The organism is Yoonia maritima (assembly GCF_043641945.1).
In the GTDB taxonomy this organism is placed as follows: domain Bacteria; phylum Pseudomonadota; class Alphaproteobacteria; order Rhodobacterales; family Rhodobacteraceae; genus Yoonia; species Yoonia maritima_B.
Genome location: NZ_JBHZRX010000010.1, coordinates 1 through 96,095 on the forward strand (window position 1 = coordinate 1; position 96,095 = coordinate 96,095).

General features: G+C 53.4%; 92 protein-coding genes and 1 tRNA gene. 58 read left to right on the plus strand and 35 right to left on the minus strand.

From position 1 onward, the window contains the following. Positions 1-2,247: Ig-like domain-containing protein (locus ACHUEV_RS16985; RefSeq protein WP_394181994.1), on the plus strand; the 2,247-nt coding region annotated here is incomplete at its 5' end. A gap of 250 nt (positions 2,248-2,497) precedes the next feature. On the opposite strand, the gene ACHUEV_RS16990 is transcribed toward ACHUEV_RS16985, so the two are convergent. Then, positions 2,498-3,817, minus strand: a complete 1,320-nt coding sequence (locus ACHUEV_RS16990; RefSeq protein ID WP_394181996.1) for an ATP-binding protein — start codon at positions 3,815-3,817, stop codon at positions 2,498-2,500. Positions 3,818-3,864: 47 nt separating this feature from the next. On the opposite strand from ACHUEV_RS16990, the gene ACHUEV_RS16995 reads away from it, so the two are divergent. Together ACHUEV_RS16995 and ACHUEV_RS17000 are read left to right on the plus strand one after the other, a co-directional pair. After that, the gene (locus ACHUEV_RS16995) at positions 3,865-4,785 is read left to right on the plus strand and encodes an MBL fold metallo-hydrolase (protein ID WP_394181998.1); all 921 of its coding nucleotides are present in this window, start codon (positions 3,865-3,867) and stop codon (positions 4,783-4,785) included. A 75-nt stretch (positions 4,786-4,860) separates the two neighbouring features. Further along, a tRNA-Asn gene (locus tag ACHUEV_RS17000) sits at positions 4,861-4,935 on the plus strand. 342 nt (positions 4,936-5,277) lie between these two features. On the opposite strand, the gene ACHUEV_RS17005 is transcribed toward ACHUEV_RS17000, so the two are convergent. Continuing rightward, the gene (locus tag ACHUEV_RS17005) at positions 5,278-5,964 is read right to left on the minus strand and encodes a GntR family transcriptional regulator (protein WP_394182000.1); all 687 of its coding nucleotides are present in this window, start codon (positions 5,962-5,964) and stop codon (positions 5,278-5,280) included. Positions 5,965-6,201: 237 nt separating this feature from the next. Between ACHUEV_RS17005 and ACHUEV_RS17010 the strand changes: the two genes are divergently transcribed. The 6 genes from ACHUEV_RS17010 (at position 6,202) to ACHUEV_RS17035 (ending at position 11,631) form a co-directional block, all read left to right on the plus strand. Further along, a complete protein-coding gene (locus ACHUEV_RS17010) occupies positions 6,202-7,176 on the plus strand; it encodes an ABC transporter ATP-binding protein (protein WP_394182002.1) in 975 nt (324 codons plus the stop codon). A 24-nt stretch (positions 7,177-7,200) separates the two neighbouring features. Continuing rightward, complete coding sequence (locus ACHUEV_RS17015; RefSeq protein ID WP_394182004.1) at positions 7,201-8,466, plus strand: ABC transporter substrate-binding protein; 1,266 nt, start codon at positions 7,201-7,203, stop codon at positions 8,464-8,466. A 62-nt stretch (positions 8,467-8,528) separates the two neighbouring features. Continuing rightward, a complete protein-coding gene (locus ACHUEV_RS17020) occupies positions 8,529-9,377 on the plus strand; it encodes an ABC transporter permease (protein WP_394182006.1) in 849 nt (282 codons plus the stop codon). 1 nt (position 9,378) lies between these two features. Continuing rightward, positions 9,379-10,215 (plus strand): ABC transporter permease, encoded by an 837-nt coding sequence (locus ACHUEV_RS17025; RefSeq protein WP_394182008.1) that lies wholly within the window; start codon positions 9,379-9,381, stop codon positions 10,213-10,215. Then, positions 10,215-10,874, plus strand: a complete 660-nt coding sequence (locus ACHUEV_RS17030; protein ID WP_394182010.1) for an aspartate/glutamate racemase family protein — start codon at positions 10,215-10,217, stop codon at positions 10,872-10,874. Before ACHUEV_RS17025 ends, ACHUEV_RS17030 begins: the two co-directional genes overlap by 1 nt. 190 nt (positions 10,875-11,064) lie before the next feature. After that, positions 11,065-11,631: a YdeI/OmpD-associated family protein gene (locus tag ACHUEV_RS17035; RefSeq protein WP_394182012.1), complete on the plus strand. Its 567-nt coding sequence runs from the start codon at positions 11,065-11,067 to the stop codon at positions 11,629-11,631. A gap of 445 nt (positions 11,632-12,076) precedes the next feature. On the opposite strand, the gene ACHUEV_RS17040 is transcribed toward ACHUEV_RS17035, so the two are convergent. Both ACHUEV_RS17040 and ACHUEV_RS17045 read right to left on the minus strand, forming a co-directional pair. Further along, the gene (locus ACHUEV_RS17040) at positions 12,077-13,819 is read right to left on the minus strand and encodes a vanadium-dependent haloperoxidase (RefSeq protein ID WP_394182013.1); all 1,743 of its coding nucleotides are present in this window, start codon (positions 13,817-13,819) and stop codon (positions 12,077-12,079) included. 388 nt (positions 13,820-14,207) lie between these two features. Beyond that, positions 14,208-14,777, minus strand: coding sequence for a YcbK family protein (locus tag ACHUEV_RS17045; protein WP_394182015.1), 570 nt, complete (start codon positions 14,775-14,777; stop codon positions 14,208-14,210). 342 nt (positions 14,778-15,119) lie between these two features. On the opposite strand from ACHUEV_RS17045, the gene ACHUEV_RS17050 reads away from it, so the two are divergent. The 4 genes from ACHUEV_RS17050 (at position 15,120) to ACHUEV_RS17065 (ending at position 19,358) form a co-directional block, all read left to right on the plus strand. Next, on the plus strand, positions 15,120-16,733 hold the full coding sequence (locus tag ACHUEV_RS17050; protein ID WP_394182017.1) for a L,D-transpeptidase family protein: 1,614 nt from the start codon (positions 15,120-15,122) through the stop codon (positions 16,731-16,733). 31 nt (positions 16,734-16,764) lie between these two features. Beyond that, on the plus strand, positions 16,765-17,826 hold the full coding sequence (gene lpxD / locus ACHUEV_RS17055) for a UDP-3-O-(3-hydroxymyristoyl)glucosamine N-acyltransferase (RefSeq protein WP_394182019.1): 1,062 nt from the start codon (positions 16,765-16,767) through the stop codon (positions 17,824-17,826). A gap of 63 nt (positions 17,827-17,889) precedes the next feature. Next, positions 17,890-18,150, plus strand: coding sequence for an acyl carrier protein (locus tag ACHUEV_RS17060; RefSeq protein WP_394182021.1), 261 nt, complete (start codon positions 17,890-17,892; stop codon positions 18,148-18,150). Continuing rightward, complete coding sequence (locus tag ACHUEV_RS17065; protein WP_394182023.1) at positions 18,150-19,358, plus strand: beta-ketoacyl-[acyl-carrier-protein] synthase family protein; 1,209 nt, start codon at positions 18,150-18,152, stop codon at positions 19,356-19,358. Before ACHUEV_RS17060 ends, ACHUEV_RS17065 begins: the two co-directional genes overlap by 1 nt. A gap of 41 nt (positions 19,359-19,399) precedes the next feature. Here the strand turns inward: ACHUEV_RS17065 and ACHUEV_RS17070 are convergent, their stop codons facing one another. Further along, the gene (locus ACHUEV_RS17070) at positions 19,400-20,023 is read right to left on the minus strand and encodes an invasion associated locus B family protein (RefSeq protein ID WP_394182024.1); all 624 of its coding nucleotides are present in this window, start codon (positions 20,021-20,023) and stop codon (positions 19,400-19,402) included. Positions 20,024-20,401: 378 nt separating this feature from the next. Here ACHUEV_RS17070 and ACHUEV_RS17075 point away from each other — a divergent pair, with 378 nt between their 5' ends. Further along, complete coding sequence (locus ACHUEV_RS17075; protein ID WP_394182026.1) at positions 20,402-21,943, plus strand: helicase HerA-like domain-containing protein; 1,542 nt, start codon at positions 20,402-20,404, stop codon at positions 21,941-21,943. A 33-nt stretch (positions 21,944-21,976) separates the two neighbouring features. Here ACHUEV_RS17075 and ACHUEV_RS17080 read toward each other — a convergent pair whose 3' ends face one another. Genes ACHUEV_RS17080 through ACHUEV_RS17090 form a run of 3 tightly spaced genes read right to left on the minus strand, consistent with a single transcriptional unit; the run spans position 21,977 to position 25,586 of the window. Next, a complete protein-coding gene (locus ACHUEV_RS17080) occupies positions 21,977-23,272 on the minus strand; it encodes an HlyC/CorC family transporter (protein WP_394182028.1) in 1,296 nt (431 codons plus the stop codon). Then, positions 23,272-24,201: a site-specific tyrosine recombinase XerD gene (locus ACHUEV_RS17085; protein WP_394182154.1), complete on the minus strand. Its 930-nt coding sequence runs from the start codon at positions 24,199-24,201 to the stop codon at positions 23,272-23,274. The genes ACHUEV_RS17080 and ACHUEV_RS17085 overlap by 1 nt, the downstream gene beginning before the upstream one ends. 17 nt (positions 24,202-24,218) lie before the next feature. After that, a complete protein-coding gene (locus ACHUEV_RS17090; RefSeq protein ID WP_394182030.1) occupies positions 24,219-25,586 on the minus strand; it encodes a hypothetical protein in 1,368 nt (455 codons plus the stop codon). A 441-nt stretch (positions 25,587-26,027) separates the two neighbouring features. On the opposite strand from ACHUEV_RS17090, the gene ACHUEV_RS17095 reads away from it, so the two are divergent. The 6 genes from ACHUEV_RS17095 (at position 26,028) to queF (ending at position 30,064) form a co-directional block, all read left to right on the plus strand. Continuing rightward, positions 26,028-26,585 (plus strand): shikimate kinase, encoded by a 558-nt coding sequence (locus tag ACHUEV_RS17095; RefSeq protein WP_394182032.1) that lies wholly within the window; start codon positions 26,028-26,030, stop codon positions 26,583-26,585. Position 26,586: 1 nt separating this feature from the next. Beyond that, entirely contained in the window at positions 26,587-27,711 is a 1,125-nt protein-coding gene (aroB, locus tag ACHUEV_RS17100; protein WP_394182034.1) for a 3-dehydroquinate synthase, read from the plus strand. Between the two features lie 107 nt (positions 27,712-27,818). Next, complete coding sequence (gene queC / locus ACHUEV_RS17105; protein ID WP_394182036.1) at positions 27,819-28,520, plus strand: 7-cyano-7-deazaguanine synthase QueC; 702 nt, start codon at positions 27,819-27,821, stop codon at positions 28,518-28,520. Continuing rightward, on the plus strand, positions 28,520-28,873 hold the full coding sequence (gene queD, locus ACHUEV_RS17110; protein WP_394182038.1) for a 6-carboxytetrahydropterin synthase QueD: 354 nt from the start codon (positions 28,520-28,522) through the stop codon (positions 28,871-28,873). The genes queC and queD overlap by 1 nt, the downstream gene beginning before the upstream one ends. Next, entirely contained in the window at positions 28,870-29,577 is a 708-nt protein-coding gene (queE, locus tag ACHUEV_RS17115; RefSeq protein WP_394182040.1) for a 7-carboxy-7-deazaguanine synthase QueE, read from the plus strand. The genes queD and queE overlap by 4 nt, the downstream gene beginning before the upstream one ends. A gap of 22 nt (positions 29,578-29,599) precedes the next feature. Further along, positions 29,600-30,064, plus strand: a complete 465-nt coding sequence (gene queF / locus ACHUEV_RS17120) for a preQ(1) synthase (RefSeq protein WP_394182042.1) — start codon at positions 29,600-29,602, stop codon at positions 30,062-30,064. Between the two features lie 85 nt (positions 30,065-30,149). Here the strand turns inward: queF and ssb are convergent, their stop codons facing one another. Beyond that, positions 30,150-30,686 (minus strand): single-stranded DNA-binding protein, encoded by a 537-nt coding sequence (ssb, locus tag ACHUEV_RS17125; protein ID WP_394182044.1) that lies wholly within the window; start codon positions 30,684-30,686, stop codon positions 30,150-30,152. A gap of 154 nt (positions 30,687-30,840) precedes the next feature. Here ssb and ACHUEV_RS17130 point away from each other — a divergent pair, with 154 nt between their 5' ends. Next, positions 30,841-31,416, plus strand: coding sequence for a lytic transglycosylase domain-containing protein (locus tag ACHUEV_RS17130; RefSeq protein ID WP_394182156.1), 576 nt, complete (start codon positions 30,841-30,843; stop codon positions 31,414-31,416). Between the two features lie 9 nt (positions 31,417-31,425). Here the strand turns inward: ACHUEV_RS17130 and ACHUEV_RS17135 are convergent, their stop codons facing one another. Both ACHUEV_RS17135 and miaA read right to left on the minus strand, forming a co-directional pair. Next, positions 31,426-32,223 (minus strand): helix-turn-helix domain-containing protein, encoded by a 798-nt coding sequence (locus tag ACHUEV_RS17135; protein WP_394182046.1) that lies wholly within the window; start codon positions 32,221-32,223, stop codon positions 31,426-31,428. A 67-nt stretch (positions 32,224-32,290) separates the two neighbouring features. Beyond that, the gene (miaA, locus tag ACHUEV_RS17140; protein WP_394182048.1) at positions 32,291-33,181 is read right to left on the minus strand and encodes a tRNA (adenosine(37)-N6)-dimethylallyltransferase MiaA; all 891 of its coding nucleotides are present in this window, start codon (positions 33,179-33,181) and stop codon (positions 32,291-32,293) included. Positions 33,182-33,285: 104 nt separating this feature from the next. On the opposite strand from miaA, the gene pyrH reads away from it, so the two are divergent. From pyrH to lpxB, 12 genes are all read left to right on the plus strand, one after another. Next, a complete protein-coding gene (gene pyrH, locus ACHUEV_RS17145) occupies positions 33,286-34,011 on the plus strand; it encodes a UMP kinase (RefSeq protein ID WP_394182050.1) in 726 nt (241 codons plus the stop codon). 140 nt (positions 34,012-34,151) lie between these two features. Further along, positions 34,152-34,715, plus strand: coding sequence for a ribosome recycling factor (gene frr / locus ACHUEV_RS17150; protein ID WP_394182052.1), 564 nt, complete (start codon positions 34,152-34,154; stop codon positions 34,713-34,715). Between the two features lie 42 nt (positions 34,716-34,757). Then, positions 34,758-35,486, plus strand: coding sequence for an isoprenyl transferase (locus ACHUEV_RS17155; protein ID WP_394182054.1), 729 nt, complete (start codon positions 34,758-34,760; stop codon positions 35,484-35,486). A 1-nt stretch (position 35,487) separates the two neighbouring features. After that, on the plus strand, positions 35,488-36,285 hold the full coding sequence (locus tag ACHUEV_RS17160) for a phosphatidate cytidylyltransferase (protein WP_394182056.1): 798 nt from the start codon (positions 35,488-35,490) through the stop codon (positions 36,283-36,285). Next, positions 36,282-37,451 carry a 1-deoxy-D-xylulose-5-phosphate reductoisomerase gene (dxr, locus tag ACHUEV_RS17165; RefSeq protein ID WP_394182058.1) on the plus strand — a complete coding sequence of 390 codons (1,170 nt, stop codon included), beginning with the start codon at positions 36,282-36,284 and terminating at the stop codon, positions 37,449-37,451. The genes ACHUEV_RS17160 and dxr overlap by 4 nt, the downstream gene beginning before the upstream one ends. A 4-nt stretch (positions 37,452-37,455) precedes the next feature. Continuing rightward, positions 37,456-38,793, plus strand: a complete 1,338-nt coding sequence (rseP, locus tag ACHUEV_RS17170) for an RIP metalloprotease RseP (RefSeq protein ID WP_394182060.1) — start codon at positions 37,456-37,458, stop codon at positions 38,791-38,793. Between the two features lie 88 nt (positions 38,794-38,881). Continuing rightward, positions 38,882-41,188: an outer membrane protein assembly factor BamA gene (bamA, locus tag ACHUEV_RS17175; protein ID WP_394182062.1), complete on the plus strand. Its 2,307-nt coding sequence runs from the start codon at positions 38,882-38,884 to the stop codon at positions 41,186-41,188. Further along, positions 41,188-41,709 carry an OmpH/Skp family outer membrane protein gene (locus tag ACHUEV_RS17180; protein ID WP_394182064.1) on the plus strand — a complete coding sequence of 174 codons (522 nt, stop codon included), beginning with the start codon at positions 41,188-41,190 and terminating at the stop codon, positions 41,707-41,709. The genes bamA and ACHUEV_RS17180 overlap by 1 nt, the downstream gene beginning before the upstream one ends. 67 nt (positions 41,710-41,776) lie before the next feature. Then, positions 41,777-42,241 (plus strand): 3-hydroxyacyl-ACP dehydratase FabZ, encoded by a 465-nt coding sequence (fabZ, locus tag ACHUEV_RS17185; RefSeq protein WP_394182066.1) that lies wholly within the window; start codon positions 41,777-41,779, stop codon positions 42,239-42,241. Beyond that, entirely contained in the window at positions 42,238-43,020 is a 783-nt protein-coding gene (gene lpxA / locus ACHUEV_RS17190; protein WP_394182068.1) for an acyl-ACP--UDP-N-acetylglucosamine O-acyltransferase, read from the plus strand. Before fabZ ends, lpxA begins: the two co-directional genes overlap by 4 nt. Then, positions 43,020-43,922, plus strand: coding sequence for an LpxI family protein (locus ACHUEV_RS17195; protein ID WP_394182070.1), 903 nt, complete (start codon positions 43,020-43,022; stop codon positions 43,920-43,922). Before lpxA ends, ACHUEV_RS17195 begins: the two co-directional genes overlap by 1 nt. Next, entirely contained in the window at positions 43,919-45,034 is a 1,116-nt protein-coding gene (gene lpxB / locus ACHUEV_RS17200; RefSeq protein ID WP_394182072.1) for a lipid-A-disaccharide synthase, read from the plus strand. Before ACHUEV_RS17195 ends, lpxB begins: the two co-directional genes overlap by 4 nt. Here lpxB and ACHUEV_RS17205 read toward each other — a convergent pair. The 5 genes from ACHUEV_RS17205 to guaA form a co-directional block, all read right to left on the minus strand. Continuing rightward, positions 45,031-45,927 (minus strand): DMT family transporter, encoded by an 897-nt coding sequence (locus ACHUEV_RS17205; RefSeq protein WP_394182074.1) that lies wholly within the window; start codon positions 45,925-45,927, stop codon positions 45,031-45,033. The two genes, lpxB and ACHUEV_RS17205, sit on opposite strands and share 4 nt — an antisense overlap. A gap of 99 nt (positions 45,928-46,026) precedes the next feature. After that, complete coding sequence (locus ACHUEV_RS17210; protein WP_394182076.1) at positions 46,027-47,073, minus strand: outer membrane protein transport protein; 1,047 nt, start codon at positions 47,071-47,073, stop codon at positions 46,027-46,029. A 144-nt stretch (positions 47,074-47,217) separates the two neighbouring features. Beyond that, entirely contained in the window at positions 47,218-48,093 is an 876-nt protein-coding gene (locus ACHUEV_RS17215; protein WP_394182078.1) for a DMT family transporter, read from the minus strand. A 39-nt stretch (positions 48,094-48,132) separates the two neighbouring features. Continuing rightward, on the minus strand, positions 48,133-48,429 hold the full coding sequence (locus ACHUEV_RS17220; RefSeq protein ID WP_394182080.1) for a putative quinol monooxygenase: 297 nt from the start codon (positions 48,427-48,429) through the stop codon (positions 48,133-48,135). Continuing rightward, entirely contained in the window at positions 48,420-49,979 is a 1,560-nt protein-coding gene (gene guaA, locus ACHUEV_RS17225) for a glutamine-hydrolyzing GMP synthase (RefSeq protein WP_394182082.1), read from the minus strand. Before guaA ends, ACHUEV_RS17220 begins: the two co-directional genes overlap by 10 nt. A gap of 195 nt (positions 49,980-50,174) precedes the next feature. Here guaA and ACHUEV_RS17230 point away from each other — a divergent pair, with 195 nt between their 5' ends. Further along, positions 50,175-51,725, plus strand: a complete 1,551-nt coding sequence (locus ACHUEV_RS17230; protein WP_394182084.1) for a trimethylamine methyltransferase family protein — start codon at positions 50,175-50,177, stop codon at positions 51,723-51,725. Here the strand turns inward: ACHUEV_RS17230 and ACHUEV_RS17235 are convergent. Further along, on the minus strand, positions 51,722-52,030 hold the full coding sequence (locus tag ACHUEV_RS17235; protein WP_394182086.1) for a DUF6477 family protein: 309 nt from the start codon (positions 52,028-52,030) through the stop codon (positions 51,722-51,724). The genes ACHUEV_RS17230 and ACHUEV_RS17235 overlap by 4 nt on opposite strands. Before the next feature lie 247 nt (positions 52,031-52,277). Here ACHUEV_RS17235 and ACHUEV_RS17240 point away from each other — a divergent pair, with 247 nt between their 5' ends. After that, positions 52,278-53,372 (plus strand): DUF6456 domain-containing protein, encoded by a 1,095-nt coding sequence (locus ACHUEV_RS17240; RefSeq protein ID WP_394182088.1) that lies wholly within the window; start codon positions 52,278-52,280, stop codon positions 53,370-53,372. Between the two features lie 108 nt (positions 53,373-53,480). Further along, positions 53,481-54,440: a lipoyl synthase gene (gene lipA / locus ACHUEV_RS17245; protein WP_394182090.1), complete on the plus strand. Its 960-nt coding sequence runs from the start codon at positions 53,481-53,483 to the stop codon at positions 54,438-54,440. A gap of 181 nt (positions 54,441-54,621) precedes the next feature. Here lipA and hpt read toward each other — a convergent pair whose 3' ends face one another. After that, a complete protein-coding gene (gene hpt, locus ACHUEV_RS17250) occupies positions 54,622-55,167 on the minus strand; it encodes a hypoxanthine phosphoribosyltransferase (protein WP_394182092.1) in 546 nt (181 codons plus the stop codon). An 84-nt stretch (positions 55,168-55,251) separates the two neighbouring features. Between hpt and ACHUEV_RS17255 the strand changes: the two genes are divergently transcribed. Next, positions 55,252-55,695, plus strand: a complete 444-nt coding sequence (locus tag ACHUEV_RS17255; protein ID WP_394182094.1) for a type II toxin-antitoxin system RatA family toxin — start codon at positions 55,252-55,254, stop codon at positions 55,693-55,695. Between the two features lie 78 nt (positions 55,696-55,773). Then, positions 55,774-56,607, plus strand: coding sequence for a CE1 family esterase (locus tag ACHUEV_RS17260; protein WP_394182096.1), 834 nt, complete (start codon positions 55,774-55,776; stop codon positions 56,605-56,607). 4 nt (positions 56,608-56,611) lie between these two features. On the opposite strand, the gene ACHUEV_RS17265 is transcribed toward ACHUEV_RS17260, so the two are convergent. From ACHUEV_RS17265 to ACHUEV_RS17280, 4 genes are all read right to left on the minus strand, one after another. Then, the gene (locus ACHUEV_RS17265; protein ID WP_394182098.1) at positions 56,612-57,793 is read right to left on the minus strand and encodes an ammonium transporter; all 1,182 of its coding nucleotides are present in this window, start codon (positions 57,791-57,793) and stop codon (positions 56,612-56,614) included. Positions 57,794-57,941: 148 nt separating this feature from the next. Then, entirely contained in the window at positions 57,942-58,418 is a 477-nt protein-coding gene (locus tag ACHUEV_RS17270) for a CinA family protein (protein WP_394182100.1), read from the minus strand. After that, positions 58,415-58,903 carry a phosphatidylglycerophosphatase A family protein gene (locus ACHUEV_RS17275; protein WP_394182102.1) on the minus strand — a complete coding sequence of 163 codons (489 nt, stop codon included), beginning with the start codon at positions 58,901-58,903 and terminating at the stop codon, positions 58,415-58,417. The genes ACHUEV_RS17270 and ACHUEV_RS17275 overlap by 4 nt, the downstream gene beginning before the upstream one ends. Further along, entirely contained in the window at positions 58,900-60,030 is a 1,131-nt protein-coding gene (locus ACHUEV_RS17280; protein ID WP_394182104.1) for a bifunctional 2-C-methyl-D-erythritol 4-phosphate cytidylyltransferase/2-C-methyl-D-erythritol 2,4-cyclodiphosphate synthase, read from the minus strand. The genes ACHUEV_RS17275 and ACHUEV_RS17280 overlap by 4 nt, the downstream gene beginning before the upstream one ends. 185 nt (positions 60,031-60,215) lie before the next feature. Between ACHUEV_RS17280 and dusB the strand changes: the two genes are divergently transcribed. From dusB to hflX, 9 genes are all read left to right on the plus strand, one after another. After that, a complete protein-coding gene (gene dusB / locus ACHUEV_RS17285; protein WP_394182106.1) occupies positions 60,216-61,217 on the plus strand; it encodes a tRNA dihydrouridine synthase DusB in 1,002 nt (333 codons plus the stop codon). After that, positions 61,214-62,290 (plus strand): two-component system sensor histidine kinase NtrB, encoded by a 1,077-nt coding sequence (locus ACHUEV_RS17290; RefSeq protein ID WP_394182108.1) that lies wholly within the window; start codon positions 61,214-61,216, stop codon positions 62,288-62,290. The genes dusB and ACHUEV_RS17290 overlap by 4 nt, the downstream gene beginning before the upstream one ends. Further along, positions 62,290-63,663 carry a response regulator gene (locus tag ACHUEV_RS17295; protein WP_394182110.1) on the plus strand — a complete coding sequence of 458 codons (1,374 nt, stop codon included), beginning with the start codon at positions 62,290-62,292 and terminating at the stop codon, positions 63,661-63,663. Before ACHUEV_RS17290 ends, ACHUEV_RS17295 begins: the two co-directional genes overlap by 1 nt. Positions 63,664-63,794: 131 nt before the next feature. Beyond that, positions 63,795-66,014 (plus strand): sensor histidine kinase NtrY-like, encoded by a 2,220-nt coding sequence (locus tag ACHUEV_RS17300; protein WP_394182158.1) that lies wholly within the window; start codon positions 63,795-63,797, stop codon positions 66,012-66,014. An 8-nt stretch (positions 66,015-66,022) separates the two neighbouring features. Then, on the plus strand, positions 66,023-67,426 hold the full coding sequence (gene ntrX, locus ACHUEV_RS17305) for a nitrogen assimilation response regulator NtrX (RefSeq protein ID WP_394182160.1): 1,404 nt from the start codon (positions 66,023-66,025) through the stop codon (positions 67,424-67,426). Further along, positions 67,426-68,802, plus strand: coding sequence for a Trk system potassium transporter TrkA (trkA, locus tag ACHUEV_RS17310; RefSeq protein ID WP_394182112.1), 1,377 nt, complete (start codon positions 67,426-67,428; stop codon positions 68,800-68,802). The genes ntrX and trkA overlap by 1 nt, the downstream gene beginning before the upstream one ends. After that, positions 68,802-70,322 (plus strand): TrkH family potassium uptake protein, encoded by a 1,521-nt coding sequence (locus ACHUEV_RS17315; RefSeq protein ID WP_394182113.1) that lies wholly within the window; start codon positions 68,802-68,804, stop codon positions 70,320-70,322. Before trkA ends, ACHUEV_RS17315 begins: the two co-directional genes overlap by 1 nt. 114 nt (positions 70,323-70,436) lie before the next feature. Further along, positions 70,437-70,670, plus strand: coding sequence for an RNA chaperone Hfq (hfq, locus tag ACHUEV_RS17320; RefSeq protein WP_045996137.1), 234 nt, complete (start codon positions 70,437-70,439; stop codon positions 70,668-70,670). A gap of 2 nt (positions 70,671-70,672) precedes the next feature. Further along, positions 70,673-71,947: a GTPase HflX gene (hflX, locus tag ACHUEV_RS17325; protein ID WP_394182116.1), complete on the plus strand. Its 1,275-nt coding sequence runs from the start codon at positions 70,673-70,675 to the stop codon at positions 71,945-71,947. On the opposite strand, the gene ACHUEV_RS17330 is transcribed toward hflX, so the two are convergent. From ACHUEV_RS17330 to ACHUEV_RS17370, 9 genes are all read right to left on the minus strand, one after another. Next, the gene (locus ACHUEV_RS17330) at positions 71,944-74,406 is read right to left on the minus strand and encodes a penicillin acylase family protein (protein WP_394182118.1); all 2,463 of its coding nucleotides are present in this window, start codon (positions 74,404-74,406) and stop codon (positions 71,944-71,946) included. The genes hflX and ACHUEV_RS17330 overlap by 4 nt on opposite strands. A 57-nt stretch (positions 74,407-74,463) precedes the next feature. Further along, complete coding sequence (locus tag ACHUEV_RS17335) at positions 74,464-75,810, minus strand: branched-chain amino acid ABC transporter permease (RefSeq protein WP_394182120.1); 1,347 nt, start codon at positions 75,808-75,810, stop codon at positions 74,464-74,466. Then, positions 75,807-76,817: a branched-chain amino acid ABC transporter permease gene (locus ACHUEV_RS17340; protein WP_106354302.1), complete on the minus strand. Its 1,011-nt coding sequence runs from the start codon at positions 76,815-76,817 to the stop codon at positions 75,807-75,809. Before ACHUEV_RS17340 ends, ACHUEV_RS17335 begins: the two co-directional genes overlap by 4 nt. Beyond that, positions 76,817-77,272 carry a hypothetical protein gene (locus tag ACHUEV_RS17345; RefSeq protein ID WP_394182122.1) on the minus strand — a complete coding sequence of 152 codons (456 nt, stop codon included), beginning with the start codon at positions 77,270-77,272 and terminating at the stop codon, positions 76,817-76,819. Before ACHUEV_RS17345 ends, ACHUEV_RS17340 begins: the two co-directional genes overlap by 1 nt. Then, a complete protein-coding gene (locus tag ACHUEV_RS17350; protein ID WP_106744273.1) occupies positions 77,269-77,982 on the minus strand; it encodes an ABC transporter ATP-binding protein in 714 nt (237 codons plus the stop codon). The genes ACHUEV_RS17345 and ACHUEV_RS17350 overlap by 4 nt, the downstream gene beginning before the upstream one ends. Continuing rightward, positions 77,979-78,137: a hypothetical protein gene (locus ACHUEV_RS17355; RefSeq protein WP_394182124.1), complete on the minus strand. Its 159-nt coding sequence runs from the start codon at positions 78,135-78,137 to the stop codon at positions 77,979-77,981. The genes ACHUEV_RS17350 and ACHUEV_RS17355 overlap by 4 nt, the downstream gene beginning before the upstream one ends. Beyond that, positions 78,134-78,916 carry an ABC transporter ATP-binding protein gene (locus tag ACHUEV_RS17360; protein WP_106354309.1) on the minus strand — a complete coding sequence of 261 codons (783 nt, stop codon included), beginning with the start codon at positions 78,914-78,916 and terminating at the stop codon, positions 78,134-78,136. The genes ACHUEV_RS17355 and ACHUEV_RS17360 overlap by 4 nt, the downstream gene beginning before the upstream one ends. An 84-nt stretch (positions 78,917-79,000) precedes the next feature. Next, positions 79,001-80,188, minus strand: a complete 1,188-nt coding sequence (locus tag ACHUEV_RS17365; protein WP_106354311.1) for an ABC transporter substrate-binding protein — start codon at positions 80,186-80,188, stop codon at positions 79,001-79,003. A gap of 167 nt (positions 80,189-80,355) precedes the next feature. Further along, positions 80,356-81,357, minus strand: a complete 1,002-nt coding sequence (locus ACHUEV_RS17370; protein ID WP_394182127.1) for a GlxA family transcriptional regulator — start codon at positions 81,355-81,357, stop codon at positions 80,356-80,358. A 181-nt stretch (positions 81,358-81,538) separates the two neighbouring features. Between ACHUEV_RS17370 and ACHUEV_RS17375 the strand changes: the two genes are divergently transcribed. Further along, positions 81,539-82,909 (plus strand): class II 3-deoxy-7-phosphoheptulonate synthase, encoded by a 1,371-nt coding sequence (locus ACHUEV_RS17375; protein WP_394182128.1) that lies wholly within the window; start codon positions 81,539-81,541, stop codon positions 82,907-82,909. Here the strand turns inward: ACHUEV_RS17375 and ACHUEV_RS17380 are convergent, their stop codons facing one another. After that, complete coding sequence (locus tag ACHUEV_RS17380) at positions 82,910-83,551, minus strand: PAS domain-containing protein (protein WP_394182130.1); 642 nt, start codon at positions 83,549-83,551, stop codon at positions 82,910-82,912. Between the two features lie 183 nt (positions 83,552-83,734). On the opposite strand from ACHUEV_RS17380, the gene ACHUEV_RS17385 reads away from it, so the two are divergent. Genes ACHUEV_RS17385 through ACHUEV_RS17395 form a run of 3 tightly spaced genes read left to right on the plus strand, consistent with a single transcriptional unit; the run spans position 83,735 to position 85,785 of the window. Further along, complete coding sequence (locus tag ACHUEV_RS17385; RefSeq protein WP_394182132.1) at positions 83,735-84,625, plus strand: YicC/YloC family endoribonuclease; 891 nt, start codon at positions 83,735-83,737, stop codon at positions 84,623-84,625. A 3-nt stretch (positions 84,626-84,628) separates the two neighbouring features. Further along, positions 84,629-85,267 (plus strand): guanylate kinase, encoded by a 639-nt coding sequence (gmk, locus tag ACHUEV_RS17390; RefSeq protein WP_394182134.1) that lies wholly within the window; start codon positions 84,629-84,631, stop codon positions 85,265-85,267. Beyond that, complete coding sequence (locus tag ACHUEV_RS17395) at positions 85,264-85,785, plus strand: gamma carbonic anhydrase family protein (protein WP_394182136.1); 522 nt, start codon at positions 85,264-85,266, stop codon at positions 85,783-85,785. Before gmk ends, ACHUEV_RS17395 begins: the two co-directional genes overlap by 4 nt. Here the strand turns inward: ACHUEV_RS17395 and ACHUEV_RS17400 are convergent. Continuing rightward, positions 85,782-86,111, minus strand: a complete 330-nt coding sequence (locus tag ACHUEV_RS17400; protein ID WP_394182138.1) for a hypothetical protein — start codon at positions 86,109-86,111, stop codon at positions 85,782-85,784. The two genes, ACHUEV_RS17395 and ACHUEV_RS17400, sit on opposite strands and share 4 nt — an antisense overlap. A 229-nt stretch (positions 86,112-86,340) precedes the next feature. Here ACHUEV_RS17400 and ACHUEV_RS17405 point away from each other — a divergent pair, with 229 nt between their 5' ends. From ACHUEV_RS17405 to phoB, 7 genes are all read left to right on the plus strand, one after another. Continuing rightward, positions 86,341-87,324, plus strand: coding sequence for a sensor histidine kinase (locus tag ACHUEV_RS17405; protein WP_394182162.1), 984 nt, complete (start codon positions 86,341-86,343; stop codon positions 87,322-87,324). Positions 87,325-87,441: 117 nt separating this feature from the next. Further along, positions 87,442-88,482 carry a substrate-binding domain-containing protein gene (locus ACHUEV_RS17410; protein WP_394182140.1) on the plus strand — a complete coding sequence of 347 codons (1,041 nt, stop codon included), beginning with the start codon at positions 87,442-87,444 and terminating at the stop codon, positions 88,480-88,482. Between the two features lie 66 nt (positions 88,483-88,548). After that, positions 88,549-89,751, plus strand: coding sequence for a phosphate ABC transporter permease subunit PstC (gene pstC / locus ACHUEV_RS17415; protein ID WP_394182142.1), 1,203 nt, complete (start codon positions 88,549-88,551; stop codon positions 89,749-89,751). Beyond that, positions 89,748-91,067, plus strand: a complete 1,320-nt coding sequence (pstA, locus tag ACHUEV_RS17420) for a phosphate ABC transporter permease PstA (RefSeq protein WP_394182144.1) — start codon at positions 89,748-89,750, stop codon at positions 91,065-91,067. The genes pstC and pstA overlap by 4 nt, the downstream gene beginning before the upstream one ends. A gap of 12 nt (positions 91,068-91,079) precedes the next feature. Next, positions 91,080-91,880: a phosphate ABC transporter ATP-binding protein PstB gene (gene pstB / locus ACHUEV_RS17425; RefSeq protein WP_106354334.1), complete on the plus strand. Its 801-nt coding sequence runs from the start codon at positions 91,080-91,082 to the stop codon at positions 91,878-91,880. Between the two features lie 12 nt (positions 91,881-91,892). Then, positions 91,893-92,600 carry a phosphate signaling complex protein PhoU gene (phoU, locus tag ACHUEV_RS17430; RefSeq protein WP_394182146.1) on the plus strand — a complete coding sequence of 236 codons (708 nt, stop codon included), beginning with the start codon at positions 91,893-91,895 and terminating at the stop codon, positions 92,598-92,600. A 5-nt stretch (positions 92,601-92,605) separates the two neighbouring features. After that, entirely contained in the window at positions 92,606-93,292 is a 687-nt protein-coding gene (gene phoB, locus ACHUEV_RS17435; protein WP_394182148.1) for a phosphate regulon transcriptional regulator PhoB, read from the plus strand. A 44-nt stretch (positions 93,293-93,336) separates the two neighbouring features. Here phoB and gndA read toward each other — a convergent pair whose 3' ends face one another. Both gndA and ACHUEV_RS17445 read right to left on the minus strand, forming a co-directional pair. Then, complete coding sequence (gene gndA, locus ACHUEV_RS17440) at positions 93,337-94,746, minus strand: NADP-dependent phosphogluconate dehydrogenase (RefSeq protein WP_394182150.1); 1,410 nt, start codon at positions 94,744-94,746, stop codon at positions 93,337-93,339. A 112-nt stretch (positions 94,747-94,858) separates the two neighbouring features. Then, complete coding sequence (locus tag ACHUEV_RS17445) at positions 94,859-95,881, minus strand: calcium/sodium antiporter (protein ID WP_394182152.1); 1,023 nt, start codon at positions 95,879-95,881, stop codon at positions 94,859-94,861. Between the last annotated feature and the right edge of the window lie 214 nt (positions 95,882-96,095).

The window sequence follows — 96,095 nt, forward strand, 5'->3', positions numbered from 1 at the left end:
GCGCCGACCGGGATTGATCTGACGGATGCGACGAACACCGGCGCGACGGATGATACGTTAACCAGCAATGCGACCCCAACCATCGCGGGTGTGGGCGAACCCGGTGCTGTGATCGAGGTCTTTGTCGGCGGTGTTTCCGTTGGCACAGTGACCGCTGATCCAAGCACAGGTGCGTGGGAATTCCCCTTCGCGGCAGGCAATCTGGCCGCGGGCGACAACGCAATCACCACAACCGCAACCGATGCGGCGGGCAATACATCGGCCCCATCAGCTGCTTCTATCCTGACACTGGACGATGCAGCGCCAGATAGTGCGCCAATGGTTGACGTTGCCACCGCAAGTGACAGTGGCACGGGCGAAGACAACATCACAAATGTCCCAACACCAGAAATCGGCGGCGCGGTTGAGCCCAGCTCCGTGGTTGAGATCTTTGTTGCTGATGTCTCGGTCGGAACCACGACAGCCGATGAAGACGGCAACTGGTCGTTTGTCTTTGCGGCTGGAGATCTTGTTGAGGGTGACAACGTCGTCACAGCAACGGTTACAGATACTGCAGGCAACACTTCTGCACCATCTGAGCCGCAAACGATCACAGTCGACACCATTGCACCAACTGCTGTGTTTGACATGCCGGCAGGTGCGCAATCTGGTCCGTTCCAGGCGACACTCGCGTTTAGCGAGCCGATCGATGCGCTTAGCCTTGCGGAATTGGTCGTTGAGAACGGTGCCGTTTCAAATCTGTCGACGACTGATAATGTGACCTTCACGTTCACGGTTGAGCCGACTGAAGATGGCGTTGTGAATGTATCTGTGCCAACAAGCGTCGCATCCGACGTAGCAGGGAACCGAAACAGCGCGGCTTCTAGCTTGCTTGTTCCCTACGATTCAACTGCGCCGACGGTTGCGATTACTGGGCCGAGCGACAATGTGACAGAAACATTCACGCTGACGTTCGACTTCTCAGAAGACGTGACGGGCTTTACCATTGACGACATCTTGGTGACTGGCGGAACTGTCTCAAACTTCCAAGGCTCGGGTACGAGCTATACCGTAGATATCACGCCAAACCTTGGCGAAGTCGTGATGGTCGATATTGCGGGTAACGCTGCTCAGGATATCGCGGGCAATGGCAACGTTGCTGCGGCAACATTCACGGTGCAGTCCGGGTCCCCAGCGGTCGAATTTGCAGAATCCGAAGATGAAATCCGGGACATCGTCGTAGACGTAGCAACACGTGATCTACAAAACCGACTGGCTGCTAATCGTCAGATGGTAGACGACGCACGTACGCGGTTCATCGCCAATAATCGTCGCGAAAAGCAGTGTTTTACTGACGAAACTGGCTATATTCAGTGTCCTGATGGTGTCGGACGGCGCGACGTGCCGCTCGATATCACAGGTGATCTGAAATTCCAGAACGGTTCACTCGCAACGCGTGGATCATTCTTTGGTCAGCGGGGCAACGATAACGGTGATGTTTGGCGCGTCATCTCGGGCAATTTCAACATCGTCAGAGACGACGACGGTTCGACCTCAGCGCTCATCTCTGGCCGTGTCGCTTGGGAGCACGAAACGTCAGACAATACCATGCTTGCCTATTATGTTGCTGGTGATGTTTCACGCTCGGAAATCGCCGGACAATTTAATGGCACTGCTGAAGGTTACGCACTGACATTGGGTAGCTATTTCGTAAGCGCGCTTAGCGAGAATGCCTTTGCAGATGGCTACGCGTCAGTGGGCTACGGCATTAACAACCTCGCACTTTCGAATGATACGCTGGGTCTTGAAGGCGAATACAGTGGACTGTCATTCCAAACAGGTTTGAGCCTGACTGGCGTCTACGGTGACGGCAACATCGAGTTCTGGCCGCATCTTTCACTTGACTATGGCTATTCTGAAATTGGCACCGTCGATTTCGATGCGCGCGCTTATGGTTTGTTTGATGAAGTGTCTCTCGAAGGCGGGGAAGTGTCGATCTTTAAGCTGAGCTTTGAGCCAGAGATCAAAATCGCCGTCACTGGTGAGGTCGAAGGCCAAGGATCGACAACCCTGACGCTAACACCGCGTCTTGTATGTCAAAGCCTAAGTGGAACTACGACGACACAAGAATGTGGAGGCGGCGCAGGCATATCACTATCCTCGCGTTCCGCAGATAACCTTGGACACTTCAACGCAGGCCTCGCCGTTGATCGGGTCGGTGAGACCGTGCAGTCAAACCTACACCTAAAATTTGAGCGGAGGTTCTAGTTAGAACTCACAATGCACCGGGTAGGTTTATGATCTTTCCCGGTGCTCTGTTATTCAGCTGTGCAGGATGCGTGATAACGAGTTTTAACGAGATTCATCTAGGACAATACTAAAAGATACGCTCTTTTCCTATTCGAGTCAGCGCGAAGATTATGTAGGTAAAAGGATACCAACTCAGGACAGATTTTTTGTTTCAGTGCACGTTTACTACGCTGCAGCTTTTAATGGATCTCGAAATCTTTGCTCGCGGCTAACGTGCAATAACAAGTTCGGCCTTAAGTCCGCCCAAGCGTTCACTTTTTCCCAGCCGTAATATGCCGCCGTGGGTGCGGGCGATGTCGGTTACGATGGAAAGGCCAAGTCCTACTCCACTGCCTTTGTCCTGATTGCGGGCTGGATCAAGACGGACAAATGGACTCATGGCGTCGTCATGCTGGTCCGGAGGTATGCCCGGACCATCGTCTTCGACCCAAAATCGGACGGCGCGGTCTGTTACGCTGACGCCGATTTCGGCCCGATTGCCGTAGCGTAGGGCGTTTCCAACAAGGTTATCTAGCGCGCGCCTGATCGCTGTCGGGCGAAGGGCGATGGGTGTATTTGGTCCTTCGATTTCAGCAAGGGTCAGCGCATGTCCCATACGTTTGTTGTCGGAAAGCACTGCTTTCACCAATTCACCTGGCGCAATCGTTTTAATCTCATCGCCGGCGTCACTGCGCGCGAAATCTAAGAATGCATCGAGAAGATTTTGCATCTCGTCGACATCCTTGATCAAAGGCGCAGCATCTTCTTCGTCTAAGAAAGATAGTCCGAGGCGCAGACGGGTGAGTGGGGTGCGTAGATCGTGGCTGACCCCAGACAACATTAGGGTTCGGCTTTGAATTTGCCGTTCCAAGCGGTTGCGCATGTCAAGAAAGGCCATGCCTGCGGCCCGTACCTCAATTGCTCCTGTCGGCGTAAAAGGTGTGATGCGGCCACGCCCATAATCTGTTGCTGCCACGGCCATTCTTTTGATTGGGCGAAGTTGGTTGCGCAAAAAGATAAATGCGACGGCCGTCATCAAGGCACCCATTACGACCATGATTACCAGCAACTGGTGTGGGTTTGAGGCAGAAACCCGGCGGCGGCTGAATTCCATTCGCAATGGGCCATGCGCGGTCTCGACCCAGACGACAATGACCCGGCGATTGGCAAGCGATATTGCATGGACATTGGGAATACTTGAACGGACCGTCGAAATAACGGTGTTTCCGGTCAGATCCTGAAGTGGCTTCGTGTCAGAGTCCGGAACATCAAGCGCAGGTAGTTCGGTTGCAATTTGTAGCGGCTCGCCAATGTCCGACAGCATAGTGCGTGCCGCCGAGATATCTGGCGCCTGATTGGTGGTATCAATGAGATACCGCAGATCAATGGCTTCGGCACTTGTCATCAACCGTGTCACACCGTCAAAGTGGCGTTGAATGAAGACGACCGAGATCAACAATTGCAACAGTAAGACTGGCAATATCAAGATGAGCGCGGCGCGCGCATAAATGCCGCGCGGCATGTAATTTTTGAGCCAACGAAAGAACATAGGCGCAGGCTATCGTCGGCGCGCCGAAACGGAAAGCGAAGAAAACAATGATGGCGGAAGAAAAGATGCCGGTCGCGGGACAAGCAGAAACCATAATGCCGAGTTTGCAAAGGGTGCTTGCACCAAATCCTTCACCAATGACGTATTGGGGGACCAATACCTATATTCTTGGCGATCATGATGTTGTTGTGATTGATCCCGGACCTAATGATGAATCACATCTTGTAGCGTTAGTGCGAATTTTGGCAGGACGGCGTGTGGATAGGATTTTGGTGACACACAGTCATCTCGACCACTCTGGTTTGGCGGGAGCGCTGAGTACAAAGACCAATGCTCCAGTCATAGCTTTTGGTGATAGCGGGGCAGGGCGAAGCACTATCATGACCGATCTAATAGCTGGTGGGTTAACAACGGGCGGCGAGGGCGTAGATCACGGTTTTCAGCCTGATAAGTATCTCGGCGATGGCGCAATGATCAGTGGCAGCTGGGGGAAGATTGAGGCGATACATACCCCCGGGCACATGGCCAATCACCTTTGTTTTCGATGGGGAGATGTGGTCTTCACGGGAGACCACGTTATGGGCTGGGCGAGTTCTCTGATATCGCCACCCGATGGCGACTTGACCGAATTTATGAAATCTTGTCATCGGCTTACTGAGATTTCTGCTAAGTTGTTCTTACCCGGCCATGGGGGCACCGTTGATGATCCGACTGATCGGTTACGCTGGTTGATAGAACATAGATACGCGCGTGAAGCGCAAATTCTATCCGTGCTGTCCAGGTCCACGCTGACCATTTCTGAAATTACAGATTCGCTTTATCGTGACTTGGCACCCGGATTGCGGCGAGTCGCGCAAAGAAATATCTTTGCACACCTCATTGACCTAGTCCAACGCCAGAAAATCGCGGCTGACCCCGGGATAAATTTTGATGCAAAATACTATATTATTGGGACTTCGGATGGTTGACCAAAAGGAATGCAAAAAACTATTCAAAAGCCTCTAGACGCCACTGAATCACGTTGCTATACGGCCCTCAGTTGTTCCGACGTAGCTCAGCGGTAGAGCAGTTGACTGTTAATCAATTGGTCGTAGGTTCGATCCCTACCGTCGGAGCCAAATCAACCTTTAAGGTGTTGGCTGGAAACAAAAAAAGGCGCTCCTTCGCGGGGGCTTTTCGCGTTCCGGGCACATTCTCTGACCCATCCGATGATACAAACTGCAGGCGGGAGTCGGAGCGATGAGACGAACAGCCAGCCATCTCCACTTGGGGCGCTGCACTTCGGCATTCTATTGGCGAAGGCGCATCCCAAAACTTTTTCAAGAAACGTCTCAAACTCGTTTTTTGTTTTCTGCTTGCAGACACAAGCGGTTCGTGAGGCCGAAGTGTCAGCAGGGTGAATGATCACGCAATCGAGAATGTTCGAAAGGATCACAACGTTTGCGTTAAAAAGACAGGGCTCATTGTTTCAGCGCCTCGCGCAGTGACGCGGGTGCGGATTTTCTCGACCTCAGATCAAGCGAGGTTAGGAGGTCAATAAGGTGGCTTTTCATCAATTCTTCGGCCAATTCTCCATCGTGGGTTCGGAAAGCCTCAATCAGGGCGTGATGGGCGTGGCTTTCGCATAGGGCGGTTCGACGTTCCCAGTAAAGCGCGATGATGAGAGAAGAGCGCGAAATTAGCTGCGTGATAAATGCTGCAATCGTAGCTTGGTCAGCGATGCGTGCAATTTCTATGTGGAATAGCCCGGATAAATAGATGGCACGACCTGTATCTCCATTGGCGATTGCAGCGTGTTCGGCATCGATATGGGCTTGAAGGGCTGTAATATCCGCATCTTTCATGCGCTCTGCGGCAGAATGCGCTGTGCGAGGTTCCAAAAGTGCGCGCGCTTCAAAGACCTCATGTGCTTCGGTAACTGAGGGTTGCGCAACAAAGGCACCACGGTTGCGCTTTAGTTCGATGAGGCGGTTGTGCGAAAGGCTTTGGAGCGCTGTGCGGATGATGGTTCGGCTCACACCATAAACGTCGCTCAATTCGTCCTCGCCGAGTTTCATTCCTGGAATAAGGCGGTGTTCATGGATGGCCAGTTCGATCGCGTCAGCGACAGCGGTAGCAGACCCAGATTTTACCAAAGTGTTTGTCATTGTTGCCCTACTCCTTTGATTGATTCTGGTCTGGTCTCAGCGAAAGGCCAAGGCATGAATGTGCATATTAGCCACGAATACAAATTGTATACAATATTGTGATTAAAGATGCGCACATGATGGCTTCGGTTGAGGAAAAATTAAGCATTCCGTTGATGTAAAGGGTTCTTGCGCGAAATTCGCTGCACAGTTTCCGATGTTTCGCTGAACCTGAGGGGGCAAACATTTGGAGTGGCAATGCGCACAGGATATGATCTCGAACTTGTCCATCTGAGCAAACGCTATGGGGATACCGTGGCGGTGCGGGACTTGAACCACATTTTTAATGCGGGAAGTTACGTGTGCCTGTTGGGGCCCTCAGGGTGTGGGAAATCATCGACGCTACGGATGATCGCGGGCCACGAAAGCGTATCGGATGGCTCTATCGTTCTCGATGGCCTGGATGTGTCGCATTTGGCCCCAGCTAAGCGGGGAACAGCGATGATGTTCCAAAATTACGCGCTGTTTCCGCATTTGTCTGTACGTGACAACGTCGCGTTTTCCTTGCGGATGAAGGGTGTTGATAAACCCACGCGTTATGGTCAAGCGAACGAGTTGCTCGAACTTGTTGACATGAATGACTACGCGGATCGTCTGCCAGATCAGCTTTCAGGTGGGCAACAGCAGCGGGTGGCGCTGGCGCGTGCGCTGATCACTAAGCCGAAGGTCTTGTTGCTGGACGAGCCGCTATCTGCGCTTGACCCGTTTTTGCGGGTGCGCATGCGTGCAGAGCTGAAACGGATACAGCGCGAGCTTGGGATTACGTTTATTCACGTCACGCATGGACAGGACGAAGCGCTCGCATTGGCAGATGTCATGGTCGTTATGAATAACGCAGTCATCGAGCAAGCCGGGTCTGCACGTGATGTTTTCAATGCGCCACGTACCGAATTTGTCGCCCGTTTTATGGGCGGGCACAATGTTATCTCATTGGATGGCAGCAAAGTTGCGTTGCGTGCTGACGCGGTTGCTTTGGCTGATCAGGGATTGTCAGCCACCGTTACTGGGGTGGAGTTCCAAGGCGCCCATGTTGCCATGACTGCCACCACAGAAGGCGGTGACGAGATCCTCGCACTGCTGCCTGAAGAGACTTTTTATCACTCACCAAAAAATCCAGGCGACGTGGTTTCGCTCGCTTGGGACGAGGGGCGGCTACACCGCCTCCAAGCATAAATCTAACAACAAGGGACAATAGATATGTCTAAAATGCGTTATAGCCGCCGTGCGGTTTTGAAGAACGGGGCTGCGGCCGTCGCTGCGTCGACCTTGCCGGCCCCAATGGTTTGGGCCCAAGAAATCAAAGACATAACACTTCGCCAATTTGGCACCGGTGTGTCGAACCTGAATGACGTTGCCAATAAGGTAAAAGAAGATCTTGGTTTCACGCTCGCGATGACCGCGCTGGATAGTGATAGCGTGACCCAGCGCGCCGCGACCCAGCCTGACAGCTTTGATATCGCCGATATCGAATATTGGATTTGCAAAAAGGTCTGGCCGACAGGCAATCTGCAAGCGATGGATACGTCGAAGATCGCAAATTACGACAAGATTGTTGGCATCTTTAAGTCTGGGAAACTGACACCTGAAAGCGTAATCGCGCAGGGTACCGCTCCGCATAGTGTTGGCTTTGTCGATGGTCCCGATGGCAACTCATTTGCCGACGAGGAAACTGGTTGGATGACGCTTATCCCGACGATCTATAACGCAGATACGCTGGGTATTCGCCCAGATTTGATCAACCGTCCGATCAACAACTGGTCTGAACTTTTGAACCCTGAATTCAAAGGAAAAGCTTCGATCCTTGATATTTCTTCAATCGGGATCATGGATATGGCCATGGTTTGTGAATCCATGGGCGAAATCCAATACGCGGACAAAGGAAATATGACCCGTGAAGAGATCGACAAAACTTTTGCGATCTTCACGGAGGCCAAACAAAACGGCCAATTCCGCGCGTTCTGGAAATCATTCGACGAAAGCGTAAACCTGATGGCTGCAGGAGAGGTCGTGATCCAGTCGATGTGGTCACCAGCAATCACGGCGGTCAAATCGCGCGGCATTCCATGCGTCTACCAGCCGCTTGAAGAAGGTTACCGCAGCTGGGGTGGTGGCATCGGTCTTTCAAAGTCCCTGTCCGGCATGGAGCTGGACGCGGCCTATGAATACATCAACTGGTACCTTGATGGCTGGGTCGGTGGTTACCTGATGCGTCAGGGCTACTATTCTGCCGTGCCTGAGACATCGAAGAACTACATGTCTGAAAACGAGTGGGGCTATTGGTTCGAGGGCAAGCAAGCCACCGGCGATATTACGTCTCCGACAGGGGATGTGTTGGCTAAGGCTGGTGAGACCCGCGATGGCGGGTCGTTCTATGACCGTATGGGATCAGTCGCTTGTTGGAACGCCGTGATGGACGAAAACCAATACATGGTCCGCAAATGGAATGAATTCATCGCATCGTGATGAAATCGCTGCGAAGGGTGTTCACCATCCTTCGCGGCAGCCGTCCTTGATTGAGAGAAGCCATGCATCGAACACTTATAACCTGGCTTCAGGCCGCGCCGCTTGCTGTAATCCTGTTAGGGTTTCTTGTGGCGCCGATCATTATGATCGTCATCGTTAGCTTTTGGGGGGCGACAGAGTTCTCAATTTATCCTGATTTTCAACTTGATAACTACAAGTTTTTGTTATCTTCTCCAGTTACTTACAAGGTGTTCTTCGCAACCTTTAAATACGCGTTCATCACTTGGGCCCTTACCCTAACAATTGGCTTCACCGTCGCATATTTTCTGGCTTTCCATGTTCGAAGCCAAACCACACAAATTGCGCTGTTTTTACTATGCACCATTCCATTTTGGACATCGAACATCATTCGCATGATTTCATGGATTCCGTTTTTAGGTCGTAATGGGATCGCTAACCAAACACTGATGTCCTGGGGCGTGATCGATGCGCCGCTTGATTGGCTGTTGTACTCGGATTTCTCGGTGATCCTTGCGTTCGTACATCTTTACACGCTGTTCATGGTTGTCCCGATATTCAACACTATGATGCGGATCGACAAATCATTGTTAGAGGCAGCACGCGACGCAGGTGCCAGTGGGTTTCAAACGCTGTGTCATCTGATCATTCCACTGACAAAGCCGGGCATTATGATTGGAAGCATCTTTGTCGTAACACTGGTGATGGGTGATTTTATCACTGTGCGTTTCATGTCCGGATCGCAAAAGGCCAATGTCGGGCGGCTTATTTCGAATGACATTGCGCTTCTGCAGTATCCTTCCGCCGCTGCGACAGCCGTTGTTTTATTGTGCACTGTGCTCATCATGATCGCGATCATGTTGCAGTTCGTGAATATTCGAAAGGAATTGTAAGATGGAAAAACGACCACGGTCCTTTTACGTCCTTGCCAGCTTCTTTGGGTTGTTCATTTTGTTCCTTTACGGGCCAACACTGACAATCGCCATTCTATCGTTCCAAGGACCAAAAGGTGGCCTAACATTCCCAATGAATGGTGTGTCATTGCATTGGTTCCGCGATCTTTTTGAGCAGCAAGCCGTCGGTGATATTTGGGGGGCATTCCGAAGGTCGTTGCTCCTTGGGTTTATGGTCTTGATCACAACCGTCGTCGGGTCTGTCATGGCCGGCCTTGCATTCCGCAAAAGGTTTACCGGGTCATCGACGCTATTCTATCTGGCAATCACGTCGCTTGTGATCCCGTCGATCTTGATATCCTTGGGGGTTGGTCTGATCTTTAACCAACTGGGATTTCGCGTGCACTGGGCCACGTCTGGTTTCGGCAGTCAGCTGACGTGGACGTTACCCTTTGGCTTGTTGATCATGTTCGCGGTATTTAACCGTTTCGACAAAAGCTATGAAGAAGCCGCGCGCGATCAGGGCGCGTCGTCATGGCAAACCATCCGATTTGTCATCATACCGATCATTGCGCCGTCGTTGATTGGGGTAGCGCTGTTTGGGTTTACACTTTCATATGATGAATTCGCACGTACGCTGCTAACAGCCGGGTCATACAACACTTTGCCACTTGAGATATTTGGCATGACGACCAACGTCACCACACCGGTCATTTACGCGCTTGGCACGCTTACAACGCTATTCTCACTCGGCGTCATTGGATTCTTTCTTCTGGCATTCTGGCTCATGGGCAAACATCGTGCGCGATTTAGTTCGGAGGCAGGGAAGGGGCATTGATGAAAATCGTATTTATGAACCCGAATTCCTCTGAAGCGATGACACAAAGCATCCTTTCTGTTGCGCACGCTGCTGCTGCTCCAGGTGTTCAGGTCGTTGGCTGGACCAACAAAAACGGACCTCCATCAATTCAGGGGATTGAGGATGGACAGGCTGCCATCACCGGGCTTCTTGCAGGGCTGCAATCGGACGAAGTCGCTAATGCAGATGCAATTGTGATCGCTTGCTTTGATGATGTCGGATTATCCGAAATGCAACGTGCCGCGCCATGTCCTGTCATCGGCATAGGGCAAGCATCCTATGTGATGGCCGATTTGCTTGGGCAACCGTTCTCGGTCGTGACTTCTGTGGCAGCTTCCGTTCCCGTCATTGAAGGCAATATAGCTTGCAGAGGCACTGGTTTGAATTGCGTTTCAGTACGTGCGAGCGGATTGCCGGTTTTGACGATCGAAGAGGGCTCCGAGCAAACGCGCCAGCACTTGGCCAAGGAAATTCTGAAAGCGAACGAACGCGATGGGGCAAGAACCATAGTTTTGGGTTGTGCGGGGATGGCAACAATGCACAAAGACCTAAAAGCGCGCACCGGAATGGTTTTGATTGAAGGGGTCAGCGCCGCAGTTGCGCTGTGCACGTCAGTTGAAGGCCTCAGGCTCTTTTGAACGAAGCATCCAATAGAGCAGGTCAATTATGTTTGTTGTTGCGGTCCTCAAAAAATTTTAGGCTTCCTAAAATGCTGATGCGGCCAGACGATATGAGAACCCTAAAATGCAGTTCCCAGACACAAGTAGGCCTATATCATGCCATGGCGCTACTGCGTCAATAAAGGCGAGGCCAATTGGAGTTTCAGGTATGGCCGAGGTGATTTTCTTTTCAAAGAAAGAAGAATTTGCAGGCTGGATTGAGGCCAATTCCGATGCCAGTGAACTTTGGGTTGGGTATTATAAGAAAAGTGCCGAACAAACGGGGCTGTCATGGTCCGAAACCGTGGATGTGGCTCTTTGCTACGGCTGGATTGACGGCATTCGCAAAACCATTGACGAACACCACTATAAGATCAGGTTTACGCCGCGCAAATCTGCGAGTGTTTGGAGCGCGGTCAACGTCAAAAAGGTTAAGGCACTGATCAAGCAAGGGCAGATGAAGCCAGCGGGTCTTGAGCACTTTCAGAATAGGACAGATACCAAGGGTTATTCTGCAGATGACAAAAATGTCCCTCTTTCTCAAGAGTATGAGGACCTGATCAGAGCCAACCCGCGCGCATGGACGTTCTTTTCAAATCTCGCTCCCTCGTACAAACGGGACTCGATTTGGTGGGTCATGAGTGCCAAGCGGGAAGAAACCCGCGCAAGACGGTTGGGCGTGCTGATTGCATCAGCAGAGGAGGGGCAGAGAATACCTATGCTACAAAAGAAATAGGCAATCCATCAGCGTTCAGAGAGCTTGTATTGCTCCAGCCCATGGCAGCACCATGATCAGTAATCCCAGAGGGCAAATGGCGTTGCGCATTTCTTATTGCTGAAGTGCGCAATCGTGGGCACGTTAAACTACACGTCGCGGATTCTTTGCGTGATCGGACGAGAATCGGGATAATTTATTCTGTTAAATCATAATGTTATGCGCGTGAGGCCGGCCCCTACCGTTGGAGCCAATTACCTTTTAAGGTATTGGCCAGAAATGAAAAAAGCGCCTCTAATTGGGGCGCTTTTTTCGTTTTGGGTGTTCGTACCAAGGTGAGAAATCTGCACAAAAGGGGCTTGTGAGAACCGTCTGTAGCAACCGAAAAAGCCGCGAATGGCCTGCGCAGTGCATGTGATGCATCTCACGGTCCTGCGCTGACCTAGCTCACCGTTGGTTTTGCGTCCTAGCGTGCCCCGATCCGTAGTGTGTCGCCGTCGAACGTCTTTAGCGACATCACAAAGGGATCGGTTGGGTAGCAAAGTGCTTGTTCTTCTAACATGCCAATTGCGATTTCTTCGCCCATCCGCAGACTATCATAATAGTCCGAGAAGTAGTGCACACCCGCCATATTCCGACCGATAGAGATGTTAGCCGCCAGCTTGTTTAGCTCGCCCTCCAACGTCAGGGCTTTTGTTGGGCCGGTGTCTGTTAACGTTGTCCCATCCACACGAGACTCGTAAGCAACTGCGACGTCATCAGGGCCGGGGTGGCGGAACGAAGGGATGCCGTTTTGGCCCGTTTTGACAAAGGATGACCCGGTATCAAAAAATGCCTTAAGCACCGTGACACAAGCGCCCGCAACAGTCGCATGTCCTGCGGCATAGGATGGGTGCATTGGTGATCCTTCCTTAAAGGCCATGGGCAGTAGCGCGTTACCGCTTTGGGTGATCACCTCTTGGACGGTTGCGTCAATCTGACTGGCAAGAGCCTGACATTTTCCGCCTAGATCGGGAAAGATTGCGGCAATGTCGTCGGCTTTTTCAATTCGCGCAGCCAAGACTTCTGGTCGGCAGCGGATATGGGTGTTGAACTTTTGGAACCGCGCCGCTTTCAATGCTCGGGTCGCGACCTCGGTGACCATCGTCAGGATGTGGGGGCCGCCGTATAGGGCAAAGCCGCCAACGTTTGATGCGCGTCCTGCCATTTCAGCGCCAGATGGATAGCTGTCGCGGCCACCCGACAGGCTGTCAAATCCGGGATCAAGTGGTGCGTTCATTCCCAAAAGGATCAGACAGGCGTTAAGGTAGGCCTCGTATAGCGCATCGAAATGGACATAGGTGGCCAAGTCGCGTGGCGTGTAGATGAACCTTTTCGTTCCGGTAAATTCCTGTCCGGGGTCCCCGGGACCACGCACGTCAAAACCTTGCTGCACATTGTGCCAATCTTCCCATGTTGTCATGAAATCTGTCGCGGCGGCCTCGGGCACGCGTTGGTCGACCGTCAGTGCACCATAGGCGATCATGCCATCCTTGGGTTCAGCAATGCCGGGTATTTCGTTCCCAATCAGCATGAATTGGGACAGATAGGGGCCTTCGTCCACGCCCGGAGAAGATCCGCGAAATACTTCCTGGCGCGAGATTAGCCCGTTTTCTGCCGTCTTGCGCGGCCGGTTTGGAAAGTGGCTGGTCGCATAGGGAAGATCATTGAGCCGCCCGACCGCAGCTGTCAAATCCGCATTTCCACCAGCCGCATCAAAGTTTGCGAATGGCACGTCACGCAGAAGTGCAAGTTCATAAACCTCGGCCATCTCAAAGGCTAATTCGTCAGATCCAAGTGCCGGAGCAGGGGCCATGGTGATGGCTTGGCAGTCTGGGCCTTGCAGATCGTAGCAAAGCCCGGCAGTCGGTGCTTCCCATTTGCGACGGCTATCAAAGGGTGCTTCGGGTTCGGGTACGGGAACGCGATTGTTAAACGCATCGATATAACCGTCATCAATTGCTTGTCGAAATGCCGCGAAATGTTTCGGGTCGCTGATCAGGCCGATGTCGTCGTGATCAAGACCCTTAGTAAAGCTTAGTGCGAACCTAGCACATGAATAGGCTTGTTCGTCACCGTTGGCTTTGTGTTGTAGAATAGGGCGGTCGCGGGCCATTTCGGCGGCAGACACGCGGGCGTTAAATGCGCTTTTATTACGATAAATAGACATAAGTCTCTCCAATAAAAAAAATGTTTAGTTGGATAGTAAGTCTTACTTGGCAGGCCATAAAACTTGGCCGCTCGCCCAGTTAAATGTCGGGCTGTCGCCCTAATACTTGGGCTGAGGTAAGAGTAAGGTTTGCGCAAGGTTGCGTAAAGTAGCGCATTCCTTACCAATTGGGGGCCAGTGACCAGATTCGAAATTACTGTGACACTACATTAGAATTGGCGATTCACTGATTGAGAACAGCCGCTTGCGCGATGCAAAGCTCGTTTTCGCTTGAAAGCACTATGGTCGACCTGGATTTGCGTCATGCCCGCTTGCAGGCTTCTATAAAACACAATGAAAAAGAGGGCCCGTGGCCCCCTCAACTACATCGTTTGTCTAACTGATCGCTTTAGCCGCGCCATGTCCGGATTGGACCACAGTCCATGTGGACAAAGTTCGAACCGCTGTAGCGGCCAACACCACCGGCGCGACAAGCAACGGCAGCATTTGCCATTTGCGATGTAGATCGGCTTTGCAGGCGAAGGTCAGCAGCTTGGCCACTCATGTGCAAAGAGTTGCGGGCGACCCCAGATGAACGGCTGCGCAGCATCGCGTTGGTTTGTGGAGAGCGGTAACCAGACAAGAGCATGTAAGGTTCGTTCGCATCCATTAGGTTTGCTGCTGCAGCCATAATGTCGATGGTGCGCAGATCCATTTGAACCGCTTCGCCGGTCCGCCAGTCGCGCATGTGAACGTTAATTTCACGCACGGCCTCGGCGATATACTCACCTTCGATCCAGTAAATCGTGTCCAGACGTTCGCCTGTACGCCCTGAATGCATCGAGATGCGGCGAATATCGCCTGCGCCCCGAAGAAATCCTGCTGCATTTGCGTATGATGGTGCGGCTGTTACCGCGGTTGCCGCGAATGCACCAAGCAAACCGCGACGTGTAATCCCAGAGGAGTTTTTGTTGGTCATTGAATTGCGCCTGTCCCGTCGCTCAACTATGCCGCTTTGCGGCTTTTTTCATCGTGTCCCCAGATGTGCATATTTTATGGCACATTTTGATTCGTTCACCAAGGGGTGTTTAACGTCAACATACCTAATAAAGGGGAAATAAGCGAGAAATTGCGCAGGAATTGTGCATCAATCTTGCTCTGCGTCCGTTCGCTAGGCTGCAATGACGCAACACAAATTGCCCAGCATTGGCCGCTCGCGGGATTATGAATGGACTTCCGCGAAGTAAGGATATTCATACTCTTCTTTAAGTTAATGGCCCACTAGACTAAGTCGGGACCACAATTTCTTGGGGGATTAGTAATGTTGATCAAGAGTACGCCTGTTAACACCGCGATGGCACGAGTGTGGTTGATTGTTAGCGCAGTTACCACGCTGCTGTTTGCCGCACCCGCGGCACAAGCACAGGTCACCGATTTCCGCCAAGCTGTTGCGCAAGCCGCTGCATCAGATGAAGACATTGCCGCATTCTATCGCGAACGCAATTTTGAAGGCATCTGGAGCGCAAGCGGGGATCGCCGTCGGCGCAACGCGTTGATGTCTGCTTTTGCTGCTGCGGGCGATCACGGCCTACCAGCCGGACGTTATGATCCTGAACCTTTGATGGCACGTTTGCAGGCCGCTTCAACCCCAGGAGAGCAGGGCCGCGCAGAAGTCGAACTGACACGCATGTTCCTGCAATATGCGCGTGACGTTCAGACCGGTATGCTGGTTCCTTCGCGTGTCGATAGCAATATTCACCGTCAGGTGCCTTACCGTTCGCGCCTGTCAACTATTCGTGCCTTTGTGCAATCTAGCCCCGATGGTTTTTTGCGTGCGCTTCCCCCAAGCTCGCCTGAATATACACGTCTGATGCGCGAAAAGATGGCGATGGAGCGTTTGCTTGCCGATGGCGGCTGGGGCCCAACAGTACCCGGCGGAAAGTTAGAAGCAGGCAGCAGCGGTAACAATGTTGTAGCACTGCGTAACCGTCTTATTGCAATGGGGTTCCTAGAGCGGACAAATACACAAACCTATGATGCGGCAATTGTTAACGCTGTTCAGCGTTTCCAGCAGGCCCATGGTCTAGCGATCGATGGCACTGTGGGGCAGGGTACACTTCGTGAAATTAATGTGGCACCTGAGACCCGCCTCCAGTCGATCATAGTCGCTATGGAACGTGAGCGTTGGAACAACCGCCCACGCGGTTCGCGCCATATCTGGGTGAACCTGACAGATTTCAGTGCTAAGATCGTGGATAATGACGTTGTAACGTTTGAAACGCGTTCTGTGATTGGTGCAAACCAAGATGATCGCGTTAGCCCAGAATTCTCTGACGTTATGGAGTTCATGGTCATTAACCCAAGCTGGTACGTACCACGTTCGATCATCACAAAAGAATACTTGCCGCAGCTTCAGCAAAACCCGAATGCTGTTAGCCAGTTGCTGATTACTGATTCACGCGGTCGGCCCGTTAGCCGCGGTTCTGTCGACTTTAGACAATACACCGCTGCGAACTTTCCGTTTTCGATGCGCCAGCCCCCAAGCCGGGGCAATGCATTGGGTCTTGTAAAGTTCATGTTCCCGAACCGCTACAATATCTATCTTCACGATACCCCCGCCAAAAGCTTGTTCGGTCGTGAAACACGTGCGTTCAGCCATGGCTGCATCCGTCTAGCTGACCCGTTCGATTTTGCCTATGCACTGCTGGCGCGGCAGGTGGGAAACCCACAAGAGTTTTTCCAAAGCCGTTTGGCAACGGGCACCGAACAGCGCGTCGATCTCAAAGATCCAGTGCCTGTTCACCTTGTTTACCGGACAGCGTTTACAAAGCCGGATGGTCGGATGCAGTTCCGTCGCGACGTTTATGGGCGTGACGCCCGCATTTGGAATGCACTTGCGCGCGAAGGGGTGGCGGTCCGCGCCGTTCGCGGGTAAATCTGACCTCGGAATTTAATCCGGGGGCACCATGGCACATTCAGTCAAAGACATCGCAGCGGCGCTAGGGGCACAGGCCTTTGGCGCCGTTGATTTTTTGGTCGATGGGGCTTCTGAACCTGCGACTGCTGGCTCGCGCGATCTTGCGCTTGCCATGACGCCTGCATATGGCGATGCGCTGACCAAAGGCAAGGCGCGGGTCGCCGTGGTTTGGCCCGGTGCGGATTGGGACGCATTAGGGCTGGAAGCCGCGATCTATGCGCCACGCGCGCGGCTGGCCATGGCCGGTTTGACGCAGATGCTGGATAAACCGCTGCAGGGTTCTGGGATCAGCCCACACGCTGTCGTCGACCCGACTGCCACGATTGCCGCAGATGTCGTGATCGGTGCGTTCGCCGTGATCGGCGCTGATGCAATGATCGGGGCGGGGACTTGGATTTCAGACAGTGTCAGTATTGGTGAAGGTGTTTCTGTCGGCGCTAATTGTCAGCTGCACGCTGGGGTTCGTTTGCAACGTGGATCACGGTTGGGGGATCGCGTGATCGTACAACCGAATGTCGTGATCGGCGGCGATGGTTTTTCCTTCGTTAGCAAAGAACCTTCCAACGTGGAGCTTGCGCGTGAAACGCTTGGCGTGGCACCGATGACTGCGCCCGAAGATCCGACATGGCACCGGATTCATTCACTCGGTGGTGTCGAAATCTGCGATGATGTTGAAATCGGTGCAGGGTCCACCGTTGATGCAGGAACAATTCGTGCGACCCGTATCGGCAAGGGAACGAAGGTCGATAATCTGGTGCAAGTCGGCCACAACGTAATCGTCGGAGAACACTGCCTTCTGTGCGCGCAAGCCGGCGTTGCGGGCTCTACGGTTGTTGGGGATCGCGTTGTTGTCGGTGGTAAGGCCGGGATTGCCGATAACGTTACAATAGGGGCCGATGTAGTGTTGGGCGGTGGATCAGTCGTGTTGTCAAACGTGCCCGCTGGCCGGGTCATGATGGGGTATCCAGCCACCAAAATGCACACTCACCTCGAAAGCTATAAAGCCCTGCGCCGTCTGCCACGATTGTTGAGCAGTTTGGCAAAACGTTAAGAAACTGTTTCATTCTTAGGCAAAACGACCTAAATCCCATTAAACAAAAACGGATCTCAGACCATGAGCATCAAAGAACAGGTGATCGTAATTATTGCAGAGCAAGCCATGCTCGAGCCATCGGATGTTAAGATGGACCACACGCTTGCTGACTTGGGGATCGACAGCCTTGGTTTGGTCGAAAGCATTTTCGCCATTGAAGAGACCTTTGATATTACGGTTCCATTTAATGCGAATGACCCAAGCGAAAGCGATTTTGATATTTCCTCTGTTGCGGCCATTGTCGATGCAGTGGTCAAGCTAAAGACTGAGCAATCCAAGTAATGCGTCGCGTCGTCATAACCGGGGCGGGCACAATGAACCCGCTTGGCGCAGATGTTGCCACTACATTTGAAGCATTCCGCGAAGGTCGCTGCGGCATCGGCCCGCTAGACATCAAAGACGTCGACCGTCTGTCGATCCAAATTGGTGGTCAGATCAAAGGCTATGACGAGGCGGACCATTTTAACCGCCAGCAACTCGCGCTCTATGATCGCTTTACGCAATTTGCATTGCTGGCTGCACGTCAGGCGATCAGCCAATCAGGTCTGACCTTTTCTGGTGAACTGGCCGACAATTCTGGTGTTGTCCTGGGTACATCGGGCGGTGGGCTCACAACGCAGGACGAAAACTACCGTGCTGTTTATGAAGAAGGCAAAAATCGGGTTCACCCGTTCATTGTACCACGGCTGATGAACAACGCGGCCGCTAGTCATGTTTCGATCGAATGGAACCTGCGCGGTCCGACATTCACTGTTGCAACCGCTTGCGCGTCATCGAACCACGCGATGGGTCAGGCATTCAACATGGTGCGCAGCGGCATGTCTAAGGTGATGATCACCGGCGGATCAGAAGCAATGCTATGCTTTGGCGGGATCAAGGCATGGGAAGGTTTGCGGGTCATGTCCAAAGATGCGTGCAGACCGTTTTCAGCAACCCGCAATGGGATGGTCCAAGGCGAAGGCGCCGCCGTTTTCGTGTTCGAAGACTATGAACACGCCAGGGCACGCGGAGCAGAGATCCTTTGCGAGGTCGCAGGTTTCGCGATGTCCTCGGATGCATCCGACATTGTAACACCTTCCAAACAGGGCGCTGCGCGTGCCATTGCTGGCGCTGTGCGCGATGCAAGAGTTTCACCTGACAGCGTTGGCTACATCAATGCGCATGGCACCGGGACGACGGCAAATGATAAAACAGAATGTGCCGCTGTTGCTGATGTCTTTGGTCATCATGCTGATCAGCTGATGATTTCGTCCACGAAATCCATGCACGGCCACCTCATTGGTGGAACAGGTGCCGTCGAACTTCTCGCGTGCATCATGGCGCTCAAAGACGGGGTCATCGCGCCAACAATTGGCTACGAAGAACCCGATCCAGAATGCACGTTGGATGTAGTGCCGAACGAAGCGCGCGATGCGAAAGTCGATGTCGTTCTCTCAAACGCCTTTGCGTTTGGGGGGCTGAACGCAGTTCTTGCACTGCGAAACCTATAGGGTCGTCAAGGTACCCGACCCATAGGCCAGGTACCCATCGTTTATTCGCTATCGGGGCCAACCGAACCTTCATAACCTGCGGTAAAGCCTGTCAGTGACAGGTCGAGCAGGATTTCTTGGCTTGGGTTGGCTGCGTGGACAAGACGCACGGTCGCGGCTGCGCCGCGTTTGAATTGGTCTACTTCTGCTGCAGTGAAGCCAAGACGCGCGACACAGCCACCTTGGTTGCAGAAACGGAACGGGTAGCTGCGTGCATTTTGGCCATCAACAGAAAGGGTCAGCTGTTGTGTTAGCAGTGTTTCAAGAGGAACAACGACGGTTGCGCCAGCTACTGCGGTCGAACCTTCTGGGAGGCGGAAGAAGTTGAATTCCGCGATCGCGTTACCCTGATCATCGCTCAACAGCTGATACAAGTTGCATGGATCCGCTTCGCCTTCTGGCGCGCGGACGCAGCGCATTGCCCAGTCGCCGAACTCTTGTAGAATGTAGGCTTGGCCAACTGCGGGGCCCGCGGGCTCTCCAAGATCAAGGTCAGTAGCTGCCGTAGAATCAGTGACGTCTTCTGCTGGTGCCTCAGTAGGGGCTTCGGTTGTCTCTTGGGCGAATGCAGTGCCGCCTTGCATAAGCAATGCCGCGACAACGATAGATTTGAATGTACTGCGCATAAGATAGGTCCTTTAGCTTTTGGGCTTGCTTAGCACGGGCTTTTCCCACTGTCAGCGGGGAATGGCGTTGTGGTGGCTGTGTTTCGCTCACAAATCCGAGGGGTAAAATAGAAAAAGGGCCCTCGAAAGGAACCCTTTTCCATTTTTCCCTGCCGGACTTGGCCGACTAATTGATATGAAAGCTACGCAATGTGCTTGGGGGCGTCAATATCAAATTAGAATTGAGTGACTTACAAAAAATCGCGGCCAATCAAAACACCGTGTCTGACGGGGAAAAACACGGTCTAAAACGCAGGTCTGCGACTTGGGGATGCTTTGTGCTGGCATCAATTGGTCAAGGATGTATTTTGATCCTGAAATAGATCAAAGGACAGATGCATGGCGGATCATATCTTTATCGGGGGCGGGGCGCAGGATTACGGCGTGGCGCAAACCATGTTGCTGGATAAGGCCAACCGACACGGGTTGATCGCTGGTGCGACTGGTACCGGTAAGACAGTAACGTTGCAAATTATGGCGGAAGAATTTTCTGCCGCTGGTGTGCCTGTGTTCCTATCTGACGTAAAAGGTGACCTGTCAGGACTTGCAGCGTCCGGGAGCGCCGATTTTAAATTGCACGAGGCGTTTACCAAACGTGCGGAAACCATCGGGCTTGATCTGCAGTACGATAGCTTTCCAGTAACTTTCTGGGATTTGTTTGGTGAAAAAGGTCACCCAATTCGCGCGACAGTCGCTGAAATGGGCCCGCTTTTGCTTGCCCGTTTGATGGGCTTAACGGACGTTCAAGAAGGCGTGTTGAACGTAGCATTCCGCGTTGCTGACGAAGAAGGCTTGCCGCTGCTGGACCTCAAAGACCTACAGGCTTTGCTGGTCTGGGTAGGGCAAAACGCGAAAGAGCTTTCCTTGCGCTATGGTAATGTTGCGTCGTCATCTGTTGGTGCCATTCAGCGCGAATTGTTGGTTCTTGAGAACCAAGGCGGATCGTCATTGTTTGGCGAACCCGCACTTGATCTGGCCGACATGATGCGTAAGCGCGACGGACGTGGCGAGATCAATATTCTTGCCGCTGATCAGCTGATGGGCAGCCCGCGTTTGTATGCGACTTTCTTGCTTTGGTTGCTGTCTGAACTGTTCGAGGAACTTCCAGAAGTAGGTAACCCCGATAAGCCAAAGCTCGTGTTCTTCTTTGATGAGGCACATTTGCTATTTGACGACGCGCCAAAGGCATTGGTGGATAAAGTCGAACAGGTTGCGCGTTTGATCCGGTCCAAAGGCGTTGGCGTCTATTTCGTGACCCAAAATCCGGGCGACATTCCTGATGATGTGCTTGGTCAGCTTGGTAACCGTGTGCAGCATGCGCTGCGCGCCTTTACGGCGAAAGACCGCAAAGAGCTCAAGACTGCCGCAGAGACCTATCGCGACAACCCTGCGTTCGATACCGCTGAGGCGATCCAAGAAGTTGGCACCGGTGAAGCGGTGACGTCGTTCCTTGACCGCAAAGGTATTCCGCAGATTGTCGAACGGACATTGATCCGCCCACCGTCGTCGCAACTGGGGCCGATTGATGATGCCGCGCGTAAGGCCGTGATGGATGCGTCGGCAATGGCTGGCAAATACGACACTCCGTTGGATCGCGAAAGTGCGCATGAAATGCTCGCCAAAAAGGCTGAAGCAGCTGCCAAGGAGGCCGAAGAGGCTGAAGCAGCAGAAGCTGAAGCAGATGAAAAAGAGCGCGAGTTCCGCAATGCACGGCGTTATGACGGCGGCCGCAGCGAAAGCCGCAGCCGTTCATCATCACGCAAATCAGCAGGAGGCGGCTTTGGCGGTGCGTTGGCATCAGTAGTTGCCAAAGAGCTTAAAGGTACGACAGGCCGTCGTATCGTTCGTGGTATCTTGGGTAGCTTGTTCAAAGCACGCTAAGTATTGGTAGGGTGGATTATAATCCACCCTACGTTAAAGCTGCCGGATTTTCAGCGTAGCGATCCGGTTTTCTTCTTTATTCAGAACCTCAAATCGGAACCCGTGGAAAGAGAATACCTGTCCCTCGACAGGAATCATCTGCGCCTCATGAATAACAAGGCCAGCAACGGTGTTGGCTTCGTCGTCAGGAAGGTTCCAGTCATGGGCCCGGTTCAGGTCGCGGATTGTCATGCCACCATCGACAATAAACGCGCCGTCAGCGGTTGCCTCAATCAGGTCTTCTTCGTGGTCGTCGAATTCATCGGCGATTTCACCCACGATTTCTTCGAGAATGTCTTCAAGCGTAATCAGCCCCTGCAATCCGCCATATTCATCAACGACCAACGCAAAGTGCGTTTGGCGCTTCAAGAAGTTGCGCATCTGATCGTCGAGCGTCGTAGTCTCGGGAACGAAATAGGGCGGCATTGCGACCTTCATCACGTCAAATGCAGCGAGGCCTTTGGCGTCGGAACCCGCTAGCAATTTGTGCATCGCACGCAGCAAATCTTTGGCGTGGATAACGCCGACGATGTTTTCCTGATCGCCACGGTAGAGCGGGAGGCGTGTGTGCGGGCTATCAAGAATTTGCGCCAGCATGTCTTGGGGGCTTTGGTCTGCATCAACCATTTGAATGCTGGAACGGTGCAACATGATTTCTTCAACGGCGCGTTCGTTCAGATCAAGCGCACCCAGAATACGGTCACGATCTTCTTTTTCGACGATACCTTCAGAATGGCCCAATTGCAGTGCGCCAGCGATTTCTTCACGAACGGCAAGAATGTTGCTGTCTGGGTCTGTACGCACGCCGAACAGATACAGCACGCCGCGTACCAGATAGCGCACAGCGGTCACCATGGGTGAGAACACCAAAACGACCAATGCGATCGGACCTGCAACCTTGGCCGCAACTGTTTCAGGGTAGGTAATCGCAAATGTTTTTGGCAGTACTTCGGCAAAAATCAGGACCAAGAGGGTCATGATCAACGTGGCTGCGGCTACACCGTTTTGACCGAAAATTTTGGTGAGTAGCGCGGTGGCAAGCGACGTCGCCAAAATGTTAACGACGTTGTTGCCCAGCAATACTGACCCGATCAGCCGTTCGCTGTCTTCGGTTACACTTAACGCCGTTTCTGCGCCTTTGGACCCTTTGTCTGCCGCTGAACGCAACTTACCCCGCGACGCCGCAGTCAGTGCGGTTTCGGAACCGGAGAAAAATCCAGAGAGGATCAAGAGGATGAGGATCGCGCCAGCTGTTATCCAGAATGTGGCGTCAGAAGTCAGGGTGTCCATTAGGGTCTTTCGGTTTTGTTCGTTTTTGCGAGCGGATGATGTTCAAGCACTAGCTCTTTTAGTCGTTCATCCAGGACATGTGTATAGATTTCTGTGGTTGCAACATCTGCGTGCCCCAACATGGTCTGGATTGACCGCAAATCAGCGCCTCCTGCTAGCAAATGCGTGGCAAATGCGTGGCGCAAGGTATGGGGTGTCACCTTTTCTGGCGACACACCGCCAGCGACGGCAAATTCTTTGATCAGACCAAAGAACCGATGCCGGGTGAGGTGGCCCAGTTTTCCGCGCGATGGGAACAAGAAAGGCGAGGCTGGTTTTCCATCTTTACGCCCGGCATCCTCCGCCGCATCGCGTGACGCAAGGTAGATGGCAAGCGCATCGCGGGCAGGGGGGGACAGGGGCACAAGGCGTTCCTTGCCGCCCTTACCCCGCACCAAAAGCATACGCGGATCGCCGCGTGCTGCTGACACGGGTAGGCTGACCAATTCGGTCACGCGCATCCCTGTCGCATAAAGCAATTCCATCAGACAGGCGTTGCGCAATGCCTCGCGCGGCGTATTACGCGCGGCTTCTAACAAGCGGTCGACCTCGGCTATTTCCAGTGTCTTAGGTAATCGTTTTGCGCGACCGGGTCCTTTGATCTGGATCGCGGGGTTGTCTTCGCGCCAACCTTCTTCGAATGCGAAACGATAAAGCTGTTTGATGGCTGATAGCCGCCGCGCCCGCGTTGCCTTTGACAGGCCTTCGTTCTCGCAATCGATCAAATAGCTTTCGACGTGGTCACGCGTTGTCGTCGCAAAATGCAGCGATTTGTTTGCAAGCCAAGCGGAGAAGTTCTGCAGGTCCCGCGCATAGGCAAGCTGCGTGTTCGTCGCCGCATCCAATTCGGCGGCCTGTGCTTCAAGAAACACTTGGATCCAGCGCGCCATAGGTTGATCTGCGTTCGTCACGTCACACGTTCCAAGATCATCAACTGAAGTGCTGCACGACGGGCGACGTCCTCTAGTCCGACGGCACGCATCAGCGCGAGCGCATCCGTTAACGACCGGAAATCACCTGCATAGCCTTCGTTGAAAATGGCAGTGGCGCGCAATAATGCCTCGCCCAGCTTGCCTTCGTCAGCGAGGTTTTGGAGGACTTCGGGTGGTTGGGCTCCGTTGAATGCCGCCTGAATAGCGAGCGCAGTGGATGACGTGACGCTGACTTCTTGCGGGCGACCTCGCGCAAGCGCGATCAGGAATGGGTCATATGATGTGTCTGCGGCGCTGATCGCAACAGTTTCATAATCGGGTGACAACAGGCCAACCGTCACGGCGATGGAACGTGCCTCTCCCGTCAACGCTAATTCCTGAAGTGCGGGGCTGTAGCTTTTTGCAAATTGGATTTCAGTGCGCGCCTGTTTCATGGCGGCCCATGCAGCGGGCAGGGTGTTTGCCACGGCGTCAGGGTCTTGGTCTGTTATCGCACGATCAAAGCTTTGTACTGCGCGCGCACGGTCCCAAACCCCGCCAGAGGCGGCAGGCGTGTGGGCCGTGTAGAAATCCTGTAATACATTTTCCGAAACGGCTCCGTGACGTGCTAGCCGTTCTGCCGCTTCGATCTGGGCCTTCCAGCCAACTGTCGAACGCAAATCAGCATGTGAAAACGCGAGAGGGAGGTTTGCCGTGATCAAACCTTCGCCGATGGCCTCGTGCATTCTAAACATCAAAGGGCTGATGCGTTCAGGCGGATCGAGCGGTGCTTCGCCTTCGAAAAGTTCAGGATCAAGGAAACGTGTGAGCAGCATTTCCTCGGCTTCGCTAATGTCGCCCAGAACGCGATGTGTGTTCAGCGTCAGTGCAGCAGTGGCCCAATCGCCGTTACGCGCCAAGCAGAAAATCCGCGCGGGGTAGGTCGGTGCGATGGATGGTTTCTGGCCCATGACCTCACAGGCTTCGTTTTCGGTGCCGGTTAGCAGCGCAACGTCGAACCAACGCCGAAACAATGCTGGGGTGTCCGGCTTTGCTTGCTCAATCAATGCTTTGGCAGGCTCAATCGCGCCAAGGTCAAGCAGCTTATCAACGCGGGCCAAGAATAGCGTACCGCTTGGGCTCGCGTTTAGTGGCGGATCAGCCTCGGCAAGGATGAGCACTTTAAGGAAATCTTGGATGGCTGGCAGGGTTTCGAGCCGCTCTGCCCGCAAAAGGGCAACAAGCGTTTCTTCATCGCTTGATGACCAGAGCGTTCTGGGGAGCCCTGTCACGTCGTTTGGCAGCAGGCCAATCGGATCTTTGGATGGGCGGTCAAGCGGCGTCACGGTGACACGCGGTGACATTGCGCCGCTACTGATAGGGGGTTCAATGGCCGCAACGCTTGGCTGGACGCTACGCGAAAGCCAATCGATTGCCGACAAAGGCTCGTCTTGGGCAAATACGGGCGTGCTTATCGCACAGCAAAGAAGCGCGGCGCGTTTAGTTTGTTTCCAGCGTAACAGGGCGCGTTACCTCGCTTGAAGGGGCCGCAAAATCAGCCGGAAAAAATATCGGTCCGATATAGGCAAACGCGATCAAACCGACGCCTGCCAAAACGAATAAAAACAAAAGTGCCTTGATGAGCCGCAACATTATCTGCCCCGTTCCTCTTTATATGCCTCAGTATGTGGTCTTAATGCCAACTATTGAAGTGTTTATATATGGCCTTTTCCGCAAGATCACGGCATTCATTCATTAATTTTACGTGAGGCGGCATTATGCCGAATGTCGGGGGGCATAATCGAATGACGGACGGACCGGAATATCAGCTGCATCGCACAGTTGTGTTGGTGGGGATGATGGGGTCTGGGAAGTCGGCGATTGGTCGCGCGATGGCCGAACGTCTTGGTGTGCCGTTTGTTGATAGTGACGCCGCCATCGAGGCCGCAGCCGCCTTGTCTATCGCTGAAATCTTTGAACGCGACGGCGAAGCGTTTTTTCGCGAACGTGAAGCTGAGGTGCTACGCCGGTTGTTGTCTGGCCCGCCGGGCATTGTATCAACAGGTGGCGGCGCGTTCTTGGCCGAAAGAAACCGAACAGCGATCAGTGAGATGGGCGTTGCGCTTTGGCTTGATGCGGATCTCGATACGTTATGGGATCGTGTGCGTCACAAAGATACGAGGCCGCTGCTCCGGACGCCCAATCCCAAACAGACGCTGACAACGATCTACAACGAACGTCGCCCCATCTATGAACATGCCGGTGTTCATTTGCAGGTCGCACGCGACGCAACCATCGAAGACACAACACAAAGCGCGCTAGATGCTTTGACCTCACGACCTGACATCATGGAGATCACTTAATATGACCGCCACAGTACACGTCGATTTGCCCGGTCGCGAATATGACATCCATATTGGTCCGGGTCTTTTGGAACAGGCTGGTGCTTATGTCGCAGCGCTTGGTGGGCGCAAACATGTTTGTATCCTGACAGATGAAACCGTTGCTGCTCTGCACCTGGCAGAGCTTCAGGCCGGATTAGAGCGGGCAGGGTTCACATCAGAGGCACTAGCGCTTCCGCCCGGAGAATCAACGAAATGTTGGGCGCAATTAGAACGTTCTGTTGAGTGGTTACTCGCCCAAAAGGTCGAGCGCGGCGATATCGTGATCGCCTTTGGTGGCGGTGTCATCGGTGACTTGGCTGGCTTTGCGGCAGCGATCATGCGACGCGGTGTGCGTTTCGTGCAAATTCCAACCACACTACTGGCGCAGGTGGATAGCTCGGTTGGCGGCAAGACAGGCATTAACTCTCCGCATGGGAAAAACCTGATTGGTGCGTTTCATCAGCCAAGCTTAGTTTTGGCTGATACTGCGCTATTGGGTACGCTGAGCGCGCGCGATTTTCTTGCTGGTTATGGCGAAGTCGTGAAATACGGCATGCTCGGCGATGCCGCGTTTTTTGACTGGCTCGAATCCCAAGGGCCAGCCTTGGCTGCGGGCGACATGGATGCACAGATTCGCGCAGTGACACGATCATGCGAGATGAAAGCCGACATCGTGCAACGTGACGAGACAGAGCAGGGCGACCGCGCGTTGCTGAACCTTGGTCATACTTTCGGGCACGCGCTTGAATCCGCAACGGGTTACTCTGATCGTCTGCTGCACGGCGAAGGCGTTGCTATCGGGTGTGCGCTAGCGTTTGAACTGTCGGCGCGTCTGGGGCTTTGTAGTCAAGAGGACCCTAGCCGCGTGCGTGCGCATTTACGTGACATGGGTATGAAAGTGGATGTCGCTGATATCCAAGGTGATCTGCCGGATGCGGAAGGGCTCTTGGCGCTGATGGGTCAAGATAAAAAGGTCCTTGATGGCAAGCTACGCTTTATTTTGGCACGTGGGATTGGGGAGGCTTTTATCACCTCCGATGTCCCATCAGATCAGGTTCTTGCGGTATTGAACGATGCGCTCGTGTTGAAGCGCGCTCGCACGTAACGGAAGGGCAACGGCAGCTTTAATCGCTGTTGCGTTCTGAACGCGCCTTGTCTAAACGGCGCTCCACCGGTCGCAGCCTACCCGGTCAACAAAACAAGGACTGAAAAATGAAGACGATTGTTATCTGCTCAGGCGGACTGGATTCCGTTTCGCTTGCGCATGTGGTTGCCAATGACGGCAACCTTTCTCGGCTGGTGTCCTTTGACTATGGACAGCGTCACCGCAAAGAGCTCGACTATGCGGCAGCATGTGCCGTTCGGTTGGGTGTGCCGCATCACATCATCGATATGCGCCAAATCGGTGCCGCGCTTAGCGGTTCTGCACTGACGGATGATATCGATGTTCCCGACGGCCACTATGCCGAAGAGACCATGAAAATCACAGTGGTGCCGAATCGCAATGCGATTATGCTGACCATTGCTTATGGTATTGCCGCCGCGAACAGTGATGACGCTGTGGCGACAGCGGTTCATGGGGGGGATCACTTTATCTACCCCGATTGCCGACCTGCATTTACCGAAAGCTTTGACCGGATGCAGCGCGCAGCGCTGGACGGTTACGCAGATGTGACGCTGTCAACGCCATTTGTGCACCTTTCCAAAGCCGACATCGTGACCGAAGGTGCGCGCGTTGGAACGCCATTTGCCGAAACATGGTCGTGCTATAAGGGCGGCGAAAAACAGTGCGGACGCTGCGGAACCTGTGTTGAGCGTCGCGAGGCGTTCCATTTGGCAGGTGTTGAAGACCCGACGGAATACGAAGACCCAGATTTCTGGCAGGCCGCTATTGCGGCACATGAGGGCAACTGATGTTTCGCATATCGAAGGAGTTTCACTTTTCAGCCTCGCATCAACTGTCGCATCTGCCACAGGATCACCAATGCGCGCGTTTGCATGGTCACAACTACATCGTGGTTGTTGAACTGGCCGCAGCGTCGCTTAACTCGGATGGTTTTGTGCGTGATTATCACGAACTAAAACCGTTGAAGGATTATATCGACGGCACCTTCGATCACCGGCACCTAAATGATGTTCTGGAAGGCCCATCGACGGCCGAAAACATGGCGCATCATTTCTACCAATGGTGCAAAGCACGCTGGCCGGAAACGTCGGCGGTTAAGGTTTCGGAAACGCCGAAAACTTGGGCAGAGTATCGACCATGACACTGCGTATTGCGGAAATATTCGGACCGACAATTCAGGGCGAGGGCGCGCTGATCGGTGAACCGACCGTATTTATCCGCGCTGGTGGGTGTGATTACCGCTGCGTCTGGTGCGACTCGATGCATGCCGTGGACAGCGCTAATCGGCACGATTGGCACGTCATGGAACCGGTAGAGGTCTGGAAAGAAGTTGCGCAGCTTTCGGGTGGGCGGCCACTGACCGTGTCGATCTCTGGCGGAAACCCTGCGATCCAAGACTTTGGGCGAGTGATCGCATTAGGTAAAACTGACGGTTATAAATTCGCCTGCGAGACACAAGGCTCGATCGCCAAGCCATGGTTCGGTGATCTTGATACACTGGTGCTAAGCCCCAAGCCGCCTTCAAGCGAGGAAACCGTTGACTGGGCCGCATTCGACAAGTGCCTTGTTGCTGCAGAAGGTGGGCCCGAAATAGTGATGAAAATCGTGATCTTTGATGACGAAGATTATGCTTGGGCCAAAGCTGCATCCGAAAAATATCCGCATCTGCCGCTATACCTACAACCGGGTAATTTAGAGGTCGACCCAAACGAGCCAGTGGACCTAACGGCCACAATCGACCGCCTGCATTGGTTAATTGAAAAGGTGACGGCTGACCGTTGGTTCACCCCTCGGGTCTTGCCACAACTGCATGTTCTGGTCTGGGGCAACAAACGCGGCGTTTAATCATTCCGATAGGAGAAATCGTATGAGTGGCGATATCTATAACAATCTAAAGCAACTGGGCGGCGCGACGGTTATGCCAGCCACCCCCGAAGAGGCCGAGTTGGAGCGCGTTCCAAATCCGCAGGCCGACGTTGCATATAACGTGCGCTTTACCGCGCCCGAGTTTACGTCGCTTTGCCCGATGACCGGACAACCGGATTTTGCCCATCTTGTCATCGACTATGTGCCCGGTGCGTGGTTGATCGAAAGCAAGTCACTCAAGCTGTTCTTAGGTTCGTTCCGGAACCATGGTGCGTTCCATGAAGATTGTACAGTTTCGATCGCTCGTCGGTTGGCAGAGTTTCTTGAACCTCAATGGCTGCGCATTGGCGGATACTGGTACCCGCGCGGGGGAATCCCAATTGATGTGTTTTGGCAAACCGGCGCGATGCCCGAAGGCGTCTGGATTCCCGACCAAGGTGTGTCACCTTATCGGGGGCGCGGATAATCCTGCTCGCGATGTTAGCTATGAGATAAATGATAAAGGCCGCGCAAATTGCGCGGCCTTTATTTTATGATAATATTTCCGAGGCTTAAAACGGAATTTCGTCGTCCATGTCGCTACCGCCGCCGCCAGCAGGGGCACCACCGCCACCGCCTTGACCGCCACCATAGCCACCGTCGTTGCCGCCGTAGCCACCACCGCTACCGCCGCCATAGCCGCCGCCACTTTGGCCACCACCATAGTTGCCGCCACCGCCTTGGCCGCCGCCTTCGCCGCGTCCGTCAAGCATAGTCAAAGTGCCGTCAAAACCTTGCAGAACGACTTCTGTTGAATAGCGGTCAGCGCCTGACTGGTCCTGCCATTTACGTGTTTGCAGTTTGCCTTCGATGTAAACCTTTGATCCTTTGCGCAGGAACTGCTCTGCAATGCGGACCAGACCTTCTTGGAAGATCGCAACAGAGTGCCACTCTGTTTTCTCACGGCGTTCGCCTGTGTTCCGGTCTTTCCAAGTTTCAGAGGTTGCGATGCGCAGGTTGCACACTTTGCCGCCGTTCTGAAAGGTGCGTATCTCAGGGTCGGCACCTAGGTTCCCGATGAGAATAACTTTGTTCACTGATCCGGCCATAGCGGTATCTCCCACGATTCTTGTTTGCGCTTTTGTGACAGACTGGGGATGTCGCAACAAGGTTAAGGAGCGGTTGCAATTGCAAGGATTGCCGGAATGAGGCAGAATGCCCAAGTTGACACAAAGTAATTGGATGCTGGATAGGATCGTGCAGATGAAGACACCGATTATTGGCGTCGTTATTCTTATGGTTGCCGGCCCGACATGGGCGCAAGACCAAGTCTCGACAATGAACCGTACCCGGCTTTTGCAAAGCCAGACGTCTGTTTTGGATAATCGGGCAGCAACACAATATCGCAATTCCGAGAGGCTACAGCCGCCACGGGCGGAATTCGCGGCCTTCATCGCGCCCTATAATGGGGCCTACCGTGGACCATTTATGGCAATGGCCCGTGACGCAGCTACGCGTAACGGAATCCCTGCTGATTTATTCCTACGACTTGTGCAGCAAGAAAGCGGATGGAATGCCAACGCGGTATCTGTAAAAGGCGCAATGGGATTGGCACAATTGATGCCACAAACCGCCGCTGGTCTTGGCGTGGACCCCGGCGACCCTGCACAAAACCTAAATGGTGGGGCGCGGTATTTGCGCCAGCAATACGAAAAGTTTGGGGATTGGCGCCTCGCACTGGCGGCGTACAACGCCGGGCCGGGCGCGGTCGAGCGTTACGGTGATGTGCCGCCTTATGCTGAAACGCAAAATTACGTCCGGGTGATTTGGGGGCATTAAGCCCCGTTTTTATACGGCTCTGCGAAAATGTGTCGGCGTTTCGCCGGTTCTATCTTTGAACGTACGCGTGAAATAGGCGGCTGACTGAAATCCCAACCGATCCGCAATATCCTGAACCGAGCTGCGGGTTTCGCATAGCAGTGTACATGCCTCAAAATGGATGCGTTCGTTTAGCAACTTCAAAGCAGAGCGGTTGCAGGTTTGCTGGCAACAGCGTGTCAAGTGCGTTGGCGTTACTTTAAGATCGGCTGCATAATCCGCAACTGTGCGATCTGACCGGAATTCCTGTGCGATCAGTGTTGTGTAGCGCGCGACAAGCTTTGCAGCGGCTGAATTACGTCGTGCGTCGCTTGCAGTGTCTTCACGAGCATTCAACTGCCGTTCGATAAAGATGCTCAGCAATACGCGATGGCAGTTCACGGCACGTGGGTCGCCGGTTGGTTTTAATTCGCGCTCGATCGCTTCAAATAGACCCTGCAGTTCCTTTTGCGGACCGACATCCAATAAACGAAGGTGGAACGGCACCGCAGGCATTCCACCGTCATCGGGCAGGGACATGATCTGCGCGAAAACGGTTGGGCCAACTTCCATCCCGTACATCGTGTGCGGTGGGATATAGATCAGGTTGTTCGGCCCGTAGCCATTTGTCAGGCCTGCAACCGTAATGCGGCCTTGCCCCTTCGTAATGTGGATCAGCCGTGGCGTCGCGTGACTACGCATCGCTTCGTTGCGCCAACGCTCGTTTATCCCGTGGTGTTTTAGAGGCGACAGAATAGGCGCCGATTTTACTTCCGACATCATAGTCATCAACGTTGTCCCAATGTTGACTCTTTCCATCAGTCTGATCGAAAACTGTTTTAAATCAACGCGTCCGTCATTTTGCAAACTGTACTGTTGCGGATATGTCAGCGAAATCAATCGGAAGTTGAAGCCACTGCTTGTGGCGTGACCGAAACCACGTGCGTTGACGTTTCGCGTATTGCCTTGATCCTATGATAGCAGCTTCGCGCGCTTCTTCTAAGGTCATTTCACCACGTAAATGCGCGATAAGCTCGGGCGCGCCGATCGCTTTGGATGAAGAATGGCCGGGGTTCCAAGTATCAAGCATAGCCCGTGCTTCATCAAGCGCGCCCAGCTCTAGCATTTGGTCGAACCGACGGCTGATCCGGTCATTCAGCCAAACGGTGTCTGCGTTCAAATTGATCCCAACGGCTTGATCGAAAGGGAGCAAAGGTGGCGGTGTATTATCCTGCCATTCAGCCAATGGGCGTCCCGTCGATTTCAGAACTTCCCACGCCCGCTGAACACGTATCCGGTTTTGGGTATCGATCCGACCTGCAGTTTTTTCATCAAGTTCTGACAAAAGATCATGCAAAGGCATATCGTTAGCGGTAGCTCTTAATGTTTCAGGTGTGGCAGGGATGTCCGCCAATCCTTGTGTGAGAGCATTGAAGTTTAACCCGGTGCCGCCGACGATAATCGGTCGCGTTTTGCCTTCAATAAAAGGCGTCACATCGCGCAGCCAGTGTCCGACAGAGTAGTCCGCATCAAATGGAATATGGCCATAGAGCGCATGTTCGGCCAAAGCTAAATCTGCGTCATCTGGGCGAGCCGTTACGATCCGCCAACCATCAAACACTTGCAAGGCATCGGCGTTGACGATCACACCGCCTTGCGTTTGCGCGATATGCAGCGCGAGCGCTGATTTGCCAGAGGCGGTCGGCCCCGCGATGAGGACAGGTTGGTGGGGGTAAATGGTGATCATTACTCTATTTGCGCAGCTTCGCGATTTGTGGGCAAGGTGCCATTGAATTCGGCGTCGTTTTGCGACATTTTGCCCGGCAGAACAACATAGAGCCGGGGGCCGCCATGAGTGACACTGAGAAGACAGCGTATAAGCGCGTAATGCTTAAAATCTCGGGTGAGGCGCTGATGGGCGATACTACCTTTGGCTTGCATCCCCCAACAGTTCAGCGCATCGCAAAAGAAGTAAAGTCTGTCCATGATATGGGTGTCGAGATCTGTATGGTTATCGGCGGTGGCAACATCTTCCGTGGGCTTCAAGGGTCTGCGCAGGGGATGGAACGCACGACAGCAGATTATATGGGGATGCTCGCGACCGTTATGAACGCGCTGGCAATGCAATCCGCGCTTGAGGAACTGGGTATCCACACTCGCGTTATTTCTGCGATCACTATGAACGAAGTAGCAGAGCCGTACATTCGCCGTCGCGCTGTGCGCCACCTTGAGAAAAAACGGGTTTGTATCTTTGCTGCGGGGACCGGTAACCCTTATTTTACAACGGATACCGCTGCGACATTGCGTGCGAATGAGATGGCCTGTGAGGCGATCTTTAAGGGTACGAAGGTTGATGGCGTCTACGACAAAGACCCAGCAAAATATGACGACGCTGTGCGCTATGATGAAGTCTCATATGACGAAGTTCTGCAAAAGCACCTTGGTGTGATGGACGCGAGCGCCATTGCATTGGCGCGCGACAACGATCTGCCGATCATCGTGTTCTCTTTGGATGAGCCGGGTGGTTTCCGCGGGATTTTGGCGGGCGAGGGTACACATACGATTGTCCACGAATAACAGGATCGCGAGTCGTCGGTATGTTCAAAGATGGCCGGATCTGCACAAGCGCTGCACATTCGCTGATCTATACAACCGACACGGTTTCCCGTAATACGATTGAAAGTCGGGCAATGCCCGCCAAGGAAGAGCAGTAGAAGATGTCAGAAGATTTTGAACTTGATACCGATGATTTGGGTCGCCGCATGGACGGTGCTATCGCAAATCTACGGACTGAACTTGCGTCGCTCCGGACGGGCCGTGCGTCGGGTTCGATGCTAGAACCGGTTATGGTTGACGCATATGGTTCGATGACCCCAATCAACCAAGTTGGTACAGTAAACGTGCCAGAACCACGTATGGTTACGATCAACGTGTGGGATAAAGGCTTGGTCGGTAAGGTCGAAAAGGCGATCCGTGAAAGCGGCTTGGGTATTAACCCACAGCTGAATGGTACGATCATCATGCTGCCGATCCCCGAGCTAAACGAAGAACGTCGTCGTGAACTGGGCAAAGTTGCTGGCAACTATGCAGAATCTGCACGTGTTTCGATCCGGAACCTACGTCGCGATGGCATGGATCAGATCAAAAAGGCAAAGGCCGACGGTATGTCGGAAGACGACCAGAAATTCTGGGAAACTGAAGTGCAGGACCTGACAGACGCATATATCAAAAAAGTCGACGAAACGCTTGAGACAAAGCAAGAAGAGATCATGCAGGTCTAATAGACAGTACGGGACCGGCGAAGCGTAATGGGAAGGCCAAGTATGCCTAAGGATCAAGACGACCCAAAGACAGGCCCAGCCCATGTTGCGATTATCATGGATGGCAACGGACGCTGGGCGCAGCAACGCAACCGCCCACGTTTGTTCGGGCACCAAGCTGGTGCTCGTCGTGTCCGCGAGATTGTTGCTGCCTGTCCTGAGCGTGGTGTCAAGTATCTGACAATATTCGCTTTCTCGACTGAAAACTGGAAGCGTACGCAGACTGAAGTGTCCGGCCTGATGACCCTGTTTCGCCTCTATATCGAGCGCGAAGCAAAGGCATTGTTAGAGAACGGTGTTCGCGTGCGCTTTATCGGGGACCGGATTCGTTTGGATGACAAACTGGTCCGCATGATGGATGAGTTGGAACTGCTAACCGCTGAAAATGATTTGGTGCATTTGACCGTTGCACTTAATTACGGCGGACGGGACGAAGTCACACGTGCAGCTAAACGGCTCGCTTACGAAGTCGAGCAGGGACGCATTTCGCACAAAGATATAGATGCCGAAACGCTGGCTGGTTTTCTGGATACACATGTGTTGCCTGATCCTGATTTGGTTATTCGAACCAGTGGCGAAGCACGCATTTCTAATTTCCTTTTGTGGCAGTCTGCCTATTCGGAATACGAATTTATTGACACGCTGTGGCCCGACTTTTCGGCAGAAGAATTCGCCAAGGTGCTTGCTAATTACGGCAGCCGTGAAAGGCGCTTTGGTGGAGTAATCGCTTAATATGACGACCTCGAAACCTTCGAACTGGGATGATCTGACCGTTCGGATCATGTCCAGTATTGGGATGACTATTGTTGGGGCCGCTGCTGTGATTATGGGTGGCGTTTGGTTTCAAATGCTTGCCGTTTTTGTGACGGCAGTGATGGTTTGGGAATTGTGGATGATGATCCGCAATGACGAACCGACCAAAGGTATGCTGTTGGCCGCACTTGTTGCGTCTGTTTTGTCTGGGCAAATCGCCGATGGCACGCTTGTTGGGCTTTTGTTGTTCTTTGTCGTTCCCGTGATCGGGGCGACCCAGCTGAAAAAAGAGCGGGTAACGTTCTTTATCTTTGCGCTTGGCATTCAAATTGCGGGTTGGGGTCTTGTTCATTTCCGGATGGATTACGGGTTCATCTGGCTGCTTTGGCTGATGCTTGTCGTGATTACGACGGATATTTTTGGATATTTTGCCGGTCGTAGCTTTGGTGGCCCGAAGTTCTGGCCCAAGATTAGCCCTAAGAAAACATGGAGCGGTACTGTCGCTGGATGGATTGGCGCTGCGCTGGTCGGCTATATCTTTACCCTGTTCACAAATGCAGGTCCGTGGATCGTTGTAATTTCCATGGTGCTTAGCTTTGCTGGACAAATGGGCGACATCGCGGAAAGCGCGCTAAAGCGTCGTATGGGGGTTAAGGACAGTTCTACGTTGATCCCCGGTCACGGTGGATTGTTTGACCGCTTTGATGCTTTGCTTGGCGCCGCGCTATTCATGCTTCTTGTGGCCACTGTGTTTAACGTCCCAGGAGTAGCCTTTTGAGGCAAGTAACGCTGTTTGGCGCGACCGGTTCGATCGGTCAAAGCGCCATTGATCTGATTGAGCGCGATCTTGATGCCTATAATGTCGTTGCGCTGACAGGGGGGCGTAACATTACGCAGCTTGCTGATGACGCAAAGCGGCTTGGCGCTGATGTCGCCGTCACATGTTACGACGAATGCTATGCTGAGCTGAAAGATTTGCTTTCAGGAACGGGGATCGAAGTCGCATCCGGCGATGCCGCCATTGCCGAAGCGGCCGGGCGGCCCGTCGATTGGGCGCTTTCTGCTATCGTTGGAGCAGCGGGACTTGTTCCGGGGCTAGAGGCATTAGCCCACGGCACGACGCTGGCGTTGGCGAATAAGGAATCATTGGTGACAGCGGGGCCACTGCTGCTAGGGCGTGCACAGGCACATGGTGCCACTGTATTGCCGGTAGATAGCGAACATTCCGCTGTGTTTCAGGCGCTTGTCGGTGAACATATGGCAGCGGTTGAACGTATCATCATCACCGCAAGCGGCGGTGCTTTCCGCGATTGGCCGATGGAAAAACTCGCCACGGCGACTTTGGAGCAGGCATCAAGCCACCCAAATTGGGATATGGGCCAGCGGATCACGATCGATAGCGCGTCAATGTTTAATAAGGCGATGGAACTTATTGAAACAAAAGAATTCTTTGGTATCCCGCATCAGATGATAGAAGTGCTGGTCCATCGCGAAAGCATGATCCATGCGATGGTGGGCTTTAACGATGGTGCGCTCATGGCTCATGTCGGACCACCCGATATGCGTCACGCGATTGGCTATGCATTGCACTGGCCCGAACGGCGCAAACTGCCTGTTGAACGGCTCGATTTGGCAAAGATTGGTCAGCTGACGTTTGAAGCACCAGATTCAGAGCGCTATCCTGCGCTAGACCTCGCGCATCAGGTTATGGAAACTGGCGGACTGTCGGGCGCTGTATTCAACGCAGCCAAAGAGCGCGCGCTTGATGGGTTCATCGATGGGCATATCGGATTTTTGGATATGGCAAAGGTGGTTGAGATGACGTTGAACAAAATGTCATCTGACAATGGGGTCACTGCGGGTGCCATTACCCTTGAAAATGTCTTAGAGACAGACAATCTTGCACGCATTCACGCGGGCGAAGTAATTGCACAACTAGGATAAGACCTTGGAATTAATCAACCAGATCGTGCCGATGTTCGGTAATGCTGCATTTGCTATTGTTGCCTTCATCGTAGCGCTTTCGGTGATCGTGACTGTGCATGAGTACGGGCATTACATCGTTGGCCGCTGGAGCGGGATCCACGCTGAGGTTTTCTCTGTAGGGTTTGGCCCACGGCTGTTCAGTTGGGTTGATAAACACGGGACCCGCTGGCAGGTCGCTGCCCTGCCATTGGGCGGCTATGTGAAATTCTTGGGCGACGCGAACGCCGCGAGTGTCGGGTCAGAGGATGTTGCGCCTGAAATTGACCCGCGACGTACAATGCTAGGCGCGCCACTTTGGGCGCGCGCCGCGACTGTTGTTGCGGGCCCAGTGTTTAACTTTATCCTTGCCGTATTGGTGTTCGCTGGTTCTGCGATGGTGCAGGGGCAGGCAGTTGACCCTTTAACCTTTGATAGTGCGAACGACCTTCCACCCAGTTTTGAAGTGGGATTGGAATATGGCGACGTGCTGGTTGCGGTCGAAGGGCTGAAATTCAACGACCCAGAGCGTACTGAAGGTCTGGTTGATCTACTGCCAAGCCAGCAGCAGCTCGACTATACGGTCCTGCGCGATGGTGAAGAAACAACAGTCACCGGCCCCTATATCATGCCGTCACTTATCGGGCAGGTTACTCCGCGGTCAGCCGCTGATGAGGCCGGGCTGGTCAAGAATGACGTCATCACCGCCGTCGACGGTGCACCTGTGTTTTCGTTCATGCAGTTGCAACAGCACGTGATCGCGGCCGAAGGCACACCTGTGACGCTAAGCCTCTGGAACGAAGGTGAAACGCGTGATGTGACCCTGACCGCGCGTCGGACAGACGTGCCGAAGACGGGTGGTGGTTTTGAAACCAAATACCTGATTGGTGTTAGCAGCAGCTTCTTCTTTGAGCCGTTGACCGAAACGATCAACCCTTGGGCGGCTATTAAGTACGGTGCAAATGGCGTGTGGTTGTCCGCGACCACGACACTGTCAGCGATGAAGCATATGGTGCTGGGCAATATCTCGACCTGTAGCCTATCCGGTCCGGTTGGCATTGCGGAAACTAGCGCGTCTATGGCGCGAAAAGGAACGCAAAGCTTTATCTGGCTGATTGGTGCCTTGTCTGCGGCAGTCGGTCTGATGAATCTGCTTCCCATTCCTGTTTTGGATGGCGGTCATTTGGTCCTGTACGCTTACGAGGCAGTCGCCCGTCGCAAGCCGACAGAAAAAGCGATCCAAGTGTTCATGTTTATTGGGCTTGCGCTGATCCTGACGATGATCCCATTCACGATCTTGAACGATACCGTACTCTGTCCTTAAGGCCTTTCATTAGACGTTTGTAGTTTTGACATCGCACCATAATCCGGCTAGTTCCTTAGGAAGCAGGGTAAAAAAACAGGCGGGCAAAATGTATAAATTTGTGGGGCGCCTTGCGGCGCAGGGCAAAGCGGCAGTTCGCCGCATTGGTGTGGTTGCTATATTCACAGCATTTACGGCAGGCGCCGTATCCGCACAAAGTTTCATTTTTAATAGCGTTTCAATTGACGGCAACCTAAGGGTCGCCGACGGCACAATCCTAACCTACGCAGGTATTTCGCAAGGTGAGGCGCTTAGCACAGGTGATCTGAACGATGCGGCGCAAAAAATCCGAGCTTCTGGATTATTCGAAAGCGTAGACGTAATTCCGAGCGGGAATACCTTGATTATTCGCGTGGTCGAATATCCAACCATCAATCGCATCAACATCGAAGGTAACGCGCGTCTTCGCGATAGCGAACTGATTCAGGTTGTGCAGTCACAGCCACGCCGGGTGTATAACCCGACGCAGGCCGAGGCAGACACCGCGGCAATCACGCAGGCCTACGCGCAACAAGGGCGCATCAATGCGACCGTTACGCCAAGCATCATTCCATTGTCAGATAACCGCGTCGATTTGGTATTTGTCGTAACAGAATCCGCTGTGACCGAGATCGAGCGGATTTCGTTCCTTGGCAATCGGACATATTCGGAATCACGTTTGCGTCGGGTGCTCGACACAAAGCAAGCGGGCGCACTGCGCGCACTGATCCGTCGCGATACATATTCACCGGAACGCCTGGCGGCCGACCGCGAACTGCTGACTGACTTTTACCATTCACGTGGCTATCCAGATTTCGTCGTTCAAAATGTCGATGTTGCACTGACCCGTGAACGCGACGCGTATTTGGTCACTTATAACCTACGTGAAGGTCAGAAATTCGAATTCGGTTCGGTAACGGTTTCCAGCGAAATCGAAGGACTTAATCCCGCGCCATATCAAAATGCGATCCGGGTTCGTCGCGGCGCAACTTATTCACCTGTTCCAATTGAAACAGATATCACGCGTATCGAACGTTTGGCTGTGAACCGCGGTGTAAACTTTGTGCAGGTAGACACACGCATCACTCGTAACCCCCGCGATTTGACCTTGGATTTGGCCTATGTGCTTGTCCGCGGTCCGCGCATTTTTGTTGAGCGTATCGACATCGAGGGCAACGGCACAACACTTGACCGCGTAATCCGTAACCGTGTTGAAGTAGTCGAGGGTGACCCATTCAACCCACGTGCAATTCGTGACAGTGCAAGCCGCATTCGTTCGCTTGGGTTCTTCCAAGACGTGTCTGTGAACGCACGTCCTGGCACTACGGAAAATCAGGTGATCGTGGATGTGGATGTTGTCGAAGGTCCGACAGGTAGCCTTAGCTTTGGTGCAAACTATAACTCTGACACTGGGGTCGGTTTGATTGCGTCATATAAGCAGTCAAACTTTCAAGGACGCGGTCAGCGTTTGAACTTTGATCTGTCGACAGCGGAAACCAACCGTCGCTTGGCGTTTGGTTTTACAGAGCCGCAGCTTTTGGGCCGTGATCTACGTTTGGGTATCGATCTGTCATATGCGACAACCGATAATGAAAACGCGCTTTATGATACCGAAATCTTGCGTTTCAGCCCATCACTGAGCTTCCCTGTAAGTGAGAACGGTCGTCTGACCGCGCTATACGCGTTTGAATACCACGACCTTACTGATGTCGCGGCGTCGGCAAGCCAGATTATTCACAACGAAGCTGACGAGGGTGCGGTAACCACAAACGCACTTGGTTATAGCTATAGTTATGACACGCGTCGTACAGGTCTAAACCCGAATGCAGGCGTTCTTCTCCGCTTTGGTCAGGAATTTGGATTTGGTGATACCCAATTCATCAAGTCGACTGCGCTTCTCGGTGCAGAAACTAAGATCCTGAACGAAGAGGTGACGCTACGCGCGACACTTGAGGGTGGTCACCTTGAGTATCAAGATGGTAGCAGCCGTGTGACTGATCGCTTCTTCATGGGTAGCCGCGTGATGCGTGGTTTTGAGGCTGGCGGAATTGGTCCACGTGATGACGCCACTGATGACGCGCTTGGCGGGAACGCCTATGCTGTGCTGCGTTTGGAAACTGAGTTCCCACTGGGGCTACCAAGCGAGTATGGGTTGTCCGGTGGCGCGTTCGTTGATTACGGTTCCGTTTGGAACGTTGGTGAAACCTACGGCGAAGCGGTCATCTACAATGACTTCACCCCGCGTGCCGTCGCAGGTGTGTCACTGTTCTGGACAACGCCAATCGGACCACTGCGGTTCAACTTTACCGAAGCACTCGATGCACAAGATCGCGACCAAACCAAAGCGTTTGACGTGACCATCTCGACGAGCTTCTGATGAAACTGTGGCGCGCCATTGTTGTTTGGTGGATGTTGGCTTTGCCCGTCGTCGCCCAAGATGCCGCGCCACAGATTTTGATCATCGATAGTGATCGCATTTACTTTGAGACGCTTTATGGGCGTCGGATCGCTGCAGACTTGGCTGCCGCTGCCCAAGAAGTGCAGGCCGAAAACGAACAGATCGTTGCGACCCTTACGGAAGAAGAGCGCAGCCTAACACAACGTCGCCCCGATATGGCGCCTGAGGACTTTCGCGCCGAAGCCGATGCATTTGACGATAAGGTCCAAGAAGTGCGCCGCGTGCGGGATGCCAAGAACATTGAGCTTCAGACCAAGAATGCTGAACAGCGCACTGTGTTCGAAGACCGCGTGCAGGGCATTATTGCCAATGTGATGATTGAACGGGGGGCAGTGATCGTTATGGAACAGCGCAACGTTGTCATGTCTGTACGCGCCGCGAATATCACGGATGACGTAATTGTCCGTGTCGATGCTGAATTGGGTGATGGCACGCGCTAGCGCGTGCTTGCCCGCGCGGCAATCCCTTGGTACTCAGATCAGCAGCAATAACAAGGAATACCATCCGATGTCTGATCCTGTCACCGAAGCCGACATTATTCTGATCCAAAAAATTCTACCACATCGGTATCCGTTTTTGTTGGTGGACAAAGTGCACAGCATCAATGGCACCACGTCGGCCGTTGGCATCAAAAATGTCACGATGAATGAACCTCATTTTCAGGGGCATTTTCCGGGCAACCCAATCATGCCCGGCGTCACAATCGTAGAAGCCATGGCGCAAACAACAGCCGTTATGGTTGGCACAACACTTGGTCTGACCGAAGGCAATCTACTCGTGTATTTCATGGCGATTGATGCCTGCAAATTCCGCCGCAAAGTTGTGCCCGGTGACGTGCTTGAAATGCATGTGGAAACAACACGTGGCAAACCCGGCGGCAAGGTTTGGAAATTCAAAGGCGTTGCAACCGTCGACGGTGAAATGGCTGCAGAAGCAGAATTTACCGCGATGATGGACCTGCCAAAAGAATGAGCGATATTCACCCTTCTTCCGTCATTGCTGACGGTGCTGTGATTGGGGCAGGCTGCACCATCGGTCCCTTTTGTGTGATCGGCCCTAAGGTCGTGTTGGGCGACGGGGTGACGCTCAAAAGTCATGTGGTCATCGATGGCGATACGCATGTTGGTGACGATACTGTCATCTTTTCGTTCGCCGTCATTGGTGAAATCCCTCAAGATTTAAAGTTCGACGGTGAACCGACGCGCCTGCGCATCGGTGCGCGCAACCGCATTCGCGAACATGTGACGATGAACACGGGCACGGCCCAAGGTGGCGGCGAGACTCGTGTTGGTGACGATGGCTTGTTCATGGCGGGTTGCCATATCGCACATGATGCAAGGATCGGTGACCGCGTGATTGTCGTGAACTCTTCAGCCGTTGCTGGCCACTGCGTGATCGAGGATGACGTGATCATCGGTGGGCTATGTGGCGTGCACCAATGGGTGCGGATTGGCAAAGGTGCCATTATTGGCGCGGTTACGATGGTCACGAACGATGTAGTGCCACACGGCTTGGTCCAAGGGCCGCGTGGTGTCTTGGATGGTTTGAACCTAGTTGGTTTGAAACGCAAAGGGGTGGCACGGTCTGATATCACTGCACTTCGCGCTGCATTCCAGATGCTGAAAGACGGTGAAGGTACGTTTCAAGACCGCGCAAAACGGCTGTCGGATGAAAGCGATAGCGAATACGTTCAACAGATGGTGGCCTTTATCCTTGGCGATACAGACCGCAACTTTTTGACGCCCGGCTGATGCTTGCATTGATCGCAGGGACGGGTGATCTGCCTGCCGCGCTTGTGGCACGACTGCCAGAGCGGCCGTTGATTTGCGCCATGCGAGGTTTTGAACCCAGCATGTCCCCCGATGTTACTTTTCGGATGGAGCATCTGGGCAGCTTTTTGGCGGACCTCAAAAACCGGGGTGTGACGCAGATTTGTATGGCCGGTGCAGTGCGCCGCCCGCAGATTGATCCGGCTCAGATTGACGCCGCCACCATGCCTCTGGTGCCAAAGGTCCAAGCTGCCCTGACACAAGGTGACGATGGGGCGCTGCGCATCATCATCGCGATCCTTGAAGAGCACGGTTTCAAGGTCATGGCGGCACATGACGTCGCGCACGATTTGTTACCGCGCGCAGGTGTGCTAACCAAAAAGGGACCAGCTGCAGGGCACACGGTTGATGCCTTCACGGGCGAAGCATGCGTCGTTGAGATGGGTCTTTCGGATACAGGTCAGGCGTGCGTCGTCCGAGATGGTGCGATCATCTTACGCGAAGATGCAAATGGTACGGATGCCATGTTGGAAAAACTATGCGCGCCAAACGATCGCAAAAGCATGCCCGGTGATCCGTTACAGTGGGGCATAGAAGCAACCGCCGCAGCAGCCAAGGAAGTTCGACGTTGGCTTGCAGGTCACCCAGAGCGCGCTGAAAACGCTGAAGGAGGCATTTTGTTCAAGGCGCCAAAGCCCGAACAAGATTGGCGTGCTGATCTGCCACTTATTGGCCCACGGACCGCAATGCTAGCTGCCGAAGCCGGCCTAGATGGTATTGTCGTTGAGGCGGGCGGCGTCATGGTGCTCGATTTATCTGCCGTGCGGCGCATCCTTGATGCGCAGGACATGTTTTTATGGGTGCGCCCCAGAGGTGGGGCATGAAGGTCTTTGTTATTGCGGGTGAACCTTCAGGGGATAAGCTGGGCGGCGCGTTGATGGCCGGGCTCAAGCAGCTTTGCCCGGTAGTGACCTTTGACGGGGTTGGCGGACCATTGATGCAAGCGGAGGGCCTAGTTAGCCGCTTCCCAATGGATGAACTCAGCGTCATGGGGTTGGCCGAGATATTGCCGAAATACCGTGCGCTGAAAGCTCGGATTCGCGAAATGGCGGATGCAATTATTGCGACGCAGCCGGACGTTCTTATCACAATCGACAGTCCTGATTTTTGCCTCCGCGTTGCCAAACTGGTGAAGGCAGAGAGCGACATTCGCACCGTGCACTATGTGGCCCCAACGGTGTGGGCATGGCGAGCCGGTCGCGCCGCCAAGATGGCTCATCATATTGATCACGTGCTGGCGCTTTTTCCGTTCGAACCACCTTATATGCATGCCGCAGGAATGGACTGCGACTTTGTTGGACATCCAGTGGTGGCAGAGCCAATCGCGACAGAGAAACAGGCAAATGTATTGGGGCAGGGCACGGTGGTGCTCGTGCTTCCCGGTAGCCGCAAGGGAGAGGTCGGGCGTCTAGCTGACCGCTTTGGTCAAGCCGTCAAGCAGATCGCAGCCAGAACCCCCGATGCGATGTTCGTCATTCCGACGACAGAAGGCGTGCATGCGCTCGTCCAAGAGAAGGTCGCCGACTGGGATGTGCCGGTGACGGTGTTGGCACCAAACAGCCCCGACAAAGCTGCGTGGTTCAAACGGGCAGACGTCGCGTTAGCGGCCTCTGGGACCGTTTCGCTGGAGCTGGCTGCAAACGGTACGCCGATGGTGATTGCCTATGACATGGCGTGGCTGAGCCGGATTATCATCAGCCGGATGCTATTGGTTGATACTGTCACGTTAGTGAATTTGGTGTCAGACACGCGTGTGATCCCGGAATTTATTGGCAAGAACTGCATCCCTTCGGACATTGTGGATGCGGTCATAGGTGTATTGGCGGACCCAAGTGCCCAGAACGATGCGATGGATTTGACGATGGATCTGCTTGGTCGTGGGGGCGAAGCACCGGGCCTACGTGCAGCGCGCGCCGTATTGGCACGGTTGCCTTAGTGCTGGAACAGTAATCGACCGTCGATTATGACCAGTCCGAGCGCGAGCAGGGCAAAACCAGCGTAGGCACGCACGGGCAGGGATTCGCCCAATATGATCGCACCAAGAATGATCGCGACTGGTGCGATGAGCAGGGTGCATAGCATAAGATTTCCACTGCCCGCCATCGCAAGGATCCGGTAATATAGCAAATAGGCCAGCGCGGTTGCGATCACCGCATAGTACCCAATGGCAAGCCAAGTCTGCGCCGTTAGGTCGAAGCTGATCGGCCCTTCAATATACCAAGCAACTGGAATGATTGTGAGGCTCGAACCCGTTAACATACCTGCCGCTGCGACTTGGGGGGTAAGGCCAGCCAGCGTCTTGCGCGCCCATACGCCTGCAAACGCGTAACTGATCGTGCCGCCAATAACTGCGACTTGCGCTAAGGAACGAATATTGAACTCGCTTAGTGAGGAAAGCCCGATTGCGGTCGCAACACCAGAAAACCCCAAGAGAACGCCGATTAATTTGCGCGTTGTGAGTTCCTCGTCAGCAAAGAATATAGCTGCAACGAGGACACCGAAAACGGCGGTTGCAGCATTCAAAATTGCAGTAAGACCGGTCGAAATATGTAGCTGCCCCCAAGCCATGAGAGAGAATGGGATGACATTGTTAAGCAACCCCATCACAAAAAACGCGCCCCAAATTGCGGGTGAACGTGGTATCGGCAAGCGGCGCAAAACGACATAGCCCCACAAAATGAGCGTTGCCCAACCGGTTCTATGTGCCACTGCGGTCAGGAAACCAATTTCATCAAGTGCGATACGGACCGCCAAAAATACGCCGCCCCAAATTACGCTGAGCAAGACGAGTTCGGACCAAGCACGGGAAGAAAGCGTTTTTTGATTCATAAAAAGACTTGATCGCTATTCTACGCGCCAAGCAACCCGAATTATGCGCAACAAAAAACCCCGCCGGTTGGGCGGGGCTTCTGGACTTATTTCTGCACTTTAAAACGTGTAGACTACACTAGCTCCTACAGCGATGGCGCTGTTGTCCTCGAATGCGAAGTACTGTGTTTGTGCGTCGCCAATATCAACGTACCGTATGCCGCCGCGAACCTTAGTTTGGTCGTTAACTTTGTACTCACCACCCACAGAATAGCTGATGTAACCGTCAGTCGGTCCAAGGTTAGGTGCAATCCCGCCCTGTGATTCTTCGTAAGAAACTGAGAACTGGCCGGAGAACACGTCGCTAAAGCGACGACCCAAACCGAGAGTGTAGGTTGTTACGTCTTCTGAATAATCTACAAGAGAACCGCCCGCGTACCGGGCTGGAGTGATGTCAAACTCCGACCACTCGACCCACCGGATCGAACCGAACAGCAAAGTGTCAGCGGCAATACCGCTTTGGAAGTCGAGATTCACTGACTGCGGTGTTGTGACATCAAAATCGGTCACTGGACCGCCTGGAATTGGTGATGCTTCTTCACCTGCGAGTGTGTGATCAATTGCCGAGTTGTACGTCAACGCCACGCGAAGTGCGATTTCGGGGCGTTCGTATGCAGCACCAACCAAGTATCCAGCACCATAGGAGGTTTCTGTATCAAGGGTATAACCTGCAGCAGGCACGCTCGCCTCACCTCGTAGTGATTGGAGGCGTAAACCACCATAAACACTTACATTTTCTGAGGTCATATAACGTAGAATTCCGGTAGCTGCACTAGAAGTTACGCTTGCCTCGGTTCCTGCTAACGGCCCAGTGCCATATGCGATGTCGGCGCCAAATGGCTGGTCAACAATAATCGATAGTTCCAAGCCATTCCCAACCGGCTTCTTGTAGCCAAAGCTAAGGCTTGTATAGTTCTGCCCTGTATCTCCAGCGGCAGCTTCCGGGTTGGAACTGATCTCGGGGCTTACGAGCGCGAATGAACCAAAGGCAGCTTCGCCTTCTTCAAAGATAAACCCTATGCCTTGACCCGAGCGATCAAGTCCCCCCGCGCTAGCGATGCTTGTTGTAAGCAGCAGAGCTGCACCTGCTGTAAATACGTTTTTCATGTCCTCATCCCTGTCATGAATCTCCTCGTGGATTGACCCTAAGGAGTGGGTTAGCTTTGCGTCAATTCTTGACGCTGCGTCATCCGCGCGTCCTAAACGTGGCGTCATAAAATTGCAATAAACTGAACAGTTTAGTTGCTGTTTTTATCGCGTCGCAGGTTTTGCCGGTGGGGTACTGTAGCTGATATTTAGATAATTTGCAGTAAAGATCAGAGCAGCGCCGACAAATACCATCAGTTGGATCGGTTCATCAAATACCAACATGCCAACCACTGCGATTGTGGGGAGCCGCACAAAATCTATGGGCATGACGATACTTGCGGGCGCGAGGCTGAGCGCGCGTGTGAGGCAGAAGTGGGCGAAAAGGCCGGCAAAGCCAATCATTATGATGAGCGGCAAAGTCTGTGCGGATGGAAAGGTGATATCGCCGTCGTAACCCGCGCAGATTAGGCCAAAGGCGGCCTGCATCGTTGTGAGGTAAAACATGATCACTGTGATGGGCTCTGTCATCGTTAGTTTGCGCGTAAAAATTGCCGTAAGCGCAAAGAAAATAGCACAGGCGGCGCCTGCTATTAGGCCGGGACTAATCGTGGCGGCGTCTGGTCGCGTGACGATAAGAACACCGATGAACCCGATAAGCGCGCTTAGTAATCCAATGGGGGTCATACGTTCGCGCAAGATGAGTGGCGACAAAAGGATCACCCAAATGGGTGTCGTGAATTCCAGTGCAAAGACCTGCGCCAGTGGAATGGTGGCGATCGCGAAAAACCAAAGATTCTGTCCGGTAAAATGAAAAATATTTCGAACAAAATGTAGCCCGATACGATCACGTTTGATCTGTCTGATCGTTCCTAGATACGATGCAATAGCGACCACAATAACGATACCCGTTATGCTGCGAAACAGCATGATTTCAAAGGTATCCAGTTCGAAGCTAACCGCACGTCCTGCGATTGCCATGCTGGTAAACGATGCGATTGCGCCAAGCATCCAGAGCCCGGCCTTCAAGATATTATTCATCAGAGCAGTTGCACCTGACGCAAGGGAAATTGCAAGTCGCTACAATGTCTCTTTGTGAAAATCGCGGCTCAGGTTGGCGCTGGCCGGCCCCCAGCGTCTAGCCGCGCCATTCTTTTGATGTGCGGCAAACGCGTCTTCACATGTGAACAGTTCGCTGACGTGGAACAGTTCGGGGGTTTCGGCGTCCTGCGTGACGTCGAAATGAAGGCAGCCCGGCTCTTGGCGGGTCAGCACGATATGCTCTTCTAAAAGCGGAACCAAATCCTCGAGTTGGTCCGCTGGAATCACGATCGTGCCTGTGAGGCGCACATTGCCGGGCTTACCCATTATTCCCATTCGATCGTTCCCGGAGGTTTTGATGTGATGTCATAGGTAACGCGGTTGATACCTTGGACTTCGTTGATAATCCGCGTTGCGGTTTCACCAAGGAATTCGTGGGTAAATGGGTAGTAATCCGCTGTCATGCCGTCCACGGATGTCACCGCACGCAATGCGCAGGCAAAATCATACGTGCGCCCATCGCCCATAACGCCAACGGTGCGTACCGGAAGGATCGCAACAAAGGCCTGCCAGATATCATCGTACAGCCCGTGTTTGCGGATCTGGTCGATATAGACGGCGTCAGCTTTGCGCAGGATTTCCAGCTTTTCACGTGTGATTTCACCGGGGCAGCGGATCGCAAGGCCTGGCCCAGGGAATGGGTGACGCCCGATAAAGCTAGGCGGTAGTCCCAGTTCTGCGCCTAGTGCGCGGACTTCGTCTTTGAACAGTTCGCGCAGCGGTTCGACCAGCTTAAGACCCATCTTTTCGGGCAGGCCACCAACGTTGTGGTGTGACTTGATTGTGACCGACGGACCGCCAGAAAACGACACAGACTCAATCACATCGGGGTAGAGCGTACCTTGGGCAAGGAATTCAGCGCCTTCGATATCATTTGCGTATTTCTGGAACACGTCAATGAACAGCTTGCCGATGATTTTGCGCTTTGTCTCGGGGTCGTCTTGGCCTTCGAGTTCGCCCAAGAAAAGTTCTTGTTCGTCAGCGTGGATCAGCTTCATGTTGTAGTTGTCGCGGAACATTGTCACGACTTCTTCGGCTTCGCCTTGGCGCAGCAATCCGTGGTCCACAAATACACATGTCAGCTGATCGCCGATGGCTTCGTGTAGCAAGACCGCAGCGACAGATGAATCGACACCGCCGGACAAGCCGCAAATGACTTGCTTGTCACCAACCTGTTCTTTGATCGCTTCAATGGCTTGTTCGCGATACGCGCCCATCGTCCAATCACCGGTGAACCCAGCAATCCGGACAAAGTTTTCATACAGCTTTGCACCGTTTGGCGTGTGGTGCACTTCGGGGTGGAATTGTACGGCGTAGAAGTTACGCGAAACATCTGCGGTCACCGCAAATGGTGCGTTTGGCGATGTTCCATAAACATCAAAACCCGGTGCGATTTCAGATACATGGTCGCCGTGGCTCATCCAGACCTGTTCCTTGTCGGTTAGGAACCAGCCATCAAGTAGCGCAAGCTTTTCTTTGGGGGTCACATAGGCACGGCCAAACTCCGCAGTGCCGTGGCCAGACTCAACTTTGCCACCCAACTGGGTCATCATCGTTTGCTGACCGTAACAAATGCCAAGGATTGGCACGCCAAGATCAAATACTGACTGCGGCGCACGCGGCGATCCTTCGCGGGTCACACTATCGGGGCCGCCAGACAGGATCACGGCCTTAGGTGCGAATTCCGCAAGGAATGCATCTGTAACCAACTGATAGGGGTGAATTTCACAGTAGACGTTTAACTCGCGCAGGCGACGCGCAATCAGCTGCGTAACCTGGCTGCCAAAATCAATAATGAGAAGGCGTTCGTGGGTGCTGTTTTCCATGGCGCTTCGGTAAAGCCAGTCACAGATTTGTGCAAGAGGCGCGCGGGAATTCTGCAGCAAAGGATGAGGCTTTGTTCGTTTTTTATGCTTCGTGGCGTTTGATGTCGTTTTCGCGCCTGAAACGGCGCAAAAATAGCAGGTCGTGGAGGGCGCGTTCTATATTTGATGTGCAGGATAGCGTTAAAGGAATGTTTCATGTCAGATGCACCAGTTAGATCAGGACGCCGCGCACGCGGCGGTGGTGGCGCGGCTCGCCGGGCAGAGCGTACAGCCATTAGCATCGAAACCGCTAAGTACATCGAACGAAATATTCCTAATTACGAGGTGCTGAACGAAGAAGCACTTCAGGTCATCGAGGCCAACGCTGAAACCGTGCTTGCCGAGATCGGCGTGAACTTTGTTGATAACCCAGCGGCGCTGGAACGTTGGAAAGCTGCCGGTGCGGAAGTGGACGGCGAACGTGTTCGCATCCCACGTGGTTTGGCACGCAAGCTATGTGAAACGGCCCCATCAACATTTACGCAGCATGCGCGTAACCCCGAACGTAATGTCGTTATCGGTGGTGATAGTCTTGTGCTAGCACCTGTTTATGGTCCGCCGTTTGTGCGCGATGCAGAAGGTGGTCGCCGTTATGCGACGATCGCGGATTTCGAAAAATTCGTGAAACTTGGCTATATGTCGAAATGGTTGCATCATTCGGGTGGGACCGTATGCGAGCCAACAGACATCGCTGTGAACAAGCGTCACCTCGATATGCTTTTGGCGCATATGGTATATAGTGACAAACCGTTCATGGGCGCGGTGACAGAACCTGTTCGCGCACAAGATTCGGTCGAGATGTGCGAAATCTTGTTCGGCAAAGAGTTCGTGCAAGAAAACACCGTCATGACATCGCTGATTAACATCAACTCTCCGTTGACGTTCGATAGCACAATGATGGGCGCGCTTGAGGTATATGCCGCAAATAACCAAGCCTGCATCATCAGCCCGTTCATCGTTGGTGGCGCAATGGCACCTGTTTCGGTGGCGGGTACGCTGACACAAACATTGGCAGAGGTCCTTGCTGGCGTTGCCTATTCACAGTTGGTGCGCGCGGGGGCGCCTGTGATCTTTGGGACGATGGTGACATCGATCGATATGAACTCTGGCGCGCCAACATTTGGCACACCGGAGGCAGAGCACATTACTTATGGGGCAGGGCAACTGGCCCGCCGGATGGGTCTGCCTTATCGTTCAGCTGGGTCATTCTGCGGTTCCAAATTACCCGATGCGCAGGCTGGTTACGAAACTGGCAGCAGCCTGAAGATGGGTTTGCTATCTGGTGTGAACTTTATGTTGCACGCCTGTGGTTGGCTCGAAGGTGGCATGGTTGCTTCATTCGAGAAATTCGTCATGGACGCGGATCAACTGGGTACCTTGCACCACTTTGCACGCGGCGTGGATATGTCGGAAAATGGCCAAGCCATGGATGCGATCGCAGAGGTCGGCCCCGGTGGTCATTATCTGGGCTGTGCACATACGCAAGCGAACTTTAAAACTGCATTCTGGCGGACAGATTTGTTGGACTACAAACCGTTTGAAACATGGGACGAAGAAGGCGCACGCGATACGCAAACGTTGGCCACTGCACGCGTCAAGAAGATGCTTGATACGTACCAGCAGCCCGCGCTCGACCCTGAGATCGAGGCACGGTTGCGGGCCTATGTTGCTGACAAAAAGGCCAGCATGCCTGACGCCTTCGGTTAATCCGAAGGTTCAACAAGCCGCAGGCGGGTCGCACGCATTAACTGTGCTTCGCCTGCGATCGCGATCAGAACATCGACATGTCGGGCGACGCGATATTCGCCCGAATGCTCCAGCCGCTGCGTGTTCATCTCAGCTTCGATGTCAAGCAAACGCATAATTGCTTCGGCATGTCGGGGGAGCCGTTCTTCAGCAATAATGCGGCGTAAATGCACGTCACGGCGATAGTCATCCATTCCAAATCTAGCAGCCCGCGCCAGTAACGTGGGGCGTTTGAGCGTGCGAATGCGTGTTTCCAGATCAAGCATAATCGTTCCCTTGTCGGTGTATTGCTGAGTCGGTGAAACATGCCACAGCCCCGGTGGGTGTTGCGGGATGACGATTTGTTAAGAACGCATTGGTCAGACTTGTTTATCATTTGGCAAGAATAGTTGACGGGCCAATATGGTCGTTAACACTTAGGTAACCAAGCACTCATAGGTTGATTTTTCTATGTGTCACCGTTGTTTAGGACCTGCGATGGCGCATTGAAATCTGCGAAAGAGGACGCGCGACATGACTTTAAATAAGGGGCCAGAACGGTCCGAACGGCTGCCGGTGTGGATACCGAACGCTGCGCGTAATTATTTGGCTCATACGCAAAAAGGTCTATCGATCCGTGCCGTTGCACGGGCAAGCGATTGCCATCCTTCCACGGTTTTACGGCAAGTTCGGCGTTTTGAGGGACGCCGTGACGACCCTTTGATCGACGCGGCGCTGGATGCGCTCTCTCATCAGGTTTCATCAGTTGATATTGCGAATAAACGGGGAAAGACTGCAATGATCGCGCAACTCAAGTGCAAAGAAACACATGCGGGGCCAGAGCTTACTCAGCGCCGCATCGACCAAGAAGCAAAACGTATTTTGCGCAGGCTTTGCGAGCCAGGCGCGATATTGGCTGTGGCCCGCGACATGGAATCAGCGGTTGTTGTCCGCGAGGCTGGTAACGATGATCAGCTACGGACAGCATGTGTAGATCGTGAAATCGCACAAGCGATGGCGCTTAAGGATTGGATTAGCTGCCCAGATCCCGAAAGCCGCGTCGCACGATATTTTATCACAAATACTGGTCGTGCCGCGCTGCGCCGTCTGACCGCCGAAGATGAAAACCGTGCCCATGGTCTAGGTCACAATCGCGGTGATCCCGACGCCGAAGCAGCTTGGGATCTGGATGCAATCGATGGTGGGTCGCGTAGAACCCGCAGATATCATGGGACCGAAAGCCCGCTGGTTGGGCTTGCACGGCGCAAGGATCGCGATGGAAGTCCATTCTTGGATCGTGCGTTGGTTGCTGTCGGTGAACGGCTACGCGAAGATTTTGAATTGGCTCAGTTGGGTGGTGATCACATCAAAAGCTGGGAAGATATCATGGATGATGATGAGCCGGCCGATGATGCCCGCAAGCGCGTGAAAACAGCACTGGCAGACTTAGGGCCCGGATTAGGTGACATTGTATTGCGCTGTTGTTGCTTTCTTGAGGGTCTGGAACAGACAGAAAAATCTATGGGTTGGTCTGCGCGTTCTGGCAAAATCGTCCTGCGGATCGCGCTAGAGCGGTTGCAGCGCCACTACGAAACCACCAACGGAAAGTATGCGCCGATGATCGGTTAGCGCATCAGCCCATGCAATTAACGCAGTGCTGGCATGTCGTGTATCATCAGCGTTGGACAATTCCCCGTACCGACGCTAGGTAATCAGCAAGAGCCATCGGAGACCGACATGCCAACACGCGATCTGAAAATTCCGGCGCAGCGTCACCCGGAAAAGCAGCGCCGCCCAGATGCGGCGCAGCCCAAAAAGCCAGATTGGATTCGTGTTAAGGCACCCACGTCCGAAGGGTACAAACAAACCCGCGATATCATGCGTGAACACAAGCTGGTTACGGTTTGCGAAGAGGCAGGCTGTCCGAACGTGGGCGAATGCTGGTCGCAGGGCCACGCTACCATGATGATTATGGGTGAGGTTTGTACACGCGCTTGTACATTCTGCAACATCGCGACCGGTAAGCCGCCCGAAGCATTGGATGTGTTTGAACCGGGCCGCGTTGCAGATGCTGTCAAAAAGCTGGGCTTGAACCACGTCGTTATTACGTCGGTTGACCGTGATGATGTCGAAGACGGTGGGGCAGAGCATTTTGCCCAGACCATTCGCGCAGTTCGTCGTCAATCACCTAACACGACGATCGAAATTCTGACGCCCGATTTTATTCGATGCAAACCAGAAGTGCTTGAGGTCGTAGTGAAGGCACGCCCTGACGTATTTAACCACAATCTGGAAACCGTTCCGGGCCTTTATCCAGAAGTACGCCCGGGTGCGCGTTACTTCCATTCACTGCGCCTGTTACAGCGCGTGAAAGAGCTCGACCCAACGATGTTCACTAAATCCGGCATCATGGTTGGACTGGGCGAAGACCGCCAATCTGTGATTCAGGTGATGGAAGACATGCGGGCCGCTGACATCGATTTTGTCACAATCGGTCAGTACTTGCAGCCAACACCAAAGCACCACAAAGTGGATCGCTTTGTAACGCCGGAAGAATTTGCTGCATATGAAAAGGCCGCATTTGGTAAGGGTTTCTTGATGGTTTCGGCCACGCCGCTGACACGGTCATCCTATCATGCAGGTGATGATTTCGCGCGTCTGCGCGATGCGCGGATGAAAAAGCTGGGTATGGCCTAATTCATAGGTTTGGGGCGAACCCGAAGTGTTTCGTTAGGCGTTAACCACTCGGGCCACCCGATAAAGCGTTCTATTCCGTACAGTAGGGCGCAAAACAGAATGATCCCGACTACCATTTTGAACATGGCTTCAGACGGCGGACGCGCTGCGATCCTTTTGGCGCGCAAAAGCCAGCGGATATTCATGGTTCGTCGATGAACCGCACCTTGCCGATGTAGGGCAGGTTGCGGTTGCGCTGTGCAAAGTCGATTCCGTAGCCGACAACAAACTCGTCCGGAATCTCAAAGCCAATCAGGTCAGCCTTAAAATCAACCTCGCGGCGGGCGGGTTTGTCCAACAGGGCAATTGTGCGCAGGCGGGCAGGGTGACGGGTTTGCAGGTATTCGGTCACGTGTTTCAACGTGTGGCCAGTATCAACGATGTCCTCGACGACCAGCACGTCACGTCCTTCGATCTGTCCACGCAGATCCTTAAGAATGCGCACTTCGCGGCTGCTTTCCATGCCGTCGCCATAGGATGACGCCTCTAGGAAATCGACTTCGACTGGTAAATCAAATTCGCGGACCAGATCTGCAATGAAAACGAATGACCCACGCAGCAGCCCAACGACGACCAGCTTGTCGGTGTCTGCGAATTCACGCCCAATTTCACGGGCAAGGTCTTCGATTCGTGCCGCGATGGCCTTAGCGCTGATCATTTCGTCGATTTTATAGGGGCGGTGCGGCATAGGGTACTCAGTATCAGACAAGGGTTGATTTTCTGGCCGCAGTTTACGACATCAGGGCGTGAAGTCACCCGTGAAAGACCTAAAATGCCGACCCACTCTGAAACCAAGACGCTGCCCTACACGGCAAAGCAAATGTTTGATCTTGTCGGTGATGTGGGGAATTACCCTAAATTCCTTCCATGGACTGCGGCAGCACGCGTGCGTAGCGTTGATGATCAGGGCGACAAACAGGTTATGCTGGCCGATCTGGTGATTTCTTTCAAAGTATTCCGCGAAACATTTGGAAGCCGGGTGACGCTTTGGCCCGAGGCGCAAAGGATCGACACCGAATACCTAGATGGCCCATTCCGTCACTTAGAAAGCCAATGGAATTTCAAAGACGTAGATGGCGGTTGTGAAGTGTCTTTCTACGTGGATTTTGAATTCAAGAACCGGCTTTTACAGGGTGCGGCTGGTATGTTCTTTAATGAAGCGATGCAGCGCGTTGTGCGCGCGTTTGAGCGCCGGGCATCTGAGCTTTACGGATAATTTTTTGACTGCTGGCGACGGAAAACGCCCAAATAAACGTACCATCTGACATTGCGCCCAATGAATTGGAGCCGTCAGATGCGTATCATACTTTTTCTTATGCTTTCGTTGATCCCTTTCAGCGGTCAAGCCGAGACCGTCAAATTCTCTGATGGTCGCTATTACCGGATCGACCTTTCCGATGATCCCTCAATGGCACGCGTGATTTTAGGTTTGCACGGCGGAGGCGGAAACCCTGATCAATTTGCCCGTAGTTCCGGACTAAGTAATGCAGCGCTTCGATTGGGCTATACAGTGATTTACCCGGCAGGTACCGGGCGCATACCAACGTGGAATGTCGGCTATTGTTGTGGCCAAGCCCAGCGCAATCAGGTTGACGACATCGCATTCATAGATCGTGTTATTGCCGACGCAGGGGTGCGGTTTGATCTGGATGTCAGACGTGTTTACCTGACGGGAATGTCAAACGGCAGCATGATGTCGGAACGCTACGCCGCTTATCGGCCCTTGCAAGTTGCAGCCGTCGTTGGTGTCGCGGGTACGATGGATATTGCATCTGATAGGCTCCGTGGCCCAGTCCCGTTGCTGACGATCCACGGCACGGCGGACCAGAACGTACCATACAATGGTGGTAGTGGCCCTCGTACGCGAGGGACCTCAATTTTTAGTGCCGTTGAAGACGTCGTTCACGCATTCGTAGCAGCTTCTGCTCGGTCGCTGCAGCGGCGGGCCGTTCGAAGTGGCGTCGTGACGCGCACAGACTATTCCACGCAGCGCGGTGTGCCGTGGGTCAGTTTGATCAAGATCGAAGGAGGTGGCCACGTTTGGCCGGGTGGGCGTCGGACGTTCCGAGAGCCGCGCAGCATTGATGCCACGCAAGAGGCGCTGCGCTTTTTCGCGCAGCACCCCTAATTTCTTAAGAGTCGAAGTGGTAGGCGCGCTCACCATGCACGGTGATATCAAGGCCTTGAACTTCGGTGTCTTGGTCAACGCGTAGCGGTGTAATTGCTTTGCAGACATAGATCAGAACGATCGTGACGACTGTGGTGAAAACACCAACGATAGCAAGTGAACCCAGCTGAGCCGCCCACGAACCCGCGCCAAACAGCGCGATCATAATTGTACCAAAGATCCCACCAACGCCGTGAACAGCGAATACGTCTAGTGTATCGTCGATCTTAAGGCTGTTGCGGATGAGGTTGACCATTTCTTGGCAAAGCACACCAGCGACAGCACCGATGATCAGCGCTTCGATAGGGCCAACGAAACCAGACGCCGGAGTGATAGATGCCAGACCAGCAATCGTACCAGTCACGATGCCAACCAATGATGCGCGACCGAACTTAATTCGCTCCCAAAGCGCCCAAGTCAGTGATGCTGTTGCTGCAGAGATATGTGTGACTGTTAGTGCCATAGCTGCGCCGCCATCAGCAGCAAGCTGTGAACCGCCGTTAAAGCCAAACCAGCCAACCCAAAGCATCGCCGCACCGATCATAACCATGCCGGGGTTATGTGGGGGCTTTGTGCCTTCGCGACGTGCACCAAGGAAGATCGCAAGGATCAGGGCAGCAAGTCCTGCAGTTTCGTGAACAACGATACCACCGGCAAAGTCGCGTACACCAGTTTCACCAAAGATGCCGCCATCAGACAAGAAGCCGCCGCCCCAGATCCAGTGCGTCACAGGTGCATAGCAAAGCAGCATCCAAAGTGCCGAGAAAAGTAGCACAAAGCCAAAGCCGATACGTTCAACATATGCACCAACGATCAGTGCGGGCGTGATGATGGCAAAGGTCATTTGGAAGGCAAAGAACAGCACTTCGGGAATTGAACCGCTAAGCGTGTCGGCATCGATGCCAGAAAGGAACATTTTGTCCAGACCGCCCCAAAAGGCGTTGCCTGAGCCGCCAAACGCGATGGAATAGCCCAGCGCGAGCCAAAGAATGCTCATTAAACATGCGATTGCATAGCAATGCATAAAGACGCTGAGAACATTGCGCGCGCGCACCAGCCCCCCGTAAAACAATGCCAGTCCTGGCAATGTCATGAATAGTACAAGCGCCGTGGCTACGATGATCCACGCTGTATCCGCTCCGTTCATAATGTCCCCTCCGTTTGGGTTTTCCCATTGAGGCGGCGTTAATGCGGATTCGGAACGCTAAGAAAAGTAGCAAAGTTGGAAATCAACTGCCTAAGTTTGCATCGGTTCGTAGACTGCGACCTGAATGATCAAAAAATAAACGGTGTGATTAATTATTGTGCTTAAATGAAACTACTGCGGTTTGCAGCAGTCCGAGCGCGTGATCGCGTGCGCGCAGCCTTACATTTTCGCGCCCAATTGCTCCAAATTCTACAGTTTCAGTTTGGCAATCGCCGGCTGTTGCAATGCCAAAGCAAACGCGGCCTTCGGGTTTGTGTTCTGATCCGCCCGGACCAGCGATGCCCGTGATCGACACCGCAATCTGTGCATCGGAATGCGCAATCGCACCGCGCGCCATTTCGTCTGCGACCTGTTCGGATACAGCACCATAGGCGGCAAGCGTCTTATCACTTACCCCCAACATCTGCATTTTCGCGGCGTTCGTATAGGTGACAAACCCACGGTCAAATATCGCAGAGCTTCCGGCTGTATCCGTGATTGCAGCCGCTACCATGCCGCCCGTACAGCTTTCTGCGGTTGCTATCATCACGCCTTTGGCGCTGGCGGCATCGATCAGCGTTTTCACATCAGTAACCCGTGTGACAGGCCTGCAAGCACGATAACGACGATTGCGGCGAAAAGACCTGCGATCACGTCGTCCAGCATCACGCCAGTCGCGTCATTGCGGCGATCTGCCCAGCCAATTGGACCCCACTTGGTAATGTCAAAAAGGCGAAACAGTAAGAATGCCGCGACCCAGCCGGGCCACAGTGCGGTGATGTTGGCTGACATCATATGCGCGCCGTAGGCGATAGGCAGCAATGCGATCCACTGACCGCAGACTTCGTCGATAACAATTTCGGATGGGTCGTGGTTTTCTTTTCCACGTGTTTCTTCTTTCGTGGCCCAGACGCCGACGAAATAGGAAACTACAGCGCCAGCCAGCAGGCCCCAAGGGCCGAGTACTGTATAGATCAGCCAAGCAGCGGGCAGGGCGGCCAATGACCCCCACGTTCCGGGCGCAGGGCGCATGTGTCCTACATAAAAGAAGGTCGCGATTAAATGAGTCATGGTTTCACCAATGTTGCTGTTGCGAGTGCCGCGATACCTTCACCGCGGCCCGTAAATCCAAGGCGCTCTGACGTGGTTGCTTTGACGCTGATCCGGTCAGCGCCGAGCCCCATGATTTGCGACATGGCTGATTTCATGGCGGGTTGATGTGGTCCGACTTTGGGAAACTCGCAAACAAGCGTGCAGTCGATGTTGCTAATGCGGTAACCCTGTTCGGTGGCGAGCGCGACGGCATGTTCAAGGAAGATATGACTGGCTGCACCTTTCCATTGCGGATCAGTGGGCGGAAAGTGCTGTCCGATGTCGCCCATCCCCAAAGCACCGTAGATGGCGTCGGTCACGGCATGCATTCCAACGTCGGCGTCTGAATGCCCCTGAAGGCTGCGATCAAAGGGAACTTTTACACCGCAAAGCCAAACGTGGTCGCCGGGGCCAAAGCGGTGTACGTCGTAACCATTCCCACATCTGATATCCATCTCGTGCCTCATGAGTTTTTCCGCGCGCGCAAAGTCGCTCGGGGTCGTGATTTTGATGTTATCTTCATCGCCTGCCACGATGGCGACGTCTAGTCCTGCGGCGCGTGCGACTGACACATCATCGGTTGCGGTAATGTCACTTTTTTCATGTGCAGCAAGCAGCGGTCCGAGCGCAAAGCCTTGCGGAGTTTGTGCACGGTGAAGGCCATTTCTGTCTTGTGTTCCAGTGACTTGCGCATCTGCGCCATGCCACAATGTATCAGTCACCGCGACGGCAGGGGCAGCTCCCGGGTGGGTTCCTAAGGCAACGATCACGCGGTCGATAATTTGAGATGTGACCATTGGGCGCGCTGCGTCATGAATAAGGACGTGTGTCGCCTCCGTCACCGCCCGAAGCCCGGCAAGAACAGATTCTTGTCGTGTAGCTCCGCCGGTCACAATCGTGGCTGGGTGTGTGTCACTCCAAACTGCAGTGTCGCGATCATCAGGATGTAGCACGAGTATGATCTGCCCGACATCTGGATGATCTGCGAATGGTTGCATCGCATGGGCGGCAATTGTCTTGCCGTTTAGCAATTGCCACTGCTTTGGTAGCTCACCACCTGCACGGGTTCCGCGCCCGGCTGCTACGATGATTGCGGCTGTTTTCATGTTGCTGCGTCCTTTGGTCTGCACTGGTTTATGCTTCAACCCGCTGGGGCGCAATTCGACAGTTTGCGCGGCTAAACGCACAATAAATAGGCATTTGCCATTTTATTTCGTGATTTGTCTTGGGGTTTCGTTGTGAAAACAGGCATTTCGACTTAGGTCATGCACAACGCACACCCTTTAAGCGAATGACTGTTCCTTTGGCAAACAACGAATCGATCACGCTCAACGATGTGGCTTTGCAGCCTCCCGTTGCGCTCGCGCCTTTGGCGGGCATTACCGATCTCCCATTTCGGCAGCTTGTCGCGTCTTTTGGCGCGGGCTGGGTCGTCAGCGAAATGGTCGCGAGTCAGGAAATGGTGCAGGCCAAGCCCGGGGTACGCGAACGTGCTGAACTGGGCTATGACCAAGAGGGTACAGCGGTTCAGATTGCCGGGCGCGACGCATATTGGATGGCCGAGGCAGCCCGCATGATCGAAGCCAATGGCGCGGCCATGATCGATATCAATATGGGATGCCCTGCGAAAAAGGTGACCAACGGTTATTCGGGCTCTGCATTACTGCGAACACCTGATCACGCCTTGTCGTTGATCGAGGCCGTAGTGAATGCCGTAAACGTGCCCGTCACGTTAAAAACGCGGCTAGGCTGGGATGATGACAGCCTGAATGCTGCGGACGTGGCCAAACGCGCCGAAGACGCCGGGATCAAACTTGTTACGATCCACGGGCGTACGCGATGTCAGTTTTACAAAGGTGCCGCCGACTGGTCAGCGATTGGCGCAATCAAAGATGCCGTCACGATCCCTGTCATCGCAAACGGCGACATTATTGATGCAGCCACTGCACGTCAGGCGTTGGACCTGTCAGGGGCTGATGGCGTGATGATCGGGCGCGGTGCGCAGGGGCGGCCTTGGGTCCTGGCGCAAGTTGCAGCCGCACTTCATGGCGGGCCGGACGTGGAAGTCCCAGTAGGGGACGATTTGGTCAATCTGGTCAGCGCTCATTATGAGGCAATGCTGTCGTTCTATGGAACGGAATTGGGGCGCAAAGTCTCTCGTAAGCATTTGGGTTGGTACATGGATGATGCCCACGCCGATCCAGTCTTGCGCAAAGCCATTTTGACCCACGCAGACCCGCGCGATGTCTTACGTGATCTTCCCGAAGCTCTTAGCCAAAAGGTACCCGCATGATACTTGATACTGCGCTTTGGTCGTCTTTGCCTGTGCCTGCTCTGATGTTGGATGGGGACGACTTGATTATCTCAAGTAATCCTGCCGCTGAAAGCTTTCTGAACATGTCGAGCAAATCGCTAACAGGTCAGCGGATTTGGGAAAAGGTCATGATCGACGCACCGCTAGAGGAGCCATTCGATCGTGCCCGCGAGAACCGTTCGTCACTGTTTGTGAACGACGTGAACGTCGGTAGCGGTGAACGTGCGCCGATGATGTGTAACCTGCAATTCGCGCCATTGCAGGGCAGCGAAGAGGTCATGATTGTGATGATCAGCCCGCGCGAAATCGCGAGCCGCGTGAACCAGCATCATTCGTCCGAAAAGGCCGCGAAATCGGCGATCGGTATGGCTGAAATGCTTGCCCATGAAATCAAGAACCCACTGGCTGGGATTACAGGTGCAGCCCAGCTTCTTTCGATGGGGCTAAGCACTGAAGATCAGGAAATGACGGACCTGATCGTGGAAGAAAGCCGCCGTATCGTGAAACTGCTTGAACAGGTTGAGCAATTCGGCAATTTACGCCCGCCATTGTTAAAGGCGGTCAATATTCATGACATTCTTGATCGCGCGCGACAGTCTGCCTCGGTCGGGTTTGGCGCACATATGCTTTATATCGAAGACTACGATCCGTCATTGCCGCAGACCTTAGCTGATGGGGATCAACTGCTGCAGGTCTTTTTGAACCTCCTGAAAAACGCATCAGAAGCGAACAAAGAAGGTGGGGCAATCCGGCTTCACACCTTTTATGACACGTCGCTGCGTGTACGTCGGTCAGACGGAACACAGGCGCGTCTGCCGCTTCAAATTGAGATTATTGATAATGGTCCGGGCCTGCCGCCCGAGATCGCCGATGATATTTTTGAACCATTTGTGTCGGGCAAAGAAAACGGAACAGGGCTTGGGCTTGCGCTTGTGTCCAAGCTGATCAGTGACGGGGGCGGATGGATTACTGTCGATAGCGTCCCGGGCCGCACAGTGTTCCGCATTTCATTGCCGCTGGCACCAAAAGAGACTGAAGTAGGAGAAAGCTAATGGACGGTACCGTTCTTGTTGCAGATGATGACCGGACAATCCGGACCGTACTGACCCAAGCGCTGACGCGGGCAGGGTGCAAGGTGCACGCGACTTCGTCGCTCGTGACGTTGATGCGTTGGGTAGACGAGGGCAAGGGTGACCTTGTGATCTCGGACGTTGTGATGCCTGACGGTAATGGGCTTGATCAATTGCCAAAGATTGCAGCAGCGCGACCGGGCCTGCCTGTCATCGTGATCTCTGCGCAAAATACTATTATGACGGCTATCCAAGCAGCCGAGGCAGACGCATATGACTACCTGCCGAAACCCTTCGATTTGCCTGATCTGATGAAGCGTGCTGCGCGTGCGCTTGAAGTTAAACGCCGTGCGCCCAATACCCGTGCTCCCGATGTTAACGCATCGGAACAGGCGGGTGATTTGCCTTTAGTTGGTCGCACTCCCGTCATGCAGGCGCTGTATCGCCTTGTCGCACGGGTGATGAACACGCAACTGCCCGTTTTGATCACCGGCGAAAGCGGTACCGGGAAATCCCTGATCGCTCGCGCGGTTCATGACTTTTCGGATCGCCGGAGCCTTCCTTTTGTCGTTGTCTCCGCTTCCGATTTGGAAGGCATGGATGGCCCATCTGCGGTTTTAAGCCGCGCAAAGGGTGGTTCAATCCTATTTGACGAGGTCAGTGATCTATCAGACGACGCTCAAGGCCGTATTGTGCGTATGCTGGATGCGCTGGGTGATAATGCGCCACGCATCATGGCGACATCGCAGTCTGACCTGATGGCACGCATGGAAGAAGGAAAATTCCGGGAGGACCTGTTTTATCGGCTTGGCGGTGTCACGGTTGATGTACCTTCACTACGCGAACGCGTCGACGATATCCCGCTGCTCGCTGAACACTTCCTAGCCCGCTCAGAGCGTGACGGTGCACCCGTGCGTCGCTTTGGCGAATCTGCGTTGGAATTGGTTCGCGCTTACAGCTGGCCCGGCAACGTGCGCCAGTTAGAAAATGCGGTCCGCCGCCTGGTCTTTACGGCTGCTGAAGAAGAGATCACTCGCGCAGAAGTCGAGATGGTCTTGGGTAACCAGCCGGCTATTGAACCACTGCGGTCAGGCGGCGAGGGCGAGAAGCTGTCAGCTAGCGTTGGTAAGCACCTGCGTCGTTATTTCGACCTGCACGGCGGAGTCTTGCCGCCCCCGGGCCTATACAATCGGATCTTAAAAGAGGTCGAAGGGCCATTAATTGAGATCGCATTGGACGCAACAGGCGGAAATCAGGCCAAATGTGCTGATTTACTTGGTATCAATCGCAATACTTTGCGCAAGAAGATCACTGACCTCGATATCCGCGTGACACGCCGCCGCAAATTGATGTAAAACCGCAACAGGACCGTGGCTGATGTGCTTCTATGATGCATAGCTGCCACGCGTACCGGCGGTAACGTGGGAAAACCCACCTAAATAAATGAGACTGAGGCGTGCGGCGTACCTATTGGGCCTCTTATTTGATGCGGTTTGGCCGTTGGCAACGCCAACGCCATATTCAAAGCTTTGTCACTGCGGCTCTTGTGGTCGCGGGGCCTGTTTTGGCTGTTGCGACCTACATTGTGGTTGGCCCGTTAAGTCAGGGTGCATCCTCACCGCCGCTGCGTTTGATCCTGCTCAGCGATCTTGTTTACGTTTTAATCGTGATGGCCGTTGTGATGCGGCAAGTCGCACGAATGGTCGCCGCGAGACGCGCAAAATCAGCTGGTTCGAGATTGCACCTGCGCCTGACCGGTGTTTTCGCACTCTCAGCCCTGATCCCGACGGTTCTGGTTGCGGTATTTTCGGTTCTACTTATTTCCGTCGCGCTTGAAGGCTTGTTTTCCGAGCCTGTCGGGAACGTCCTGCGAACGTCACTGACGACTGCGCAAGCCTATGAAGAAGAGCACCGCCAAGAACTGACCAGAGATGCAAGGGGCCTCGCCGGCTATCTGAACCGCGAAAGGCAGGCAAACCTGTTTATGGACGATGGCGAAGTGCGCCGCGCCCTGGGGGACGTGCAGCCACAGATCGATAGATCATTGTCCGAGGCGTTTGTTATCGATGGAAACGGTGATATCGCGGCGCGTGGCACGGGCTCTTATGATTTCGACTACGAACGCCCAAGCGCCGAGATATTTGCCGTCGCGGACAGTGATGGTCTCGCTATCATCGAGGACGTTGAAAACAACGAATTCCGCGCCTTGATGCCACTGACCGCATTTCGCAATCGCTATTTATATGTGACACGAAGTGTGGACGGTAACGTTTTGTTATTGCTTAATGACACAACGCAAACTGTTGAACAGTACGAACTGCTTGCAACAGAGCGAGGTAAGATGTTGTTCCAGTTTGGCCTCTTGTACCTTGGCTTTGCGGTGATCTTGATTTTGGCCGCTATCTGGGGCGCGCTTTGGTTTGCAGAGCGCTTATCGCGGCCGATTGGACGTCTTGTTTCCGCTTCACAGCGCGTCGGCGGTGGGGACTTGGACGTACGCGTTATCGAAGACGACGGCGATGATGAGATATCGCAGCTAGGTCACTACTTTAACCTTATGACCGGGCAGTTAAAGGGGCAGCGTGATGAGCTGTTGGAAACGAACCGGATGACCGAACAGCGCCGTCGGTTATTTGACTCGGTGCTTAGTTCTGTGACGTCAGGGGTTGTTGGTTTGGATGCGGACGGCCGTGTCACATTGGTAAACCCGTCAGCGCAGCGCCTATTATCAGTTAACCCTGACAGTGGCCCGACGGCACTGCCTGTCGCAATTCCAGAGTTTGCGGATCTGTTCAGCCAAATGATCAGCGCGGGATCTGACAACGTACAAGAACAAGTAAACCTAATACGTAAAGGCCAGCAAGAAAGCCTTTTGGTGCGGATGTCCCCACGCCGGAACGCGGATGGGGCGCTCGAAGGTTATGTTGTGGCGTTTGACGACGTGACCGACCTGGTCAGTGCGCAGCGGATGGCCGCCTGGGGTGATGTCGCCCGGCGTATCGCCCATGAAATCAAAAACCCGCTTACGCCCATTCAGCTGTCAGCAGAGCGTATTAAGCGTAAGTTTGCCAAGCAATTGGGTGACGATGCGAGCAAGCTTGAACAAATGACAGATGTCATCGTACGTCAGACCAATGACTTGCGACGTATCGTCGACGATTTTTCAAAGTTCGCTAGAATGCCCGAACCGGAAATGGCCGTTGCTGACCTGACCCAGCTTGTTGCGGATGCTGTGGCTTTGCAGAAGGCCGGGCAGCCGGCTGTTAAGATTTCCGCGTCGCTTCCCAAAAGCGCGATACTGGCCGACATGGACGGTACGATGATCAGTCAGGCGTTGATCAACCTGATTAAGAATGCTGGTGAAGCGACTGAAACATATAAAGAAACACACGGCACAGCTGAGTATAAACCTGAAGTCCGCGTCGAAATGCTACAATATGACGATCACGTGCGCATTAGCATTTCTGACAATGGCATCGGGCTGCCCGAAGACAGGGCGCGGTTGTTCGAACCCTATGTTACAACACGGGACAAGGGCACCGGACTTGGCCTACCAATCGTGAAGAAAATTATCGAAGAACACAGCGGGACGCTGACACTTGCCGACGCTGAGATCTTTGACGGGCAGGACCACGCCGGTGCCTGTGCAATCATTCAACTACCATTAATGTCTGCCGGTGCGCAGACCATAAAGATACCAGCATGAGGACGATGATGGGCGATATTTTAATTACTGATGATGAACGTGATATCCGAGAACTCATTTCGGATATTCTAAAGGATGAGGGTTATACGACCCGACTTGCAGGCACATCCGACGAATGCATGGCGCAGATTTCTAAGGCGCCACCGGCGCTCATGATCCTTGATATCTGGCTCAAGGATAGCAACATGGACGGGATCGATATTCTGAAATCGGTCAAACGTGATCACCCGGATATCCCGGTGGTGATTATATCTGGGCACGGAAACATCGAAATCGCAGTCGCAGCAATTAAGCAAGGCGCCTACGATTTCATTGAAAAACCGTTTAACATCGATCAGTTACTGGTTGTTATTCGTCGTGCGATGGAAACGTCCCGACTGCGTCGTGAGAACGTCGCGTTGAAACGTGGTGACGTTGCAAGCGCTGAGATGCTTGGTGATAGCGCCGCATTCCGCACGCTGAAGTCGCAACTGGATAAGGTAACGAAATCAAATGGCCGGGTCATGCTGACCGGCCCAGCAGGCGTCGGTAAGGAAATCGCCGCGCGCTACATCCATGCGAATTCTAACCGTTCCAGCGCACCTTTTGTCACGGTGAACTCCGCATCTATTGAGCCCGACCGCATGGAAGAAGTCCTGTTTGGCCGTGAAGATAGCGGACGCGGCATTGAGCCAGGGTTGCTTGAGGAGGCAAACGGCGGGGTAATCTACTTTGACGAAGTAGCCGATATGCCACTGGGAACGCAGTCAAAAATCCTGCGTGTTCTTGTTGATCAGCGTTTCCAAAGGGTAGGTGGCACCGACAAGGTACAGGTCGACTTGCGGGTCATTTCAAGCACCAATCGTGATCTACCATCAGCCATCGACGCCGGTACTTTCCGCGAAGAACTATATCACCGCCTCAATGTCGTGCCGATTGGGGTGCCATCGCTTGAGGAACGTCGCGAAGATATCCCTGTTTTGGCCGAACATTTCATCGAGGTCTTTAACAAGGCGCAGGGCCTGCCACTGCGTAAACTTGCAGACGATGCGCGTGCATTGCTGCAAACCATGCTGTGGCCGGGAAATGTGCGCCAGCTTAAGAACGTTGTGGAACGTGTTCTAATTCTTGGTGAAAATACCGGTGACATCGCTGCAAGAGAGCTGCCAACCGGTGAGGAAAGTGGCGGCAGCGACGAAGGCCGCATTGTCTTGGCTGGTGGTCTAGCGACACTGCCTCTGCGTGAAGCGCGTGAATTATTTGAACGCGAATACCTCTTGACCCAGATTAACCGATTTGGTGGTAACATCAGTCGGACAGCGACTTTTGTCGGAATGGAGCGTTCCGCTCTGCACCGTAAGCTCAAATCGCTTGGCGTAGTGACAACAAACAAGGCGGGCGGTCGTGTCGCCTATGTCGAGGACGAAGCGTAATGAAGGTCATTATCTGTGGTGCGGGTCAGGTCGGTTGGCAGATCGCGCGCCATTTGTCGGGTGAAAAGAACGACGTAACGGTGGTGGATAACAATCCCGAACTGGTGCGCCGCGCGACCGACACGTTGGATGTGCAGGGTATCGCAGGACACGCAAGTTATCCTGACGTCCTTGATCGTGCGGGTGCCCGTGACGCTGATATGATTATCGCAGCGACCCATTCCGACGAAGTAAATATGGTGACCTGTCAGGTGGCCCATTCGGTTTTCGCCGTCCAGCGCAAGATCGCGCGTCTACGTGCGCAAAACTATCTCGACGCGATTTATTCTGACCTTTATCGCCGGGATCATTTGCCGATCGATGTGGTGATTTCCCCTGAGAAAGAGGTCGCCGAAGCAGCGTTGCAGCGCCTTGCTGCGCCCGCGGCATTCGACACTGAGAGTTTCTTAGAAGGTCGCGCCCAACTGCTGGGGATCACGATTGATGATGACTGTCCGGTCATCAATACGCCGCTGCGCCAGCTCACGGATTTGTTTTCGACTTTGCGCGCCATTGTTGTCGGCATTCGTCGTGATGGCGGATTGTTTGTGCCCTCAGCTGGCGACCAGATTTTTGCAGGCGATGATTGTTACATCTTCTGCGTGACCGAGGACATGACGCGCACGCTCGAGATTTTTGGTAAAACACATTCAAAACAAGAACGCATCGTCATTATTGGTGGTGGTAATGTTGGGCTTGGCGTCGCACAAGCGCTTGAAACGCGTACGGAACGCGTACGTGTTAAGGTAATCGAAAAAGACCGTACAATCGCCGAAAACGCGGCCGATACTTTAGACAGAACAATCGTTCTGCACGGTGATGGTCTAAACAGTGGGCTGCTTGACGAGGCGAGTATTTCGACTGCTGATGCCGTCCTTGCCGTGACCGACGATGATAAGACCAACATTCTGGTGTCCGTACGCGCCAAGGAGATGGGCTGCCCGATGGCCATCTGTTTGATCAACGACCCAACACTGGTGCCGCTGATGGGCCCATTGAATATCGACGCCTATATTAACCCACGTGCAACGACAGTTAGTTCTATTCTGCGTCATATCCGCCATGGCCGTGTGCGTGGCGTTTATTCCATCGGCGACGCAGAGGCAGAGGTCATCGAAGCGCAAGTGCTTGGTACATCGCCAATTGCAGGGCAACGGATCAAAGAAATCGATTTCCCAGAGGGGACGTTGATCGGTGGTCTGATGAAGCAGAACAAATTTGTGAAGCCCTCGGGCGAAACACGCATTGAAGAAGGCGACGTGATTGCGATTTTCGCGATGAGTAATGACGTGCCAGAGGTTGAACGCCTCTTGCAGGTTTCGATTGATTTCTTCTGATGAAATGGCTCGTTAAGCTCCCGTTTTTCGTGATCCTCATGGGGTTGGGTGCGATTGCTATGCTCGTGCCGTCTGCCCATGGCGTGATCATGGAAGATTTCACCACTATGCGCGTGTTCTTTTACGGGTTCTTGCTGTTCTCAATTCTGACAGTGACCGTCGGTCTGGCGACTTCTGGCTATGCGCCGACAAACGTTGCACGTAGCCAATTGATCGGGCTTTTGTCCGCATTCACGATACTGCCGCTTATGTTTGCTGTCCCGTTCTACGAGGCGGTTGGAAACACGACCTATCTGAATGCGTGGTTTGAAATGGTTTCCAGCTTCACCACCACCGGGGCGACGGTTTATGATACATCTGGGCGGCTCACACCATCACTGCACCTCTGGCGGGCGTTGGTTGGTTGGCTTGGCGGTTTGCTTATCTGGGTGACGGCTGTATCAATCTTTGCTCCAATGAACCTTGGTGGGTTTGAGGTGCGTGCAACCACGAACATCGGCAAAGGTGCTGTGTCTGGGTTTAGCCAAATCTCTCGTATTGCGGATCCGTCTGAGCGGCTTGTTCGCTATACTCTCACGCTGACCCCGATCTACCTCGGTTTAACGTTCCTTCTGTGGATCGGCCTGGTTGTCGCAGGAGAGTTGCCCTATGTCGCGCTGTGCCACGCGATGTCGACGTTATCAACTTCGGGGATTTCACCCATTGATGGGCTTTACTATGCGGCATCCGGTTTCTGGGGCGAATTGCTTATTTTTTGCTTCTTTGTATTCGCTCTGTCGCGTTTGACGTTTAGCCGCGGATTAATTGGCGAGGGTGATCAGGGCCTAAAACGTGACCCCGAATTCCGGACGGCTCTGGTTCTTATCGGTCTTGTTACAGCGGGGTTATTCTTGCGCCACTTTATCGCTGCGGCGGACCGACAGACCGTTGTCACCATCCAAGAGGTCTTTGCAGCACTTTGGGGTACTCTGTTCACCGTGGCGTCATTTCTGACAACGGCAGGGTTTGAATCGCATTTCTGGGGTGGTGCCGCGTCTTGGTCTGGGTTGCAGACACCGGGCTTATTTCTGACGGGAATGGCGTTGATTGGGGGCGGTGTTGCGACCACGGCAGGCGGTGTGAAGCTCCTGCGCATCTACGCGTTATATCGGCACGGCGAACGTGAACAAGAACGCCTGCTGCATCCGTCATCCATTGGTGGTGGAGGTCGCGAGGCGCGGCGCATTCGTAAGCAGGGCGCTTATATCTCTTGGATATTCTTCATGCTGTTTGCGCTTAGCATTGCCGCGATCATGACACTGATGTCATTAACGGGTGTGCAATTCGAAACCTCAATTGTGCTTAGCGTGTCGGCGCTGTCAACGACAGGGCCGCTGGCCGCAGTCGCTGCCGAAGTACCGATCGCGTATTCAGGGATACCTGATAGCGCTAAGGTCATTTTGGCCGCTGCAATGGTGTTAGGACGCCTCGAAACGCTTGCGATTATCGCGCTATTTAACCCTGAAATTTGGCGCGGTTAACACAGGTTAGTCTGTTTTCCTTTTGGGGCTGGAAACTCTGTCAGGGTCGCGACATACTGCGGCTAACAGCGAGGGGCCGATGCGCGGCCGTAATAACAAAAAAAGGGTGTCACAATGGCCGCCGACAAAGCAAATTTGCAAGATGCATTTCTTAACCACGTTCGTAAAACCAAAGTTCCGGTGACGATCTTTCTGGTGAACGGGGTAAAGTTGCAGGGTGTAATCACATGGTTTGATAGTTTCTGCGTTCTCCTGCGTCGCGACGGGCAAGCACAGCTTGTCTACAAAAGCGCGATTTCGACAATCATGCCAGCGCAGCCTATCAGCCTTTATGAAGGCGAAGAATAAGATTGCTAGAACATGATCGGCCCGTAACGCGGGCCTGGGTACTTCACCCGGATCTAAAGACAGACCATAGCCGCCGTGCCGCAGGCCCCGCGCTTGAAGAAGGCGTGTCGCTTGCGGCCGCCTTGCCTGATTTGCAGGTTGTGGGTGCTGATATTGTACGTCTGCCAAAAATCCATCCGGGTAAGCTGTTTGGCAAAGGCAAAATTGCAGAGCTAAAGACAGTCTTCGAGACGAATAAGGTCGAGCTGGTTCTGATCGATGGTCCAGTGACACCCGTACAGCAGCGTAACCTTGAAAAGGAATGGGGCGTTAAGCTGCTTGACCGGACCGGCTTGATCCTCGAGATTTTTAGCGATCGCGCGCGGACCTCTGAAGGTGTGCTTCAGGTCGAGATGGCAGCCCTGTCTTATCAACGCACGCGTCTGGTACGAGCTTGGACCCACCTTGAACGTCAACGTGGTGGGCTTGGCTTTGTTGGTGGTCCGGGTGAAACCCAGATCGAGGCTGACCGCCGTGCGATTGACGAACAGCTGGGGCGCTTGCGCCGTCAGTTGGCAAAGGTCGTTAAGACACGCGAATTGCACCGTGCGTCTCGTGCCAAGGTGCCATTCCCGATCGTTGCTTTGGTTGGCTATACCAACGCAGGGAAATCAACGCTGTTCAACCGACTGACAGGTGCCGAAGTGTTCGCTAAGGACATGTTATTCGCGACGCTTGACCCGACAATGCGCAAGATCGTTTTGCCTACGGGTGACGAAGTAATCATGTCGGATACTGTAGGCTTTATCAGTGACTTGCCGACCGAACTTGTTGCGGCGTTTCGTGCGACACTTGAAGAAGTGCTTGATGCCGATCTGATCGTGCACGTGCGTGACATCAGCCACGAACAGTCCGAAGAACAGTCACAAGATGTGATGACAATTTTGCAAAGCCTCGGCGTTGCCGAAGAAGCCCCATTGATTGAAGTGTGGAACAAGATCGACCAGCTATCGCCGGAAGATCACGACGCGATGGTCACGCAAGCGGCACGCACAGATGATCTGTTTGCAGTGTCAGCGATCACCGGCGAAGGGATGGACGCGCTATTGGCGGCGATCCCGGACAAGCTTAAAGATCCGCGCACCGAGGAAAGCATTCATCTTAGCTTTGCCGATGGACGGAAACGCGCGTGGTTGTTCGACGCTGGTATCGTGACGAACGAAGAGCAGACCGAAACAGGTTACGATCTTACCGTGTTCTGGACAGCGCTACAGCGCGAACGTTTCGCCCGACTTTAAGGTTTGGGGGTCAGTACTGTGACCCCCACAGCCGCCGCCCGTGCCAACGCCGGGTCTAGCGACATCGGGATATACTCTCCGCGCCGCCATAGTTCACCAAGGTTGTCATAGTAGCGCGAAAGAGGGTGCCCGGATTGCCCGGTTGCCGTAACAAAGACTGAACTGTCAGGATCAGCAAAATCATAGACACCACGATAGCCTGCGGCATGTACGTTCTGGAACGGGGCTGGCCCAACACCGGACGTTTTGCCGCGCTGCAATGTATTGTCGCCGCCACTTGTTGATTGACGGATATTGACGACCCAATTCAGAATTGGTGTTTGGCCCAAAACGGCATGATCATGTTTTGCGACATGCGCATCGCCCCAACGGACAGCTTCGATTGCCGTGCCGTGGTTCTCGGTAATCCAGATCAACGCGTCATCCAGAGCTTGGCGGGCGATGTCTGTGCAGGTTTCGACTGGTGCCGATTGGATTACATCGCACCAAATGCCAGCGCCATCAACATTGCGGAAGACACGTTCAATAAACACAGGGGCAACATGCGTGAACTCAGCCGAGAGTGGCCCTAGTTCGTCACGGATTAGGCGTTGCTGCACCGCGCGTACCCAAGCCGCATAGATCAGAGGCTCCGGCAGGTGTTCATTCATTTCACCGTTCCACGCCGATAGGAGATCAAGTGCGATCTGCCTGCGCCGTTCGGGTGTACCTTCGGGGGCCGCATCACCAGTGTACCAAAGATCAGCGCCCATGAGTGCTGAAAGCGTCCGCGCTGTGAAACTGACGGTATCCAACTGCGCCTCAATAAAGCTGTCACGGGTGTGCACTTCACGAGCTTGCATCAGTCGACGCCAGCGATTGATCCGCTGCGTGTCGCCCCAAAGGTACGACACATGGCGCGGGAATTCGCGATCAACCGTCTTGTTGTTGGTATTGCCGATGATCCCGCCTTCTGGGTTCAGGAAAATCGGGTTGTCGCTATAGGGGAAACGACCCTGCCACCGGTTTTCCGGCAGGTACCCAAATGATGGAAAACGACCCCGGCTTTGATGGTTCGGATCACGTGCCGGAATTGCGCCAATGGTTTTCATCGCGATGCGGTTTCGATCCGCAAGCGTCAGGTTCAGCGCAGGTGCAATAAAGGTTTCGCCGGCCCGAATGGCCTCATTCACTGTCCGGGCGCGCATGATGCCCATGGCGGCAGAGATCGACGTATCGCGATCTGATAGGGCGCTCCACGCGATTGCGGTAACGTGATCCGGTGGCGTGATTGTCCCAAGGTTAAACTGATTGCCCGACATGACCGGCCCATTTGCGGTCCAACGCAAGCGCAATGTGACGGCTGGTGCGTCCTTAATGTTGACGATGCTGTCACGGGTGCGGAACGGCACCCAACCATCAGGCCCGCGATATTGGTCGCGGTCGTCGGGGTTCACTTCTTCGATCATGATATCAAGATCGTCGACATAAGCCGCCGTAATGCCCCAACCAAGGCTATCACCGCGGCCCGACATGATAAGCGGTAGTCCCGGAATCGTAGCGCCAATCACGCCGCCACTTTCCAGCTCTAGCCGGGCGAGATACCAGATAGTCGGAGCTGTCAGCCCCAGATGCGGGTCGTTAGCAAGTAGCGTTGATCCGGTTGCCGAACGGTCAGCATTTGCGGCCCACGCGTTTGACGCGCCGGCAAGCTCTGGCGGGTGAAATGGCGACAATGGATCGGACGCCAACTGCGTATCAGGTGTGAACGACGGGACATCGGGCACAAGGCTCGCGTATGCGGGTAGGGCAGCGATTCCACTTGTAGGATCGTCAGGCATGATGTCACGCAGACGGTCATTGTCGATCAAAAGCGAAGTGCGCGCGCGTAATACTTCATTCGCCAGATTTGGCGAAAGTTGCAGAGCCATTAGTTTTAGAATTGCGATGGAATCCGCTGGCTGCCAAGGCGAAACGGGATGGCTAAACAGCCACATTTCGGGCGCCCCACGACCACGCGCTCCTGCGTTCACTTCATTCAGCCAAGCATTCACACCAGCAGAATAAGCATTCAGGGCCGCAGTCGTTTCCTCATCCTGCGCCTTTTCTGAAGCGACAGAGAGGTTGTAGATGTCGTAGCGGCGCATCGCCTCATCGATCTTTAGCGTACGTTCGCCGAATAGTTCAGACAGCCGGCCCTGAACCGTGCGGCGCAACATCGTCATCTGCCATAGCCGGTCTTGGGCATGGGCATAGCCAAGCGCAAAGAATACGTCCTGGTCGTTGGCACCAAAGATATGGGGCACGTTGGCGTTATCGCGCACTATCTCAATCGTCGCGCTAATTCCAGCCACATCGGTCTGGGCATCGTAGTCGGGCAGGGACCGCGAGGCAAAGTAGTAGGCCAGTGTAACGGTCGCAACGCAAAGAACAATCAATGCAGTTGCGAACCAGATAAGCCAACGGAAAATCAGCGCCATAGGAACCTCGGGGTTTTTTGTTGGCCCCGTTGTACCAATGCTATCAGGAAGAACAAGCTAGCGTTCTGGGATCAGGCCTCTTGGGCTGAAACGCAGCACCAACAACAGGACAAGCCCCATGGTCAGTAGGCGCATATGCGCTGCAGATTCGATCATCCGCTCCTTGAGTTCACTGCCGTCAGCCAAGCCGCTGGATAGGATATTCATCAAACCAAGGCCCATTGGTTCAACCTGAACCCATAGCCACCAGATCAGGATACCACCAAGAACAGCGCCAAAGTTATTTCCAGAACCGCCAACGATCACCATGACCCAAATCAGGAAGGTAAAGCGGAGTGGCTGATACGTACCGGGTGTCAACTGACCATCAAGCGTGGTCATCATCGCGCCGGCAATCCCGCAGATTGCTGAGCCAAGGATGAAAATCTGCAGATGGCGCGCGGTTACGTCTTTGCCCATCGCCTCGGCTGCGGTTTCATTGTCGCGAATTGCGCGCATCATACGGCCCCATGGGCTGTTAAGTGCCTTTTGCGCCAACCAAAGCAGTACCAGCAGCACAATCGCGAACAGGACTGTGTAGCATAGTTTAGTGTAGATCGTGGATGCAGTGACCGGGTCAAAGCCAAAGCTTGCCGCACGCGCGATAAAGCCCGGATCGCTTTGTAGTGTGACCTCATAGGGCACGGGACGGGGCAGGCCGTTCACGTTCTTCACGCCACGTGCCAACCAGTCTTCGTTTTTCATGACAGCGATGATGATCTCTGCAATGCCAAGTGTCGCAATCGCCAAGTAATCAGACCGCAGGCCAAGCGCTGTTTTTCCAATGATCCAAGCAGCACCAGCGGCCAGCAGACCACCCATGGGCCATGCCAATAGGATGAAATAGTCGGGCAGGAGCATGTCGTTGGCATCACGGTGCGGGCCAAAGATGTTCAAACCACCCAAGTAACCAGTCGATGCAGGATCAACCGCCTCAATCGCGACCACACCTGCATCAAAGACTGCGCGGTAGATCACGAAACCAACGATAAGCGCGGCAATCGTACCCAATGTACGTGCACGACCTGTTAGTTTCTTGCGGAGGAACACAACGGCGACCACAGTCGCAACACCCAGCAGCAGTCCTGCGATAACTTGCAAGCCGCCAGCTGACCATGCCTCGCCCACGGGGGGCATGCCGATCAGAACGGTGGCCAACCCGCCAAGCGCGACAAAGCCCATGACCCCGATGTTAAACAGCCCGGCAAATCCCCATTGCAGATTTACGCCAAGTGCCATGATCGCGGACACAAGCCCCATGTTTAGGATGAACAGGGCAGAGTTCCAGCCTTGGACAAATCCGGTGCCAACGAGCAGCAGGCCGACGAATGCGAAAAGCAGTGTGTTTTTCAATGCAGGGTTCATACGGATTGCCCCTTGAACAGGCCGGTCGGTTTAAACAGCAGAACGATAATCAAGATCGCAAAGCTGACGGCGAATTTATAATCGGTAGACATCAACTGGACGAGGCCATCAGGCTCAAGGCTATCTGGCATCATATACACTAGCACTTTTTTCCATGCGTAGGTGATCGTGACTTCGCTGAATGCGATGACGAAACCACCTGCGATGGCACCCAGTGGATTGCCAAGGCCACCAACGATGGCAGCAGCAAAGATGGGCAGCAGTAGCTGGAAGTATGTGAAGGCTTTGAAAGACTTATCCAACCCATAAAGAACACCTGCTGTGGTCGCGAGTGCGGCGACAATCATCCAAGTGACCTTAACCACCCAATCAGGGTTAATCCCGGAAAGAAGTGCCAAATCCTCGTTGTCTGAAAACGCACGCATGGATTTACCAGTACGGGTTTTGTTGAGGAACCAAAACAGCAGTGACACGGCGATAATCGCGACGACAACGGTGATTGCCTGCGTCGTCTTAATGGCAAGACCTTCACGCAGGCCAGTCATTTCTTTGAAGTCGCGTGCCGTGATCAAGAACCGTTCACCATCGGCAAAGCGGATATCGCGTACGCCAATGATAAAGCGCACAATGCCGTTCATCACAAACATCACACCCATAGACACGATGACAAGAATGACAGGCTTGGCCTTTTGGTCACGGTAGAATTTGTAAACCAGCCAATCGGTGAACAGCACCAAAAGGATCGTGGCACCAATTCCGAATGGCAAGGCGAGAAGGGCGGTTGGCAGTGGGCCAAAGGTAATCCCAAGCGCAAGTAGCGCATTGGTCCCGATGATCGTCATCGCCGTGCCAAAGGCCATAGTATCGCCATGAGCAAAGTTCGAGAACCGCAGGATGCCATAGATCAGCGTGACACCAAGCGCACCGATAGCGAGCTGAGCACCATAGGCTAGGCCCGGTACGATGACAAAGTTAGCGAGGGCCACAAGGGCGTTTAAGAAGTCCATTAGTGTCCAGGTCCTCTGGTGCAGGTTCCGCTATATTCACGATAACCAGTTACGACTGGTTCGTTTGCAGTGTATTCGACGATCATCTCTTCGAACCGCGCTAAACCACTTTCATATACTGAAAGAGTATCACCGCGCCCGATATGTGACTGCCCATCATGATGGTATATTTCAGCACCATCGACCGATGACCTCGAATAGCATTTCATGGCGTCACCGATAAAAGAGCTTTCGCAGTACATTCCCGGACCACTGGAATTTTCATTCTGGAGAAGAAGCGTCATGGCTTTATCGTCACCCTGTAAATCACAGCGATAGACCATAGTATCACTGTGCTTTTCGCTTGTTAGAGACGCCGATCTGGCTGCACCGTTATTATAAACTGCATACGGTCGCTCCGAGATACATCCGGGCAGCATGAGAGCTACGGCACCTAATGTTGATAACTGCTTCATCCGCCCAGAAAACTCCGCCGTACGTCTTCGTCCGCCAACAGCTCTTTACCTGTACCTGTGTGTGCATTCCGACCCTGAACAAGAACATAGGCTTTGTCTGCAATTTCAAGTGCTTGTCGTGCGTTCTGCTCAACCATCAGGATTGGAATGCCTGTCCGGGCGACCTCAATGATCCGGTCGAAAAGCTCGTCCATCACGATGGGCGACACGCCTGCGGTGGGTTCGTCCAACATTAGCACTTTGGGTTGTGTCATGAGTGCGCGACCGACGGCGACTTGTTGGCGTTGACCACCTGACAATTCGCCTGCAGCTTGGTTGCGTTTTTCTTTAAGGATCGGGAACAGGTCGTAAACCTGCGTCATCGTATCCTTGAAATCGTCGCGACGGATAAAGGCACCCATTTCTAGGTTTTCTTCAACCGTCATCGACGTGAAAATATTGTGGGTTTGGGGCACAAAGCCCATCCCCTTAACCACGCGTTCCTGCGGCGACAGTTTGGTGATGTCTTCACCATCCAGACGCACTGCGCCTGAATTGACGTTCAACATGCCAAAAATGGCTTTCATCGCGGTAGATTTGCCAGCCCCATTGGGACCAACAATCACTGCGATCTCGCCTTTTTCGGCGGCAATCGTACAGCCATGCAAGATATCAGGACCTTTGCCATAGCCACCGGTCATGGCGTCGCCGATCAGAAACGGTTCGCTCACTTGTTAATGTACTCCGACAAGAAGGGCAGATAGGTGGTTAGCGTGTTGCGCATCAGCGCCTGCTCGGATCCATCCGCGTGATAGAGGTAGATATAGTACAATGTGCCGGCTGCGCCCAATACGGCACCGAGCAACACGGTTAGTAAGAATTTCATGTCATAACCTTATCTTTGTTTTTTAAGCCGGTGCCGAGGTAAGCCTCGATCACCTGTTCGTTGGCTTTGATTTCGGCCAATGTCCCTTCGGCCAAAACGTGGCCCTCGGCCATACAAATAACTGGGTCACAAAGGCGGCCAATAAAATCCATGTCGTGTTCAATCACGACGAATGTGTAATTACGTTCTTTGTTCAGGCGAATGATCGCGTCGCCGATCGTGTTCAATAGGGTGCGGTTAACGCCTGCACCGACCTCGTCCAAGAAGACGATCTTGGCGTCGACCATCATAGTCCGCCCAAGTTCGAGCAGCTTTTTCTGTCCGCCGGACAGGTTACCTGCTTTTTCGTCTTTCAGGTGGTCGATTGTCAGGAATTCAAGAACCTCATCCGCTTTGGCAAGCAAGGCGCGTTCTTCGTTCGCGATCCGTTTGCGGCCAAACCAAGCGTTCCACAGCGTTTCGCCAGATTGCGCGCCGGGCACCATCATCAGGTTTTCGCGCACTGTCATAGACGAAAATTCGTGCGCGATTTGGAAGGTGCGCAGCAGCCCCTTGTGGAACAATTCGTGCGGTGGAAGCCCTGTGATGTCTTCGCCCATCATGGTCACACGGCCAGATGTTGGCTTAAGAACGCCTGCGATCACATTGAAAAGCGTTGTTTTTCCGGCGCCGTTTGGTCCGATAAGGCCCGTGATAGACCCTTGTTCGATGCGCAACGACGCCCCATCAACGGCCCGAAAACCACCAAAGGTTTTCACCAAATTCTCGACAACGATCATATCTTCCTCTCGCACACCTTTTTGGCATGTCTATTAGATGAAGCGGCGCAGTCTCCTGCGCCGCTTCGACTTTGGTGCGATATATTAGCGGTAACCGATTGTCGAATACTCGCCGTCAGCGAATTCGATTTCTTGGTAGTTACCAGCAGATTCACCGGGTCCGATCAGTTCAACTGCGGATGCACCGACGTAATCGATGTCTTCGCCAGCTGCGATCAGCTCAAGGCCTTTTGCCAATTCACCAGGGTAGATTTCAACACCGGGTGCGTTTGCAACGTCAAAGACGTGGTCCTTGAATGCAGCAGAATCGCTGGAACCAGCAGCCTGCATCGCCAACATGATCAGTGCCGCAGCATCGTATGATTCTGGTGCAAATGCGCCTGTGCCGTCGAAACCAGCTGCTTCGGCCATTTCAACGAATTTTGCAGCGCCCGGGCTGTCGGTGCCGGGGTAAGCGCCATAAGAGCCGTTAAGTTCTTCGCCAAAGTTTTCGTTCAGCTTTGCGCCAACCATGCCGTCAGGGAAGTAGAACGTGTCGAACGCGCCAGAATCGAGCGATGAACGCACGACGCCTGAACCGCCTTGGTCAACGTAGCCAGCGACAACCAGAACTTCGCCACCAGCAGATGCCAATGCGCCAACTTCAGCAGAGTAGTCAGCTTTGCCGTCTTCGTGCGCTGCAGAGATTGTTACTGTACCGCCAGCAGCTTCGAATGCTGCTTGGAACGCATCAGCCAAGCCTTTGCCGTAGTCGTTGTTTGTATAAGTCAGTGCGACTTCTTCAACGCCACGATCCTGAAGAATTTCAGTAATGATAACACCCTGACGCGCATCAGAAGGTGCTGTACGGAAGAACAGGCCGTCATCTTCGGCAGTCGATAGGCCCGGTGATGTCGCGGATGGAGAAATCATCACAACGCCGTTTGCACGTGCAACGTTCTGCAAAATCGCACCCGTCACACCAGAACAATCCGCGCCCATGATCGCGTTCACGCCATCAGAAGTTACAAGACGTTCTGCCGCCGCTGTCGCCGCACCGCTATCGATACATGTGCTGTCGCCGCGTACAGAAGTCACTGTCGCGCCGTCCAAAAGTGCACCAGATTCGGTGACTTCGGCCATTGCAAGCTCTGCGCCTGCGCCCATGGCAGGAGTGATCGACTCAAGTGGGCCTGTAAAGCCAAGCACAACGCCGATTTTCACTTCGTCAGCAGCCATTGCGCCACCAGCAATCATTGTCATGGCGGATGTCGCCATCAGTAGTTTTTTCATTTTAGACTCCCAGTTGGATCTTATTGTCCTGCGCGCCAGCTTATCAGCGTGTTTCCAAAAGGAAAGTCGGAACCAAAGGTCAATTTCACTGAATCATCGACCTAAAACGGTAAAAACGTCTAAGTTTTTACGGCTTATGATCAATCCTAGTTGAAAACAGGCTTTGTTCAGGATGGCGCACGCGAGGCGTGGCTGCCGCGTTCGCGGTACGGTGTAGTGTCATAGTGCGACCGATAGCATTTTGAAAAATGCGACGGTGATGCAAAACCACAGGCCAAGGCGACATTAATGACGGTCATGTCTGTCTGCATCAGAAGGTTCCGGGCCTTTTGCAGGCGCAGCTCCATATAATAGCGTTTGGGGCTGCGTGATAGGTAACGGCGGAATAGGCGCTCCAACTGACGCGTGGACATGCCGACATCAGTTGCAAGGGTCGCAGGGCTGATCGGTTCTTCGATGTTTTGTTCCATCATCTGGATAACACGTGACAATTTTGGATGACGAACCCCAATACGCGTCGGGATGGAAAGGCGCTGCGTATCCTGATCTGTTCGAATGGCTGAGTAAATCAGGATGTCCGCGACTGCATTGGCAAGGTCTTCGCCGTGATCATCGGCAATCAGTTTGATCATCAGATCCAGAGACGCGGTGCCACCGGCGGTCGTAATCCGATTTCCGTCAATGACGAAAACAGATTTGGTGAGCGTCACATCTTCGAACTCTTCAAGAAAGCTGTCGTGATTCTCCCAGTGGATTGTGGCCCGTTTGCCATCAAGCAACCCGGCCTTCGCGATTGTATAACCAGCAGTGCAAAGGCCTGCGATTGTAGCGCCGCGTCGCGCTTCGCGTCGTAACCAGTTTAGCAGCCGTTTGGTGGTAGCGATTTGGACGCTAATCCCACCGCAGACCATGATAGTATCGTCACGATCAGTTTCGCTTAGGCTATGTTCCACACGAAAGGCGCAGCCATTGGAACAAACGGCGTCTTCGCCATCTTCGCTGACGATTGTCCAAGTATATAGTGATTTTCCGGCAGTCCGGTTTGCTATACGCAGGCTTTCCACGGCTGCTGCAAAGCTAAGCATCGTGAAATTGTTCAGCAGAACAAACACGAAGTGGCGTGGTTTGCCGCTGTGGTCAACATCGACGATTTGTGGGTCTGCATACATACGAGATAGGTCCGAAAAAGGTATCGAAGGACCGAACCAGTTTTGACTTTCGTGATCAAGCCCCAATCACATGAATTTGGGTTTCTGGACAGCAATACACTTTCGTATTGGCCCTTTGGGCTGTGCGGGTTATACGGTCCACCTAAATTTAATTCACTATACACGGATATGGAGCAATAAAATGACCAACTGGCAAAAATCTGACTGGCGCAGCAAGCCCCGGGTACAGATGCCTGAGTATACCGACGCAGCTGCGCTTAGCGCTGTAGAAGGTCGTCTTGCCAGTTATCCACCATTGGTCTTTGCTGGTGAAGCACGCAAACTGAAACAACAACTTGCCGCGGTAAGCCGTGGAGAAGCGTTTTTGCTGCAAGGTGGCGATTGTGCCGAAAGCTTTGCCGAATTTGGTGCCGACGCTATTCGCGACACATTCAAAGTGATGCTTCAGATGGCGATGGTTTTGACCTATGGCGCAAAGGTGCCTGTGGTTAAGGTTGGCCGTATGGCTGGTCAAATGGCCAAGCCACGTTCAGCGCCAACTGAAACAGTAAACGGCGTTGAGCTTCCTAGCTACCGTGGTGACATCATCAACGGTTTCGATTTCACAGCTGAATCGCGTATCCCAGACCCAGAGCGTATGTCGCAAGCCTACATGCAGGCGGCTGCGACATTGAACTTGTTGCGCGCGTTTTCAACAGGTGGTTTCGCGAACGTTCACGAAGTTCATAAATGGACTTTGGGCTTTACTGACACCAACGAAGTTAAGAAATACAGCGATATGGCCGCCCGTATCACTGATACGCTTGATTTCATGGAAGCTGCTGGCCTGACCACAGATACCAACCATGAATTACAGACGGTTGATTTCTACACCAGCCACGAAGCGCTATTGCTCGAGTATGAAGAGGCGCTTTGCCGTTTAGATTCGACTTCTGGTAAGTGGCTCGCGGGTTCAGGTCACATGATCTGGATCGGTGACCGTACACGTCAACCAGACGGTGCGCATGTAGAGTTCTGCAAAGGTGTGCTTAACCCAATCGGCCTGAAATGTGGTCCGTCGATGACCTCTGGTCACCTTAAGGCGTTGATGGCGTCATTGAACCCAGAAAACGAAGCAGGTCGTCTGACGTTGATCGCACGCTTTGGTGCGGGTTCCGTTGGTGAACACCTGCCTCGCCTGATCAAGGCCGTTGAGGAAGAAGGTGCAAACGTCGTTTGGACCTGTGATGCGATGCACGGTAACACGATCAAATCGACGACGGGCTATAAAACGCGTCCATTCGATAGCGTGCTGCGCGAAGTCAAAGAATTCTTTGCTGTTCATAATGCAGAGGGCACGATCCCAGGTGGTGTGCACTTTGAGATGACAGGTAAAGACGTGACTGAATGCACCGGCGGTATCCGTGCCGTGACAGACGAAGACCTGTCTAGCCGTTACCACACAGCTTGCGATCCGCGTCTGAACGCGTCTCAGTCGCTAGAATTGGCGTTCTTAGTTTCCGAAGAACTGTCGGCACGCCGTAACAAGCTGGACCAAGCCAAAGCAGGCTAATCAGCCGTTATTGATAACCAATCGAAGGGCCGGATGTGTTGCGTCTGGCCCTTTTTCGTGGGCGGGCTGCGGGTGGCTTTGGGCTGACGCCAGCTTCACACCTAGAGTTTCGTGGCGCAGTGGCATCTCTTTGGCGATCTCAAACCGGCGGGGGCGGTTCCCACGCGGGCCTTCGGTCACGATAGCACCTAGCATACGATTGGTTTGGCCCGTTTCGTCGCGCAAGGGCAGCATCAGCATGGTTCCTGTCAAAGGTGCACGCACAATATTTCCCGGTACGCATAGTGGCACGGCAATGATCGCGGGTTCGCAAAAGGCTGTGTCGACCAGTGCAATGATCTCATCACGTGCACTGGGTGCAAAAAAGGTCCCAATCGGCATACCCCGCGCATCCATTTTTAGTAAATCATGCAATTGCTGCCCTGCGACCCGCATCCGGGCAACGCCGGGTGATATGCGCTGTAAGATGAATGTATGGGGCAGGGCGTTGTCAATTTGACGCGGTTGTATGTCATTTCGTGAAGGTATTTGGCGGGCATGACGAAGTGCCTGCCAGTATGCCTCTAGGCTTTGCAGGATGGGATCATTCGCGCCGGGTATTTCGTGGCTGGGGCGAAACGGTATATTACTAACGACTTCCATGTGATCCTCGATGATCCTTTAAACTCAAAACTTAGGACAATTAGCTTTTCCTTTAAGTAGAATTTAACACAGTTTGATCATGGTTTCATTTAACAAAGTGTTAAACGGTTAACGCGCGCAGGCTTGCCCAATGGGCCATTTATCCAATAGGACCAATGCAAACAGTAGCGTAGGCGGTGACACATGACCCAATCGATGACAGCATTTGCAAGCAGGACAGGGGCGCTTGGCCCTGTATCATGGAGCTGGGAAATGCGGGGCGTGAATGCGCGTGGTTTTGATCTTCGGTTACGCTTGCCCGAAGGGCTGGACGGCGTGGAACCCGCGCTGCGTTCTGCGGTTGGCGATGCTATCGCGCGCGGTAATGTGACCGTGAACCTACGGATAAACCGCGAAGAGACAGCCGGTGAGCTGGCCATCGACGAAACCCGACTAGACGCCGTGCTTGCGGCACTTGATACCGTCCAAGAACGCGCGTTCACGAAGGGTGTGACGCTTGCGCAGCCGACAGCGGCTGATGTTTTGGGGCAGCGCGGGGTTTTGGTCGCTGCACAGCCGCAAGACGACGCTGAACAGCTGGTTGCCGCGTTAAAATCAGACATCCCGTTGCTTTTGGCCGATTTCTGCGAAATGCGCCGTACCGAAGGCGCCGCATTGCACGATGTTGTTGCAGGGCAGCTAAACCAGATCGCGGTACTGACCGAGGATGCGGCGAAAGCTGCGGCTGACCGTGCGCCACAAGTGCAAGAAAACCTAACGAATGCGCTTCGCCGCGTGTTGGACGACGTTGCAGAAGTCGAAGAAGGGCGTATCGCCCAAGAGCTTGCCTTGCTTGCAATGAAAAGCGACGTCACCGAGGAGATAGATCGGCTTAAGTCGCATGTTCAAGCGGCCCGCGATTTGCTTGCCGATGATAAACCATCTGGCCGTAAGTTTGATTTCCTCGCGCAGGAATTCAACCGCGAAGCCAATACACTTTGCGCAAAAGCGCAGTCCGCGCCACTGACCGCAATCGGGCTTGACCTGAAAGCCGTGATCGACCAGATGCGCGAACAAATTCAGAATGTGGAGTAACTGATGTCCCGACGCGGCCTTTTGATCATTCTTTCGTCACCTTCGGGGGCGGGAAAATCAACGCTCGCTGGGCGTTTACGCAATTGGGACGATAGTTTGCGCTTTTCTGTTTCGGCAACCACGCGCGAACCTCGCGAAGGCGAAGAGAACGGCAAAGACTATTTCTTTGTGTCAGTGCCCGAATTTCAAGAGCAGGTCGCAAGTGGCGATATGCTGGAACATGCGCGGGTCTTCGGGAACTACTATGGATCGCCCAAGGCGCCCGTACAGGCCGCGATCGAAGCGGGGCGTGATGTCTTGTTTGATATCGACTGGCAGGGTGCACAGCAGATCAGTAACTCAGCGCTGCAGGAACACGTACTGTCGATCTTTATTCTACCGCCATCGATTACAGAGCTGCATCGCAGGTTGGTCAGCCGCGGTCAGGATGCGCCAGAAGTCATTGAAAAACGGATGCAAAAAAGCTGGGATGAAATCAGCCACTGGGACGGGTATGATTATGTACTGGTAAACGATGATTTGGACGCTACCGAAGAGCGCCTTAAGACAATCATCAGTGCTGAACGCCTTCGCCGGTCACAACAACCTGATCTAGTGAATCACGTGCGTGAATTGCAGACACAATTTGGAGAACGGGAATGACATTCTATGCACTAGGTAGCCTTCGTCCGTCGGTCGCAGATGATGCTTGGGTTGCTCCGGGCTGTCATATTGTCGGAAATGTCACCCTTGCTGCAAAATCATCGGTTTGGTTCGGGACTACGATGCGTGGCGATAACGAGATGATCACCATCGGCGCCGGCAGCAACGTGCAAGAAAACTGCGTCATGCACACCGATATGGGTTATCCGCTGATCGTCGGGGCAGGGTGCACGATTGGCCACAAGGCGATGCTGCACGGCTGTACGATTGGTGATAACAGCCTGATCGGGATGGGTGCCACTGTTTTAAACGGCGCAGTCATCGGTAAGGGCTGTCTGATTGGGGCAGGTGCGCTGATCACAGAAGGCAAAGTCATACCCGATGGATCACTTGTTATGGGCGCACCGGGCAAAGTTGTGCGCGAACTTGACGCTGCATCGCTCGCGGCCCTAAAAGCCTCTGCAATTCATTACCAAGAAAACGCCGAACGATTTTCGCGCGATCTAAAGCCGGTTTAGACGGGCATTGTAACGATATCGAACCGAAGTCCGGGTGCTCTGGCTTTGACTTCGGCAATGACCGCGTTTTTATTGGGGAGCGGATCAGCAACTACGCAGTATTGACCCTGAAACCCAATTTGATGAAGCGTTTCAGCGACCTCCATCGCATCGAACGTATCCGCGACGAGGGGGGATAGTATCGTATCGGGCGATACTTCGGCGATTGTCTGGGCGCATAACGCGTCGATGGAAACAAACGTCAGCTCGTCAGTGGGAGACAGGTTCCGCCCCTGTGCTTTCCAACGTGCGACATCGCCGATGACGATCGTTTTGGTCTTTGCCATTCGTTACCTCGGTTTAGGGGGCACAACTTGGGCGAATATTATCGGGAGCAACAAAGAACACTTGTACATTTTTTCTTCGCTGATGCAGTGACCACGTGGCTGGTTACCTTTTGTTGCGTAATAAGAGTGTTGGCGCAAACAGTTTTTGACGTTTAAACACGCTAACTGACAGTATTAAGGACCTATTTTGACTTATATTCACATTGCAGACGTAATTACGGCGATTCCGATGCCTGTTATGGTTATTGGACGCGATGACCGTGTGGGTGCGGTTAATCCGGCGCTCGAAAGTATTTTAGGCACGGGGCTAGTCGGAAAACACTATATATCTGCCTTGCGCCAGCCCAGCGTTGTCGAAGCTATTACAACCTTGCGGGGTGGCGGGGCTGCGGGAACTGTACGTTACATTAGCCGCGATGGTGCAAAGGATACGGTGTATCGTGTTACTGTGTCACCAGCGGGGTCAGACATTGTCCTTAGCTTTGAAGATCAGACCGCATCAGAGGATGCCGGTAAAATGCGTCGTGATTTCGTGGCTAACGTCAGTCACGAATTACGGACGCCACTGACTGCGCTCATGGGTTTTATCGAAACGCTGGGCGGGGCGGCACGTAATGATGCAGCAGCACGTGACCGGTTTCTAGGGATCATGGCGCATGAGGCAAGCAGGATGACCCGGTTGGTCGATGACCTGCTGTCGCTGTCGCGCGTCGAAGAAGATGAACGCGTGCGTCCACGTGAACATGTCGATCTGCCAGCCTTGTTAAATTCGGTCATCAAAGGTCTAGAGCCGCAAGCCGCTGATGCAGGCGTGACTGTGGTTCTGGACACTGCGGATGGCAGCGAGATGGTACAGGGTGATGCTGGTCAGTTGGTTCAGGTGTTCACCAACTTGATTGAAAACGGAATCAAATACGGGGCGAGCGGCGGGATCGTTAAGGTAACGATTCATCCGCGTGCCATGGATCTTCGGCTTCGAGCGCAGGCGGTGCAAATCAGCATTGCCGACAAAGGCGAAGGTATCGCGAGCCATCATATCGCCCGCTTAACGGAACGATTTTACAGGGTTGATAGCCATCGTTCGCGCGAAGTTGGGGGAACAGGTCTTGGTTTGGCCATTGTGAAACACATCGTAAACCGGCATCGCGGTCGTCTTCTGATAGAAAGTGAAGAAGGTTTGGGAACGACGATCTCAGTTTTTTTACCAATTTAGTAGCTGTCATAAAACTTTTACATTAATGTCACAAAAGCTTCGAGCGCCGCTTCTAGACGGAGCGCAATGGTTGCGCGGCTCGCGTGTAACTGATGTTTGACTGACTGGAGTGATTTGATGTCGATCATGAAACTGACTGCGACAACCGCAGTTCTTGCTGCCCTTACCGCAACTTCTGCTGCTGCACGTGACAACGTTCAGGTTGCTGGTTCTTCCACTGTGTTGCCATACGCATCTATCGTGGCTGAGGTATTCGGCGAAAACTTTGACTTCCCAACACCGGTTGTAGAATCAGGTGGTTCATCTGCTGGCCTAAAGCGCTTCTGCGAAGGCGTTGGTGAAAACACCATCGACATCGCAAACGCGTCACGCGCCATCAAATCTTCTGAGGTTGAAGCTTGTGCCGCCGCTGGTGTTACAAACATCATCGAAGTTCGTATCGGTTATGATGGCATCGTGTTTGCCTCTGACATCAACGGCAATGGTTTCGAATTCACACCTGCTGATTGGTACAATGCTTTGGCTGCCGAAGTTGTCGTAGATGGCGCATTGGTTCCAAACACTGTTGAAACATGGGACCAAGTAAACCCTGCGTTCCCGGCACAGCCGATCCAAGCCTTCATCCCGGGTACAAAGCACGGCACACGTGAAGTATTCGAAGAAAAAGTGATCCTTGCTGGCTGTGAAGAAAGCGGCGCAATGGAAGCGATTATGGGTCTGAACGGCGGCGACGAAGATGCAGCCGAAGGCACATGCATGGCGATCCGCACTGACGGTCGTTCAGTAGACATCGACGGCGACTACACAGAAACATTGGCGCGCATCGAAGCTGACAACAACGGCATCGGCGTGTTTGGTCTGGCTTTCTATGAAAACAACACAGACAAGCTGCAAGTTGCGACAATGTCCGGAGTTATTCCAACAACCGAAAGCATCGCTGCTGGTGACTACCCTGTGTCACGCCCACTGTATTTCTACATTAAGGCTGACCACATCGGTGTGATCCCAGGTGTAAAAGAATTCGCTGAATTCTTTGTATCTGACGATATTGCAGGCCCAGACGGCCCATTGGCTGAATACGGTCTGGTCTCTGATCCAGAGCTAGCAGCGGTACAAGCGACTGTTGCTGACGAAGTTACTATGGGCAGCGGCTCTTAAGTTTACTATTAGCATGGGGCGCCACTCTGGTGCCTCATGCGAACCCTTTATACGTTGGAAACGATCATGCAATCGCTGACCCTTCCGCTTCTTGTGATTCTAGGCCTGACCATCACAGGTTACTTCCTAGCCAAGACGCGGGCATTGCAAGTCGCTGGCGGAGACATCCGCAAGTTGGTTTCACTGCCCAAACAACATGCCCTTAATACTGTTCTTGCCACTGCGATCCCGCCACTTGCGGCGATCGTTTTGTTTTCGCTGTACCGTCGCCTCGCAGAGGCAGAGGGGTCTTGGCTGTTTACGCTTGTCGTAATTGCCTTGGCGGTGACTGGCTTTGCGCTTTCACTTATCGGTATCAAAACAGAAACCCGTGCAAGAACCTTTGCAGAGCGTTGGATCATGGGGCTGTTGATTTTTGCTTCAACCATCGCAATTCTGACGACGGTTGGCATTGTGTTTTCCATGCTGTTTGAAACGTTCAACTTCTTTGAACAATACGACTGGCGGAACTTCTTCTTTTCGACGAATTGGTCACCTAACTTCCGCGGGAACTCTGATCTGGGTATTTTACCGCTTCTTTGGGGTACGCTTTATATCAGCTTTATCGCGCTTACCTTTGCGGTGCCTATTGGCCTGTTTGCAGCGATTTATCTGTCTGAATACGCAAGCAGTCGTATGCGGTCTGTCGCAAAGCCTGCGATTGAAATCCTCGCCGGTATCCCGACGATTGTATACGGTCTTTTTGCGCTGGTGACAGTGGGTCCGTTCTTGCGCGATTACTTTGCTTCACCACTGGGGTTGGGGCAAAGCGCATCGTCAGTGATGACCGCTGGGCTTGTTATGGGCATCATGCTGATCCCATTCGTAAGTTCACTGTCAGATGACATCATTAACGCTGTGCCTCAGGCGATGCGCGATGGGTCATTTGGGCTGGGTGCCACGAAATCCGAAACCATCCGTCAGGTGGTTATTCCTGCGGCGTTGCCCGGGATCGTTGGTGCAATCCTGTTGGCTGCATCACGCGCCATCGGCGAGACGATGATCGTGGTACTTGGGGCAGGGGCCGCCGCGCGGCTTTCGCTTAACCCATTTGAGGCGATGACGACCGTCACCGTTAAAATCGTTAGTCAGCTGACTGGTGATACCGACTTTGCTAGCCCAGAGACACTGGTAGCCTTTGCACTTGGTTTGACATTGTTTGTCATCACCTTGGGCCTCAATGTCTTTGCGCTGTTTATCGTGCGTAAATATCGGGAGCAGTACGAATGAGCACCTCTTTGCTAACAACGGACGCACGCACAAAAAAGCGAAACGCAGCCGAGGCACGTTTTAAGGCTTATGGGCTGGGCGCGATCATCGTTGCGATGTTTGCACTCGTGATCTTGCTGACATCGGTTTTAGGCAACGGCCTAAGCTCCTTTAAGCAGACGTTCATCGCCCTTGAAGTGGAACTGCCCGAAGACAAGCTGGATAAATCGGGCGTCCGCGATCTTGCGGTGATGTCCAAGGTCACCACCATTGGCTACGCTCCGATCTTGCGCAACGCACTGCTGGCGACATTGGCCGAGCAGGGCATCGAAACCGAACTTTCGAACAAAGAGATCAGCAATATGATCTCAAAAGAAGCCGCCGCAACTGTACGTAACCGCGTTCTGGGTAACCCAGATCTGATCGGACAAACTGTTCGTTTTGATGTGCTTGCCTCTGGCCGGGTTGATGGCTTTTTTAAAGGCCGCGTCACGATGGAAAGTGCCGCGCTTGATAACAACACATCACCAGAAGCATTGGAAATTGCCCAAGCTCTGGCCGATGCCGGCGTCATGCAGACAAAATTCAACTGGAATTTCTTCGTTTGGCCTGACGCATCGGACCAACGGCCAGAAGCTGCGGGTATCGGTGTTGCGATCCTTGGTTCGCTTTACATGATGCTTGTTGTGTTGTGCTTGGCGCTGCCGATTGGTGTTGCCTCATCCATCTACCTTGAAGAATTCGCTCCAAAAAACCGGTGGACTGATATCATTGAGGTCAACATCTCAAACCTTGCTGCGGTGCCGTCGATTGTGTTCGGTATTCTTGGCTTGGCGATTTTCATCAACTTCATGGAATTCAACCAATCATCGCCACTTGTTGGTGGTTTGGTTCTGACGTTGATGACATTGCCAACAATCATCATTTCAACACGCGCTGCGTTGAAATCTGTACCGCCGTCGATCCGCGATGCGGCATTGGGTGTCGGCGCGTCAAAGATGCAGTCCGTATTTCACCACGTTCTACCTTTGGCGGCACCTGGGATTTTGACAGGGACGATCATTGGCCTTGCGCAGGCATTGGGTGAAACCGCGCCTTTGTTGCTGATTGGGATGGTAGCTTTCGTACGCGAATACCCCGCCGCCTTTACCCCAGAAAGCGGTTTGTTTGGCGAAGCCTCAACCGCGCTGCCAGTACAGGTTTACAACTGGACACAACGTGCTGACCCTGGCTTTGTTGAGCGTGCATCCGGTGCGATTATTACATTGCTGGTTTTTCTGCTAATCATGAATGCGGTCGCGATCTACCTGCGTCGCCGCTTTGAACGACGCTGGTAGAGGAGAGCAAAAATGGAAGATATGATTCAAATGGACCGCACAATGAGTACCCAGCAAGACATCAAGATCGAAGCCAAAGGGGTTCAGGTTTACTATGCCGACAACCATGCGATTAAAGACGTAGATGTTAATATCGCAGATAAAACAGTGACGGCATTTATTGGCCCGTCTGGTTGCGGCAAGTCGACATTCCTGCGCTGCCTTAACCGGATGAACGACACGATTGATATCTGTCGTGTCGAAGGAAAGATCCTGCTCGACGGTGAAGACATCTATGATCCAAAGGTAGACCCGGTTCAGCTCCGCGCAAAGGTGGGCATGGTGTTCCAAAAGCCGAACCCATTTCCAAAGTCGATTTATGACAACGTGGCCTATGGGCCGAAGATTCACGGTCTAGCCCGCAACAAGGCTGACCTTGATGAGATCGTCGAACAGTCCCTACGCAAGGCAGCACTCTGGAACGAGGTCAAAGACCGCCTCAATGCGCCGGGCACCGGCATGTCCGGAGGCCAGCAGCAGCGTTTGTGCATCGCTCGCGCGATTGCCACAGCGCCCGAAGTGCTGTTGATGGATGAGCCATGCTCGGCGCTTGATCCTATCGCGACGGCTCAGGTCGAAGAATTGATAGATGAATTGCGCCAAAGCTTCTCGGTTGTGATCGTGACCCACTCGATGCAGCAGGCTGCGCGTGTGAGCCAGAAAACCGCATTTTTCCATCTCGGTAATCTCGTTGAATTCGATGATACCGACAAAATATTTACCAACCCACAAGACCCCCGCACGGAAAGCTACATTTCCGGCCGGATCGGTTAAGGAGCAGACCCGATGAACGAACATATTTCATCCGCCTATGACCGCGACCTTGAAGGGATCACCACGCTCATCATGAAGATGGGCGGCCTAGTCGAAGAGGCAATCTTGCGGTCAGCCAATTCGCTTGCTGATCGCGATGTGGAATTGGCCGAAACAGTCCGCAAGGCAGACAAAGCCATTGACGCACTGGAAGAGCAGATCAACGAAGAAGCGGCACGCACGATTGCCTTGCGTGCACCAGTTTCAAAAGATTTGCGTGCAATTTTGACGGTCCTGCGCCTGTCAGCCTCGCTCGAACGTATTGGCGACTACGCTAAGAACATTGCCAAACGTACCAGTGTATTAGTCGAGATGAGCCCCGTAAGCGGTGCCGATACCGCACTGCGCCGGATGGCCCGTGAGGTCGAGCAAATGTTGAAAGACACGCTTGATGCTTATTTGCGCGGTGATGCCGAATTGGCCGAAGTCGTGCGTCAACGCGACCAAGAAGTCGACCAGATGTACAACGCGTTGTTCCGCGAATTCCTGACCTTCATGATGGAAGATCCACGCAATATCACGGCCTGTATGCACCTACACTTCATGGCGAAGAACATCGAACGCATGGGCGACTTGACCACGAACATGGCTGAACAGGTCATCTATCTCGTCACAGGCGAAATGCCTGATGATGCGCGCCCCAAAAGCGACAAGACAGCGTTTGTAGCGGAACCAGGCTAAGACCGATGGCACAACAACCACACGTTCTTGTCGTTGAAGACGAAGCCGCACAGTGCGAAGTCCTTGCCTACAATCTAGAGGCGGAAGGGTTTCGCGTCACCCGCGCCGAAAACGGCGAGGAAGGGTTGTTGTGTGTCGAGGAAGATACGCCTGACGTTATCATCTTGGATTGGATGATGCCGCATTTGTCGGGGATCGAAGTGTGTCGCAGGCTTAAGGTAAAGTCAGAGACACGCGCGATCCCTGTCATCATGCTTTCCGCGCGATCAGAAGAGGTCGATAAGGTTCGTGGTCTTGAGACAGGTGCCGATGATTACGTGGTGAAACCATATTCAGTATCTGAATTGATGGCACGTGTGCGTACCCAATTACGACGGGTACGACCGGCAACAGTTGGTCAGGTTTTAACCTACGAAGACATCGTGCTGGATGCCGAAACGCACCGGGTCACGCGCGCAGAAAACCCTCTGAAGCTTGGTCCGACGGAATTTCGGTTGCTGACGACCTTTATGGAAAAACCGGGTCGGGTTTGGTCGCGCGATATGCTGCTAGATCGGGTTTGGGGGCGTGACATCTATGTCGATACGCGTACGGTCGATGTTCACGTTGGGCGTTTACGCAAAGTACTGACGCAACATGGTGGCGATGACCCTGTTCGCACGGTGCGCGGCGCAGGGTATGCGCTTGGTTAGACACTGAATGGTGTAAGGTGGGCCTTAGCCCACCTTTTTATTTCTTAGCTATTGCTGTTGCCCCAAGGGCCGTGGTGCCCAGAGCCACCGTCGGTACGTGCAAACCCGTGCGCACCAAAGAAGTCGCGCTGACCTTGGATCATGTTTGCAGTACCGCGTGCGGTGCGCATGGCGTCAAAATAAGCCAGACCAGATGACAAGGCGGGCAGGGCGATGCCGTGCAGCGCACCTTGTGCAACGACCTGACGCAGCGCATCGTGATTTGCTTTCAACTTGTCGGCAAAGATTGGCGCAAACATGAGGTTACGGGCTTCGTCTTCGCTAAGCGCGGAAGACATGTCATCCAGCATATCTGAACGAATGATGCAGCCTTCACGCCAAACCTTTGCGATTTCAGGCAAGGGCAGGGACCAACCGAATTCTTTCGAAGCGCTGTTGATCATTTCAAAACCTTGCGCGTAGCACAGGATTTTCCCAGCCATCAGGGCCTGTTCCAATGTATCGAGCGTCAACGTATCATGCGGTAGTTGACGTGGTGCAGTTCCAAACAACGCTTCGCCAGCTGCGCGTGTTTCCAACTGAGATGAAAGGTTACGCGCAACAACCGCTGCTTCGATCGCAGGGATTGGCGCGGCCAATAGTTGCCCTTCGATGACAGTCCAACGCCCGGTACCTTTTTGGCCAGCCGCATCAACGATCACATCCAACATCGGTTGACCTGTCTTCGGGTCGATCGCACCAGCAACTTTGCCCGAGATTTCGATCAAGTAGGATTTGAGCGGGCCAGCGTCCCATTTGGCGAATGTTTCCGCAATCGCTGCATTGTCCATACCCATGCCATCACGCATGATCCCATAGACTTCGGCGATCATTTGCATATCGGCATATTCGATACCGTTGTGCACTGCTTTGACAAAGTGGCCTGCACCACCTTCACCCATCCAAGTTGCACAAGGCGTATCTTCGTGCTTAGCGGAAATGGCTGTCAGGATATGTGCAACGCGATCCCAGTATTCACGCTTGCCGCCGCCCATGATGGACGGGCCAAAGCGCGCACCTTCTTCGCCACCAGAGACGCCAATGCCCAAGAATGGTAGATCACCTGCCTCGGCAGCACGACGGTTGGTGTCGTGAAAGTTCGCATTTCCTGCATCAATGATCAGATCGTTATCACCAAGCAGCGGGCGCAATGCGGCGATTTGATCATCGACAGGCTGCCCAGCAGGCACCATCAAAATAATCGAACGAGGTTCTGCAATTGACGCTACCAACTCTTCAAGAGTTTCGGTCGGCGTGATCTTGTCCGCGAGGTCACCTGCGTTTGCGTGGAAGCTTTTGGTGACTGTGCTGGTGCGGTTCCAGACAGCGATGTCAAAGCCGTTGTCAGCGATGTTCAGTGCCAGTGCAGCACCCATTGTGCCAAGGCCGATCAGGCCGATCTCTGCGTTGCTCATTTACGGGATCCCCGAGTAATACGATTTCGACAGTCGTATAGGCTGTCCGTACAGGGATGGAAACGGGGGTGACGGGAAAACTTACGTTGTTCGTAGTTTTCCCGACGTTGTTTTATGCCCCAGCTGGAATGATATATTGCGCAGCAGTAAAGGCGATGTAGGCAGCAACCATGACGATCCCGACGGGTTTGGTGATCTTGCCGACTGTAAGCATCCAAATCGAAAAGCCGACTGCGATACCGACGGTTGCCCAAAGCTGCATTCCCATCAAAACAGGTGTTACCTCTAGAGGTTTGATGATTGAGGTCAGTGCAACGATCGACAGAATGTTAAAGGTGTTTGATCCAATAATATTTCCGAGGATCAGGCCAACAGAACGCTTGCGTGCAGCCGCAATGCAAGTGGAAAGTTCTGGGAGGGATGTACCAAATGCAACAACCGTCATACCAATGATCGCCTCAGGCACACCAATCAACGTGCCAGTTACTACGGCACCTTTCACCAGCATCTCTGACCCAACCGCAAGCGCACAAAGCCCGCCGAGCAACACCAAAAGAGCAGCGCCCATTGATGAAATACCACATTCGTCATCGGCTTCCTCGATTTCGATATCAAGGCTGTCAGTTTTATACTGGTAGAAAACAAAGCCAGCGAGAATGCCGAACATGACGAGGCCCAGTGTGAAAGAAAAGACACCGACAAACATTCCATAGGTCAAAATAGCCGTCGCAAGCAGCATCATTCCGAGGTCTTTTATCAAATCCTTGGCTTTACCTTCGATTTGAAAAACGATCGCAGTAGCACCCAGCACCAGCAGAATATTGGCGATATTTGACCCCAAAACGTTCCCTAAAGCGATACCCGGAAACCCTTGAAGGTTTGCGTTCACCGATGTGAACAGCTCTGGCACAGATGTCCCGAACGAAATAATTGTCGCACCGATGAACAATGGCGATAGTCCGGTCCGCTCAGCAATAAAAACCGCAGCATCAATCGTCCAGTCGCCGCCTTTGATCAACAAAAATAGCCCAAACATTATCGCGCCAGCAGAGAGAACAAAGAGATCGTAACTAGGGAGTATCAATTTTGTTGATCCTGTAACTTCGAGTGTCGTCTGCGCACTTATGCATCGCATGCGCGCGCGTGAATACCCCAATCGAAACAGTTTTATTTTCAGTGGCAAATAATATTGCGAGGTATGGTGTGTGAATTCTTGTGAGGCTTACGATTGGCGCGAACCGCAATGCATCAATGTCGCCAAAACTCTTCGACGCTCGATTTGATCGTGTTCAATCCCCAAGACTCATCGTGCAAGCCAGAAACAGAACCCAAATTGTCGATCTCATAGG

Bases quoted from the DNA above. Each gene is read 5' to 3' on its own strand.
- ACHUEV_RS17410 (WP_394182140.1), top strand. From the start codon at position 87,442: ATGTCGATCATGAAACTGACTGCGACAACCGCAGTTCTTGCTGCCCTT.
- ACHUEV_RS17295 (WP_394182110.1), top strand. From the start codon at position 62,290: ATGGACGGTACCGTTCTTGTTGCAGATGATGACCGGACAATCCGGACC.
- ACHUEV_RS17075 (WP_394182026.1), top strand. From the start codon at position 20,402: ATGGCGGATCATATCTTTATCGGGGGCGGGGCGCAGGATTACGGCGTG.
- ACHUEV_RS17300 (WP_394182158.1), top strand. From the start codon at position 63,795: ATGCGGTTTGGCCGTTGGCAACGCCAACGCCATATTCAAAGCTTTGTC.
- ACHUEV_RS17040 (WP_394182013.1), bottom strand. From the start codon at position 13,819: ATGTCTATTTATCGTAATAAAAGCGCATTTAACGCCCGCGTGTCTGCC.
- ACHUEV_RS17180 (WP_394182064.1), top strand. From the start codon at position 41,188: ATGAAACTGTGGCGCGCCATTGTTGTTTGGTGGATGTTGGCTTTGCCC.
- ACHUEV_RS17355 (WP_394182124.1), bottom strand. From the start codon at position 78,137: ATGAAATTCTTACTAACCGTGTTGCTCGGTGCCGTATTGGGCGCAGCC.
- ACHUEV_RS17205 (WP_394182074.1), bottom strand. From the start codon at position 45,927: ATGAATCAAAAAACGCTTTCTTCCCGTGCTTGGTCCGAACTCGTCTTG.
- ACHUEV_RS17330 (WP_394182118.1), bottom strand. From the start codon at position 74,406: ATGGCGCTGATTTTCCGTTGGCTTATCTGGTTCGCAACTGCATTGATT.
- dusB (WP_394182106.1), top strand. From the start codon at position 60,216: ATGACTGTTCCTTTGGCAAACAACGAATCGATCACGCTCAACGATGTG.
- ACHUEV_RS16990 (WP_394181996.1), bottom strand. From the start codon at position 3,817: ATGTTCTTTCGTTGGCTCAAAAATTACATGCCGCGCGGCATTTATGCG.
- phoB (WP_394182148.1), top strand. From the start codon at position 92,606: ATGGCACAACAACCACACGTTCTTGTCGTTGAAGACGAAGCCGCACAG.
- ACHUEV_RS17005 (WP_394182000.1), bottom strand. From the start codon at position 5,964: ATGACAAACACTTTGGTAAAATCTGGGTCTGCTACCGCTGTCGCTGAC.
- pstB (WP_106354334.1), top strand. From the start codon at position 91,080: ATGGAAGATATGATTCAAATGGACCGCACAATGAGTACCCAGCAAGAC.
- lipA (WP_394182090.1), top strand. From the start codon at position 53,481: ATGCCAACACGCGATCTGAAAATTCCGGCGCAGCGTCACCCGGAAAAG.
- ACHUEV_RS17345 (WP_394182122.1), bottom strand. From the start codon at position 77,272: ATGAAGCAGTTATCAACATTAGGTGCCGTAGCTCTCATGCTGCCCGGA.
- ACHUEV_RS17085 (WP_394182154.1), bottom strand. From the start codon at position 24,201: ATGGCGCGCTGGATCCAAGTGTTTCTTGAAGCACAGGCCGCCGAATTG.
- ACHUEV_RS17015 (WP_394182004.1), top strand. From the start codon at position 7,201: ATGTCTAAAATGCGTTATAGCCGCCGTGCGGTTTTGAAGAACGGGGCT.
- ACHUEV_RS17385 (WP_394182132.1), top strand. From the start codon at position 83,735: ATGACCCAATCGATGACAGCATTTGCAAGCAGGACAGGGGCGCTTGGC.
- ACHUEV_RS17070 (WP_394182024.1), bottom strand. From the start codon at position 20,023: ATGCGCAGTACATTCAAATCTATCGTTGTCGCGGCATTGCTTATGCAA.
- lpxA (WP_394182068.1), top strand. From the start codon at position 42,238: ATGAGCGATATTCACCCTTCTTCCGTCATTGCTGACGGTGCTGTGATT.
- ACHUEV_RS17395 (WP_394182136.1), top strand. From the start codon at position 85,264: ATGACATTCTATGCACTAGGTAGCCTTCGTCCGTCGGTCGCAGATGAT.
- ACHUEV_RS17195 (WP_394182070.1), top strand. From the start codon at position 43,020: ATGCTTGCATTGATCGCAGGGACGGGTGATCTGCCTGCCGCGCTTGTG.
- ACHUEV_RS17010 (WP_394182002.1), top strand. From the start codon at position 6,202: ATGCGCACAGGATATGATCTCGAACTTGTCCATCTGAGCAAACGCTAT.
- pstA (WP_394182144.1), top strand. From the start codon at position 89,748: ATGAGCACCTCTTTGCTAACAACGGACGCACGCACAAAAAAGCGAAAC.
- ACHUEV_RS17215 (WP_394182078.1), bottom strand. From the start codon at position 48,093: ATGAATAATATCTTGAAGGCCGGGCTCTGGATGCTTGGCGCAATCGCA.
- ACHUEV_RS16995 (WP_394181998.1), top strand. From the start codon at position 3,865: ATGATGGCGGAAGAAAAGATGCCGGTCGCGGGACAAGCAGAAACCATA.
- ACHUEV_RS17210 (WP_394182076.1), bottom strand. From the start codon at position 47,073: ATGAAAAACGTATTTACAGCAGGTGCAGCTCTGCTGCTTACAACAAGC.
- ACHUEV_RS17130 (WP_394182156.1), top strand. From the start codon at position 30,841: ATGAAGACACCGATTATTGGCGTCGTTATTCTTATGGTTGCCGGCCCG.
- ACHUEV_RS17035 (WP_394182012.1), top strand. From the start codon at position 11,065: ATGGCCGAGGTGATTTTCTTTTCAAAGAAAGAAGAATTTGCAGGCTGG.
- ACHUEV_RS17365 (WP_106354311.1), bottom strand. From the start codon at position 80,188: ATGAAAAAACTACTGATGGCGACATCCGCCATGACAATGATTGCTGGT.
- ACHUEV_RS17025 (WP_394182008.1), top strand. From the start codon at position 9,379: ATGGAAAAACGACCACGGTCCTTTTACGTCCTTGCCAGCTTCTTTGGG.
- ACHUEV_RS17360 (WP_106354309.1), bottom strand. From the start codon at position 78,916: ATGATCGTTGTCGAGAATTTGGTGAAAACCTTTGGTGGTTTTCGGGCC.
- ACHUEV_RS17050 (WP_394182017.1), top strand. From the start codon at position 15,120: ATGTTGATCAAGAGTACGCCTGTTAACACCGCGATGGCACGAGTGTGG.
- ACHUEV_RS17400 (WP_394182138.1), bottom strand. From the start codon at position 86,111: ATGGCAAAGACCAAAACGATCGTCATCGGCGATGTCGCACGTTGGAAA.
- ACHUEV_RS17030 (WP_394182010.1), top strand. From the start codon at position 10,215: ATGAAAATCGTATTTATGAACCCGAATTCCTCTGAAGCGATGACACAA.
- ACHUEV_RS17020 (WP_394182006.1), top strand. From the start codon at position 8,529: ATGCATCGAACACTTATAACCTGGCTTCAGGCCGCGCCGCTTGCTGTA.
- ACHUEV_RS17265 (WP_394182098.1), bottom strand. From the start codon at position 57,793: ATGAACGGAGCGGATACAGCGTGGATCATCGTAGCCACGGCGCTTGTA.
- ACHUEV_RS17280 (WP_394182104.1), bottom strand. From the start codon at position 60,030: ATGAAAACAGCCGCAATCATCGTAGCAGCCGGGCGCGGAACCCGTGCA.
- frr (WP_394182052.1), top strand. From the start codon at position 34,152: ATGTCAGAAGATTTTGAACTTGATACCGATGATTTGGGTCGCCGCATG.
- gndA (WP_394182150.1), bottom strand. From the start codon at position 94,746: ATGAGCAACGCAGAGATCGGCCTGATCGGCCTTGGCACAATGGGTGCT.
- guaA (WP_394182082.1), bottom strand. From the start codon at position 49,979: ATGGAAAACAGCACCCACGAACGCCTTCTCATTATTGATTTTGGCAGC.
- pstC (WP_394182142.1), top strand. From the start codon at position 88,549: ATGCAATCGCTGACCCTTCCGCTTCTTGTGATTCTAGGCCTGACCATC.
- ACHUEV_RS17315 (WP_394182113.1), top strand. From the start codon at position 68,802: ATGAAATGGCTCGTTAAGCTCCCGTTTTTCGTGATCCTCATGGGGTTG.
- ACHUEV_RS17255 (WP_394182094.1), top strand. From the start codon at position 55,252: ATGCCGACCCACTCTGAAACCAAGACGCTGCCCTACACGGCAAAGCAA.
- ACHUEV_RS17370 (WP_394182127.1), bottom strand. From the start codon at position 81,357: ATGTATGCAGACCCACAAATCGTCGATGTTGACCACAGCGGCAAACCA.
- ACHUEV_RS17230 (WP_394182084.1), top strand. From the start codon at position 50,175: ATGTCAGATGCACCAGTTAGATCAGGACGCCGCGCACGCGGCGGTGGT.
- lpxD (WP_394182019.1), top strand. From the start codon at position 16,765: ATGGCACATTCAGTCAAAGACATCGCAGCGGCGCTAGGGGCACAGGCC.
- ACHUEV_RS17220 (WP_394182080.1), bottom strand. From the start codon at position 48,429: ATGGGAATAATGGGTAAGCCCGGCAATGTGCGCCTCACAGGCACGATC.
- ACHUEV_RS17405 (WP_394182162.1), top strand. From the start codon at position 86,341: ATGCCTGTTATGGTTATTGGACGCGATGACCGTGTGGGTGCGGTTAAT.
- ACHUEV_RS17375 (WP_394182128.1), top strand. From the start codon at position 81,539: ATGACCAACTGGCAAAAATCTGACTGGCGCAGCAAGCCCCGGGTACAG.
- ACHUEV_RS17160 (WP_394182056.1), top strand. From the start codon at position 35,488: ATGACGACCTCGAAACCTTCGAACTGGGATGATCTGACCGTTCGGATC.
- pyrH (WP_394182050.1), top strand. From the start codon at position 33,286: ATGAGTGACACTGAGAAGACAGCGTATAAGCGCGTAATGCTTAAAATC.
- ACHUEV_RS17045 (WP_394182015.1), bottom strand. From the start codon at position 14,777: ATGACCAACAAAAACTCCTCTGGGATTACACGTCGCGGTTTGCTTGGT.
- queD (WP_394182038.1), top strand. From the start codon at position 28,520: ATGTTTCGCATATCGAAGGAGTTTCACTTTTCAGCCTCGCATCAACTG.
- ACHUEV_RS17340 (WP_106354302.1), bottom strand. From the start codon at position 76,817: ATGGACTTCTTAAACGCCCTTGTGGCCCTCGCTAACTTTGTCATCGTA.
- ACHUEV_RS17380 (WP_394182130.1), bottom strand. From the start codon at position 83,551: ATGGAAGTCGTTAGTAATATACCGTTTCGCCCCAGCCACGAAATACCC.
- ACHUEV_RS17335 (WP_394182120.1), bottom strand. From the start codon at position 75,810: ATGAACCCTGCATTGAAAAACACACTGCTTTTCGCATTCGTCGGCCTG.
- ACHUEV_RS17155 (WP_394182054.1), top strand. From the start codon at position 34,758: ATGCCTAAGGATCAAGACGACCCAAAGACAGGCCCAGCCCATGTTGCG.
- queE (WP_394182040.1), top strand. From the start codon at position 28,870: ATGACACTGCGTATTGCGGAAATATTCGGACCGACAATTCAGGGCGAG.
- ssb (WP_394182044.1), bottom strand. From the start codon at position 30,686: ATGGCCGGATCAGTGAACAAAGTTATTCTCATCGGGAACCTAGGTGCC.
- ACHUEV_RS17080 (WP_394182028.1), bottom strand. From the start codon at position 23,272: ATGGACACCCTGACTTCTGACGCCACATTCTGGATAACAGCTGGCGCG.
- ntrX (WP_394182160.1), top strand. From the start codon at position 66,023: ATGGGCGATATTTTAATTACTGATGATGAACGTGATATCCGAGAACTC.
- fabZ (WP_394182066.1), top strand. From the start codon at position 41,777: ATGTCTGATCCTGTCACCGAAGCCGACATTATTCTGATCCAAAAAATT.
- ACHUEV_RS17290 (WP_394182108.1), top strand. From the start codon at position 61,214: ATGATACTTGATACTGCGCTTTGGTCGTCTTTGCCTGTGCCTGCTCTG.
- trkA (WP_394182112.1), top strand. From the start codon at position 67,426: ATGAAGGTCATTATCTGTGGTGCGGGTCAGGTCGGTTGGCAGATCGCG.
- miaA (WP_394182048.1), bottom strand. From the start codon at position 33,181: ATGATCACCATTTACCCCCACCAACCTGTCCTCATCGCGGGGCCGACC.
- ACHUEV_RS17065 (WP_394182023.1), top strand. From the start codon at position 18,150: ATGCGTCGCGTCGTCATAACCGGGGCGGGCACAATGAACCCGCTTGGC.
- queF (WP_394182042.1), top strand. From the start codon at position 29,600: ATGAGTGGCGATATCTATAACAATCTAAAGCAACTGGGCGGCGCGACG.
- ACHUEV_RS17260 (WP_394182096.1), top strand. From the start codon at position 55,774: ATGCGTATCATACTTTTTCTTATGCTTTCGTTGATCCCTTTCAGCGGT.
- aroB (WP_394182034.1), top strand. From the start codon at position 26,587: ATGACCGCCACAGTACACGTCGATTTGCCCGGTCGCGAATATGACATC.
- queC (WP_394182036.1), top strand. From the start codon at position 27,819: ATGAAGACGATTGTTATCTGCTCAGGCGGACTGGATTCCGTTTCGCTT.
- ACHUEV_RS17445 (WP_394182152.1), bottom strand. From the start codon at position 95,881: ATGCGATGCATAAGTGCGCAGACGACACTCGAAGTTACAGGATCAACA.
- bamA (WP_394182062.1), top strand. From the start codon at position 38,882: ATGTATAAATTTGTGGGGCGCCTTGCGGCGCAGGGCAAAGCGGCAGTT.
- ACHUEV_RS17135 (WP_394182046.1), bottom strand. From the start codon at position 32,223: ATGACTATGATGTCGGAAGTAAAATCGGCGCCTATTCTGTCGCCTCTA.
- ACHUEV_RS17095 (WP_394182032.1), top strand. From the start codon at position 26,028: ATGACGGACGGACCGGAATATCAGCTGCATCGCACAGTTGTGTTGGTG.
- hpt (WP_394182092.1), bottom strand. From the start codon at position 55,167: ATGCCGCACCGCCCCTATAAAATCGACGAAATGATCAGCGCTAAGGCC.
- phoU (WP_394182146.1), top strand. From the start codon at position 91,893: ATGAACGAACATATTTCATCCGCCTATGACCGCGACCTTGAAGGGATC.
- hfq (WP_045996137.1), top strand. From the start codon at position 70,437: ATGGCCGCCGACAAAGCAAATTTGCAAGATGCATTTCTTAACCACGTT.
- ACHUEV_RS17240 (WP_394182088.1), top strand. From the start codon at position 52,278: ATGACTTTAAATAAGGGGCCAGAACGGTCCGAACGGCTGCCGGTGTGG.
- lpxB (WP_394182072.1), top strand. From the start codon at position 43,919: ATGAAGGTCTTTGTTATTGCGGGTGAACCTTCAGGGGATAAGCTGGGC.
- gmk (WP_394182134.1), top strand. From the start codon at position 84,629: ATGTCCCGACGCGGCCTTTTGATCATTCTTTCGTCACCTTCGGGGGCG.
- ACHUEV_RS17090 (WP_394182030.1), bottom strand. From the start codon at position 25,586: ATGTCACCGCGTGTCACCGTGACGCCGCTTGACCGCCCATCCAAAGAT.
- ACHUEV_RS17060 (WP_394182021.1), top strand. From the start codon at position 17,890: ATGAGCATCAAAGAACAGGTGATCGTAATTATTGCAGAGCAAGCCATG.
- ACHUEV_RS17275 (WP_394182102.1), bottom strand. From the start codon at position 58,903: ATGACTCATTTAATCGCGACCTTCTTTTATGTAGGACACATGCGCCCT.
- ACHUEV_RS17235 (WP_394182086.1), bottom strand. From the start codon at position 52,030: ATGCTTGATCTGGAAACACGCATTCGCACGCTCAAACGCCCCACGTTA.